Below are 115,343 nucleotides of genomic sequence, written 5' to 3'. Positions count from 1 at the left end.
TATACCAACACGCGTTTTAAACAGAACACTCGCCAGAAGCTTGTCCGGCGAGCGGATTGCCGGACACTGTTTTGGCCGATGACATCGCGAGAACAACCGAATAGACATATCGAATCCAGGTGTTAGTATTCAATAGATAGCAGTTATGAGTATGCGTGTTTCATTTCCGGCCAGGAACGCTGATGATGACAGCATTACTACCCGATTTCACAGCATTTTCGTCATTCACTTCCTTCGCGGTAAGCGTTGCCTTAACACCTGTCCGCTCCTTGGCCATCGTTTTTCATTCCTTCTCATCCCGGATGGAATCTCTCACTGAATAGCGGTTCAGTGGGTTTTGTGACACGCATCGTTTGATAACAGGGATTACGGCGGGTCGAATATGGATAAGTTTAAGCGTCATTTGGTGTGGTGGGGTGCGGGCATCCTGGTGGTGGTGGCCGCGATAGCATGGTGGATGCTACGTCCTGCGGGGATACCTGAAGGGTTTGCAGCCAGCAATGGCAGAATAGAAGCCACTGAAGTGGATATCGCCACCAAAATTGCCGGACGTATTGATACGATCCTCGTGTCGGAAGGGCAGTTTGTCCGCCAGGGCGAGGTGCTGGCGAAAATGGATACCCGCGTGCTGCACGAGCAGCGACTGGAAGCTGTCGCGCAAATCAAAGAAGCGGAAAGTGCGGTGGCGGCGGCACGGGCGCTGCTGGAACAACGGCAAAGTGAAATGCGCGCTGCGCAGTCGGTAGTCAAACAGCGTGAAGCAGAGCTGCAGTCGGTCTCTAAACGCCACGTGCGCTCCCGTTCACTGTCCCAGCGTGGTGCGGTGTCTGAGCAACAACTGGATGACGACCGTGCCGCCGCTGAAAGTGCGCGTGCTGCGCTGGAATCGGCAAAGGCGCAGGTCTCTGCCGCGAAAGCGGCGATTGAAGCCGCCCGCACCAGTATCATCCAGGCGCAAACCCGGGTCGAAGCTGCACAGGCCACCGAACGACGCATTGCGGCAGATATCGATGACAGCGAGCTTAAAGCTCCACGCGATGGTCGCGTGCAGTACCGCGTGGCTGAACCGGGCGAAGTGCTGTCCGCTGGTGGGCGCGTGCTGAATATGGTCGATCTCAGCGATGTCTACATGACGTTCTTCTTACCTACCGAACAGGCTGGCCTGCTGAAGATTGGCGGTGAAGCGCGACTGGTGCTGGATGCCGCGCCGGATCTGCGAATTCCGGCGACCATCAGCTTTGTCGCCAGCGTCGCGCAGTTTACGCCGAAAACGGTTGAAACCAGTGATGAGCGGCTAAAGCTGATGTTCCGCGTGAAAGCGCGTATCCCACCGGAGCTGTTACAACAGCATCTGGAGTACGTGAAAACCGGTCTGCCGGGCATGGCCTGGGTGCGTCTGGATGAAAGCCGCGCCTGGCCTGACTCCCTGGTGGTGAGGTTGCCGCAATGACGCATCTGGCGCTGGTTCCCGTTCCTCCCGTGGCGCACCTTGACGGCGTGAGTCAGCATTACGGGACAACGGTCGCGCTGAACAATATCACGCTGGATATCCCCGCCCGCTGTATGGTGGGCCTGATTGGCCCGGATGGCGTCGGAAAATCGAGCCTGCTGTCGCTTATTTCCGGTGCGCGGGTGATTGAACAGGGTAACGTGATGGTGCTGGGTGGCGACATGCGCGATCCGAAGCATCGTCGTGATGTTTGCCCGCGTATTGCCTGGATGCCGCAAGGACTGGGTAAAAACCTGTACCACACGCTGTCGGTGTATGAGAACGTCGACTTCTTTGCCCGGCTGTTTGGCCATGACAAAGCGGAGCGTGAAGCGCGTATTACCGAACTGCTGAACAGCACCGGGCTGGCGCCGTTTCGCGACCGCCCAGCCGGGAAACTCTCGGGCGGGATGAAACAAAAGCTGGGGCTGTGCTGTGCGTTAATCCACGACCCGGAATTGCTCATTCTTGATGAACCCACCACAGGGGTAGACCCGCTGTCGCGTGCCCAGTTCTGGGATCTGATTAACAGCATTCGCCAGCGTCAGACCAATATGAGCGTGCTGGTTGCCACCGCCTATATGGAAGAAGCCGAGCGCTTTGACTGGCTGGTGGCGATGAACGCGGGTGAGGTATTAGCTACCGGCAGCGCGCAGCAGTTGCGCGAAAAAACGAACAGCGCCACGCTGGAACAGGCGTTTATCGCGCTGTTACCGCAAGCGCAGCGTCAGGCGCACAAGCCGGTCGTGATCCCGCCTTATCACGCCGAGCAGGAAGAGGTCGCCATTGAGGCGAAAGATCTGACCATGCGCTTCGGCAAGTTTGTCGCCGTTGACCACGTTAACTTTCGCATTCCCCGCGGGGAGATCTTCGGCTTTCTCGGCTCCAACGGCTGCGGTAAATCCACTACCATGAAAATGCTCACCGGACTGCTGCCCGCAAGCGAAGGTGAGGCGTGGCTGTTTGGGCAAGCAGTTGACCCGAAAAATATCGATACCCGCCGTCGGGTGGGCTATATGTCGCAGGCCTTTTCGCTCTACAGCGAACTGACCGTGCGGCAAAACCTTGAGCTTCATGCACGGCTGTTCCATATCCCCGAAGCAGAAATCCCTGGGCGGGTGCAGGAGATGAGCGAACGCTTTTCGCTGACCGATGTTGAAGACGTGCTGCCTGGCGCCTTACCGCTGGGGATTCGTCAGCGCCTGTCACTGGCCGTGGCGGTGATTCATCGCCCGGAAATGTTGATTCTCGACGAACCGACCTCCGGGGTCGATCCGGTGGCGAGAGATATGTTCTGGCAACTGATGGTCGATCTGTCGCGGCAGGATAAAGTCACCATTTTTATCTCTACCCACTTTATGAATGAGGCGGAGCGCTGCGACCGTATGTCGCTGATGCACGCCGGAAAAGTGCTCGCCAGCGGTACGCCGCAGGAGCTGGTGAAACAACGCGGCGCAGCCAACCTGGAAGAGGCGTTTATTTCCTGGCTACAGGAAGCCGCAGGCCCGGCACCGGAAGCTCAGTTACCGCCAGCCAATGTTCCGGTCGTGCATGAAAACAGTCAGCCGCCGCGCCAGGGCTTTAGCCTGCGGCGCTTGTTCAGCTACAGCCGGCGTGAAGCGCTGGAGCTGCGGCGGGACCCAGTGCGTTCAACGCTGGCGCTGATGGGGACGGTGATTCTGATGCTGATCATGGGCTACGGCATCAGCATGGACGTGGAAAATCTGCGTTTCTCCGTACTCGACCGTGACCAGACCGTCAGCAGCCAGGCGTGGACGCTGAATCTGGCGGGGTCGCGCTATTTTATTGAGCAGCCGCCGCTTACCAGCTATGACGAGCTGGACAAGCGAATGCGTTCGGGCGAAGTGGCGGTGGCGATAGAAATTCCACCTAACTTTGGCCGCGATATTGCGCGTGGCACGCCGGTGAAGATTGGCGTCTGGGTTGATGGCGCGATGCCGAGTCGGGCCGAAACGGTAAGGGGTTACGTACAGGCCATGCACCAGACCTGGCTGCAGGATGTGATGGCGCGTCAGCCCAATGCTAATGGTCAGAACGGGCTGATGACCATTGAGACGCGTTATCGCTATAACCCGGATGTGAAGAGCCTGCCGGCGATTGTTCCGGCGGTGATCCCGCTGCTGTTGATGATGATCCCTTCCATGCTCAGCGCACTCAGCGTGGTGCGCGAAAAAGAGCTGGGATCGATTATCAATCTGTACGTTACCCCCACGACCCGCAGCGAGTTTTTACTCGGCAAACAGTTGCCGTACATCGTGCTGGGGATGCTTAACTTCCTGCTGCTGTGCGCGTTGTCGGTGTTTGTGTTCGGTGTGCCGCATAAGGGGAGCTTTTTAACCCTGACGCTGGCCGCGCTGCTGTACGTCACCATTGCTACCGGACTGGGGCTGCTCATCTCCACGTTTATGAAAAGCCAGATCGCCGCCATTTTTGGTACCGCGATTATCACGCTGATCCCGGCAACGCAGTTTTCCGGGATGATCGACCCGGTGGCTTCGCTGGAAGGGCCGGGCCGGTGGATTGGTGAAATTTACCCGACCAGTCATTTTCTGACCATCGCGCGTGGAACGTTCTCTAAAGCGTTGGATCTGATGGATCTGTGGCAGCTGTTTATCCCGCTGGCAATCGCCATTCCGGTGGTGATCGGTCTGAGCGTATTACTGCTGAAAAAACAGGAGGGGTGATGCGCCGATTACGCAATATTTATAATCTTGGTATCAAAGAGCTGCGCAGCCTGCTGGGCGACAAAGCGATGCTGACGCTGATTGTCTTCGCCTTCACGGTATCGGTTTACTCTTCTGCGACGGTGCTGCCTGGGTCGCTGCATCTTGCGCCGATTGCTATCGCCGATATGGACCAGTCGCAGCTGTCGAACCGCATTGTGAACAGCTTTTATCGCCCGTGGTTTTTACCGCCGGAGATGATCACTGCCGATGAAATGGATGCCGGGCTGGATGCCGGACGCTATACCTTTGCTGTGAATATACCGCCTGATTTTCAGCGCGATGTGCTGGCAGGACGACAGCCGGATATTCAGGTTAACGTGGACGCCACGCGAATGAGCCAGGCGTTTACTGGTAACAGCTATATCCAGAATATCATCAGTGGCGAAGTGAACAGCTTTGTGGCGCGTTACCGTGATAACACTGAGCCGCCGGTGGCGCTGGAAATGCGCATGCGCTTTAACCCGAATCTGGAACCTGCCCGTTTTGGCGCGGTGATGGCGATCATCAACAACATTACCATGCTGGCGATTGTGCTCACCGGGTCGGCGCTGATCCGCGAACGTGAGCACGGGACGATAGAGCACCTGCTGGTGATGCCGGTGACACCGTTTGAAATCATGATGGCAAAAATCTGGTCGATGGGGCTGGTGGTGTTGATCGTTTCCGGGTTGTCGCTGATGTTGATGGTGAAAGGGGTACTCGGCGTGCCGATTGAAGGCTCGATACCGCTATTTATGCTGGGTGTGGCGCTGAGCCTGTTTGCCACTACCTCGATCGGTATTTTTATGGGGACGCTGGCACGATCGATGCCGCAACTGGGATTGCTGATGATTCTGGTGCTGTTGCCGTTACAGATGCTCTCAGGGGGCTCTACGCCGCGTGAAAGTATGCCGCAGGCCGTGCAGGACATCATGCTAACCATGCCGACCACTCACTTTGTCAGCCTGGCGCAGGCGATTCTTTATCGTGGGGCTGGGTTCAGCATCGTCTGGCCGCAGTTCCTGACGCTACTGGCGATTGGCAGCGCGTTTTTCCTGATAGCGTTGTTACGCTTTCGCAAGACGATTGGCACGATGGCGTAATCATCATTGCCGGGGGCGCTTCGCTTGCCCGGCCTACGTAGGCCGGATAAGGCGCAGCCGCCATCCGGCAACGAAACAGGCAATTACTCTTCTTTCGGCAGGCACTGCAAATGACCATGACGTACGCCGCGCTGGGAAATCACATCATCGGCAAAATGCTGCACATCGCCCATATCGCCTTTCAGCACGGCGATTTCCAGGCAGTCGTCATGGTTGATGTGAACGTGTAGCGTAGCGACCGACAAATCATGGTGATGGTGCTGCGTCGAAACAATGCGGCTGGCCAAATCACGCTTCTCATGTTCATAAACGTACGAGAGTACCGCGAAGCCCTGAGTGCCATGCTCCTGGGTCGTTTCCTGCGCCAGTGCGCCACGCAAAATATCGCGAATCGCTTCAGAACGGTTGTTGTAACCACGGCGCTGGCTCAGGCTATCCAGCGTTTCCAGTAAATCGTCATCGAGAGTAATGGTGACTCGTTGCATCTGCAGTTAACCTTTCATGTCGCGCGTCGGCGCACAGGGAATGCGGGAGTTACAGCCTCTGCACGGCGTCGGCTGTCAGGGTAAATGGCGTTGGCGTGCACACGGCCAGACTCAGGGTGTCGAGCTGGCACTGGCTAACGGAGAGCGAGGTTGTCAGCGTAGTGCTATCGACGCTGACAATTTGCCAGGCGCTGCCGCCACGCTGCTTAACGATGGCTTCTTTGCGCGTCCAGATGCGCCAGAAAGCCGCCAGTTGGTGTTCCGGATGTTCTGCTTCGATTTCGGCATGTTCCCCGAGACTGAACACCGTATTTGCCAGTGTCTTCCAGTTTTCGCGCGGGCGCACGACTTCAATATCGCAGCCCACTTCCCCTTCGTCGCTAAGCAGCAGAGCAATGTCATCACCGCTGTGGCTAAGATTGAACCACAGCGGCGTGTCGGCTGAAAAGGCCGGTTTTCCTTGCTCGCCGTAGACGATATCAGGCAATGGCGAAAGGGCATGGGAAAGCAGCACGCGGCCCGCCAGCCAGCGTGCGCGGCGAGCACCCTGCGGTGCCTGCTCATAGAGCGCATGAGGCAGTACGCCGGTGCTTAAATCAGAAACTTTCCCTAGAACGATCCGGTACATATCACGGCCAACGTTTGATGATGATAGAAGTATTGATGCCGCCAAACGCAAAGTTATTGCTCTGCAAAAACTCGCAATCAATCTTGCGGGCTTCACCCATAATGTAATCCAGCGCGCCACAATTGGCATCTGGTTGACTCAAATTCAGCGTAGGCGCAAACCAGCCTTCACGCATCATTTGCAGACTCATCCAGGCCTCCAGTGCGCCACAAGCGCCAAGGGTATGCCCAAAATAGCTTTTAAGCGAGGATAGCGGCACATTATCACCATAAATTGCGGCAGTCGCCTGACTTTCTGCAATATCGCCACGATCGGTTGCGGTACCGTGCGCTGAAATATAGCCGATATCCTGGGCGCTAATACCGGCCATGCTCAGCGATTTTTCCATGCAAATCTGCATTGTTTCACGCTGTGGCTGGGTGATATGGGCAGCATCGCAGTTAGTGGCAAAGCCGACGATTTCACCGTAAATCGTTGCTCCGCGTGCTTTAGCGTGTTCCAACTCTTCCAGCACCAGCGTACCTGCGCCTTCCCCGATGACCAGGCCATCGCGTTTTTCATCGAATGGGGAGGGGGTGGTTTTCGGTTCGTCATTGCGCTGGCTGGTGGCGAACAGCGTATCAAATACGGCGGCTTCGGAAGGGCACAGTTCTTCTGCACCACCGGCAACCATCACCGTTTGATAGCCGTGACGGATGGCTTCCCATGCGTAACCAATGGCCTGGCTACCGGAGGTGCAGGCGCTGGATGTCGGGATGACTCGCCCACGCAGGCCGAAAAATAATCCGGTGTTAACGGCCGTGGTGTGCGGCATCATTTGCACGTAGGTTGTGCCGGTGATGTTATTGGTGTGCTTCTCGGTCAGCATGGTCGCGAACTCACTCACCGGCCCGGTGCTGCCTGTGGAGGAACCGTATGCTATTCCGGTTTCACCGTTGGTCAGTACCCGATCGCCAATCAGTCCGGCCTGCTCTAACGCCAGTTCTGATGCGCGAGTGGACATCAGCGACACGCGACCCATGGCGCGAATGCGCTTGCGGGTATAGTGTTCCGGCAGCGTGAAGTTGTCGATCGGCGCACCCAACAGCGTGTGCAGTCCGTCATAAACCTGCCACTCCGGCATTTTGCGTACCGCATTTTCATACGCCAATAGCCTGGCGGAGACATCCTGCCAGTTTTCCCCAAAGGCGGTGACGCCGCCCATGCCTGTAATCACGACACGACGTGTCATAACATCCCTCCATTGATGGAAATCACCTGGCGAGTGACATAGCCCGCCACATCCGACATTAAATAGCTGGCAAGCCCGGCCACTTCTTCAGCCTGACCTATCCGTTTCATGGGGATCATCGACATCGCCTCTTTCAATGCGGCTTCTTCCATCTCGATCATCCCGGTATCAATCAGTCCTGGTGCAATGCAGTTTACGGTAATTTTGCGTTTTGCCAGTTCGATGGCCAGCGCTTTGGTGGCGCCAATAATACCGGCTTTTGCTGCACTGTAATTAACCTGACCGCGGTTGCCCATCACGCCGGATACCGAAGACAGTGTGATGATACGACCACCCTGGCGTGCGCTAATCATTGGCATCATGCACGGATGAATGACGTTGTAAAAGCTGTCGAGGTTGGTGTGGATCACCGCATCCCAGTCGTTATCACTGAGTGCAGGGAAGGCGGCATCACGCGTCACCCCGGCGTTGCTGACAATACCGTACCATGCGCCGTTAACCTCAATATCGTGCTCCAGTACTTCACGGCACTGCTCGCGATTGGCAACGTCAAACGTCAACAGACGCCCTGTGCCGCCCGCGGCGTGGATAGCCTCCAGCGTGTCTTGTGCACCTTGCGCATCGCGATGATAGTGCACGCCGACCACAAAGCCGTCTGCCGCCAGTTGTCTGGCGATGGCGCGACCGATACCTTTGCTGGCACCCGTAACTAAAACTGAACGACTCATGTGGACGCTCCTTGTTGAAATAGCGTGTTAATTTCTTCTGCTGTCGGCTGGAAGGTGTTGACGCGACCGGTTGCCAGCGTCTTGTTGTCTGCCTGAATGGCGCATTCAAAGCTACCGAATCGTGCATCCTGCATCAGCAATTTGACATGGATGCTCAGCCTCTTCCCGGCAGGTAGAACACCCGCAGCACAGACTAACTCGCGTGCGCCCAGCACCATACCTAACGCAATACTCGCCTGACCGTGTTGCTGGCGGTGCCAGCCAGACCAGACGCCAATGGTCTGCGCCATTAATTCCAGTGCGAACCAGCCGGGCAAATTGCCATCAGGGTCGAGGAAAGGGGCCAGTACGCTGTTTGCTGATACCGTCACGTGGCAGGTGGCGGTTTCGTCCGCCACACTGACGACCTCTTCAAGGAGCAACATCGGTGCATCATGCGGTAAATAATCGCCCGGTGATAAATAGTGGCTCATGAGATTCTCCCGAGCAGGATGCTGGCATTATTACCGCCGAAGGCGAACGAGTTAGATAAGATTACTGGACGAGTCAGCGGCTGCGGCTGTTCAATGATGCCGCAGGGGGGCAATGTTTCATCGCGCGGTGACTGGCTAAAATCCTGCGGTGGCAGTGGCAGGTTGCGTTGCAGAATCAGCATACTGATCGCGGCTTCGGTGATCCCCGCAGCGCCCAGCGTGTGGCCGGTCAGGTGTTTGGTCGAGCTGCATGGGACCGTGTCGCCAAATAGTGTGCTCACGACGTTGGATTCAATTTGATCATTTAGCGGAGTGGCCGTTCCGTGCAGATTGATATAGCCCACGTGTTCCGGTGTCATTCCTGCGTCGTTAAGTGCCTGGCCTATGGCGCGAATGGCACCTTCTCCCTGCGGGTGGGGAGCCGAAATATGGTACGCATCGCTGGATTCGCCGACGCCCAGGAGTGCAATGGGCTGTGGCTCGCGGGTTAATACCATCAATGCGGCACCTTCGCCGATGGTGATCCCGTTGCGGTCGCGGCCAAACGGCTGGCATCGTGTTGGGGAGAGCGATTCCAGACTGTGGAATCCGTTGATTGGCATTCGGCTTAGCGTATCGGCACCGCCGACAATGGCAATATCCACCAGACCAGATTCGATTAAGCGACGCCCGCTCATGATAGCCCGTGCACTGGACGAGCAGGCGGTTGAGAGCGTAAAGGCCGGGCCATCCAGCGCCAGCCAGTGGCTAAGAAAACGCGACGGATCGCCCAGTTCCTGCTGCGGGTAGCGCCAGTCGGTGCTCTCTTTGTCGTTGAGTATTAGATCAACGTGAACGTCACCTTCATCCAGACCGGAGGTGCTGGTACCGAGAACGACAGCAATACGATCGCGGCCAAACCGGGTGATAGCGTCGTCCACCTGCGGCTGGATTTGTGCCAGTGCGGCCAGCAGTAGCTGGTTATTGCGCGAACGATGTGCGCTAAATTGCTGAGGGATCGCGGGCAGCTCACCGTCTACGCCTGCTAATACGGCGGGTGGGTGTCCTTGCAGCCAGTTCGCGCGTGGGCGCATTCCCGGCGCGATGCCACGTGTGAGGTTGGCTGCGATTTCATCGGTGTTATTGCCCAACGCGTTAATCATGCCAACGGCAGAAATGTAGATCATCTCAGTCACCCAGGTATTGAATGGTGATGTGGTATTTAAATACGTGCTGCTCAATGCTGATCGGTTCGCGTTTTCCTTTTCGATTCAGATACGTGATTTCCGTGACCAGTTTGCCGCGGCTATTGCGCAGTTCACGCGTATCACCCGTATCGACGAGCCTCCAGCCTTGAGGTAATTGCGGTTGCCAGGCGCTAATTGGCCAATGGCTGAGCATCACGTCAGCCAGCACCTGACTGGCGGGCGGCAGTTGCGGAACGATGATCGATTGCTCGGTGTGCAATCCTTTTTCATCGTAAGTCACGAGGAACAGGCGAATGCCAACTGATGACAAGCCGGCCAGTGTGATTTTCTTATCATCAGCGTTAAGCATGACCAACAGCGACTGAGTTTTGCCGTTAAAACTTCCGGTCAGCAGCTGTTGTGAATTCACCGCGGGAGAAATCCCTGGAGCAGGTAGCGTCACACGAGCGCCCGGCTCTAACCAGGCTTGCGGACGGCCTTGCTGTTCCGGCTGCGAGTGGCCGCATCCGGCCAGCAGTAACGTGGCGACGAGCAGGCCCCGCCGGATGGCGCTGTGCTTATCCGGCCTACAATTGATGCGCTGGTGTTGACCGACAATGCCGCCATCCGGCAAAAGCCCACTCAACCAACGAAATATCGGTTTACTCATCGTTTTTTCTTCTCTCTTTTCGTTGGCATCGCCAGCGGTGACAGCAGGAAGGCGGTGAAAATGCCGCTTACCAGCACAATGCCAAAACTGCTGATTGCCTGAGTGGCGCTAAAGACCAGCATGCCGAGCGTCAGGAGCGTGGTCATCATCGCCAGCGTGATAGCCAGTAGTGACGTCAGTGGCGTACCGCGTGGATTACTGAAAAACAGCGTGTAGTTAATGCCAATTCCCAGTACCAACACCAATGCCAGCAGTGAGAACAAGTTGAGCGCATGGCCACTCAGGGCCAGTACCGCCAGACCACAACCTAAAGATAACACGGAGGGGACCAGGCTAATTAAGCCCTTACGCCAGCCAAGTCGAATCACGGCACCACAGGCAATTACTGCCAGTGCAACACACAGCAAGCCCGTCAGAATATGGCGATAAAGGGCAAACAGATTGTCAAAGCTGCTCTTACGATCCACCCACGCCACGCCGGAATATTTCGTGCTGAGTGTGTTTAAAGCATCACTTTGTTTCACGCCTTCAACGGGAACCAGTACGCTGCTTTCGCCGTCCGCCAGCGACAGCCACAGCAAGCGCCAGCCCTCACTGGCCGGGCTGGAAAGCCAGGCATCGACGGTGACCGGCATGGCGCTAAGATCGGGGTTCACCGTTGCCAGTCCGGCGCTGTTTAAGGCCTTTGTGACGGCGGGCGCGGCATCTTTTAACAGGGTGAGATCCTGCTGCTGCCGGGCGAGTGAATTGAGCGGAATGGTGCGATACCCGCTGAGTAATCCGTCTTTTTTTGCCTCTTCCAGCGCGGGAGTAAAGGCTTCCAGTCGCTCCAGCGTTTGCTGAGCGGATTTGCCGTACACGACAAACCACTTCTGGTCGACGCTTTGCCCGGTCAGGGCGGTAATCGCTTTTTCCTGAGCGAGAATGCCCTGCGGCAGCGCCTGTAACTGGGAGATATCATCGTCTACGCGTAGCGTCGCCATGCCTGCCAACGAGAACAATGCCAGCGCCACCGGCAGGCCAACGGATACTGTCTTATTCCGCCGCCAGGCGGCAAGCCAGCGTAGCATGAGCACCATTGCCGGAACCGGGCGCACCGGCAAGCGACGACACAACCAGGGGTGCCAGAAAATGACTGTCAAACATGAGGCACTCAGACCCACCGCCGCGAATACCGCCATCTGGCGAATACCGGGGAAGGGGGCGAGCATCATAATCAGATACGCCGCCACGGTGGTCAGTAGTGCCAGGAGCAGGGCATTGCGTACTTTGGCAAGGCTTTGCCATGGCGATGTTTCTGCACCGTGCACCATCCGCTCGGTCAAATAGTAGAGCGTATAGTCGGCGGAAATACCGATGATGCTCATGCTCATCACCAGCGTCATCAGATGGAGCTCGCCAAAAATCAGCAGCGTGACGACGGTTCCCGCCAGCGCGCCAATACCAATTGAAATCAGGCACAGCAGCAGCGGACGCAGCGAACGAAACACGGCCACGATGAGCAGGATCACCCCGATCACGGTCGCTATGCCGAGGGTCGAGATATCCTGTTTCGCCTGCTGGCTGGCGTAATCGCTGTAGAACAGCGTCCCGCGAGACAGCAGTTGTGCCTGCGGATAGTGGGTTTTGAACTCACCTTCCAGCGTATTCAGTGTAGTGACCAATTGGTGCGTCTGTTGCATATCAAACGATGAACCGGTCAGCTCGCCATGTAACAGATACCAGTAGTTGCCTTGCTCGTCCTGCGTGACCAGCCAGCCGTCCATCAGGCGTAAACGCTGCCCATTTTTAGCCATGGCCAACTGCGAGCCGCGCATCAGCATGAGAGGGTCGTTTTGTAGCTCTTTGCCGCTGACGCCGGAGAACGCCGAGTAAAGCTGGGACAGAATCCACTGGGCCTGCGCTTCGCCGCCGTTTTGCAGACGGGCGCGGGTGTCGTTATCTATCAGGCCGTTACGATGTTGCCAGAAGAAAGCCCCCCAGGCCTGCTGGCTGTTGGCATCCATCGGGCCTTTCACCTGGGCCAGCGCGTGCGATTTTTGCAGTCGCGCCAGCCAGTCGCGCGCCACCGTCGGGTCCGGTTGTTTACCGGGGCTCACCAGCCAGACCAATTGCCGGTCAAGGCGCTGCATAAAACCCTCGTTCAGACTCGGCGGGATGGCCCCCAGTGTCTGCTTTGGCAACATGGCCAGCACGCTGCTGTTAAGCCGGGCCTGAGGTAGCAGCGTCAGCAGGACGCCAAGCAGAATCAGGCAGGCGGCTCCCCATAGCAGCGCGGGGCGTTTACTGGGCGGTAAAGCGTTGGCGTTCGTCATCGGTCAGTTGCGCTGGCGTGAGTTGGTGTTGGGAAAGCGCGATATCGGTACGATCGCCCTGCTTATCATTGAGCTGAATACTCTCCAGGTAGGTCTTTCCGGCTAAATCAATCGTCGCAAAAATCTTATCCAGCGGGGTGGTGATTGGCGTCAGGCGTAGCGTCCAGCGCCCGTCCCCTAAGTCTGCAAACGCCACGCGGAAGTTTTGTTCCAGCACCTTACGATCCGCCTGGAATAACGCCCGTAGCAGATGGTTAAACTGGAACATTTGCGGGTTATTCTCCGCGGTGATGGTCTGCGGAGGTTGACCGTTAATCGCCTGAACCATCCGTTTGTCATCCAGTAGCAACTGCATCGGGAACGGCGCGGTTTGGTCCCATAACAGGCCCTGGTCGCGGGCGATCAGCATGTTGCCCTGAGATCGTAGCGGCTGCGGCAGATCCTTTATCGTCCGGGTTTGATCGAAGTGGGCGCGAACCACCGGTTGTTCGGTAAAACGCTGTTGCAGGGCGTCAAGCGTCAGAGCACTGACGAAAGGGCTGACGAGCAGCAGGAGCAATGGCCATAATTTCATGGTGTCACTCCCATCCGTTCAAACAGAATATCGGGGCTGACAAAGCACAGTTCACGGCTTTTTTCGTCTACGGCGACCTGGATGGTGTAGCCTGTTGTGGCGCGTTTCCCTGTTTCAGCATCAAAAATTTCGTAGCCGATACGCAGGCGATTTTCGAACTCTTTAATTTGGGCGCGTACACGGATACGCTGCTCGAAAGTCAGGGCATTGCGATACTTCACGCGAGTGTCGACCACGGGCCACAGATAGCCAGATTCTTTCATCTGCCGATAACCGTAATCGAATTGGTTCAGCAGTGCCTCACGGGCAATCTCGAAATAGCGGAAGTAGTTGCCATGCCACGCTACACCCATCATATCGACGTCGTGAAACGGAATAGTCAGCTCGACTTCAGCCGTAAAGCGGGGATCGTTAAGCACCCTTTACTCCTTGTCTTTGGTGTCCGGCAGTTGCCAGAAATCGAAAAAGTTAAACCAGTCGAGTGGCGACTGAAGTGCATAGTGCTCAAGGCGTTCGGCGTAGCGATCGACGGTATGTTGTAATGCCTGTTGTCGGGTGGCGCGTGGCAAGAGCAGCGGGTCAGCAAACGGTTCGCAGTGGATATGTAGCTTCTCCTGCTGGCGCAGGGCGAAAATCAGATCCACCGGGCAGCGTAAAATAGACGCAAGAATGAACGGGCCCTGTGGGAATGGCGCAACTTGCCCCATAAAGCGGCTCCAGCAGACACGCCATTCTCCGCCACGTTGGGTAGTGACGGCGATGCGATCGCCGACGATGGCTATCCATTCGCCACGATCCAGTTTCTCTTTGAGCAGAATGGCGGTATCCGGGCCGATATCGTTCACCGGTAGCAGGTTTAACCCAGCCTGCGGGGCCATTTCTTCCATAATTTGTTTAAAGCGTTGGGCGTTATCGCTAAATACCAACGCATTGATTGTCTTACTGCCCTGCAGCTGGGCCAGTGCCCGACAGGCTTCGACATCGCCCAGATGCGAAGCCAGCAGCAGTTTTCCTCGCGGGTCGCTGACATTTAGCGTCTCTTCCGCGCCTGGTGCAAAAACAACATCGCGGCCAACGTGCAGCTCACCGCGCCAGCTGGCAATCTTATCCAACATCGCGCCGCCAAAACGCAGGAAATGCTGATAACTGGTCAGGTTTGACGGTACTGGCATCCGGCGTGCGATCAGTTGCGCCCGTACGCGGCTAATCCAGCTCTGAGAGGCTTTTCGGGCAGTTGATGCGGTGAGCCAGTAAACGCCGACTACCGGATACAGTAGCAGGGAGAAGGCTTTGCGACCGAGTAAACGCCAGACCAGCAGCATCAGACGCATTCCCCACAACCCTTTGACTTCCTGCTGCTGCGCCCAGTGTGTTGATGAACGACGAAAAAGCAGGGAGGGGATACGCGGCAACATGCCAAAAAACAGGCGAGTGTGCATTAATGAAATGCGCAGATTGTCTTTGAGCGCGTCGAAATGGGATAGCCCGTCCTGCGGATAGGTGACTCGCGTTGGGATAAAATAGCTGGTGTTGCCTTGCCAGTAGAGGCGCACCATCACTTCGGTATCAAAATCCATCCGTTTGCCGAGCGTCACGCGCTGTGCCAGTTGCAGTGTAGGTGCCACCGGATACACACGGAAACCACACATGCTGTCTTTTAGCTGCAACGAGAGCGTTTCTATCCACACCCAGATGTGGGTTACCCAGCGTCCGTACAGGCGTGAGCGAGGAACAGAATCATCGTAAATCGGTTGCCCGGAAATGAGCGCTGTCGGATGTTCTTTTGCTAATGCAAGCAGCCTGGGAATATCTTCAATGGCATGCTGCCCGTCGGCATCGACCTGCACGGCATGACTGAACCCGGCATCTGCCGCCGCCTGTATTCCGCTAATTACCGCCGCGCCTTTGCCTGCGTTGACCGGCAGGCGAATTAACGTCAGATTGCGGTATTCTGCCGCCAGGCGTGCCAGTTCGTCTTGTGTGGTCTTGTCGCTGCCATCGTCCACTACAATGCAGGGGAGATTGAACGGCTGAAGACGCTCCAATACGCCCGACATCATCGCGCCGTGGTTATAGCAGGGGATCAACACGCACGGGGAAAACGTCAGCGGCATAACCGAATCTTCCCACTGCTGGCGGTATGGCGCGCTTCACCGTCGTGGCGCTGGTAACTAAAAGAGAGCATCTGACGTTCTTCCTGCCAGCTCAGGCTCAGGGTGACGGTGGTTTCAGGCAATAGCGGTGACTGGAACTTCACGTTCTGAATACTGTGAAAACGCCAGCCAGGGACCAGCAACGTGGTGGCGTAATGCATCGCCCAATCCAGTTGTGCAACGCCTGGCAGCAGTGGCTGCACGGCAAAATGCCCGCTAAACCAAAACAGCGAAGGGTCGAGATGTAAAATAATCTCAGCCTGTTGAGGCTGTGCCTGATGGCGCTCGATTTCATGGGGTTTCATGAAATAACTCCTGTAATTGCGCATAGACACGCTTGTTCATACTGTTGACTGGAATCTCATCAATCACCCGCCAGTAGCGGGGAACGGCGACCGGCTCCAGCCAGGGCAACAGCGAACGTCGCCAGGTCAGTTCTTGCGGTTTTCCTCCGCACGCGAGCCAGCGTTGATGGGCTTTGTCATCCAGTACCAGCAGGACGCCAACGCCCTGGCGCCCCCCGCGTGAGACCGGCAATGCCGCGACGTCACGGATACCGTCCAGCGCCAGCAAGCGTTGCTCCACTTCGCTGAGTGAAATGCGTTTCTCTTCAATCTTGACGACTCGCCCACGCCTGCCCATTAGGCGAAACTGACCGTTTTCAGTAAATTGCAGAATATCATCCAGCAACAGGCCATCATCAGCGGCAATTAGCGGTGAAAATACGCGAAATGCGTCATTTTCTGGTTGAAATCTGACGCCGGGAAAAGGCAGCCATGCCACATCATCTTGACGGCGATAACGCCACGCAAGGATGCCGGTTTCAGTGCTGCCGTAGATCTCATCGGGCCAGACATTCAGCCAGTCAGCAGCCTGGGTGACGTCTTGCCAGGGCAGCATACCACCCGCAGACAGTATCAGTTCGACCGGCGGCGGTGCCAGGTGGTGGTCGAGGCGTTTCAGAAACGCCGGACTGCTGATAAACGCATACCGATGATCAGAGCTCAACGCCGCCAGTTGTTCGGCATACCAAAGCATTGCCGCGTGCAGCGGCAGACCTAAGGCCATCGGCAAGAAGATACGGAACGTCAGACCATACAGATGTTGCGGAACCACTGATGCGACCACCCGGCAACCTGCCAGACGATCGGCAAAGCGCGTCGCGAGCAATGCCGCTTCGCTATCCAGGCGAGCGATCGGTTTGATCACGCGTTTCGGCTGGCCGGTCGAACCGGAAGTGAACAGCTCCACAAAAGCGTCGCTGCGTATTGCCGGAAACGTGATGTCGTGGGTCACGGGTGTCATGGCAGAACTGACCACCCGCAGCACTCCCTGCCACTCCAGCGCTTTATCGCTCAGTACCCCGTCAAACAGCCTGTGCTGCTCGTTTAACAACGAAACGCGACAATGCCCAGGGATCACTGGCGTTTTGCCAGCATGTAGCGTGGCCAGCAGCGCGACGATAAATAAATAGCTGTTCTCGAAGCACAATGCCCAGCGTTCACCTTCCTGCCGCTGCAGGTACGTTATCAACTGGGCCACATCGTGGCGCAGATGACCCAGCGTCCAGGTATGCTCTTCCTGCCACGCAACAGGAACGTCGTTTGGGCGTAGGTCACAGAGCCATTGAGCAAGTGTGAGGGGCTGCTTCATTGGGTATCTCGTTTTATCACTAGTTGGCGAACTAACCACTCGCCGACCATCAATGTTCCCATCAGCAGATAGGAAACCATACCGTTCCAGGTCGTCCACAGGGTCATATCGCCATTCAGTGCGGTAAAGAGCGCAACGCTGCCATTGATGATGAAAAAGGCGCACCAGATTTGTGTCACACGGCGTGTGTAGCGTACTCCTGCCTCGGGCAGATTTGGGTCGCGCAGCCGCGCCAGGCGTTCAACAATGGGCATCGCGGACCACAGAGAACCACCAAATACCGACAGCATGACGCCGTTTACCACTACCGGGTAAAACAGCAGCAACTGATGCGTTTTGAGCAGATAACTGGCAATGCACAACGTGATACCCGCGACCGCCACGACCTGTGTCACGACGCGCAACGGCCCCGCCTGTCGCCGGGTCTGGCGAAAGCGTAAAAAAAGGAGTAGCGCCATCAACGGTAGCAACCAGTGCAGACTGTTATGCGCAAGGCCAAACCAGATCAAAAACGGCCAGGCCAACAACAGTAGGCCTGTTAGCAGTTGTACGACTGGCAGCGAGCGAGTGCCCGACACGGTGAATTACGCTTCTTTGAGAAGGCGTTCTACCGCGTCGACGACATCTTGTACGGTGCGTACTGCTTTGAACTCTTCCGGCTTGATTTTCTTACCGGTTTTCTTTTGCAGATGCACGATCATGTCGACGGCGTCGATGCTGTCGAGTTCCAGATCTTCGTACAGGCGCGCCTCAGGCTTAATGTCCTGCGGGTCGACTTCAAACAGCTTGACCAGCAGTGAGGAGACTTCTTCGTAAATGGCTTTTTGTTCGGTCATAACGGACTATCCTCAGGCACGTTGCGCGTGAATGAACGATGCCAGCGTGGCGACGGAGAAGAAGTGCTGACGCATTTCTTCGCTCTCTGCTGAGAGGACCACGCCATACTCGTTTTTCACCGCCAGCCCCAGCTCCAGGGCGTCGATTGAGTCCAGACCTAATCCATCGCCAAAGAGTGCCGCTTCGGTATCAATATCGTCAGCTGTCAGTTCGTCGAGATTCAATGTCGTTATAATGAGATTTTTGATTTCAAGATAAAGCGCTTGCATCATTAATTCCTGAAAGAGGTAAAGTACCTGGTTGTAATTGAAGCAAAAGATGCCGGTTCAACTGCCTTGCGGCCAGCGCCGGTTCTTGTGAATTTGCGTCGTAAAATTGATCGATCTTAACCCGTTCGTGTACTGAAATGGTGAACATGGGCTTTATCGATGGGACGTCGTACCATTTGCTTTCTTTATCCAGCATTTGTTCGCTGCAGTTAATGGTTACGATGCGTAAATCGCTGCTGCAGCGTACGGCGATATTCGCCGCACCACGCTGTAACGTCATTTCCTCTCCGGGGCGTGTACGGGTTCCCTCGGGGAAAATTAAAATGGTATCACCTTGTTCCAGACGTTGCTGGCACGCGGGTAACAGCGCATCAGCCTGACTGTTAATCAGATAATCTGCTGCCCGGACCACGCCGCCGAGAAACGGGTTCTTTAGTAATGCGCTTTTTACCAGACAGTCGGTTTCTGGCATGACCGAGGCCAGTAGCACGTAGTCGATGAGCGTCGGATGATTGGCAACGACCAGGCACCCTTTTTCGTTGCGTAAAATGTCTCGTCCTGCAATCTGGTAATCCAGCACGCCAAGTCGCTTTACCACCGTTAAAAAAAGGCGAAAACTGGCAGCAATGCTGCGTCTGGCGATACGCCGACGCCGGGCTTTATCCCATACTGCGATGAGCAATACGTTAAACCAGACGGTAGAAAGGAGCAGTCCGCCGAGGCCAAACAGGGCAAAGCAAAAACCGGTCATCACCAGTCGCCATACCCAATTAAGCCGCAGGAAAATCGTGTTCATCCCTGACTCCACTGCCACTGTACGCGCTCGCCTGGCAGGGTAAACGCCGCGGTATCTTGCAAATAATGTTGTAAAAACAACAGGCTTTGTGGCAATGGCGTCTCACCTTGCGCGCGGTGTGGACGGGTTTCGCATTGCCAGCGATCACCGGACTCAATCACCAGTGCAACGGCAAACGGCCATGTCGGCATATCAGGCGGTAACTGTGGATGATAAAACTCGGGCAGAAAACCGTCGAAATCGACCATCAATACGCGCTGATATCCCGCCTGCAACAGCCCGATGATTTCGCACAGCCCCTGCTGGAACGTATCCCTGCCAGCAGAAAGCGAGGAGGAGACAATCGGTTTTTTCGCGGCAATGGTCAGGTTTCCCACCGCAGAATTATGCACAGAGAGGGCGAAATCGGTCGGTGAGAGTGCCTGCTCAGTCGCCAGAGCGTGCAGGATCCTGTAGTTACGCTCCAGTTCACCATGGCGGCTGGTGTACAACACGGCGTCGATATCATGACGGCGTAGCATCGCCAGCCCGCAATCAACGGCCAGTTTACTACCGGAGCTGAGGCGGCGAGCCGTCATCATTGGTAACTCGCTGGGTTTAGCCAATGGCGCGGTGGGATCGATGGCGTGCGAAAACCGTGACCATTCCTGCCACTGTTCTGTTTCACTTAACCCTGGCGCCTTGGCCTGCCAGTCGATAATGTTGAATGCAAATTTCATCAACGCGTATCCGCGGTAAATCGGTTGTTCCGATTGTTTCTTATTTTTTCTTCTGACATATCAATAAAGTATGCCCAACACCTAAGTTGTCGTGGCGTTCATCTACCTGAAAACCTGCCTGATTCAGATAGTGATAAAACTTCTCTACGCTGTAGAAACGGCTGTTGCCATTCGCCATACAGGTAAAATAAAGCGAAGACGCATTCAGGCTAAATGAGGCCGCTTCAAATTTTTGGGCATCCCAAAACAGTTCCATAATGCACAGCTTCGCGCCCGGTTTCATCACCCGAGCAATGTTGCTCAGTATGGCGATAATTTGTTCCGGGGAAAAACAGTCCAGAAATTGGCTCATCCACCAGATATCTGCCTCTGCGGGTAAAGGCGAGTCGCTAAGCATATCCACAGCATGGAAATTTATGCGATGGGATAATCCCGCATTTTCGATATTTTCGCGGGCAAGTGCAATTTGTTGCGGCAAATCTAATAGAGTGACTGCAATATTGTCATCATGTTGACAACAACGTAATGCCCATTTTCCGGTATTTCCGCCGACATCGTACAGGGTTGCAGGGGCGCTGGCGAATACATATGGCAATGCGGCATCAAATGCGCCATCTGAATAGTAATGATCGAAAGCGAACCAGCTTTCACGCGCAGCCAGGGGTAATTGCGACAGTGCAGGATAGATTGTTGGCCAGTCGCCAAAAATTTTTAATCCCGCGGGTTTCCCTTCTTTCAGCGCATTCTCCAGATAGAACAGTCCCTGATAACAAACATCCTGGGTGAAATCCATATTCACACGCGTCATTGTGTCATGTAAAAGGAAGTGGCCGACTTTTGCGAGGTAATAATATCCTTCTTTGTGGGTAATGATTCGCCCACTTAACCCCATATCCAACAGGATGCTGGCGGCATATTCGTTGATGGTGCTGTTCTCGGTAATTTCGTCGAGCGTGGCGCCGCGTTTACCTTGCTTGTCCAGCCAGGTGAGTACTCCCGCATTTCGCAGACACAACGCGGTTTGAAAAAGCATAGGGGCAAAGGCGATACGTTGTGCTTCAGTAATGGCATCCAGTGCGCTAAGCGAATCCTGTTCGTACATGTGGGGACAACCTGTTAAATGGCAGAGAGTAAGAGTATCGGGCCTTTTCGGCCCGACTTTAGGCGTAATTACAGATTGGCACCGGCTGACAGATTGAGCTGGATGTCTTTATCCAGATTGCGTACCCAGCGGTTGTAGTTTTTATGGATTTTTCCACCAGAAGCCTGCAGGTTAAGGCTGCTGTCGTATTTAATGTCATAGCTGGTGGCGGTATAGGTGATACGGACTTCAGCCACATGGTCGCGGGTTTGTTGGCGTGCTTTAATAACACCAGGACCGGCTTCAGACATGACCCATTGGCGTTGAATGCCCGCTTTCAGAATCGCGGTTTTAACCTGATCCTGAGTGTGCCCCGCGCTTACGCTGGTGTGAACTTGATCGATCGGCGCAGTACGCGCACATCCCGCCAGCGCACCGACAACGGCAATGGCCGCAAACCACTTAATATACTGTTTCATTAAAACTCCCTCTCAAAGTACTGTTTATACGTGTTTAATAATAAGCTTCGAAATAATGATCACCCTGCAGCACCTGTGATTCTATTTAAGCTAAATTAGCATTTTATTTCACGTGTCCGATAGCAAGGCGACGGAGGTTACCGGATGGTAATATTCGGTGATTTTCTTCAACGGAAATTTTTCAGCGTAATCATCGGCGAGAAGTATAGATTTTTAGATAAAACGTATCAAATAAAATAACCTTTAAATATAGGCAGATAGTTTGAGTTAAATGCTATGGGGGGATTCATTATTCTTATGCGGTTTGGCAAAGACATCCGTACGTTGACTTATGTAATTTCTTTATTAAAAAATGAAATCCTTTTCACTCTTTATTTAAGATAAATTGCGATATATACCTGTATGGATATCAGTTTAACGGGCATATAAAAAGATAAAAACTACCTCGGTTGGTAGTTTTTCAGGGTAGCCGACTTTTGGGTCTGCCGGGACCAAGTAAAATGGCCAGTTTGCTGCCACCGGTGGTGGTTTCCATCCAGATTTTACACACGCTGGTTAATGGGACGGAGAGCAACATGCCCACGGGACCGAGCAGCCATCCCCACACCAACAGGGACAGGAAAACGATCAGCGTCGACAATCCCAGGCGATGCCCCATCATACGTGGCTCAAGGATATTGCCAATCACCATATGCACCACCAGAAACAGCGCGCCGACCAGCACGCACTCGTACAGGCCATTGAACAGCAACGCCTGAATCATAGGCGGCACGGCGGAAATAACCGAGCCTATATTGGGCACATAATTGAGCAGGAAGGCCAGCACGCCCCACATCAGAGCAAATTGAATGCCCATTAGCGCCAGTCCCAGCCAGACGATGGCGCCAGTCCATAAGCTGAGTAACGTTTTCAGTGCCAGATAATGAGATACGCCCTTTAATGCCCGATGCAGCCCCGCAATATGGATCTGCGGATTGTTCAGCGCAAAGCGCATTTTGTAGGGAACGTGACGTACCTCAAACAGCATAAAGACCACCGTCATCACCAGCAGAACGACGCTGGCCATCGCACCGGAAAGACTCGTCATCAGCGTGGTTGTGAAGGTCATGAGTTTGTCGGAATCGATACGTTGCAGGATGCGCTCTGGTGACATATGCAAATTTAGAAACGGCACCATCTCTTGCAGATACAGGACTTTGCGCGTCAGCTCCTTATTGTACTTGGGCAGCATGGCCATGAATTCTGTGATCGACGATGCCAGGACACCAACCAGTGCGGTAAGGACGATGAGCATCACGACGACCACCAGCGTAATGGCTACCGGGCGACGGATCCCCCGACGAATAAACCAGGTTACCAGGGGGTTCAACACAATGGCGAAAAACAGGGCCAGCAGTAGCTGCACAAGGATATCGGCTGCGGCGTGTATACCCGCGAGGATCACCACCAGCGCGGCCAGTTTAAGCAAAATGTGCAAACCTGTTTTGTCAGGCTGGATGGTCGTCATGTCTTCTTCCTGTGTGCATTTTTGCATTAAGTGTAGCGGCTGGCTTGCTGCCGATATTCCTAATCTGGTTACTGATTTCTGGGCTGCAACATGGTAGAAATGAAACACTGTTGTGAATATGTGGTGACCCTCCATGCCCGAACCCGTCGCTGAACCGACGCTGAGCGGATTGCGCCTCAATCTGCGCATTGTCTCCGTGGTGATGTTTAACTTTGCCAGCTATCTGACCATCGGCCTCCCGCTCGCGGTTTTGCCGGGTTATGTCCATGATGTGATGGGATTTAGTGCCTTCTGGGCCGGGCTGGTTATCAGTCTGCAATACTTCGCGACGTTGTTGAGTCGCCCTCATGCCGGTCGCTATGCCGATTTGCTGGGGCCGAAAAAGATTGTGGTATTTGGGCTGTGCGGCTGTTTTTTAAGTGGTCTGGGCTATTTGCTGGCAGGGAGCGCTCATGGTTGGCCGCTGGCCAGTTTATTACTGCTGTGCCTGGGGCGCGTGATTCTGGGCATCGGGCAAAGCTTTGCCGGGACCGGCTCTACATTGTGGGGCGTTGGGGTGGTTGGCTCAATGCACATTGGACGGGTGATTTCATGGAACGGTATTGTCACCTATGGGGCGATGGCGATCGGTGCGCCGTTGGGGGTGCTGTGCTACGCCTGGGGTGGCTTACAGGGGCTGGCGCTGACCGTGATGGCCGTGGCGCTGCTGGCAATATTGCTGGCGCTGCCGCGTCCGGCAGTGAAAGCCAGTAAAGGCAAACCGTTACCGTTTCGCGCGGTGCTTGGACGAGTCTGGCCGTACGGTATGGCACTGGCGTTGGCCTCTGCCGGCTTTGGGGTGATCGCCACGTTTATTACCCTGTTTTACGACGCGAAAGGCTGGGACGGCGCGGCATTCGCGCTGACGCTATTTAGCTGCACGTTTGTCGGTACTCGTCTGCTATTCCCAAATGGCATCAACCGATTAGGTGGGCTGAATGTCGCGATGATCTGCTTTAGCGTCGAAATTGTTGGGCTGTTGCTGGTCGGGATGGCTTCCATGCCGTGGATGGCGAAAATCGGCGTGCTACTGGCCGGCGCAGGGTTCTCGTTAGTCTTCCCGGCGCTGGGTGTGGTCGCGGTAAAAGCGGTCCCGCAGCAGAATCAGGGCGCGGCACTGGCGACCTATACGGTATTTATGGATTTGTCGCTGGGTGTCACCGGGCCTTTGGCGGGACTGGTGATGACGTGGGCGGGTGTACCGGTTATCTATCTGGCGGCCGCAGGGCTGGTGGCGGTGGCGTTATTGCTGACATGGCGGTTAAAAAAACGGCCTCAGGTGGTGTCACCGGAGGCCGCATCATCGTCTTAACGATTACTGGATAACCAGCGTGTTAATGATGTTTTCTGCCGTGGTCTGTGCTTTCTGTTGATCATCAGCTGGCAGCGTGATTTGCAGGGTCAGCAGTTGGTTGTCCACTTTGCCCAACACCACGGAGGAGTAGGCAGTCTGGCCTTTCGCTGAAATGATGCTGTCTAACTGCTGAAGCGTGTGGCCTTTCAGCTCAATGGACTTGTTAGTGACCACCTGCAGTTGCGGGTCACGGCTACGCTGCTGATCTTCCAGACGTTTTGCCAGTACAGGCAGTGCTTCACTGGTATCGTCACCGACAATCACAATCACCGCTTTCTGGCCGGTTGCGTCAGAATAAACGTGCATGTTGTTGGCCTGAGTGCCCAGCTTGCCGCTCTGATCGGTCATGTCTGCCGGCAGGGAAAAACTGAGTTTGCCGTCGAGCAGGTTAACCGGTTGTCCGGCGGCGCTGCTTTGTGCGGCAGCACCCTCTGCTGGCGCTTTTGTATCGCTATTATCACAGGCCGCAAGCCCCATAACCAGCAGGCCAATACCGACATATTTAACCAGATTGCGCATTGACTTCTTCCTTTCGATAAACGGCCATAACGGCTCATTCGTCCATCTTATCACAACTCGGAAAATGAACCTTTAACTCGTCTGCAATGCAGAGATTTCAGATTTATCTGCCAGCCTTTTCAGCAACATATTCAGCAACACGCCATACATCGGCAGGAAGAAAATAATGCTGATCAGCACTTTGAAGCAGTAATCGACAAGCGCGATTTCCATCCAGTGCTCGGCCATAAAGGCATCCGGGCTGCGCCAGAAGGCGATAAAGAAGAACGCCAGCGTATCGCTGATGTTGCCAAACAGCGTTGAGGCCGTAGGCGCGAGCCACCAGCGACGGTTCTGACGCAGGCGGTTAAAGACGTGCACATCCAGAATTTGTCCCAGCGCGTAAGCCATAAAACTGGCGGCAGCGATACGGGCGACAAACAGGTTAAAGTGCAGCAGCGCATCAAAACCTTGCCAGGAACCCATATAGAACAGTGAAGACACGCCATAGGAGATCAGCAACGCAGGAACCATCACGGCAAAGATGATGCGTCTTGCCAGCGGTGCGCCAAAGATACGCACGGTCAGATCGGTCGCGAGGAAAATAAACGGAAAGCTAAACGCGCCCCAGGTGGTATGAAAACCAAAGATGGAGATCGGAAGCTGCACCAGATAGTTGCTGGAGGTGATCACCAGCAGATGAAATAGCGATAGCCAGAACAACGCTTTTACGCGCTGATTTTGTGTAAACGGAGTCATATTGTGACCTTTTTGTTGGATGGGGTGAGGGAACCCAATAAAAAACCGTCGCATGATACTGCTTTAAAAACACATTGCAATGGTTGTTTTTCACGCAATCGTTAACCTGATTGGCTTACGCCACAACAGAGCGTAAAATAACGCCGTTTTTGTATGAATGAGACTACGATGAGCGATCTGTTTACTTCTCCCGACCATACTCTTGATGCGCAGGGGCTGCGCTGCCCGGAGCCCGTCATGATGGTGCGTAAAACCGTGCGTGGTATGCAGGCCGGTGAGACGCTGCTGATTGTTGCAGACGATCCGGCGACAACCCGCGATATTCCCGGCTTCTGTACTTTTATGGAACATGAACTGGTGGCCAAAGAGACCGACTCGCTGCCGTACCGCTATTTAGTGCGCAAAGGGCAGTAATCTTGTTATGCCGGATGGCGCTAACGCTTATCCGGCCTACAAGGGCGGTGTAACCTGTAGGCCTGATAAGCGAAGCACCATCAGGCGAGAAACAGGCACTATCCTTTACGCAACAACCGCAGCGCGTTGGCGGTTACCAGCACTGTTGCCCCCGTATCTGCCAGTACTGCCAGCCACAATCCGGTTATCCCCAGCAGCGTGGTAACAAGGAAAATCCCTTTCAGACCCAACGCAATCGCAATATTTTGTCGAATATTGGCGTGGGTTGCGCGCGCCAACTGGATCATTTGCACTAGGCCACGCAGACGGTTATGCGTCAGGGCCGCATCGGCAGTTTCCAGCGCAACATCGGTTCCGCTACCCATGGCAATGCCGATGGTGGCGGCTTTCATCGCCGGAGCGTCGTTGATCCCATCGCCGACCATCGCCAGTGGTGACAGTTGGTTGAGCTGGGTAACGGACTGTACCTTGTCTTCCGGTAATAGCCCCGCTTTGAATTCAAGCCCCAGTTCAGCGGCAATAGCGGCGGCTGCGCGAGGATTGTCGCCGGTCAGGATCACCCCTTTCACACCGAGTTGATTCAGCTCGCTGATGGCGGTGCGGGCATCGTCGCGCAGCGTGTCCTGCAAGGCCAGTACGCCGAGAACGGCATCGTTACGCACGACCAGCACGACGGTTTGGCCTGCGCTTTCCAGTTCGCTTATCTGCCCGGCAAAGGCATCAGCAGGATGTTTGCCTGCCGCGCAAATCAGTACGCGCTCGCCGTTTACCTGTGCTTCAATCCCTGAGCCAACCAGCGCACGCTGTTCTGTCGCCAACGGAATACTCAGTTCACGCGTCTGTGCTTCACGGACAATGGCCTGGGCCAGCGGATGCGTTGCGCCTTGTTCAACTGCCGCTGCCAACGCCAGCAGTTCGGCTTCGTCTAGCCCGCTTGCCGGATGAATCGCCGTGACGCGCGGTTTACCGACGGTCAGGGTGCCGGTTTTATCAAACGCCACCTGCGTGACTCTGCCCAACTGTTCCAGGGCGGCACCGCCTTTGATTAACGCCCCGCGACGCGCCGCTGCGGCTAATCCGGAAGTGATTGCGGCAGGGGTTGAAATAACCAGTGCACACGGACAACCGATCAGCAGCAGCGTTAGCCCTTTATAAATCCATTCCTGCCAGGAAGCGGCAAACAGCAGCGGCGGTACGAGCGTGACCAGCAAGGCAATCGCCATGATGGCCGGGGTATAAATCCGGCTGAAGCGATCAATAAAACGCTCTATAGGGGCGCGACGCTCTTCGGCCTCTTCAATCAGTTTCAAAATACGGTCAATCGCACTGGCACCGGGTTCAGAGAGAACCTCGAGAGTGACCAGTCGGTCTACGCTGGTGGCACCTGCCGGGACTTTTTCGCCCAATGCTCGCTCAACCGGAATAGATTCACCTGTCAATGCGCTTTCATCAAAGCTGGCAAAACCCGAAACCAGTTTAGCGTCGGCGGGTAAACGTCCTCCGGCGGCAACTTCAATGATGTCGCCTGGCTGGAGGGTGTTAATGGCCACCTCTTCGCGCTCGCCGTTACGCAGACGCGTGGCGGTTTCCGGCTTCAGCGCCATTAGCGCGCTGACCCCTTTACGGGCGCGGCTGGCAGCCCATCCTTCCAGGCGTTCACCAATTAAAAACAACAGCAGTACCATGGCCGCTTCCGCCGTTGCACCGATAAACAATGCTCCGATGGCGGCGACGCTCATCAGCGTTTCAATGGCAAAGTAGCTACCGGTCTTCATCAGGCGCAGCGCCTGACGTGCAATGGGGTACAGACCCACCAGTGTGGTGGCGATAAAGGCTATCTGGCCGAAGGGGTGATTGAACTGCTCCAGTCCCCAACTGATGGCCATCATGATAATCAATGAAATCAGTGGCAGGTTTTCTTTAAACCGTGATTCGGGGGCTTCTTCTGGCGCCTGCTCATCACGCAGAGTGTAGCCGGCTTTCTGCACTGCGCTTTCAATTTGCTGGCGGACATCGTAACCGGCATCCACCACCAGTTTTTCAGTGGCGAACAGAACCTGGACCTGGTTAACGCCGCTGACCTGGCGGACCGCATTCTCTACTTTTCGGGCGCAGGCCGCACAGTCCATGCCCGCCACTTTCCAGGAATAGCGAGTACCTATTACGGTTGCAGAAACGGGTGGTGGGGTTGAGCAACTGCCTTCACAGCAGCAGTCATCAGCTTTCTGCGGTGTAGGCGCGAGCTTGAATGAAGAAAACTGTGGGGCTTTTTTGCCATTGGCCTCTGGTGTCGACATGGCATCCTCCGATTGATAATCATTTCGTATTAACCGGAGGATACACTCTGGAGTCGACTCCAGAGTCAAGGGTTTTTAAAGATACAGCGAACGAACAATCAGGAAATGCCCAGCGAAGTAGCAAGCCGCCGCAATCGCGTTATCCGCGCGGAAGCGGTAACGGTAATGGCTCCCCAGCCAGACAAAGTTGCCAATGAACAGTAATGAGGCCCCCAAAAATGCTGACAGCGCCGGAGCCGTCGGGCGGAAGAACCACAGTTCACCTGCCATCCAGACCATCATCAGAGTAATACCGACAAAAGTACATATGGCGATACGCAGTTCTTCCAGACGTGTCCAGATCACGGCGATCAGCAACGCACCTAACACCAGCAGCACCAGCGGTAAAGGCCAGAAGAACGACAGCGTCATTTGGCTGGCGAAGTAAATGGTATACAGCAGGTGTGACAGGAAAAACGCGCCAATGGCGTACAACAGACGTTGACGTGGCAATAGCGTCAACGCATCACCCAGCAGCGAGGCAAGCAAGCCGGCCAGTACCAGGTAGCTGATGGCGTTAAACATTGGCGCCTGCCAGGCCAGCAGCAGCAGGAGCAATAACGTCAGGGGTTTAAAGACCCAGCGTTGCCAGGCGGGCCCACGATAGGAAGCATCCACGAACAACCATGCGGAAAGACAAACAGCGATAAACGACCAAAGCATCTTAGTTCCTTGAATTCGTTATTTTTTCGTAAGCGGGGTGCTTACGGCTCTATTGACCAGTGTAGAGTCCGATACCGCCAGATGACAACACCATAACAGGCAAGGTATGCTTATTTCCGCATTTTCTGATGGGTTAATAATATGAGTAAGCCACCCCTTTTTTTTATTGTGATCATTGTCTTAATCGTTATTGCCGCGTCGTTTCGCTTTGTCCAGCAGCGGCGGGAAAAAGCGGAAAATGATGCTGCACCGTTGGTGCAAAAGAGGGTGGTGGTGAGTAATAAGCGAGAGAAGCCGCTAAATGACCGGCGTTCACGTCAACAGGAAGTGACGCCAGCGGGCACCAGCATGCGCTATGAAGCCAGCTTCAAACCGCAAAGCGGCGGCCTGGAGCAGACCTTTCGCCTTGATGCCCAGCAGTATCATGCGTTAACGGTTGGCGACAAAGGCACGCTGAGCTACAAGGGTTCGCGTTTTGTTGATTTTACCCAACGAATGCCGGATGGCGGCTGATGCCTTATCCGGCCTACAAGTCCGTAGGCCCGGTAAACAGAGCGCCACCGGGCGAAGGGATCTCAATTTATTTCTTCAACTGGCTCTTAATCTTCTTCTGCCACACCAGCAACTCAAATACGCCAAACAGAAAAATACGGATTTTCTCGCCGCGGGTCATTTGCGGGCCATCTTTCGGCATGGTTGATTTCAGCAGCGCCAACTGCATGCCGTGCATCAGCACCATAAACACCAGCGCCACATTCACGAAGATATTGAGCGGACGTGGGAACGGTTGAAAAATATTCAGGAGCAGGAATGCCCAGACACACAGCATTAACAGACGACCCAGATTAATCAGCATGTTGCTCTCCTTGTGCTTCACGTTGATACAGGCGATAAGCAACCTGCCCAGCCACTTTTTCGCGGTACAACGACCAGTTAACCGGAACAACAGGCAGGCCGTTTTCGACTTCGCTTTCAACGTAAATATACGCTTCGTTTGCCAGCCAGCCGCGAGTTTCCAGAAGTGTTAATGTTTCTTCCAGTAATCCTTTGCGAAACGGTGGATCAACAAACACTACGTTATGCGGCGTACCCGTCTGGGCTAAAAACGTCAGGGTGTTGGTGTTGATGACGCGGGCATGTGTTGCCTTCAGCGTGGCGAGATTTTTTTGTAACTGCTGCGAAACCGCGCGATCCATCTCCAGAAGCGTGGCATCTGCCGCATAGCGGGAGAGTGCTTCCAGAGCCAATGCGCCGCTGCCAGCAAAGCAATCAAGGCAACGAGCATCGACCATCACCGGGGCCAGCCAGTTAAACAGCGTTTCGCGTACACGGTCGGTCGTTGGGCGTAAACCCGGACTGTCCGGAACCGGGAGTTTACGGCCTCGCCATTGCCCGCCAATAATGCGGATCTGACCGCTGCCTGAGTGATTCGGTTTTTTCATTTCTATTATTGCTCAATCCGCCTATAGCATGTCATTCCAGGCGGTGATGTGAGTTAAGTTAAGTGATAGACTATTTCATCATTTTTTTAGCTGCTATGTACATAGCGTTGACGCTGTGCCATGAAGCAACAGCGGGGGAGTGTAGTCGCAAATGGCGAAAGAGAAAAAACGTGGCTTTTTTTCCTGGCTGGGCTTTGGTCAAAAAGAGCAGGCACCGGAAAACGAGACAGAACTAAAAAACGAAGAACAACAACCGGTTACTGAAGAAGCAACCGTCGTTGATGAGCCGTCACGCGCGCAGGAAACGCATAGCGAGGCAGAAACTGAAGCCTTTGCCGCTGAAGTTGTTGAAGTCACTGAACAGGTTGCGGAAATTGAAAAACTGCAGCCGGAAGAAGAACCTGTTGCTCAACAACAGCAACCGGTCGTTGAATCCATAGTGGAAACTCCGGCACCCGCGGCAGTGACCGAACACGAAGAATTACCGCTGCCGGAAGAGGTTAAAGCCGAAGACGTTTCACCAGAAGAGTGGCAGGCTGAAGCGGAAACCGTTGAAATTGTTGAGGCCGTTGAAGAAGAAGCTGAAAACGAGCCACAGCTAACTGATGAAGAGCTGGAAGCACAGGCGTTGGCAGCTGAAGCGGTGGAAGAAATTGCTGAAGATGCCGCGATTGTTGAGCCTGTTGAAGACACGCCAGCAGCAGAAGAGGCGGTGGTAGAAGACGCTGTGCAGGAGCAGGAAAAACCGACGAAAGAAGGTTTCTTTGCGCGCCTGAAGCGTAGCCTTCTGAAAACCAAAGAAAACCTCGGTTCCGGATTTATCAGTCTGTTCCGTGGTAAAAAGATCGACGATGATCTGTTTGAAGAGTTGGAAGAGCAACTGCTGATCGCCGATGTGGGCGTAGAAACGACCCGCAAGATCATTGCGAATCTGACGGAAGGCGCCAGCCGCAAGCAGCTCAAAGATGCAGAAGCGTTGTACGGCCTGCTGAAAGATGAGATGGGCGAGATTCTGGCTAAAGTTGATGAACCGCTGAATGTTGAGGGTAAAACGCCATTTGTTATCTTAATGGTTGGTGTTAACGGCGTGGGTAAAACCACCACCATTGGCAAGCTGGCGCGTCAGTTTGAGCAGCAGGGTAAATCAGTGATGTTGGCGGCGGGCGATACTTTCCGTGCCGCGGCGGTAGAGCAGTTGCAGGTCTGGGGTCAGCGTAACAATATTCCGGTGATTGCTCAGCATACCGGTGCGGATTCTGCCTCCGTTATCTTTGACGCCATTCAGGCGGCGAAGGCGCGAAACGTAGATGTGCTGATCGCTGATACCGCAGGGCGTTTGCAGAATAAATCGCACCTGATGGAAGAATTGAAAAAAATCGTTCGTGTGATGAAGAAGCTGGACGAAGATGCGCCGCATGAAGTTATGCTGACTATCGATGCCAGCACCGGGCAGAATGCGATAAGCCAGGCCAAACTGTTCCATGAAGCGGTGGGTTTAACCGGTATCACCCTGACCAAGCTGGACGGAACGGCGAAAGGTGGGGTCATTTTCTCGGTTGCCGATCAGTTTGGCATCCCTATCCGCTATATCGGTGTGGGCGAACGTATCGAGGATTTACGTCCGTTTAAAGCGGGCGATTTTATAGAGGCACTTTTTGCCCGAGAGGATTAACAATGATTCGCTTTGAACATGTCAGCAAGGCCTATCTCGGTGGGAGACAAGCGCTGCAGGGAGTCACATTCCATATGCAGCCTGGCGAGATGGCGTTTCTGACCGGCCACTCCGGCGCGGGTAAAAGTACCCTGCTGAAGCTGATCTGTGGAATTGAACGGCCCAGCGCCGGGAAGATCTACTTCAGCGGGCACGACATCAGCCGTTTGAAAAACCGTGAGGTGCCGTTTCTGCGTCGCCAGATCGGCATGATTTTTCAGGATCACCACCTGTTGATGGACAGAACCGTCTTCGACAACGTGGCAATCCCACTGATCATTGCGGGTGCCAGCGGTGACGATATTCGTCGTCGCGTGTCGGCGGCGCTGGATAAAGTCGGGCTGTTGGACAAAGCGAAAAACTTCCCGATTCAACTCTCCGGCGGTGAACAGCAGCGTGTGGGCATCGCCCGCGCGGTGGTGAACAAGCCTGCGGTACTGCTGGCGGATGAACCGACGGGGAACCTGGATGACGCTCTGTCAGAAGGGATCCTGCGTCTGTTCGAAGAGTTTAATCGCGTCGGGGTAACGGTATTAATGGCGACGCACGATATTGGGCTGATCTCCCGTCGTTCTTATCGCCAGCTTGTCCTGAGTGACGGACACTTGCACGGAGGCCTGGTGAATGAATAGACGCGACGCTATCAATCAAATCAAACAGTTCGGTGGACGACTGGATCGTTTCCGTAAATCGGGCGGTGCGCCCGGAGAGGGCGGTCGCAACGCGCCAAAACGTGCGAAAGCGTCGCCAAAACCGAACTCGCGTAAAACCAACGTCTTTAACGAGCAAGTGCGCTATGCGTTCCAGGGGGCGTTGCAGGACCTGAAAAGCAAGCCGCTGGCGACGTTCCTGACGGTGATGGTTATCGCTATCTCACTGACGTTGCCAAGTGTTTGTTACATGGTCTACAAGAACGTGAACCAGGCGGCAAGCCAGTATTACCCGTCCCCGCAGATCACCGTATATCTGCAAAAAACGCTGGATGATGATGCGGCGGCACGTGTGGTGGGGCAGTTACAGGCCGAGCAGGGCGTGGAGAAAGTGAATTACCTCTCCCGTGACGATGCGCTGGGCGAATTCCGTAACTGGTCCGGCTTTGGCGGCGCGCTGGATATGCTGGAAGAAAACCCACTTCCGGCCGTGGCGGTGGTGATTCCGAAACTGGATTTCCAGGGCACGGAATCACTGAACACGCTGCGTGATCGCATTGCACAAATCAACGGTATCGATGAAGTTCGCATGGATGACAGCTGGTTTGCGCGACTGGCGGCGTTAACGGGCCTGGTCGGTCGTGTGTCAGCGATGATTGGCGTGCTGATGGTCGCGGCGGTCTTCCTGGTCATCGGTAACAGTGTGCGTCTGAGCATTTTTGCGCGTCGCGATACCATTAACGTGCAGAAACTGATTGGTGCAACGGATGGATTTATCCTGCGTCCGTTCCTTTACGGCGGTGCGTTGCTCGGTTTTTCTGGCGCATTTCTTTCACTGATTTTGTCAGAAATTTTGGTGATGCGACTGTCGTCAGCGGTCACGGAAGTGGCGCAAATTTTTGGAACGAAGTTTGATATCAACGGCTTATCATTCGATGAGTGCCTGCTGCTCCTGCTGGTATGCTCAATGATTGGCTGGGTGGCAGCCTGGCTTGCCACGGTTCAACATTTACGCCACTTTACCCCCGATTAAAAAATCTCTGGTATAATCTTTCCCTGCACTGAGTAGTTCGCTCTGCAGGGAAAGAGCCCTGTTTTCTCTTCCCGGCGCATTCATCGTGATGTCACATTTTGTGCGTAATTTATACACATTACGACATGGAACTTGTGGATAAAATCACTGTCTGATAAAAGATTGAATGATATTCTCGTTGCTCATAAGCTCTGGCATGGTTGTTGCTATTGGTTTTTACCAACGCCAGATGACAAAGATTGAGAGGATTTGAATGACCAAAGAAATGCAAAATTTAGCTTTAGCCCCTGTTGGTAACCTGGAGTCTTACATCCGGGCTGCGAACGTGTGGCCGATGTTGTCGGCTGACGAGGAGCGGGCGCTGGCTGAAAAGCTGCATTACCAGGGCGATCTGGAAGCAGCTAAAACGCTGATCCTGTCTCACCTGCGCTTTGTTGTTCATGTTGCTCGTAACTACGCGGGCTATGGCCTGCCGCAGGCGGATCTGATTCAGGAAGGTAATATCGGCCTGATGAAAGCCGTGCGTCGATTCAACCCGGAAGTGGGTGTGCGCCTGGTTTCCTTCGCCGTGCACTGGATCAAAGCTGAGATCCACGAATACGTTCTGCGTAACTGGCGTATCGTGAAGGTCGCGACCACCAAAGCACAGCGTAAGCTGTTCTTTAACCTGCGCAAAACCAAGCAGCGTCTGGGCTGGTTTAATCAGGATGAAGTGGAAATGGTTGCCCGCGAGCTGGGCGTTTCCAGCAAAGACGTGCGCGAAATGGAATCCCGTATGGCGGCGCAGGACATGACGTTTGACATGTCTTCGGACGACGAGTCCGACAGCCAGCCGATGGCCCCGGTTCTGTATCTGCAGGATAAATCCTCCAACTTTGCTGATGGCATTGAAGAGGATAACTGGGAAGATCAGGCCGCGAACAAGCTGACTCACGCAATGGAAGGTCTGGACGAGCGTAGCCAGGATATTATCCGTGCCCGCTGGCTGGACGAAGACAACAAGTCTACGTTGCAGGAACTGGCCGATCGCTACGGCGTTTCCGCTGAACGTGTTCGTCAGCTTGAAAAGAACGCCATGAAAAAACTGCGCGCCGCAATCGAAGCGTAATTTTCACGAATGGCCAATCAACCCTCGAATGTGAATTCGGGGGTTTTTTTTAGGCCGGATAAGGCGTTTACGTCGCCATCCGGCAAAATGTTTGCCCGATGGCGCTTTGCTTATCGGACCTACGTCCTTTCCTCCTCTCCCCCAATGCGAATTTGTTATCTGGATGTAAATTTAACTATTCCAAAATAATAAAAATCGGGTATGTTTTAGCAGAGTATGCTGCTAAAGCACGGGTAGCTATCCAATAATCGATATAAAGTGCTGAACAACAACATCACAACACACGTAATAACCACAATAATGGGGATTGTCAGGATGAATATGAAGGGTAAAGCGTTATTGGCAGGATGTATCGCCCTGTCTTTGAGCAATATGGCCTTTGCTAAGGATATTAAAGTTGCCGTCGTCGGCGCGATGTCCGGCCCGGTGGCGCAGTATGGCGATCAGGAATTTACCGGCGCAGAACAGGCTATTGCGGATATCAACGCCAAAGGCGGCGTGAAGGGCGACAAACTGGTCATGGTGAAATATGACGATGCCTGTGACCCGAAACAAGCGGTAGCGGTTGCTAACAAAGTGGTCAACGACGGGATTAAATACGTTATCGGCCACCTGTGCTCATCGTCCACTCAACCTGCGTCAGATATCTATGAAGACGAAGGTATTCTGATGATCACCCCTGCGGCAACGGCACCGGAACTCACCGCGCGCGGCTATAAACTGGTGATGCGTACCACCGGCCTGGATTCCGATCAGGGCCCAACGGCCGCCAAATATATCGTTGAAAAAGTGAAACCGAAGCGTATTGCTATCGTTCACGACAAACAGCAGTACGGCGAAGGCCTGGCGCGCTCCGTGCAGGACAACCTCAAGAAAGCCAACGCTGACGTGGTGTTCTTCGACGGGATCACCGCCGGTGAGAAAGACTTCTCTACGCTGGTGGCGCGTCTGAAGAAAGAGAACATCGATTTTGTTTACTACGGCGGTTATCACCCGGAAATGGGCCAGATCCTGCGCCAGTCTCGTGCCGCAGGCCTGAAGACCCAGTTTATGGGGCCTGAAGGAGTCGCGAACGTGTCGCTGTCTAACATTGCGGGTGAATCGGCAGAAGGTTTGCTGGTGACTAAGCCGAAGAACTACGACCAGGTACCGGCGAACAAACCGATTGTGGATGCTATCAAAGCCAAGAAACAGGACCCAAGCGGTGCATTTGTGTGGACGACCTACGCCGCACTGCAGTCTTTGCAGGCCGGTCTGAACCAGTCTGACGATCCGGCTGAAATTGCCAAATACCTGAAAGCCAATACCGTGGAGACCGTGATGGGGCCACTGTCATGGGATGCGAAGGGCGACCTGAAAGGCTTCGAATTTGGCGTGTTTGATTGGCATGCTAATGGTACGGCGACTGATGCTAAATAATTGAGTGCCGGGTGGCGGCTTCGCCTTACCCGGCCTACAACGAGCACTTCGTAGGCCGGGTAAGCAAAGCGCCACCCGGCTTTCTTTTAGCGTTTCTCCCAGCCATCCGCCTGTGCTGTAAACCCTAACGCCTGCATAAACGCCGCCATCACGCTGCGGTCTTCAACGCCAACATCCGCCATCCACCATGAACTCACACTTGGGTTTTCGCGGATCACCTCTTCTATCAAATACTGCCCGACGCCGCGGCGACGGGTGATATCGCGTACACGTAAGGAATCCAGTGCACCTTGCGTACCGCTCAGGGTGACGCGTACTGCGCCAAGCAGGCGCTCGTTAAAGCGTGCGGCATAGATCCGGTGCGTTTCATCTACGCTTAATGATGAGGCGGAATATTCCGGCCAGATTTTGCCAAGATCGATGAGATCCTGAGCACTAAAGTTTTCTAAACGAACGATGGTCAGCTTCATTAACAGCATGTCCAAATCACAAAAGATGGAATCAGTGTACCGAAATAATTTACTCGGATGCTTTCTCTTTTTTATGCGATTAACCAGGTTAATCGTTTTGTGACAACAGCAATGGCAGTTTGAAACAGCAAAGATTGAAAAACAGGCAGAATAATACCCTGGAATGCAGCATTTTATTCGGCTCTTTGTACCGTTATTTTATGCTGACAAACGCACTTTTTTTTGTTTATCTATAGTGAAAAGCAGAATATTATCTTTTCTTAATCGACTGAAATATAGAGATTTTAGCCTGATTTTGCTTAAAAAACTGTGCTAAACCATTAATGAGACTGGTAAAAATAGTACAGTTCAAAAAAAGCACAGTCTGCTTTTTAACCATATAAATACAAAATATTAATTACGTCACGAATGGGGATTCAGGTAATGAAACGGAATGCGAAAACAATCATCGCAGGGGTGATAGCACTGGCAATGTCGCATGCTGTCATGGCAGAAGATATCAAGGTAGCTGTTGTCGGGGCGATGTCAGGTCCGGTCGCGCAGTGGGGCGATATGGAATTTAATGGCGCACGTCAGGCGATTAAAGATATCAATGCCAAAGGTGGGATCAAAGGCGACAAGCTGGTCGCCGTGGAATATGACGATGCCTGCGATCCGAAACAGGCCGTTGCCGTCGCGAACAAAATCGTCAATGACGGCATTCAGTACGTAATTGGTCACCTGTGTTCTTCATCGACTCAACCGGCATCAGATATTTACGAAGACGAAGGCATTCTGATGATTTCTCCGGGAGCGACTAACCCGGAACTGACGCAGCGTGGTTACGCGCACATCATGCGCACCGCGGGTCTGGATTCCTCTCAGGGGCCGACTGCCGCGAAATACATCCTGGAGAAGGTGAAACCACAGCGTATCGCCATCATTCATGACAAGCAGCAGTACGGTGAAGGCCTGGCGCGTTCGGTGCAGGACAGCCTGAAAGCAGGAAAAGCCAACATCGTCTTCTTTGATGGGATCACCGCCGGGGAGAAAGATTTTTCTGCGCTGATCGCCCGCCTGAAAAAAGAAAATATCGACTTCGTTTATTACGGTGGCTACTACCCGGAAATGGGGCAAATGCTGCGTCAGGCGCGTTCAGTTGGCCTGAAGACGCAGTTTATGGGACCAGAAGGTGTAGGCAATGCCTCACTGTCTAACATTGCCGGTGATGCCGCGGAAGGCATGTTGGTTACTATGCCAAAACGCTATGACCAGGACCCGGCGAATAAAGCTATCGTCGATGCGCTCAACGCTGAGAAGAAAGATCCAACCGGACCTTACGTATGGATCACCTACGCAGCCGTTCAGTCACTGGCGACAGCGATGGATCGTAGCGGTAGCAAAGAGCCGTTAGACCTGGTGAAAGATCTGAAAGCACACGGGGCTGATACCGTGATTGGGCCGCTGAAATGGGACGAAAAAGGCGATTTGAAGGGATTTGAGTTTGGTGTCTTCCAGTGGCACGCGGATGGTTCATCGACTGTCGCGAAGTAATACCTGAAGACGCGTTATCCCACCGCCCGTGCAAAACGGGCGGGTTTAAAAAGGTTACCTTATGTCCGAGCAGTTCCTCTATTTCTTGCAGCAGATGTTTAACGGCGTCACGCTGGGAAGCACCTACGCGCTGATCGCCATTGGCTACACGATGGTGTACGGCATTATCGGCATGATCAACTTCGCCCACGGCGAGGTGTATATGATCGGCAGTTATGTCTCCTTTATGATCATCGCTGCGCTAATGATGATGGGCATTGATTCCAGTTGGCTGCTGGTCGCCGCGGGATTCGTCGGTGCCATTGTGATTGCCAGCGCCTACGGCTGGAGCATTGAACGCGTGGCGTATCGGCCCGTACGCAGCTCCAAGCGCCTGATTGCGCTGATTTCCGCCATCGGGATGTCTATCTTCCTGCAAAACTACGTCAGTCTGACGGAAGGCTCACGCGACGTGGCACTGCCTAGCCTGTTTAACGGTCAGTGGACTGTCGGTAGCAGTGAAAACTTCTCTGCGTCCATCACCACCATGCAGCTGGTTATTTGGATTGTGACCTTCCTTGCGATGCTGGCGCTGACGCTGTTTATCCGCTATTCGCGTATGGGACGCGCCTGTCGTGCCTGTGCGGAAGACCTGAAAATGGCTAGCCTGCTCGGCATTAACACTGACCGCGTGATCGCGCTGACTTTTGTGATTGGCGCAGCAATGGCGGCGGTAGCAGGTGTATTGCTTGGACAGTTCTACGGTGTAATTAACCCCTATATTGGCTTTATGGCCGGGATGAAAGCCTTTACCGCGGCGGTTCTTGGCGGTATCGGTAGCATTCCTGGGGCGATGATCGGCGGCCTGATTCTGGGCGTGGCGGAAGCGCTCTCCTCTGCTTATCTGAGTACGGAATACAAAGATGTGGTGTCATTCGCACTGCTGATTCTGGTGCTGCTGGTAATGCCGACCGGTATTCTGGGTCGCCCGGAGGTAGAGAAAGTATGAAACCGATGCATTTTGCAATGGCGCTGCTTTCAGCGGTCATGTTTTTCATCCTGGCGGGCGTCTTCATGGGCGTTCAACTTGAACTGGATGGCACGAAGCTGGTGGTGGATACCGCTGCGGATATCCGCTGGCAGTGGGTGTTTATCGGTACCGGCGTGGTCTTTCTTTTCCAACTGCTGCGTCCCGTTTTCCAGAAGAGCCTGAAGAGCGTCTCCGGACCGAAGTTCATTCTGCCGGCGATTGATGGCTCAACCGTTAAACAGAAGCTGTTCCTGGTGGCGCTGCTGGTCATTGCTGTCGCATGGCCATTTATGGTGTCGCGCGGCACGGTGGATATCGCTACGCTGACGATGATTTATATCATCCTCGGCCTCGGCTTAAACGTGGTGGTCGGCCTTTCCGGCTTGCTGGTGCTGGGCTACGGCGGATTTTATGCCATTGGTGCGTATACCTTTGCGCTGCTGAATCACTATTACGGTCTTGGTTTCTGGACCTGTTTGCCGCTGGCTGGGCTGGTATCGGCGGCGGCAGGATTCCTGCTTGGCTTCCCGGTTCTGCGTCTGCGCGGCGACTACCTGGCGATAGTGACCTTAGGCTTTGGCGAAATCGTGCGTATCCTGTTGCTCAATAATACTGAAGTCACCGGTGGCCCGAACGGTATCAGCCAGATCCCTAAACCCACCTTTTTCGGTCTGGAATTCAGCCGTAGCGCCCGTGAAGGCGGCTGGGATACCTTCAGCAACTTCTTTGGTGTGAAATACGATCCCTCTGACCGTGTGATTTTCCTCTACCTGGTGGCGCTGCTGCTGGTGGTCTTCTCGCTGTTTGTCATCAACCGCCTGTTGCGTATGCCGCTGGGCCGTGCATGGGAAGCGCTGCGTGAAGATGAAATTGCCTGCCGCTCACTGGGCTTAAACCCTACGCGCATCAAGCTGACCGCCTTTACCATCAGCGCTGCGTTTGCCGGTTTTGCCGGAACGCTGTTTGCCGCGCGCCAGGGTTTTGTCAGTCCGGAATCGTTCACCTTTGCTGAGTCGGCCTTTGTGCTGGCGATTGTCGTGCTGGGGGGGATGGGATCGCAGTTTGCGGTGATCCTGGCGGCTATCCTGCTGGTGGTCTCACGTGAGCTGATGCGTGATTTCAATGAATACAGCATGTTAATGCTGGGTGGTTTGATGGTACTGATGATGATCTGGCGTCCGCAGGGCTTGCTGCCGATGACCCGTCCACAGTTGAAACTGAAAAACGGGGAAGCAAAAGGAGAGCAGGCATGAGTCAGCCATTATTATCGGTTAGCGGCCTGATGATGCGTTTTGGCGGCCTGCTGGCAGTCAACAATGTGTCTTTGGATTTGCATAAAAAAGAGATTGTCTCTCTGATTGGACCGAACGGCGCGGGGAAAACCACGGTCTTCAACTGCCTGACCGGGTTCTATAAGCCGACCGGCGGGACGATTAAGCTGCGCGACCAGCACCTTGAAGGGCTGCCGGGCCAGCAAATTGCGCGTATGGGCGTGGTGCGTACCTTCCAGCATGTGCGCCTGTTTCGCGAAATGACAGTGATTGAAAACCTGCTGGTGGCGCAGCATCAGCAACTGAAAGCTGGCGTTTTCTCCGGGCTGTTAAAAACTCCGGCTTTTCGCCGCGCGCAGGATGAAGCGCTGGACCGCGCCGCCACCTGGCTTGATCGTATCGGCCTGCTGCAACATGCTAACCGGCAGGCGAGCAACCTGGCCTATGGCGACCAGCGCCGTCTTGAGATTATCCGTTGCATGGTCACTCAGCCGGAAATTCTGATGCTCGATGAACCTGCTGCGGGCCTTAACCCGAAAGAAACCAAAGAGCTGGATGAGCTGATTGCCGAACTGCGCGATCATCACGACACCACCATTCTGCTCATTGAGCACGATATGAAGCTGGTGATGGGCATTTCAGACCGTATTTACGTGGTGAACCAGGGGACGCCGCTGGCGAACGGGACACCGGAGCAGATTCGTAACAACCCGGACGTGATCCGCGCCTATTTAGGTGAAGCATAATGGTGGTGAGGCATAAGATGGAAAAAGTCATGTTGTCTTTTGACAACGTCAACGCCCACTACGGCAAGATCCAGGCACTGCACGATGTCAGCCTGTACATCAATCAGGGTGAAATCGTGACGCTTATCGGTGCCAACGGTGCGGGGAAAACCACGCTGCTCGGAACGCTGTGCGGCGATCCTCGGGCTACAAGTGGGCGTATTGTCTTTGATGGTAAAGATATTACCGACTGGCAGACGGCAAAAATCATGCGTGAAGCGGTGGCGATTGTCCCGGAAGGGCGTCGCGTATTTTCCCGTATGACGGTAGAAGAGAACCTGGCGATGGGGGGCTTTTTTGCCGAGCGCGACCAGTTTCAGGAGCGTATTCAATGGGTATACGACCTGTTTCCACGTCTGCATGAACGTCGTATCCAGCGTGCGGGAACCATGTCTGGTGGTGAGCAGCAGATGCTGGCGATTGGCCGGGCTTTGATGAGCCAGCCGCGTTTGTTGCTGCTCGATGAGCCGTCTCTGGGGCTGGCACCGATCATCATCCAGCAGATCTTTAACACCATTGAGCAATTGCGCGAGCAGGGGATGACGATTTTCCTCGTCGAACAAAACGCCAACCAGGCACTGAAACTCGCTGACCGTGGTTACGTGCTGGAAAACGGTCACGTGGTGCTGGAAGATACCGGTGATGCATTGCTGGCGAACGAAGCGGTGCGTAGCGCTTATTTGGGCGGATAACAGTTATCTAAGTAGATAAGGGGCTCATCAGGCCCCTTTTTTATTGCGCCATGTTATTATTGATAATGATTATCAATAATAAAAATGAACATGGAGAAAGGATGACACGTTCAGGTGCCGGTATGGCGATTGGAATTCTGCTAGTGGCCTGCTCATTCAGTGCGCAGGCAGTGAAAGAGCAAACTTTCGATCCGCGCGATCCTGCGATCTGGCAAGAAAAGCCGGTCAACCCGTCAGCACAATCCAACTCACCCTGCGAGGTATTCAGCAGTTCAGTGTGTCCGGGCTGGGAAGATGAAAAATCGGATATCCAGCGTGACCGTGAGCGGCGGGAGCAGCAGCGTTTACAGAACGAATATGAACGCCGCTGGCGAAGAGAGTAAGACTGGAAACGCAATCATTCATACCTTCAGGGATTGCGAGTTCTGTCCCAGCATTTGTACGCTATATTCTGCATAATCAATAGCTTGATTTATATTTTATATAAATGGTAATTGCATGAATGATTCACCGCGTCAAACTAATGTGCAGCCCATGCCCGCAATTGATGGCGTCACGGTTTCGTTTAATGGGCTGAACTATCTGCGTCCAGAACTCTTGCTGGATTTTGTCAGTATTAGTCCCTCACCGTTGCTCGCCATAACGCCTGTAGCGCTGCTGTATTCCTCTGTGGGCGTGCTTCAGCAAGTCGATTTGCGCAGGCTGCCAGTGGAAGTCTGTGGGCGCGTGGTTTATCCCATCACTTCGCTGAAGCTTCCTGCATTACGGGGAAAACTCATCATCAACGCCCAGTCACGGCGACTCAAGTTTCTGGAAAGCCTGGTAGCGATATCTCCGGAAGATAACATTCATGGTATGCAGATCCTGGGCCTGGCGCTGGAGTTTACGTTCGCACAACCTGAGTGATCTCATCTGTACGGCAAATCTTTTTTGGGCCGGGTAAGGCACTTCCCCGGCTTTGTTGTGCTCCACCCCGCATTTTCCTGTCACTCCGCTTTCACCGCCTTGCCATCTGTTTGTCGCCTTACTATCTTTTTTTTGTAATAAAAAAGTTATTTTTCTGTCATTCGAGCATGTCATGTTACCCCCGCGAGCATAAAACGCGTGATATCGCGCATACGGCACAACAAGAGAGATAACCGATGATATCGTTACGACATACAGCTTTAGGACTGGCACTTAGCCTGGCGTTTGCAGGTCAGGCACTGGCAGTTACCACCATCCCGTTCTGGCATTCAATGGAAGGCGAACTGGGTAAAGAAGTTGATTCACTGGCGCAACGTTTTAATGAGGCTCATCCTGACTACAAAATTGTTCCGCAGTACAAAGGCAACTATGAGCAGAGTCTGAGCGCGGGTATTGCCGCCTTCCGTACCGGAAACGCACCTGCACTGCTGCAGGTTTATGAAGTCGGCACCGCCACGATGATGGCCTCCAAAGCCATTAAACCGGTCTATGAAGTGTTTAAAGAGGCCGGGATTAACTTCGATGAATCTCAGTTTGTGCCGACGGTTTCAGGTTATTACACCGACTCTAAAACCGGACACTTGCTCTCTCAGCCGTTTAACAGTTCCACTCCGGTGCTGTACTACAACAAAGACGCCTTCAAAAAAGCCGGTTTAGATCCTGAACAACCGCCGAAAACCTGGCAGGATCTGGCGGAATACACCGCGAAGCTGAAAGCCGCAGGTATGAAGTGCGGGTATGCCAGCGGCTGGCAGGGCTGGATCCAGATTGAAAACTTCAGCGCCTGGAACGGATTACCGGTTGCGACTAAAAATAACGGTTTTGACGGTACAGATGCAGTACTGGAGTTCAACAAGCCGGAGCAGGTGAAACATATCGCGCTGCTGGAAGAGCTGAATAAAAAGGGCGATTTCAGCTATTTCGGGCGTAAAGATGAATCCACCGAGAAGTTCTACAACGGTGATTGTGCGATTACCACAGCATCGTCCGGCTCTCTGGCGGATATCCGCCACTACGCTAAATTCAACTATGGCGTTGGTATGATGCCATACGATGCTGATGTGAAAGGTGCACCGCAGAACGCCATTATTGGGGGGGCCAGTCTGTGGGTGATGCAGGGTAAAGACAAAGCAACCTACCAGGGCGTCGCGGAGTTCCTCAACTTCCTGGCAAAACCTGAAATTGCTGCTGAATGGCATCAGAAAACAGGTTATCTGCCCATCACCACCGCCGCCTACGATCTGACCCGCGAGCAGGGTTTCTATGATAAGAACCCAGGCGCGGATATCGCAACTCGTCAGATGCTGAACAAGCCGCCGTTGCCGTTCACTAAAGGGCTGCGCCTGGGCAATATGCCGCAGATCCGTACCATCGTGGATGAAGAGCTGGAAAGTGTATGGACCGGGAAGAAAACCCCGCAACAGGCGCTGGATGCTGCCGTTGAACGTGGCAACCAGTTACTGCGCCGCTTTGAGCAATCGACCAAGTCTTAATCGTGAAATGCCGGGTGGCGGCTACGCCTTACCCGGCCTACTCATACCCGTAGGCCGGATAAGCGCAGCGCCATCCGGCACTGCTCAGGAATAAAAACTTCATGTCCTCATCCCGTCCGGTGTTCCGCTCGCGTTGGCTTCCCTATCTACTGGTTGCCCCGCAGTTGGTTATCACCGTTATTTTCTTTATCTGGCCTGCCGGTGAAGCGCTGTGGTACTCACTGCAAAGCGTTGATCCCTTTGGTCTTTCCAGTCAGTTCGTCGGGCTGGAAAACTTTGTCGCACTGTTCCATGACCCGTACTACCTTGATTCGTTCTGGACCACTATCAAGTTCAGCTCGTTGGTTACGGTAAGCGGCCTGTTGGTGTCGTTATTTTTTGCCGCGTTGGTGAATTATGTGGTACGCGGAAGCCGTTTTTATCAAACGCTGATGCTGTTGCCTTACGCCGTTGCGCCTGCGGTTGCCGCCGTGCTGTGGATCTTTCTGTTCAACCCAGGACGTGGGCTGATTACCCATTTTCTCGGTGAATTTGGCTATGACTGGAACCATGCGCAAAACAGCGGTCAGGCGATGTTTCTGGTGGTGTTTGCATCAGTCTGGAAGCAGATTAGTTACAACTTCCTGTTCTTCTTTGCCGCACTGCAGTCGATCCCGCGTTCACTGATCGAAGCGGCTGCAATTGATGGCGCTGGGCCGATTCGCCGCTTCTTTAAACTGGCGCTGCCGCTGATTGCGCCGGTTAGCTTTTTTCTGCTGGTGGTGAACCTGGTTTACGCCTTCTTTGACACCTTCCCGGTGATCGATGCTGCGACAGCGGGTGGGCCAGTGCAGGCTACCACCACGCTAATTTATAAAATCTATCGTGAAGGTTTTGTCGGACTGGATCTCTCCGCATCAGCCGCGCAGTCGGTGGTGCTGATGTTCCTCGTCATTATTTTGACGGTGGTGCAGTTCCGCTATGTGGAAAGTAAGGTGCGTTACCAATGATTGAGAATCGTCGCGGGCTGACAATATTCAGCCATACCATGTTGATTCTGGGGATCATGGTGATCTTGTTTCCGCTGTACGTCGCGTTTGTTGCGGCGACGCTGGATAACAAAGCGGTGTTTGAAACGCCGATGACGCTGGTGCCCGGCACACAACTGCTGGAAAACATGAAATACATTTGGGTCAATGGTGTGGGGGTAAATAGCGCACCGTTCTGGCTGATGATGCTCAACAGTTTCATCATGGCATTCAGTATTACGGTGGGAAAAATCACCGTCTCTATGCTGTCCGCGTTCGCCATTGTCTGGTTTCGCTTTCCTCTGCGTAACCTGTTCTTCTGGATGATTTTTATCACCCTGATGCTGCCGGTGGAGGTGCGTATCTTCCCGACGGTGGAGGTTATCGCCAACCTGAAGATGCTCGACAGTTATGCGGGTCTGACGTTGCCGCTCATGGCATCGGCTACCGCGACATTCCTGTTCCGTCAGTTCTTTATGACGCTACCAGATGAGCTGGTTGAAGCGGCGCGTATTGACGGTGCGTCGCCGATGCGTTTTTTCCGCGATATCGTGCTGCCACTGTCGAAAACCAATCTGGCGGCGTTGTTCGTGATCACCTTCATCTACGGCTGGAACCAGTATCTGTGGCCGTTGTTAATTATTACCGACGTTAACCTGGGCACCGCCGTAGCAGGCATCAAAGGCATGATTGCTACCGGTGAAGGCACTACCCAATGGAACCAGGTGATGGCAGCCATGCTGCTGACGCTCATCCCTCCGGTAATCATCGTGTTAGCCATGCAGCGTGCCTTCGTACGCGGCCTGGTCGATAGTGAGAAATAAAAATGGCTGGTTTAAAACTACAGGCAGTAACCAAAAGCTGGGACGGCAAAACCCAGGTGATTAAACCGCTGACGCTGGACGTCGCGGACGGGGAATTCATTGTGATGGTAGGCCCATCCGGTTGCGGAAAGTCTACGTTGCTGCGGATGGTCGCCGGTTTGGAGCGGGTGAGCGGCGGCGACATCTGGATTGATAATAAGCGCGTCACCGAAATGGAACCGAAAGATCGTGGTATTGCGATGGTGTTCCAGAACTATGCACTCTACCCGCATATGAGCGTGGAAGAAAACATGGCCTGGGGATTGAAGATTCGGGGAATGGGCAAGGAGCACATTGCTGAGCGGGTAAATGAGGCGGCGCGTATTCTCGAGCTGGGTGAGCTGCTCAAACGCCGTCCGCGCGAACTTTCTGGCGGTCAGCGCCAGCGCGTAGCGATGGGACGAGCGATTGTCCGCGACCCGGCGGTTTTCCTGTTCGATGAACCGCTTTCAAACCTTGATGCAAAGCTGCGTGTGCAGATGCGTCTTGAGTTACAACATCTGCATCGCCGACTGAAAACCACCTCGTTGTACGTCACACACGATCAGGTTGAGGCAATGACGCTGGCCCAGCGTGTGCTGGTGATGAACAAGGGCATTGCTGAACAGATTGGCACGCCAGTGGAAGTCTACGAAAAACCCGCCAGTCGCTTTGTGGCGAGTTTTATCGGCAGCCCGGCCATGAACCTGCTGGATGGGTACGTCAGCGCGTCTGGCACACATTTTGAACTGGAAGGCGGTATGACGTTACCGCTTGGTAGAAGCGCCAGGGAGTCTGGTGGGCGTAATATGACGCTGGGTATCCGCCCGGAGCATATTGCGCTAAGCTCGCAGGCCGAAGGCGGCGTGCCGCTGGTGTTAGATACGCTGGAAATGCTGGGCGCAGATAACCTGGCACACGGACGCTGGGGTGAGCAAAAGCTGGTGGTGCGACTGGCGCATCAGCATCGCCCGACGGCAGGCAGCACGCTATGGCTGCATCTGCCAGACAATCATTTGCATCTCTTTGATGGCGAAACAGGACAACGCGTATGAGTAACTGGCCTTATCCCCATATTGTCGCCCATCGTGGTGGCGGTAAGTTGGCACCGGAAAATACCCTGGCGGCGATTGACGTGGGGGCGCGATACGGGCACACCATGATTGAATTCGATGCCAAATTGTCGAAAGACGGTGAGATCTTTCTGCTGCATGACGACAACCTGGAACGTACCAGCAACGGCTGGGGCGTTGCGGGTGAACTGAACTGGCAGGATCTTCTGCGTGTTGATGCCGGCGGCTGGTTTAGCGGTGAGTTTAAAGGCGAGCCATTGCCACTGCTCTCCCAGGTGGCGGAGCGCTGCCGCCAGCATGGCATGATGGCGAATATTGAAATCAAACCGACCACCGGAACCGGGACGCTGACCGGGAAAGCCGTGGCACTGGCCGCGCGTGAACTGTGGGCGGGAATGACGCCGCCGCTGCTGTCATCGTTTGAAATTGATGCGCTTGAAGCGGCGCAACAGACGGTGCCTGAGCTGCCGCGTGGTTTGCTGCTTGATGAGTGGCGTGATGACTGGCGAGAGCTCACCACCCGGTTGGGCTGTGTCTCTATTCATCTTAATCATAAGCTGCTGGATGAGGCGCGGGTGGATGCGTTGCGCGATGCGGGGCTGCGGATTCTGGTGTATACCGTCAACCGACCCCAGCGTGCGGCAGAACTGCTACGCTGGGGAGTAGACTGCATCTGTACCGATGCGATTGATGTCATCGGGCCGGATTTCCAGCCCTGTTAAGGTCCAAGCGTTTTTAACGGAACGTTAGGTTGCGGCGTGCTGGACGGTTTTAGCATGTCGCCATTCTTTTTTTCCGGCAGCATCTGTTGCTGTTTATTCAGCGAGTTGTCCGGGTTATGCGTTCCGCTTAACATCCCGCCATTGCTGTTGGGCAGCATTTGCTGCTGGCCGGAATTCAACTCGCCTGGCTGAGACTGACGTACTCGCTGGGAGTTGGTGTTGATTTGGTTTTCCATATGCTGTTGCTGCATGCGTGTCTGCGTTTGCAACTGCTGGTTGAGCATCCCTTTCTGCTGAATTTGCTGCGTTTGCATTTGTGTTTGCATACGCTGTTGACTCGGGATCTGATAACCGGGTTGATTCGGGTTATTCATGGTGTTGATTGGCTGTGCAAAGCCTGCAAACGGCAATAGCATGGCTAAAAGTAAGAGTCGTTTCATCGCTTTTCTCCTCTCGGGGATCTCTTAAGTTTACTCCTTTCTCGCCGTTACGATGATTATTTCAGAGTTATGCACCAGGCTTAGTGGGGGCCGACCCCATAAATCTGGAGAATAACGATGATAAAACCGACGTTTTTACGCCGGGTAGCCATTGCTGCTCTGCTCTCAGGAAGTTGTTTTAGCGTTGCGGCAGCACCGGCTGCGCCGCCACCGGTATCCTACGGTGTTGAAGAAGATGTGTTCCATCCTGTGCGTGCGCAGCAGGGGATGGTGGCGTCCGTGGATGCGCTGGCCACGCAGGTTGGGGTTGATATTCTCAGACAGGGCGGTAATGCCGTCGATGCTGCCGTCGCCGTTGGTTACGCGCTGGCGGTGACGCATCCGCAGGCGGGTAACCTGGGTGGCGGCGGCTTTATGATGCTGCGCACCAAAGACGGGAAGACGACAGCAATTGATTTCCGTGAAATGGCGCCTGCTGGCGCGACTCGCGATATGTTCCTTGATGAACAGGGTAACGCCGATGCGAAAAAGTCACTGACTTCGCATCTGGCTTCCGGTACGCCTGGTACCGTGGCGGGTTTCTCGCTGGCGCTGGAGAAATACGGTACGCTGCCGTTGAATAAAGTGGTACGTCCGGCAATGAAGCTGGCGGAAGAGGGCTTTGTGGTTAATGACGCGCTGGCCGACGATCTGAAAACCTATGGCAGCGAAGTGCTCCCTAATCACGAGAACAGCAAAGCCATTTTCTGGAAGGACGGCGAGCCGCTGAAAAAGGGCGACAAGCTGGTGCAAAAGAATCTGGCGAAAAGCCTGGAAATGATTGCCGAGAATGGCCCGGATGCGTTTTATAAAGGGGCGATTGCCGATCAGATAGCCGAGGAGATGAAGAAGAACGGTGGGCTTATCACCAAAGCGGACTTAGCTGACTACAAAGCCGTAGAGCGCACGCCAATCAGCGGTGACTACCGTGGTTATCAGGTCTTCTCGATGCCGCCGCCATCTTCTGGGGGGATTCATATCGTGCAGATCCTCAACATTCTCGAAAACTTCGATATGAAAAAGTACGGGTTTGGCAGCGCCGACGCCATGCAGGTTATGGCTGAAGCGGAGAAATATGCTTACGCCGACCGTTCCGAATATCTGGGCGACCCGGATTTTGTGAAAGTGCCGTGGCAGGCGCTGACCAACAAAGCCTATGCTAAAACGCTTGCCGATCAGATTGATATCAACAAAGCGAAGCCTTCCAGCCAAATCAAGCCTGGCAAACTTGCTCCCTATGAAAGTAACCAGACCACTCACTTCTCGGTGGTGGATAAAGACGGCAATGCCGTGGCGGTGACCTATACCCTGAATACCACCTTCGGAACCGGTATTGTGGCGGGTAACACCGGTATTCTGCTCAATAATGAGATGGATGATTTCTCTGCTAAACCGGGTGTGCCGAACGTTTACGGACTGGTGGGCGGTGATGCCAACGCCGTCGGACCGAAGAAACGTCCGTTGTCGTCGATGTCGCCGACAATTGTGGTTAAAGACGGGAAAACCTGGTTGGTTACCGGCAGCCCTGGCGGGAGTCGTATTATCACTACCGTGCTGCAAATGGTGGTTAACAGCATTGATTTTGGGATGAACGTCGCTGAGGCCACCAATGCCCCGCGCTTCCACCATCAGTGGCTGCCGGATGAACTGCGCGTTGAAAAAGGTTTTAGCCCGGACACCGTCAAGCTGCTTGAGCAGAAAGGACAGAAAGTGGTGCTGAAAGAAGCAATGGGCAGCACGCAGAGCATTATGGTTGGACCGGATGGCGCACTGTACGGTGCGTCCGACCCGCGTTCTGTGGATGATTTAACGGCGGGATATTGATGGTATTGCCGGGTCTGCCGTTGATGCAGGCCCGGCGAGTGCTTCCTGGTGGTTTCTTACCCGTTATTTCACGCGCGCCATAAAGTAAGCATCAACGTACTCTCCGTTGCGCAGGCCATATTTCTTGCCGGTGCCTTCGATTTCAAAGCCGTACTTCTTATAGACTGCGACCGCAGGCTCATTATCAACAAACACCGTTAGCTCAATACGATCGACGCGCAGCCAGTTGTCGCACATGTCGATCATTGTGCGAATCAGGGCGCTGGCAACGCCGCGGTTCTGCCAACGAGCATCAACACAAATACCAAAATCAGCGACGTGGCTGCGGCGCGGGCGTTGGGCGACGGCAATGGAAAGATGTCCCACGACGATATCATCAATGCAGGCAACCAGTTGTTTGACGCCGGGCTGCTCGGCGAGTCGCACTTGCCACATCTCCATGGAAGGATGAGGAACCTGTAGCGTGTTGTGGTACACCTCCGGCTGCGCATGGATCTGACGAATGGCATCGTAATCTTTTGGTTCAGCGTGGCGTATCACTATCTCACTCATTCCTTATCTCCTGCAGGGGTAATTGTGCATTTACACTCGCTGAGAAAGAAAATTCCGTCAACTGCATTTTTTTGCAAAAATAAGTAGACAAGTGCGAATGAGAATGATTATTATTGCTCTGCGTTCAGGGGAACCCCTACGGAGAACCTGAAAGCACGACATTGCTCACATTGCTTCCAGTATTACTTTAGCCAGCTTTTGCTGGCTTTTTTTTTGGGCTGGGTTTCGGGCTAGTTTGCTTGCCAGCTTAATCCCGGGCTGTGCTCGCAACCCTCACGTACTCTGTGTACGCTCCGGTTGCTGCGCGCAGGCCGTGAATAATCTGCCTACGCCACTTACGCCCGATCTTTTGGCTGTATAATGCGGTAGGCCGGATAAGGCAACGCCGCATCCGGCACGATGACAGGATGGATTCAGTCTCCAGCCGCTTTGCGCTATGGTGTAGACATTCACCTTCAGAAGGATTGTCTCATGGCCTTACATTGCGCATTTATTGGTTTTGGCAAAAGTACCACTCGCTACCATTTACCTTATGTCCTGAACCGCAAAGACAGCTGGCATGTCGCACATATTTTTCGCCGCAACGCGAAACCGGAAGAGCAGGCGCCGCAGTATTCACATATCCACTTTACCAGCGACCTCGACGAGATCTTAAATGATCCACAGGTGAAACTGGTGATCGTCTGTACACATGCTGACAGCCATTTCGAATACGCCAAACGTGCGCTGGAAGCCGGGAAAAGCGTGCTGGTTGAGAAACCTTTCACCCCGACGCTTGCGCAAGCCAAAGCGCTGTTTGAGCTAGCGCAAAGCAAGGGATTGACCGTTACGCCATATCAGAATCGTCGTTTTGACTCCTGTTTCCTCACCGCGAAAAAGGCGATTGAGAGCGGCAAGTTGGGCGAGATTGTTGAAGTTGAAAGCCATTTTGACTATTACCGCCCGGTCGCTGAAACCAAACCAGGTCTGCCTCAGGACGGCGCATTTTATGGTCTGGGCGTACACACCATGGATCAAATTATCTCCCTGTTCGGCCGCCCCGATCATGTGGCCTACGACATCCGCAGCCTGCGCAACAAAGCGAACCCGGACGATACCTTTGAAGCGCAGCTGTTTTACGGCGACCTGAAAGCCATTGTTAAAACCAGTCATCTGGTGAAAATCGACTATCCGAAGTTTATCGTCCATGGCACAAAAGGCTCGTTTGTGAAGTACGGTATCGATCAGCAGGAAACCAGCCTGAAGGCCAATATCATGCCGGGAGAACCCGGTTTTGCCGCTGACGACTCCATTGGGCTGCTGGAGTACATCAATGATGAAGGCGTCTCAGTGAAAGAAGAGGTTAAACCGGAAGTCGGCGACTATGGCCGCGTCTATGATGCGCTGTATCAGACGCTGACAGTGGGTACACCTAATTACGTCAAGGAATCTGAAGTTCTCACCAACCTGGAAATCCTCGAACGCGCCTTTGAACAGGCAACACCTGCCACGATAACCCTCGCTAAATAGCGTTGATGGACTCCTCTGGGATTGTTCATATTTTTTGAACAGAGGAGTCAATTTTCACCCTCTATGATCCCGACCGGATTGAGTCCACACTTACTCCATCGAAAACATCTGGGGGTGAACACAATGATCTATTTACGCAAAGCTAACGACCGTGGTCATGCTAATCATGGTTGGCTCGATTCCTGGCATACTTTCTCTTTTGCCAACTACTATGACCCGAATTTTATGGGATTCTCGGCACTGCGCGTGATCAACGATGACGTGATCGACGCAGGTCAGGGCTTTGGTACTCATCCCCATAAAGACATGGAAATTCTGACCTACGTGCTGGAAGGCGCAGTAGAACATCAGGACAGCATGGGCAATAAGGAGCAGGTTCCGGCAGGTGAATTCCAGATTATGAGTGCCGGGACGGGGATCCGTCATTCGGAGTACAACCCGAGCGACACCGAGAAACTGCACCTGTATCAGATTTGGATCATTCCGCAGGAAAATGGCATTACACCGCGCTACGAGCAACGTCGTTTCGATGCTGTTCAGGGCAAACAGTTGGTGCTGTCACCGGATGCACGAGAGGGTTCGCTGAAAGTGTATCAGGATATGGAGTTGTATCGCTGGGCGCTGCTTAAAGATGAACAGTCGGTGCATCAAATCGCCGCTGAACGCCGCGTCTGGATCCAGGTGGTAAAAGGTAACGTCACCATTAACGGGACCAAAGCGACCACCAGCGACGGTCTGGCAATCTGGGATGAACTGGCAATTTCGATTCATGCCGACAGCGACAGCGAAGTGTTACTGTTTGACCTGCCGCCAGTCTAAATCTGCGTAATCTTGCCCGATGGCGCGTAGCTTATCGGGCCTACGTACTGATGTAGGCCGGATAAGACGCGAAAGCGTCGCCATCCGGCTCTTCATCCTTTGTCATTTATTCCGCACGTCCGTGGTAAACTGGGGATATCTATCCCTTTTTAACGCTTCAGGACGATGAAAAAGAAAAGACCCGTACTTCAGGATGTAGCCGACCGCGTGGGCGTGACTAAAATGACGGTCAGTCGCTTTTTGCGTAACCCGGAGCAGGTCTCCGTGGCGCTGCGGGGCAAAATTGCCGCTGCACTTGATGAGCTGGGTTATATTCCCAATCGTGCTCCTGATATCCTTTCTAATGCCACCAGCCGTGCAATTGGCGTGCTGTTACCGTCTCTCACCAACCAGGTTTTTGCTGAAGTCCTGCGCGGCATAGAAGCCGTCACCGACGCCCATGGCTATCAAACCATGTTGGCGCACTACGGCTATAAACCGGAGATGGAGCAGGAACGCCTGGAATCGATGCTGTCGTGGAATATCGATGGTCTGATCCTCACCGAACGTAGCCATACACCCCGGACGTTGAAAATGATCGAAGTGGCGGGGATCCCGGTCGTTGAACTGATGGACAGCCAGTCTCCGTGTCTGGATATTGCCGTCGGCTTTGACAACTTCGAGGCCGCCCGGCAGATGACCGCCGCCATTATCGCGCGTGGCCATCGCCATATTGCCTATCTGGGTGCGCGTCTTGATGAACGTACTATCATCAAACAGCGGGGCTACGAACAGGCCATGCGCGACGCCAATCTGGTGCCCTATAGCGTGATGGTGGAACAGTCTTCTTCCTACTCTTCCGGTATCGAGCTTATCCGTCAGGCGCGGCGTGAATATCCACAGCTGGACGGTGTTTTTTGTACCAACGATGACTTAGCGGTAGGCGCAGCGTTTGAATGTCAGCGTTTAGGGCTGAAAATCCCTGATGACATGGCGATTGCCGGTTTCCACGGTCACGATATCGGCCAGGTGATGGAACCGCGTCTGGCGAGCGTACTCACGCCGCGTGAACGGATGGGCAGCATTGGTGCAGAACGTCTGCTGGCGCGCATCCGTGGTGAGGTAGTCACACCTAAAATGTTAGATTTAGGTTTCACCTTGTCACCGGGCGGATCTATTTAACCCAACAAGTTTGAAGTAGCTCACACTTATACACTTCGGGCACGAATGGATATTGCTTCTCTATTTATCCGGCTGGACAATGTTACCGATAACAGTTACCCGTAACAATTTCCTGATTCTTGTACCAGTGGGGGCAACGCTTTGAGCACGACTAATCATGATCACCACGTTTACGTTCTGATGGGCGTATCGGGCAGCGGTAAATCTGCTGTCGCCAGCGAAGTGGCGCATCAACTGCAGGCCGCGTTTCTTGATGGCGATTTTCTCCATCCGCGCAGCAACATCATGAAAATGGCTTCCGGTGAGCCATTAAACGATGACGACCGTAAACCGTGGTTACAGGCGCTGAATGACGCCGCCTTCGCGATGCAGCGCACCAACAAGGTTTCGCTGATCGTCTGCTCTGCCTTGAAAAAAGACTATCGTGACCAGTTGCGTGACGGTAACCCGAATCTCTCTTTCATCTACCTGAAAGGGGATTTTGACGTTATCGAAAGTCGTCTGAAGGCGCGTAAAGGTCACTTCTTCAAAACGCAGATGCTGGTAACTCAGTTTGAAGCGCTGGAAGAACCGGGTGCAAATGAAAACGATGTTCTGGTGGTGGATATCGATCAGCCGCTGGACGGTGTGGTAGCTAGCACCATTGAGGTTATTAACCAGGGCAGTAAGTAGTGACTACATTAACGCTTGTTTTAACAGCAGTAGGGTCCGTTTTATTACTGCTTTTTTTAGTAATGAAGGCGCGTATGCACGCCTTCGTTGCTTTGATGGTGGTATCCATTGGTGCAGGTCTCTTTTCCGGTATGCCGCTCGATAAAATCGCGGCAACGATGGAAAAAGGGATGGGAGGCACGCTCGGCTTTCTGGCGATTGTGGTGGCGCTGGGGGCGATGTTCGGCAAGATTTTGCATGAGACGGGCGCGGTCGATCAGATTGCCGTTAAAATGCTGAAATCCTTCGGTCACAGCCGTGCGCATTATGCGATCGGTCTGGCCGGTCTGATTTGCGCGCTACCGCTGTTCTTTGAAGTGGCGATTGTGCTGCTGATAAGTGTCGCATTCTCGATGGCGCGCCATACGGGAACTAACCTGGTGAAGCTGGTTATTCCACTGTTTGCGGGTGTGGCTGCTGCTGCCGCGTTCCTGCTGCCAGGGCCGGCGCCAATGCTGCTGGCTTCGCAAATGCACGCTGACTTTGGCTGGATGATCCTGATTGGCCTGTGTGCGGCGATTCCGGGCATGATTATCGCCGGGCCGCTGTGGGGCAACTTTATCAGCCGTTACGTTGAACTGCATGTACCGGAAGACATTACCGAGCCGCATCTGGGCGAAGGCAAGATGCCATCCTTTGGCTTCAGCCTGTCGCTGATCCTGCTGCCGCTGGTGCTGGTCGGCCTGAAAACTATCGCCGCACGTTTTGTGCCGGTCGGTTCTACTGCGTATGAATGGTTCGAATTTATTGGTCATCCGTTCACTGCGATTCTGGTCGCCTGTCTGGTTGCTATTTATGGTCTGGCCATTCGCCAGGGTATGGCGAAAGACCGGGTAATGGAGATCTGCGGCCACGCGCTGCAACCGGCGGGGATTATTCTGCTGGTGATCGGTGCCGGTGGCGTGTTCAAACAGGTGCTGGTGGATTCCGGCGTCGGTCCGGCACTGGGCGAAGCGTTAACCGGTATGGGCTTACCGATTGCCATTACCTGCTTTGTGCTGGCGGCGGCGGTACGTATTATTCAGGGTTCCGCGACCGTAGCCTGCTTAACGGCTGTGGGTCTGGTGATGCCAGTGATTGAGCAACTGAATTTTTCCGGTGCGCAGATGGCGGCACTGTCTATCTGTATCGCGGGCGGCTCTATCGTGGTCAGCCACGTGAACGATGCCGGTTTCTGGCTGTTCGGTAAATTTACCGGTGCAACTGAAGCGCAAACGCTGAAGACCTGGACGATGATGGAAACCATCCTCGGTACGGTCGGCGCGATTGTCGGTATGATTGCTTTCCAGCTGTTGAGCTGAGTCTTGTTGCCCGGTGGCGCTTGCGCTTACCGGGCCTACATCAAGTACATATCCGCATCGTAGGCCGGGTCAGGCGAAGCCGCCACCCGGCGTGCAACGAATACGTCACCCCTTCATCCACATCCGTACGCCATCGAGGAACATCTGGGTGGCCATCATCACCAGAATCAGTCCCATCAGGCGCTCAAGGGCGTTAACCCCTTTCTCACCCAGCAGACGTAAAAACAGCGAAGACTGCAACAAAATCACAAAGGTACCGCCCCAGGCGATCAGTAGCGCAATCACCAGATGCCCCATCTGATTCGGGTACTGGTGCGATAGCAGCATCAACGAAGCCAGAATTGTTGGACCAGCAACCAGTGGAATCGCCAGCGGCACGATAAAGGGTTCTTCGCCTGCCGGAAGCCCGGTGCTATTCCCGGTGGCGCTGGGGAAAATCATTTTGATGGCAATCAGGAACAAGATGATGCCTCCGGAGATGGAGACAGTTTCTGCTCGCAGGTTAAGAAATGCCAGAATTTTCTCGCCCGCAAACAGGAAAATGAACATCACCAACAGAGCAATGAACAGCTCGCGAATCATAATCGCGCGACGGCGTTTTGGTTCGGTATGTTTCAATACGGACATGAAAATGGGCAGATTTCCGAGCGGATCCATAATCAGGATCAATAAAACTGCCGCTGAAATGATTTCATTCATAACTCAAATTCCCTGATAATTACCGCGGACTTTCTGCTTGCTTGCGCAGCGGGATAAGTCGCATTACTGATGGCTTCGCTATCATTGATTAATTTCACTTGCGACTTTGGCTGCTTTTTGTATGGTGAAGGATAGGCCAGTAGGATACTGGTTAGCATACACAGCACACATCTCTGCAGGAAAAAAACGCTATGAAAAATGTTGGTTTTATCGGCTGGCGCGGTATGGTCGGCTCTGTTCTCATGCAACGCATGGTTGAAGAGCGCGACTTTGACGCCATTCGCCCTGTTTTCTTTTCTACTTCCCAGCTCGGGCAGGCGGCACCGACGTTCGGTGGTTCGACTACCGGCACACTTCAGGACGCTTTTGATCTGGACGCGCTGAAGGCGCTGGACATTATCGTGACCTGTCAGGGCGGCGATTATACCAACGAAATCTATCCAAAGCTTCGTGAAAGCGGTTGGCAGGGTTACTGGATTGACGCGGCTTCTTCATTGCGCATGAAAGACGATGCCATCATCATTCTCGATCCGGTTAACCAGGATGTCATTACCGACGGTCTGAACAAAGGTATTAAGACTTTTGTCGGCGGTAACTGCACCGTTAGCCTGATGCTGATGTCGCTCGGCGGCCTGTTTGCCAATGATTTGGTTGACTGGGTATCCGTGGCAACTTACCAGGCGGCCTCCGGCGGCGGCGCACGTCATATGCGTGAACTGCTGTCGCAGATGGGGCATCTGTATAGCCATGTGGCCGATGAACTGGCGACACCTTCCTCTGCTATCCTCGACATCGAACGCAAAGTCACGACCCTGTCCCGTAGCGGTGAACTGCCGGTTGATAACTTTGGCGTACCGCTGGCCGGTAGCCTGATTCCGTGGATCGACAAACAGCTCGATAACGGCCAGAGCCGTGAAGAGTGGAAGGGGCAGGCGGAAACCAACAAAATTCTCAACACGTCTTCGGTGATCCCGGTTGATGGTTTGTGCGTGCGCGTCGGTGCGCTGCGCTGCCATAGCCAGGCATTCACCATTAAACTGAAAAAAGATGTGTCTATTCCGACCGTTGAAGAACTGCTGGCTGCGCACAATCCGTGGGCAAAAGTAGTGCCAAACGATCGGGATATCACTATGCGTGAGTTAACCCCAGCGGCCGTTACCGGTACGTTGACCACGCCAGTAGGCCGTCTGCGTAAGCTGAATATGGGACCGGAGTTCCTGTCAGCCTTTACCGTAGGCGACCAACTGCTCTGGGGTGCCGCGGAGCCACTGCGCCGTATGCTGCGTCAGCTGGCGTAATGCTGGACTGCCTGATGGCGCTACGCTTATCGGGCCTGTAAATGACGCGAGTCAGCAGGCCGGGTAAGGCCGCACCGCCATCTGGCAGACACATATTGTGAATAAACATTGGGTGCTGAGTCGCCCTTTTTTTTGCGTAATACAGGAGTAAGCGCAGATGTTTCATTTTTTACCGGGAGTAAGATAAAGCATTGGCTATTCTTTAAGGGTGACTTAGTACCGGAGGTATTAAGTTGTTGCCTGAAGGTGGGACGACGCAGAGAGGATGCACAATTGTGCTGCGCCGTTCAGGTCAAAGAAGTGTCGCACCTGATGTCGAAAATCAGTTGGAAGGGGTGACACCATAAAACAGGAAGACAACCATGTCCGTTCGTATCGATAGAGACGTGATTAATGCGCTAATTGCAGGCCATTTTGCGGATCCTTTTTCCGTACTGGGTATGCACCAAACTGAAGCCGGACTTGAAGTCCGCGCCCTATTACCCGATGCCACCGAAGTGTGGGTGATCGAACCAAAAACCGGACGTAAAGTGGGCAAGCTGGATTGCCTCGACTCTCGCGGTTTTTTTTGTGCTGTACTTCCCCGCCGTAAAAATTTCTTTCGCTATCAGTTGGCCGTTGTCTGGCATGGACAGCAGAATCTGATTGATGACCCTTATCGTTTTGGCCCGCTAATCCAGGATATGGATGCCTGGCTGTTATCTGAAGGTACGCACCTGCGACCTTACGAGACGCTGGGGGCGCATGCAGACACCATGGATGGCGTTACCGGCACGCGTTTTTCCGTCTGGGCGCCGAATGCACAGCGTGTTTCAGTCGTGGGACAGTTCAACTATTGGGATGGCCGCCGCCACCCCATGCGCCTGCGTAAAGAGAGTGGTATCTGGGAACTGTTTATCCCCGGAGCCCAGCAGGGTCAGCTGTATAAATACGAGATGATCGATGCAAACGGTAAGCTGCGTATTAAAGCCGACCCCTACGCGTTTGAAGCGCAAATGCGCCCGGAAACTGCATCGCTTATCTGCGGTTTGCCGGAAAAAGTGGTGCAAACTGAGGAGCGCAAAAGAGCTAATCAGTTTGATGCGCCAATCTCTATCTATGAAGTGCATCTGGGTTCATGGCGTCGCCATACCGATAACAACTTCTGGCTGAGCTATCGTGAGCTGGCAGATCAGTTGGTTCCCTACGCAAAGTGGATGGGCTTTACCCATCTCGAACTGCTGCCGATCAACGAACACCCGTTTGACGGCAGTTGGGGTTACCAGCCTACCGGCATGTATGCGCCGACCCGCCGTTTCGGCACGCGTGATGACTTCCGCTATTTTGTCAATGCCGCCCATCAGGCGGGGCTGAACGTGATCCTCGACTGGGTTCCGGGTCATTTCCCGTCGGACGACTTTGGTCTGGCTCAGTTTGATGGCACCAGTTTGTATGAACACAGCGACCCGCGTGAAGGCTATCACCAGGACTGGAATACGCTGATCTACAACTATGGCCGCCGTGAAGTCAGCAACTATCTGGTGGGCAACGCCCTGTACTGGATTGAGCGCTTTGGTATCGATGCGCTGCGTGTGGATGCCGTGGCATCAATGATTTATCGCGACTACAGCCGTAAAGAAGGGGAATGGATCCCGAATGAATTTGGTGGTCGCGAAAACCTCGAAGCCATTGAGTTCTTGCGCAATACCAACCGTATTCTTGGCGAACAGGTTCCTGGTGCCGTGAGCATGGCGGAAGAGTCCACCGATTTTGCCGGTGTCTCCAGGCCGCAGGATATGGGCGGTTTAGGTTTCTGGTACAAGTGGAACCTGGGCTGGATGCACGACACGCTGGATTACATGAAGCTGGACCCGGTTCATCGTCAGTATCACCACGATAAGCTGACCTTCGGCATGCTGTACAACTACACCGAAAATTTTGTTCTGCCACTGTCACACGATGAAGTCGTACACGGTAAGAAATCGATTCTCGACCGCATGCCGGGAGACGCATGGCAGAAATTTGCCAACCTGCGTGCCTATTACGGCTGGATGTGGGCCTTCCCTGGTAAGAAACTGCTGTTTATGGGGAACGAATTTGCTCAGGGACGCGAGTGGAACCACGACGCCAGCCTTGACTGGCATTTGCTGGAAGGGGGCGACAACTGGCACCACGGTGTACAGCGACTGGTACGCGACCTGAACCACACCTATCGTCATCATAAAGCGTTGCATGAGCTTGATTTTGATGCCTATGGCTTTGAGTGGCTGGTGGTGGATGACAACGAACGGTCGGTGCTGATTTTTGTCCGCCGTGACAAGGCCGGTAATGAAATTATCGTCGCCAGTAACTTCACGCCAGTGCCGCGCCATGGCTACCGTTTCGGCATCAATCAACCGGGCAAATGGCGTGAAATCCTCAATACCGACTCGATGCATTACCACGGCAGCAATACCGGTAATGGTGGGGCTGTGCACAGTGATGAAATCGCCAGCCATGGGCGTCAACACTCACTGAGCCTCACGTTGCCACCGCTGGCAACGATTTGGCTGGTTCGGGAGGGGTAATGACGCAACTGGCAACCGGCAACGCCACACCCCATGGTGCAACGTATGACGGCCATGGCGTCAATTTCACCCTTTTCTCGGCCCATGCCGAACGCGTTGAGTTATGCGTATTCGACGAGCAAGGTTGCGAACACCGCTATGACCTGCCAGGGCGTAGCGGGGATATCTGGCACGGCTATTTGGCCGATGCCAGACCAGGTCTGCGCTACGGTTATCGCGTGCATGGACCGTGGCAGCCTGGGCAGGGTCACCGCTTCAATCCGGCGAAGCTGCTTCTCGACCCTTGCGCGCGTCGGGTTGAAGGTGAATTAAAAGATAACCCTCTGCTGCACGGCGGGATTGATGAACCGGATCATCACGATAATGCCGCCATCGCCCTGAAAAGCGTGGTGGTGTCAGACCGGTATGACTGGGAAGACGATACCCCGCCACGCACGCCGTGGGGCAATACCGTGATTTACGAAGCGCATGTCAAAGGGCTGACGTATCTGCATCCTGATATCCCTGAAGAGATACGCGGTACCTACAAAGCGCTCGGTCATCCGGTGATGCTCGACTATTTCAAGCGTCTTGGCATTACCGCGCTGGAGCTGTTGCCCGTTGCACATTTCGCCAACGAACCGCGCCTTCAGCGGTTGGGGTTGTCGAACTACTGGGGGTACAACCCGGTGGCGATGTTTGCATTGCATCCAGCCTATGCCTGCTCGCCAGAGAGTGCGTTGGATGAGTTTCGTGATGCGGTAAAAGCACTGCATAAAGCGGGTATTGAGGTCATTCTCGATATCGTTTTGAACCACAGTGCCGAACTGGATCTTGAGGGGCCTGTCTTCTCGCTGCGCGGAATTGATAACCGTAGCTATTATTGGATCAGGGACGATGGTGATTACTACAACTGGACCGGCTGTGGGAACACCCTCAATCTGAGCCATCCTGGTGTCGTGGAGTATGCCTGTGAATGCCTGCGTTACTGGGTTGAAACCTGCCACGTCGATGGTTTTCGTTTTGATTTAGCTTCCGTCATGGGGCGTACGCCTGCGTTTCGTCAGGATGCCCCCCTGTTTACCGCGATCCAAAACTGTCCGCTGCTCTCTCGCGTCAAACTGATTGCGGAACCGTGGGATATTGGTGAAGGCGGATATCAGGTGGGTAATTTCCCACCTCCATTTGCCGAGTGGAATGACCATTTTCGCGATGCCAGTCGACGCTTCTGGCTTCAGCGTAATCTGTCTTTGGGAGAGTTTGCCGGACGTTTCGCCGCATCCAGCGATGTGTTTAAACGCAATGGCCGCAAACCCAGCGCTACCGTCAATCTGGTGACCGCGCATGACGGTTTTACGCTGCGCGACTGTGTGTGCTTCACAAATAAGCACAATGAAGCGAATGGTGAGGAAAATCGGGACGGCACTAGCAATAACTACAGCGACAATCATGGTAAAGAAGGATTAGGCGGCTCGCTGGACCTGATTGAACGGCGGCGCGACAGCATTCATGCGCTGTTAACCACGCTGCTGCTCTCCCAGGGGACGCCGATGTTGCTGGCAGGCGATGAGCATGGTCATAGCCAGCACGGTAACAATAACGCTTACTGCCAGGATAACGCGCTAACCTGGCTGGACTGGCAGCAGGCAAACAGTGGGCTAACGACATTTACCGCCGCCCTGATTCATCTCCGCCAGCAAATCCCGGCTCTTACCGGAGATTGCTGGTGGGAAGAAGGCGATGGCAATGTCCGCTGGCTGAATAAGTACGCACAACCCTTAAGTGCGGATGAGTGGCAAAACGGCCCGAAACAGATGCAAATCCTGCTTTCAGACCGTTTCCTGATTGCAATAAACGCCACGCTTGAGGTGACAGATATCGTTTTACCTGAAGGGGAATGGCATGCCATTCCCCCATTTGCCGGAGAGGACAATCCGGTGCTTACGGCTGTCTGGCAGGGACCTGCGCACGGACTGTGTGTGTTCCAGAGAAGATAAAAAAGGAGTTAGTCATGGTGAGTTTAGAGAAGAACGATCGTGTAATGTTGGCGCGCCAGCTGCCATTAAAATCTGTTGCCCTGATCCTGGCCGGTGGCCGCGGTACCCGCCTGAAAGATTTAACCAACAAACGTGCTAAGCCTGCCGTGCACTTTGGCGGTAAATTCCGCATTATTGATTTTGCCTTATCCAACTGCATTAACTCCGGGATCCGTCGTATTGGCGTGATCACGCAGTACCAGTCACATACCCTGGTGCAGCATATTCAGCGTGGCTGGTCATTCTTTAGCGAAGAGATGAACGAGTTTGTCGATCTGCTGCCCGCCCAGCAAAGGATGCAGGGCGAAAATTGGTATCGCGGCACGGCGGATGCGGTGACCCAAAACCTGGACATCATTCGACGCTACAAAGCGGAATATGTGGTGATCCTCGCAGGCGATCATATCTATAAGCAAGACTACTCGCGCATGCTGATCGACCACGTTGAGAAAGGTGCACGTTGCACCGTTGCCTGTATGCCAGTGCCTATCGAAGAAGCCAGTGCGTTTGGCGTAATGGCTGTTGACGAAAACGAAAAAATTATCGAATTCGTTGAAAAACCAGCGAATCCGCCTGCTATGCCAGGTGACCCCACTAAATCTCTCGCCAGTATGGGGATCTACGTTTTTGACGCCGATTATCTGTATGAATTGCTGGCAGAAGATGACCTGAATGAAACCTCCAGCCACGATTTTGGTAAAGACCTGATCCCGAAAATCACCGAAGCTGGCATGGCTTATGCACACCCATTCCCATTGTCCTGCGTGCAGTCTGATCCGGAATCCGAGCCATACTGGCGTGATGTGGGAACGCTGGAAGCCTACTGGAAGGCGAACCTCGATCTGGCCTCGGTAACGCCTGAACTGGACATGTATGACCAGAACTGGCCAATCCGTACACATATGGAATCACTGCCGCCAGCGAAATTCGTGCAGGACCGTTCCGGTAGCCACGGAATGACGCTGAACTCGCTGGTTTCCGGTGGCTGTATTATTTCCGGTTCGGTGGTGGTGCAGTCCGTACTGTTCCCGCGAGTGCGGGTGAATTCTTTCTGTAACATTGATTCGGCAGTGTTGTTACCTGAAGTCTGGGTTGGACGTTCGTGCCGCTTACGTCGTTGCATTATCGATCGCGCCTGCGTCATTCCTGAGGGCATGGTGATTGGCGAAAATGCGGAAGAAGATGCTCGTCGCTTCTACCGCTCAGAGGAAGGCATTGTGCTGGTCACGCGTGAAATGCTACGCAAACTGCAAATCAAACAGGAGCGATAATGCAGGTTTTACACGTTTGTTCAGAGATGTTCCCCCTGTTAAAAACCGGGGGACTGGCGGATGTTATTGGGGCGTTACCTGCGGCACAAATTGCGGACGGCGTGGATGCCTGCGTGTTGCTTCCGGCGTTTCCTGATATTCGTCGCGGCATTCCTGATGCGCAGGTCGTGACGCGTCGGGATACTTTCGCCGGACGGATAACGCTGTTGTTCGGACATTACAACGGCGTCGGCATTTATCTGATTGATGCGCCGCATCTCTATGACCGTCCCGGCAGCCCGTATCACGATACGAACCTGTTTGCTTACTCCGATAACGTACAACGTTTTGCGCTGCTCGGCTGGGTAGGATGTGAAATGGCCTGCGGGCTTGATCCATTCTGGCGCCCGGATGTGGTGCATGCGCATGACTGGCACGCTGGCCTGGCGCCGGCGTATCTGGCGGCGCGCGGCCATCCGGCGAAATCGGTGTTCACCGTACACAACCTGGCGTATCAAGGCATGTTTTATGCAAAGCATATGGATGACATCCAATTGCCATGGTCGTTCTTTAATGTGCACGGACTGGAGTTTAACGGGCAGATTTCATTCCTGAAGGCCGGTTTGTACTACGCCGACCATATTACGGCGGTGAGTCCGACCTACGCACGGGAAATTACCGAGCCGCAGTTTGCCTATGGTATGGAAGGGTTGTTGCAACAGCGTCATCGTGAGGGGCGTCTTTCCGGCGTACTGAACGGTGTTGATGAAAAAATCTGGAGCCCGGAAACCGATCTGTTATTGGCATCGCGGTATACCCGTGACTCGCTGGAAGAGAAGGCCGAGAACAAACGGCAGCTACAGATTGCGATGGGACTTAAGGTTAACGATAAAGTGCCGCTGTTTGCTGTTGTGAGCCGTCTGACCAGTCAAAAAGGGCTGGATCTGGTGCTGGAAGCGCTGCCTGGGTTGTTAGAGCAGGGCGGACAACTGGCGCTGCTCGGCGCGGGCGATCCGGTATTGCAGGAAGGGTTCTTAGCGGCGGCCGCGGAACATCCAGGCCAGGTTGGCGTGCAGATTGGTTATCACGAGGCCTTCTCGCATCGCATCATGGGCGGGGCCGATGTGATATTGGTGCCCAGCCGTTTTGAGCCGTGCGGCTTAACGCAATTGTATGGACTGAAGTACGGCACGTTGCCGCTGGTGCGGCGTACCGGTGGGCTGGCTGATACGGTGTCTGATAGTTCGCTGGAGAACCTGGCGGACGGTATCGCCAGTGGGTTTGTATTTGAAGATAGTAATGCCTGGTCGCTGCTACGGGCGATCCGGCGTGCTTTCGTATTGTGGTCCCGGCCTTCGCTTTGGCGGTTCGTACAACGTCAGGCCATGACCATGGATTTTAGCTGGCAAGTCGCGGCGAAGTCTTACCGTGAGCTTTACTATCGCTTGAAATAGATATCCAGGAATCACCTATATGAATGCTCCATTTACTTATGCATCGCCCACACTCAGCGTAGAGGCACTTAAGCATTCTATTGCCTACAAGCTGATGTTCACGATTGGTAAAGACCCGGTCATTGCCAATAAACATGAGTGGCTGAACGCCACATTGTTCGCGGTGCGCGATCGTCTCGTGGAGCGCTGGCTGCGTTCTAATCGTGCGCAATTATCCCAGGAAACTCGCCAGGTCTATTACCTGTCTATGGAGTTCCTGATTGGCCGCACGCTTTCCAATGCACTGTTATCATTGGGTATTTATGATGATGTCAAAAATGCGCTGGAAGGCATGGGGCTGGATCTTGAAGATCTGATTGACGAAGAGAACGACCCTGGTCTTGGTAACGGTGGCCTTGGTCGTCTGGCGGCCTGCTTCCTTGACTCTCTGGCAACGCTGGGCCTGCCGGGACGCGGTTACGGTATTCGCTATGACTACGGGATGTTCAAACAGAACATTGTCGATGGCCGACAGAAAGAGTCGCCGGACTACTGGCTGGAATACGGTAACCCGTGGGAATTTAAACGCCACAATACGCGTTACAAAGTGCGTTTTGGTGGGCGTATTCAGCAGGAAGGCAAGAAAACGCGCTGGATTGAGACCGAAGAGATCCTCGCGGTGGCGTATGACCAAATTATCCCTGGTTACGACACAGACGCCACCAACACGTTGCGTCTGTGGAATGCGCAGGCCAGTAGCGAAATCAACCTCGGTAAATTCAATCAGGGCGACTACTTTGCGGCGGTGGAAGATAAAAACCATTCCGAGAACGTTTCCCGCGTGCTGTATCCAGATGACTCCACCTATTCGGGACGCGAGCTGCGCTTGCGTCAGGAGTATTTCCTGGTCTCCGCCACGGTGCAGGACATTCTGAATCGTCATTATCAACTGCACAAAACCTACGATAATCTGGCAGATAAAATTGCTATTCACCTCAATGACACCCATCCGGTGCTGTCGATTCCTGAGCTGATGCGTCTGCTGATTGATGAGCACAAGTTTAGCTGGGACGATGCCTTTGAGGTGTGCTGTCAGGTCTTCTCGTATACCAACCATACGCTGATGAGCGAGGCGCTGGAAACCTGGCCGGTGGATATGCTGGGTAAAATTCTGCCGCGCCACCTGCAAATTATCTTTGAGATTAACGATTACTTCCTGAAAACGCTGCAGGAGCAGTATCCGAACGATACGGGTCTGTTGGGGCGTACTTCGATCATTGATGAGTCGAACGGCCGTCGCGTGCGTATGGCGTGGCTGGCCGTCGTGGTGAGCCACAAAGTTAACGGTGTGTCGGAGTTGCACTCTAACCTGATGGTACAGTCGCTGTTTGCTGATTTTGCAAATATCTTCCCAACCCGTTTTTGCAACGTTACCAATGGTGTGACACCGCGTCGTTGGCTGGCGCTGGCGAACCCGCCGCTTTCCAATGTGCTGGATGAGAACATTGGCCGTACCTGGCGCACCGATCTCAGTCAGCTCAGCGAACTGGAACAACACTGCGATTTCCCGCTGGTGAACCAGGCGGTGCGTCATGCGAAGCTGGAGAACAAAAAGCGCCTGGCGACGCTCATCGCACAGCAGCTGAATGTGGTGGTGAATCCGAAATCGCTGTTTGATGTGCAGATCAAGCGTATTCACGAGTACAAGCGTCAGTTGATGAACGTGCTGCATGTGATTACCCGCTACAACCGCATTAAGGCCGATCCTGATGCCGAGTGGGTGCCGCGTGTGAATATTTTTGCCGGTAAGGCGGCTTCGGCTTATTACATGGCGAAGCACATCATTCACCTGATCAACGACGTCGCGAAAGTGATCAATAACGATCCGCAAATTGGCGATAAGCTGAAGGTGGTGTTTATTCCTAACTACAGCGTCAGCCTGGCGCAGGTGATTATTCCTGCCGCCGACCTGTCTGAGCAAATCTCACTGGCCGGGACCGAAGCCTCCGGGACCAGTAATATGAAATTTGCTCTCAACGGTGCGCTGACCATCGGCACGCTGGATGGTGCTAACGTTGAGATGCTGGAGCATGTGGGCGCAGAAAATATCTTTATCTTCGGGAATACGGCGGAAGAGGTCGAGGCTTTACGTAGCCAGGGCTACAAGCCGCGTGAGTATTACGAGAAAGATGAAGAGCTGCACCAGGTGCTGACGCAAATTGGCAGTGGCGTATTCAGCCCCGAGGAGCCGGGACGCTACCGTGACCTGGTGGACTCACTGATTAACTTTGGTGACCACTATCAGGTGCTGGCGGACTATCGCAGCTACGTTGATTGCCAGGACAAAGTTGACGAACTGTATCGCCACCCGGAAGAGTGGACCACGAAGTCGATGATAAATATCGCCAATATGGGCTACTTCTCATCGGACAGGACGATCAAAGAGTACGCCGAGAACATCTGGCATATTGATTCGGTGCGGTTGTAACACACGATGCCGGGGGCGCTTCGCTTGCCCGGCCTACATTTATCTACTCTTGTAGGCCGGATAAGGCGTTAGCCGCTATCCGGCAAAATGCCTGGGGGCGCTTCGCTTGCCCGGCCTACATTTATCTACTCTTGTAGGCCGGATAAGGCGCTAGCCGCCATCCGGCAAAATGCTCGGGGGCGCTTCGCTTGCCCGGCCTACGTTTATCTACTTTTGTAGGCCAGATAAGGCGATAGCCGCTATCCGGCAAAATGCCCGGGGGCGCTTCGCTTGCCCGGCCTACATTTATCTACTTTTGTAGGCCGGATAAGGCGTTAGCCGCCATCCGGCAAAATGCCCGGGGGCGCTTCGCTTGCCCGGCCTACATTTATCTACTCTTGTAGGCCGGATAAGGCGTTAGCCGCCATCCGGCAAAATACCCGGTGGCGCTTCGCTTGCCCGGCCTACATTTATCTACTCTTGTAGGCCGGATAAGGCGTTAGCCGCCATCCGGCAAAATACCCGGTGGCGCTTCGCTTGCCCGGCCTACGTTTATCTACTTTTGTAGGCCGGATAAGGCGTTAGCCGCCATCCGGCATTTTTATCAGGAGGCCAGAGATAGCTGGTGTTTCTCAACGTATTCTGCCAGCCACTGTGTCATGCGGGACTGCTGTTCGGCATTTAGCCACATCCCTTCTTTCGTACGACGCCACAGTGCATCTTCTGCACGGCGAACCCACTCGTGCTCGACCAGGTATTTCAGCTCGGCTTCATAGAATTCATGGCCAAAGTCTTCGCCCAACTCGGCAACCGAAGTCGCTTCGCCGATGATCCATTCCGTGTTGCTGCCATAGGTGCGTGAATAATGGCGCGCCAGCGACTCGGTCAGGAACGGATAGCGACGGCGCAGTTTTGCCGCGTAATCCTCACGATCGCCACCAATATCACCGCCTGGCAGGATGCACTCTTTGGTCCATGCTGGCCCAATGCCCTGATAGTAAGACGACAGTTTTTCCATCGCGTGTTCGGCCAGTTTACGGTAGGTCGTCAACTTGCCGCCGAAGACGGACAACAGCGGAGCTTTGCCGTTTTCATCATGGATATCCAACGTGTAATCACGGGTGATAGCCTGTGGTGAGTCTGATTCGTCATCGCACAGCGGACGCACACCTGAATAGGTCCAGACGATATCGTCACGGCCCAGCTGTTTCTTAAAGTGAGCGTTGTAGACTTTCAGCAGGTAATTGATTTCGCTTTCATCAATTTTCACCGCTTTGGGATCGCCTTTGTACTCCACGTCGGTCGTCCCGATAATCGAGAACTCATCCATCCATGGGATAACAAACACAATACGTTTATCTTCGTTTTGCAGGATGTACGCCTGCTTCTGGGTATGCACGCGCGGCACCACAATGTGGCTGCCTTTAATCAGGCGGATACCGTATGGTGATGGCAGGTGCATGCCGTCGTCGAAGAACTCTTTTACCCACGGGCCGGTGGCGTTTACCAGACCGCGCGCCTGCCAGGTGTGTTTTTTACCGGTATCGATATCTTCAGCTTCAACAACCCACAGACCGTTTTCACGGCGAGCGGAGGTTGCGCGGGTACGGGTTAATACTTCCCCACCTTTACGCACCACCATTTGGGCGTTTGCCAAAACCAGACGTGCATCGTCTACCCAGCAGTCAGAATATTCGAAACCGCGCACAATCTCGGGTTTCATTACGGAATCCGCGCCAAAACGCAAACCGGTCGAGCCCGGCAAACTGGTGCGTTTGCCCAGATGATCGTACATAAACAGACCAATACGGATCATCCATGCCGGACGCAGGTGCGGGCGGTGGGGCAGGCGAAAGCGCATTGGGAAGGCGATATGCGGTGCCATTTTCAACAGCACTTCACGTTCGGCCAGCGCTTCGCTAACCAGGCGGAATTCGTAGTGTTCCAGGTAGCGCAGGCCACCGTGGATGAGTTTGGAACTGGCGGAGGAGGTCGCGCAGGCTAAATCCTGTGCTTCCAGCATCAGCACGGATAAACCGCGTCCAGCGGCATCTGCCGCGATACCGGCACCGTTGATGCCTCCACCTATCACAATCAGATCTTTGGTTTCCATGCTGGCCTCTCGCACTTTCGTTATAGCTCATTAATGTTCGTTATCGAGCATAATAGCAAAGAATCGCGCCATTGGTAACATCGGATAAACAATTTACAGTGATACATATAACATTATGGCGTTTACCTGCTCAGGCAACGTACACTGGAGGGTAATATTGGTTACCTGCCAGAACATAAGTAGAACTTAAAAAGAGAACACCATGGATCAGTTTGAATGTATCAATGTCGAAGAAGCCCATCAGAAACTACTGCACGGAATGGCGGTGCTGGTGGATATTCGCGATCCGCAAAGTTATGCGATGGGTCACGCGCCCCAGGCGTTTCATCTGACGAACGATACGCTGGGGACGTTTATGCGTGACCACGATTTCGATACCGCCGTGATGGTGATGTGCTATCACGGCAACAGCAGTAAAGGTGCGGCGCAGTATCTGCTTCAGCAAGGTTATGATGCGGTTTACAGCGTCGACGGCGGCTTTGATGCCTGGCATCGACATTTTCCTGCAGAAGTGGCATACGGTTCGTAAGCTAACAAAGATGCAGCCTGAAACAGGCTGGGTCTATATACTGTCCTCTTTTGTGTGGATGAAGCGACAGCAACAATGTTGATGATTACCTCTTTTGCTAACCCCCGCGTGGCGCAGGCGTTTGTTGATTACATGGCGACACAGGGCGTTATTCTGACGATTCAACAACATCAGCAAACGGATGTCTGGCTGGCGGATGAGTCCCAGGCCGAGCGCGTGCGGGCTGAACTGGCGCGTTTTCTGGAGAATCCGGGCGATCCGCGTTATCTGGCGGCAAGCTGGCAGTCGGGCCAGACCGACAGTGGTTTGCGCTATCAACGCTATCCGTTTCTTGCCACGTTACGCGAACGTGCGGGTCCGGTGACCTGGGCGGTGATGGCCGCGTGTGTGCTGGTGTTTATCGCAATGAATGTGATGGGTGACCAGGCGGTTATGCTCTGGCTGGCATGGCCGTTTGATCCTACGCTGAAATTTGAATTCTGGCGTTATTTCACCCACGCGTTTATGCACTTCTCTCTGATGCACATTCTGTTCAACCTGTTGTGGTGGTGGTATCTCGGCGGTGCGGTTGAAAAGCGTCTGGGTAGTGGAAAACTGATTGTTATTACCGTGATCAGCGCCCTGTTGAGTGGCTATGTTCAGCAGAAATTTAGCGGCCCGTGGTTTGGTGGGTTGTCTGGCGTGGTATATGCGCTGATGGGCTATGTGTGGTTGCGCGGCGAGCGTGATCCGCAAAGCGGTATTTTCCTGCAGCGTGGTTTGATTATCTTTGCTTTGATCTGGATTGTTGCCGGCTGGTTTGATCTATTCGGCATGTCGATGGCGAATGGCGCTCATATCGCCGGGTTGGCTGTGGGTCTGGCAATGGCGTTTGCCGATACTATTCATGTGCGAAAACGAACGTAATTTCAGGGAACAATAATGAAGCAAACACAACGACATGACGCGATCATCGAGCTGGTAAAAAAACAGGGATATGTCAGCACCGAAGAGCTGGTGGAGCATTTCTCCGTCAGCCCACAAACGATTCGCCGGGATCTCAACGATCTGGCCGATCAGAACATGATTCTGCGCCATCATGGCGGCGCAGCGTTGCCGTCCAGTTCTGTGAATACCCCGTGGCATGACCGTAAGGCGACACAGACGGCGGAAAAAGAGCGTATTGCCCGTAAAGTTGCCACGCAGATCCCGAACGGCTCCACGCTGTTTATCGACATTGGCACCACGCCGGAAGCGGTCGCTCATGCGCTGCTTAATCACAGCAACCTGCGCATTGTGACCAACAATCTCAATGTGGCGAATACGCTGATGGCAAAAGAGGACTTCCGCATTATTCTGGCCGGTGGCGAACTGCGAAGCCGCGATGGTGGGATTATGGGCGAAGCGACCCTCGACTTTATTTCACAGTTCCGTCTGGACTTTGGCATCTTAGGGATAAGCGGTATCGACAGCGATGGTTCGCTGCTGGAGTTTGATTATCACGAAGTTCGCACCAAACGCGCCATTATTGAGAATTCACGTCATGTGATGCTGGTGGTGGATCATTCGAAGTTTGGTCGTAATGCGATGGTGAACATGGGCAGTATCAGCATGGTCGATGCGGTATATACCGACACGCTGCCGCCTGCTGGCGTGATGCAGGTCATTGCTGACCATCATATCCAGTTAGAGCTGTGCTAAGCGAATTCCAGGCCTGATACGCGTCGCGCATCAGGCGTTAACTAAACGCCATACCCCATCATTTTCAGCAGCTTCTGCGCATGTTGCACCGCATCCTGGCGGTGCGCCACGCCAAGTTTTTGGTACAAGTTGCGGATATGCGTCTTAATGGTCGTCGCAGCAACAGCCAGCTCACCGGCAATCTGCTCGTTGCTGTAGCCAGAATAAATCAGACCGAGAACCTGCCATTCACGTTGGGTCAGCGGGCTGGTACGGATCAGCTCCGGGACGTCCGGGTGGGTGAGCAGGCGTTCAACGAACCCTTCATCAAAGTGGGCGAATTTGTGGCGGTGATGCTGGTTAATCTCGCGCAAAATACGCTGCGCACGATGCTGCTCAAGTTCCGGTAATGTGTTGAGCTGAATCAGCTGGCGTAGCTGCTGCGCCATGGCCTCGCCTTCGATCACAAAGTGGCTGATGAACCCGGTGCGGTTCGCCAGTTGCAGGGCATCGAGCAACACCCGCTGTGCATCATTTTTACGCCCCGCTTGCCAGTACAACTGGTTAAGCAGCAGCAGGTTACGGTTAAGATCGCTCATCAGGCGCAGGTTACGCGCATTTTCGTTTAGTTCTTCCAGCACAATTTCTGCCGGTTCAAACTCACCCAGCAGGATCTGCGCGCGGGCGATGTTACGCCACTGGCTTTGCAGGAAGTGGTTGTTAGCGAATTCTGGTTTCGGCGTGTGGCGCAGCCAGTTGGCGGCGGAGTTTTTGTCACCGACCATTTGCCAGTAAATGACGCGCACCTTATCGGCGTTGGAGATCCAGTCGCTGTGATAGTGGCCGTTGCCCAGCAGGTTTTCCAGACGGTTGAGCAGGCTGCGAGCGTTATCAAGATCGCCCCGAGCCAGTGAACACTGAACCAGCAGCGCCAGGCACTGAAGCTGTTGCTGCGGCTGGAAGGTTGCAAGCAGTTCAATGCCGCTGCGGGCAGAGGCCTCTGATTCATCCAGACGCGCCCATGCCCACAGGAGTTGCGCCCGTATACGCACCAGAAATTCGTGCATCGGCAGCTGTTCCAGATGCTGCTCTTTAATCAGCTGGAACGCTTTTTCCTGCGTCTCCCAGGCAGCCTGTAAAAAGCCCTGGGCAAATAAAATTTCGCTTTGTTGGATCAGACTCCACAGCGCGTAATGCCAGACGTCATGATGACGCGCCATTTGCTCTGTTTGCTGCATCAACGCCAGAGAACGCGTGAGATCGCCTTTACAGTGCAGGACTTCACCGTGCACTGACGTGGCAACGATACGACTATAAAACCAGGCAATCGGTAATTCATCCAGTGCCAGTTTTGCCAGACGTTCTGCCTCGTCCGGGTTGCCGTCGTTAATCGCTACCTGCGCACGCAAAGCGTTAAATTCGGCATGTAGCGTCTGTTCCATATCGCCTTTCATTTCCTGCTCTGCGCGAGCCAGCAGGGTGTTAACTTCGCTGTAGCGGTGTTGGCTTTGCATCAGCCAGGCCTGCAGCAGCACCAGGCGTGGATTTTCCAGCAGGCTTTCCCACGGCAGAGCTTTCAATGATTCTTCAAGTAATGCCAGTTCGCTGTGGTTAAACAGTCCCCACGCATGGTTCAGCAGAATATCGCGCAGCATATGGGCGTCACCTGCCGCCAGCGCGTGGTGGATGGCTTCGGTCGGAAAACCTTGCGCCATCCAGCTTTCAGCGGCGGCGCGGTGTATTTCAGGAAGTTCGGTAGCTAACTCCCACTGACAACGCTGGCGTAAAAAGCTGCCAAATAGCGGGTGATAGCTAAACCATTCGCCGACATCATCCATCCGCTGCAGGAATAATCCCTGCCGCTCAATTTCCTCCAGCCGCATTTGGCCGTTTTCTTCGCCCGTGACCCGAACAATCAGCGCATCGTTCATCGAGCGCAGGATGGCGCTTTTTAGCAGGAAATGACGGGTTCCGATATCGACGCTGTCCAGGACTTCATCGACCAGATAATCGGATAAATGGCTGGCGTTGATACCGGCCAGACGTCGTGCCGACTGGTGGGCAGAATGGTTGTTCTGACGGGCAGATAGGGCGATCAGCTGTAACGCCGTGGCCCAGCCTGCAACGTCATCGCACATGCGGCTACTTTCCGCAGCCTCAATCGGGGAGGACAGGCGGCGGTCAAAAAATTGTTTGGCTTCCTGGTGGTTAAAGGCCAGCTGCTGGCTGCCGATTTCCAGCAGTTGATCGCGTACGCGCAGGTTGGCAATGCCCAGTTGTGGTAGGTTACGCGACAGCACGACTAACGTCAGATTTTCCGGCTGATGGCGCAGGAAAAAACGCATTGCTTCGTGGATGGCTGGATTGGAGATCAGATGATAATCATCCACGACCAGATAGAGTGGACGATGCCACTCCGCCAGTTCAATGAACAGCTGGGCAAACAGTGAGGTCAGGCTGGCATACTGGCGTTTTTGCACCATGGCTTCGCTGGTGGTGCAGTGCCCACCGGTCGCCTGTTGGATTGCCGCAATCAAATAGCTGGCGAAGCGCTCTTGCTGGTTATCGCCTTCATCCAGGGAGTACCAGCCTAATTCGTTCTTCCCCGCCGCCCATTGTGAAACAAGCGTTGTTTTTCCATAACCAGCAGGACTTGTTATCAGGGCAAGCCTGAAATTGTTCGCGCCGGAAAGTTTAGCCAGCAGGCGCTCACGAACCACCGTATGGTCGAGTCGAACCGGACGACTTAATTTAGACGGAATCAACATAAGTTAGTCACTTCACTGTGTGAATATGGGGGAAAACGATTTTTTTTGCGCTTCGTAATTAATAGATATAAGGTCGGCCAGATCGGGATTTATTGCAAGCTAAGCGGACTTTTTGTGTGTCTGATTTTGCACTATGTCACAAATCTATACATCTATTGCAATAATTGTTTTAAAGAGTCGCAACAGGCATGGTGACTGGATCCAGCGTTATTTTTACGGGGTGGAACAATTCCTCTTTTTTAATGTGGCTACTGTGGCGATGAATAAAAATCGATGAATTTTGTGCTCGACTTAAAACTTTCATGTGAAATATCTCAAGCAGAATATGTATTTCAGGTTAGAAACTATTTCTTCGTTTACATATTTTTTCTAAATGTCATCTTCCTGTTTGATATTGTCTGGATAATCTCTTTTGATTAATGCGAAAACCGCGATGCATTTCAGGGGTATGCGGAGAGCCTGCGTATTTATCGGCCATAATTCCCCTCTTAAAGTGGCGGCGATCACATTTTAACGCTCATCCCCGCTCCTCCTCCCTGTCTAATCCCTGGCAGGATGAGGAAGGTCAACAACGAGCCTGGCAAACTAGCGATAACGTTGTTTATTACCTAAGGACCTGGAATCCCTATGTCACAGCCTACTTTCAACAAAGATCAATTTCAGGCTGCCCTGACACGTCAGTGGCAGCGCTTCGGTTTATCGTCGGCTCACGAAATGACGTCGCGCCAGTGGTGGCAGGCCGTGAGTGGGGCGTTGGCTGAATTACTCAGTGCCCAGCCTGCGGTGAAACCGGCAAAAAATCAGCGTCATGTTAACTACATCTCAATGGAGTTTTTGATTGGTCGTCTGACGGGGAACAACTTGCTCAATCTGGGCTGGTATCAGGCGGTGAGCGACGAGCTGAAAGCACACGACATCAACCTGACCGACTTGCTGGAAGAAGAAACCGATCCGGCGTTGGGGAACGGGGGGCTGGGGCGTCTGGCAGCGTGTTTCCTCGATTCGATGGCAACGGTTGGCCAGTCGGCGACGGGTTACGGCCTCAACTATCAGTACGGTTTGTTCCGTCAGTCATTTGCTGATGGTCAACAGATGGAAGCGCCGGATGACTGGCATCGCGGCAGCTACCCGTGGTTCCGCCACAATGAAGCACTGGATGTGCAAGTCGGGATTGGCGGTAAAGTTACCAAAGACGGGCGCTGGGAACCGGGATTCACCATCACCGGTCAGGCCTGGGACCTGCCAGTACTGGGCTACCGCAACGGCGTGGCACAACCGCTCCGCCTGTGGCAGGCCACTCATGCGCACCCGTTTAACCTGACCAAATTTAATGACGGTGATTTCCTGCGTGCGGAACAGCAGGGGATCGACGCCGAAAAACTGACGAAAGTGCTGTACCCGAACGATAACCATACGGCAGGTAAAAAGCTGCGCCTGATGCAGCAGTACTTCCAGTGTGCCTGCTCCGTGGCAGACATTCTGCGCCGTCATCATCTGGCGGGACGTAAGCTGCACGAACTGGCCGACTACGAAGTTATTCAACTGAACGACACCCACCCGACTATTGCGATCCCTGAACTGCTGCGCGTGCTGATTGATGAGCACCAGATGAGCTGGGACGATGCATGGGCGATCACCAGCAAGACGTTTGCTTACACCAACCATACTCTGATGCCTGAAGCGCTTGAGTGCTGGGATGAGAAGCTGGTGAAGGCGCTGCTGCCGCGTCATATGCAAATCATCAAAGAGATTAATGACCGCTTTAAGAAACTGGTCGATAAAACCTGGCCAGGCGATGCCGCCGTTTGGGCGAAACTGGCGGTGGTGCACAACAAACAGGTACGTATGGCCAACATGTGCGTGGTCAGCGGCTTTGCGGTTAATGGTGTGGCGGCGCTGCACTCTGATCTGGTGGTGAAAGATCTGTTCCCGGAATACCACCAGCTGTGGCCGAACAAATTCCATAATGTGACTAACGGGATTACCCCGCGTCGTTGGATCAAGCAGTGCAACCCGGCGCTTGCAGCACTGCTGGATAAGTCGCTGAAAAAAGAGTGGGCCAACGATCTAGACCAACTGATTAACCTGGAAAAATACGCCGACGATGCGAAATTCCGTCAGCAGTACCGCGACATCAAGCTGGCGAACAAAGCGCGACTGGTGAAGTTTATTAAAGCGCGTACCGGTATTGAGATAACGACTAACGCGATTTTTGATATTCAGATCAAGCGTCTGCATGAGTACAAACGCCAGCACCTGAACCTGCTGCACATTCTGGCATTGTACAAAGAAATCCGTGAAAACCCGCAGGCGGATCGTGTACCGCGCGTATTCCTGTTTGGCGCAAAAGCGGCACCGGGTTACTACCTGGCGAAGAACATCATTTTCGCCATCAACAAGGTAGCGGAAACCATCAATAACGACCCGAAAGTTGGCGATAAGTTGAAGGTTGTGTTCCTGCCGGATTACTGCGTCTCGGCGGCGGAAATGTTGATCCCAGCGGCGGATATCTCCGAGCAGATCTCGACCGCGGGCAAAGAGGCCTCCGGCACCGGTAACATGAAACTGGCGCTGAACGGCGCGTTAACGGTGGGTACGCTGGATGGCGCTAACGTCGAAATCGCTGAGAAGGTGGGCGATGAGAATATCTTTATCTTTGGCCACACGGTGGAAGAGGTGAAGGCGCTGAAAGCGAAAGGCTATGACCCGGTGAAATGGCGTAAGAAAGACAAAGTGCTGGATGCGATTCTGAAGGAGCTTGAAAGCGGTAAATACAGCGACGGCGATAAACATGCTTTTGACCAGATGCTGCACAGTATAGGTAAGCAGGGCGGTGACCCGTATCTGGTGATGGCGGACTTCGCGGCCTACGTTGAAGCCCAGAAGCAAGTTGATGTGTTGTACCGTGACCAGGATGCCTGGACGCGGGCGGCGATCCTGAATACCGCGCGCTGCGGCATGTTCAGTTCAGACCGCTCAATCCGCGATTATCAGGCTCGTATCTGGCAGGCGAAACGCTAAGGAATCGCGATGGAAAGCAAACGTCTGGATAATGCCGCGCTGGCGGCGGGGATCAGCCCCAATTACATTAACGCTCACGGCAAACCGCAGTCTATTGGTGCCGAAACCAAGCGGCGTTTGCTTGAAGCCATGCATCGCACCACCGCCGCCACGCAGGTGGCGGTGACGCCGGTGCCCAATGTCATGGTGTATACCGCGGGTAAGAAAATGCCACTGGCGGTTGAAGGTTGCGGGGAGTTTAGCTGGCTGCTGACCACTGAAGATGGTGTGCAGCACAAAGGGCATGCCACCGGCGGCAAATCTTTTCACCTTCCGACGAAACTGCCGGAGGGCTATCACACGCTGACATTGACGCAGGGCGAGCTGCGCACTCACTGTCGCGTCATTGTGGCGCCAAAGCGCTGCTATGAACCGCAGGCGCTGCTGGAGGGGCAAAAACTGTGGGGCGCGTGCGTTCAGCTCTACACCCTGCGTTCAGAGAAAAACTGGGGGATTGGCGACTTTGGCGATCTCCGTACCATGCTGGTGGACGTGGCGAAACGCGGAGGGGCGTTTATCGGTCTTAATCCGATTCATGCGTTGTATCCGGCGAATCCGGAGAGCGCCAGCCCGTACAGTCCGTCTTCGCGTCGCTGGTTGAACGTCATTTATATCGACGTCAACGCAGTGGAGGATTTTCATCTAAGCAAAGAGGCGCAAAGCTGGTGGCTGAAACCCACAACTCAGCAAGCCCTGCAACGTGCGCGGGATGCCGAATGGGTTGATTATTCTGCCGTTACCGCACTGAAGATGACCGCGCTGCGCATGGCGTGGAAAGGCTTCTCCGCTCGTGATGATGAGCAGATGGCGGCATTTCGCCAGTTTGTGACTCAGGAAGGCGACAGCCTGTACTGGCAGGCAGCCTTTGATGCGCTGCATGCGCATCAGGTGAAAGAGGATACGTTGCGCTGGGGATGGCCGGTATGGCCGGAAGCTTTCCAGTCGGTAGATTCGCCGGAGGTCAAACAGTTCTGCGCAGAGCATCGTGACGAGGTGGATTTCTACCTGTGGCTGCAGTGGCTGGCGTATACCCAATTTGCGGATTGCTGGGAAACCAGTCAGGGCTTTGCCATGCCGATTGGGTTGTATCGTGATCTGGCAGTTGGTGTGGCAGAAGGTGGGTCAGAGACCTGGTGTGACCGTGAACTGTATTGTCTGAAAGCCTCCGTTGGTGCGCCGCCGGATATTCTTGGGCCGCTTGGGCAAAACTGGGGGCTGCCGCCGATGGATCCGCACATCATCACGGCACGGGCCTACGAACCGTTTATCGAACTGCTGCGTGCCAATATGCAGAACTGCGGCGCGTTGCGTATCGATCATGTGATGTCGATGCTGCGCCTGTGGTGGATCCCCTACGGAGAGACTGCCGATCACGGCGCCTACGTCCATTATCCGGTTGATGACCTACTCTCTATTCTGGCGCTGGAAAGTAAACGCCATCACTGTATGGTGATTGGTGAAGATCTGGGTACTGTGCCGGTAGAGATTGTCAGCAAACTGCGTGATAGCGGTGTGTATTCCTACAAGGTGCTCTATTTTGAGAATGACCATGAGAAGAATTTCCGCGCGCCAAAAGCGTACCCGGAACAATCAATGGCAGTCGCGGCGACGCATGACCTTCCTACGCTTAAAGGCTATTGGGACAGCGGCGACCTGACGTTGGGTAAAGCGCTGGGGCTGTATCCGGATGAGGTTGTGCTGCGAGGGTTGTATCAGGACCGGGAACTGGCCAAGCAGGGGCTGCTGGATGCGCTGCACAAGTACGGCTGTCTGCCAAAACGTGCCGGGCATAAGGCATCGCTGATGTCGATGACGCCGATCCTCAATCGTGGGATGCAGCGTTATATCGCCGACAGCAACAGTGCACTCCTGGGTCTACAGCCGGAAGACTGGCTGGATATGGCGGAACCGGTCAATATTCCGGGCACCAGCGATCAGTACAAAAACTGGCGGCGTAAGCTTACCGCCACGCTTGAGCAGATGTTTGCCAATGAAGGGGTGAACAAGCTGATTAAGGATTTGGACAGACGGCGAAAAGCGGCTGCGAAGAAAAAGTAAAAAAGCCGGGGATTTCCCCGGCTTTTTTATGGTGATAGCTCGTAGTATGTAGGCCTGATAAGCGTAGCGCCATCAGGCTGCCGGATGGCGGCTTTGCCTTATCCGGCCTACAAGCCGTCTCGATTAAACCACCATACCCAGCAGCAGACACCCTACCAGACCGCAGACGGAGATAATGGTTTCCAGCATTGACCATGACTTAATGGTTTCACCGATGGTCAGGTTGAAGTACTCCTTGAACAGCCAGAAGCCAGGATCGTTCACGTGGGAGAAAATGACGGAACCGGAACCTACTGCGATAACCATCAGCTCTGGGCTTACGCCGGTGGTCGCGATCAGCGGTGCCACAATCCCACCTGCAGTGATTGCTGCAACGGTTGCAGAACCCAGTGCGATACGCAGTACCGCAGCAATAGACCATGCCATCAGCAGCGGAGAAACGTTAGAGCCGTGCATCATTGAAGCGATGTATTTGTCGACGCCGCTATCAACCAGGACCTGTTTGAAGGCACCGCCACCACCGATGATCAACAGCATCATCGCGATAATTTTGATTGAGGAAACCAGCGTATCGTTTATCTGATCCATCGAGCGTCCACGGTTCAGACCAAACGTGAACATCGCAATCAGAACGGCAATCAGTGTTGCCATAACCGGGTCACCGAGGAATTCTGCAACCGGCAGGAAAGCATGGCCTTTTGGCAGGATCATCTCTGCTACGGCGCGCATGGCCATCAGAATGACCGGTACCAGAGAGGTCCAGACGCTGACGCCAAAGCCCGGCATTTCTTCTTCAGTGAAGGTTTTCGCGCTGTACAGACCTTCCGGGATCGGCTTATCGATGCCTTTCAGGAAACGAGCGTAGACCGGACCTGCGAGAATGACGGTCGGGATTGCCAGAATCGTACCAAACAGCAGGGTTTTACCCATATCGGCGTGGAAAATGGTCGCGATAGCGGTCGGACCCGGGTGCGGCGGCAGGAAGCCGTGAGTCACGGACAGCGCAGCGGCCATCGGCACACCAACGTACAGCAGCGGAATATTCGCAGCAGCAGCAATGGTGAATACCAGCGGCAGCATCAGCACGAAGCCGACTTCGTAGAACAGGGCAAAACCAACGGTGAAGCCGGTTAAGACCACCGCCCATTGAATGTGTTTTTTGCCGAATTTAGCAATCAGCGTGGTCGCAATGCGCTGCGCACCGCCGCAGTCTGCCAGCATTTTGCCCAGCATGGCGCCAAAACCCATAATCAGGGCGAGGCTGCCAAGGGTTCCGCCGACACCGGCTTTAATAGAACCAATGACTTTATCCAGTGGCATCCCTTGCATCAATCCGACAGCAAGCGCCACCAGGACGAGAGCGATGAAACCGTTCATTTTGAAACGGATCATCAGGAGGAGTAACAAGATTACACCGATAGCAACGATGACTAATGGCATGATTTACCTGGCCTTTACTTTGTTATGGGTAACGTCAGTGTTTAGATGACAAATTCCGATTGTCCCGACCGGGAACAGAGTATTCACAGCACCAATGCTGATTGCCTGTAAAACTAATCAGTTTAGCTGGCTGTTATATGCGTCTTGGGTGCTGATACGAATGATACGGGTAACATGCTGTGCTTGAAAATCACCTGGGCAGGCAAAATTTAAATTATGAGAAGCTGGTCAAATTATGGAGGGTTTTATTGCAGGAATGTAACAGAGGAATGTTGGCCCGGTTAGGTAGAAGGCCGGATAACGCGTTAACGCGACTATCCGGCATCAATGCCCGATGACGACGCTGATGTGTCTTATCGGGGCTGCGAATACTCTACTGGTCTGGTCGTTAGTAGTAAGAGTGCTCGCCACGCTGGTGTTCGGTTAAATCACGAACGCCCTTCAGTTCGGGGAATTCAGCCAATAGCTGTTTTTCGATACCTTCTTTCAACGTAACGTCGACCATTGAACAACCGTTACAGCCGCCGCCAAACTGCAGAATGGCGAAGCCTTCATCGGTAATTTCCATCAGGGAGACACGGCCACCGTGGCCAGCCAGCTGTGGGTTGATCTGCGATTGCAGCATGTACTCCACGCGTTCCATCAACGGCGCATCATCGGCAACTTTGCGCATTTTTGCGTTCGGTGCTTTCAGGGTCAGCTGAGAACCTAATTGGTCAGTGACGAAATCGATTTCTGCATCTTCCAGATACGGTGCGCTCAGTTCATCAACATATGCGGTCAGCAGGTCAAATTTAATGGCGGTGTCGGTTGCTTCCACGGCGTCCGGCGGACAATAAGAAACGCCACATTCAGCGTTAGGCGTGCCGGGATTGATCACAAATACGCGGATTTGTGTCCCTTCTTCCTGATTTGCCAGCAGTTTGGCAAAGTGCGCTTGTGCAGCATCGGAAATATGGATCATAGTAATGGCCTAATAGTTGACTATTTTACTTGGTTATAATACGCCCATCATCGAGGCTCTACAAGGTTCGACACAGGCACCATACCTGGACAGTCGCCGCGCCGTTGCGTAAAAGCAGCTGCGCGATTTCCGCGACGGTACTTCCGGTAGTGACGACATCATCCACAATAACCATATGGAGTCCCTGCACCGGCAATTCAAGGCAAAAGGCGTTTTTCAGGTTACGTTTGCGTAGCCGGGCGCTGAGATGGTGTTGTGTATCGGTCGCCCGCACCCGTGTTATGGCCTGGCTGTTCCAGTCACAGCCCAGCCAACGTGCCAAAGGACGGCATAGCAAGTCACTTTGATTAAATCCCCTGCGCCAATGACGACGTTGCCAGAGCGGTACGCTGATGAGCCTGTCTGGCAGGGGGGAACCGTGAGTGCGTCGGGCCTGCAATACCTCCAGCAACAGCAGACGTGCAAGCGCAGGGGCTATTTCGTTGCGTCGTGAAAATTTAAGCTGGTGGATAAGCCCTCTTACTGGAGGAACATAGTCGCTGACTGAAACCAGGCGCTGCCACGGCGGTGGTTTTTGTAGGCAACGACCACAGGGAACCGAGGTGTGAATGGCCGGTAGTCCGCACTGCGGGCACAGACTGTCGTGCTGGCGTATTGCCTGTGTGCAGACTGAGCAAATCCCCCAATGCCCCAACCTCAGCGGCATTCGGCATAGCCAGCATAATCCTGGTACTGTTAGCATAGAGACATCCTTGTTAGCTAAAAGAGAACAGTAACTGATGAATGACATCTGGTGGCAGACCCAGGGTTCGGGAAATTGCCATCTTGTGCTGCTGCACGGATGGGGACTGAATGCAGAGGTGTGGCATTGCATAAGCGAGGAACTGAGCTCGCATTTTACACTGCATCTTGTCGACTTACCGGGATTTGGCCGTAGTCAGGGTTTTGGCGCGATGTCGCTGGAAGAGATGGCTGAACGGGTATTAAGACAGGCGCCGAAGAAGGCTATCTGGCTCGGCTGGAGTCTTGGCGGGCTGGTCGCAAGCCAGGTGGCGTTAACGCACCCTGAGCGTGTTCAGGCGTTGGTGACCGTCGCGTCTTCTCCTTGCTTTAGCGCGCACGATGAATGGCCGGGCATTAAGCCGGAAGTGCTGGCAGGCTTCCAGCAGCAGTTGAGCGAAGATTTCCAGCGTACGGTGGAACGTTTTCTTGCACTACAAACGATGGGCACGGAAACGGCGCGTCAGGATGCGAGAGCGCTGAAGAAAACGGTGCTGGCTTTACCCATGCCAGACGTCGCGGTGCTTAATGGCGGACTGGAGATCCTGAAAACGGTCGATCTGTGTGAGCCGTTATGCTCTGTGGATATGCCTTTCCTGCGGATGTACGGTTATCTTGATGGTTTGGTTCCGCGCAAGGTTGTCCCGATGCTTGATGCGCAGTGGCCACTGAGCGAATCTTTAGTGTTTGCCAAAGCCGCGCATGCGCCGTTTATCTCACATCCTACAGAGTTTTGCGCCGCGCTGGTGGCGTTAAAACAGAAACTGAATTGTTTCTAAAGTAACGGATATCAGCGTAAACGCTTTATCCGGCCTGGACGTTTGCATCATTTGTAGGCCGGATAAGCGTAGCGCTATCCGGCAAAGAGCAGCTGATTAGCGCAAAGCCCACCACTCGCGCAGGCAGGCTTTACCTTCCGGGCAGCTTTTGCAGCTTCCGGACAGACACCCCTCGGCATCCTCCTGAATCCGCACCGCTTTGCCCATCTTTTCTAACTGATTCAGCATGGCGTCAATCATGGGCTGCGGGGTATGCAGCGTGTGGCTAATTTGCTTCGCCTCCATGCGCCCCCGCAGAGCCAGTAAATCACGAACCTGAATAAGCGATGCCATCGTCGATAACCTTAGTGGCAATCGCCAGTGGTGCTTGAACAGCAGGAATTTGCCGTCCTGTTGGTCGCCAGCAGCGCGAGGTCCACGTGGCTGCGAGCGCGACGTAGCAGACCCAGCAACACGATGTTAAACAGGATGACGGCTAAAATGCACACCAGGCTGTAGGTCGGGTGCTCTTTGTAGCTGACCGTCTGATAAAACAGCGTCGACAGAGAGTAGGCGATGTTCAAACCCCACAGAATCGAGAAGCTCATCCAGCCGCGGCTGGACTCACGTGCGATGGCGCCCATCACTGAAATGCACGGTACATACAGCAGCACGAAAATCAGGTAGCTGTATGCCGCAGCAGCGCTGCCGAATTTCTCGCCCATCACGCCCATTGCGCCGGTAGCCATCTCACCGTCACCTTTACTGGCTTCGATAGGGTTGGCCAGCACGCTCAGGCTGAAGGTGTCTTTCAGGCTTTGCCAGGTTTCATCCACCGCACCGAGCAGCTCGTCACCGAGGTGGAAATCTGCCGGATTGAACTCTTCTTCCTGAATATTTTCCGCGGTATAGAGCGTGTTAAGTGTCCCAACAACCACTTCTTTTGCCATCGCGCCGGTGAACAGACCGACGGTTGCCTGCCAGTTATCTTCATGTACGCCGATCGGTTTGAACACCGGCGTAATAACGCGGCTGACGGAGGCCAACGCGGAGTCGTTAATGTTGTCGACGATTTTTCCGCTCAGTGAGAAGCTGTTAAAGGCGCTGAGGAAAATACTGACGATGATGATGACTTTACCTGCACGCAGAACGAAGCCTTTCAGACGTTGCCAGGTTTGAATGATCAGACTCTTAATGTGCGGCACGTGGTACACCGGAAGCTCCATCACGAACGGTGTAGCTTCGCCACGCATGATGGTGTGTTTGAGCATCAGGCCGGTCAACACCGCCATGATGATACCCAGTACGTACAGCGAGAAGACCGCCAACGCGCCGTTCTGACCAAAGAACGCGGCGGCAAAGACAGCGAAAATCGCCAGACGTGCGCCACAGGACATAAACGGTGCCATCATGATGGTCATCAGACGCTCACGCGGGGCGTCCAGCGTACGTGCGCCCATCACTGATGGTACGTTACAGCCAAAGCCGACGATCAGCGGGACGAACGATTTGCCCGGCAGTCCCAGCGCCTGCATTAGTCGGTCCATCACAAACGCGGCGCGTGCCATGTAACCTGAGTCTTCAAGGAAGGAGAGGAACAGGTACATCATGCCGATTTGCGGTACCAGCGGCAGGACGGTGTTAATCCCGCCGCCAAGGCCCTGGGCCAGGAAGATGGTTAGCCAATCCGGGAAATGTAGCGTATAGCCAATCCACTGAATACCATGGATAAAGAGCGCTACGGAGCCAACATCAAACAACGGTTGCAGCGCGCCGCCAATGTTGATGGCGAGCAGGAACATCAGGTACATCACGAACAGGAAAATCGGCAGACCGAGGAAGCGGTTGAGGATAATTTTATCTACCGCGGTGGTGAAACGGCTCGGCTCTGCCGTCAGGGTATTACTGACGGTATCGCAGATAGCGGCAATGCACTGGTAACGCGCATCGGCAATATGCAGCGCCGGGTCGTCCATTGTTTCGCTCAGACGTGCAACGGCAGCATCCAGATTTTGCGCGGCATCACCGGCGTAAGCACGGCTGTAGATATCGCCTTCCAGCATCTGCAGGCCCAGCCAGCGGCGCTGTTTAAGCGGCATATCTTTAGCCATCGCATCGGCGAGGGTATCAGCTTCTTGCAGCAGTGGCTGGGCATAATGGACCAGCTCGACGGTGTCGTTTTCTTTGTAGCGATCGATCGCCAGCTTCAGTGCTTCAATGCCCCGGGCGCGGGTGGAAACCAGCGGAACCACCGGGCAGCCAAGACGAGCGGAGAGGGCGTCGATATCGATACGGATTTGCTGTTTCTCAGCAATATCCAGCATGTTCAGTGCGACGATGCAGGGAATACCCAGCTCAAGCAGTTGCAACGTCAGGTAGAGGTTGCGTTCAAGGTTTGAAGCATCGACCACGTTGATCAACAGATCCGCATCACCGCTTAAAATGTAGTGACAGGCAATTTGCTCATCGAGAGAGGTTTGAGATGAGATCGTCGTCAGAGAATAGGTGCCGGGTAAATCGACCAGCGTGACCTGATGGTCAGTGGTCGCGAAATGACCTTCTTTACGCTCGACGGTCACACCAGCCCAGTTACCCACACGCTGGCGCGCGCCGGTGAGCTGGTTGAATAAAGTTGTCTTGCCGGAATTAGGATTACCAATTAAACCAATGGTTAGTTTTTTCATTTTTATAGACTCACTGTATTAACAGGAAACCGCTTCCACTTCTAATAACGCCAGATCCTTCTTACGCAATACCAGACTTACACGACGCGTTTCAATATGGATAGGATCGCCGAGCGGGGCGACGCGAACCACATTGAAGGACGACCCGGGCAGCATGCCGAGGGATAACAGTTTCTGTCGATAAGCCGGGCTGATTTCACGAGCAAAACCGGTAATTTTCCACGCACTGTCAGGAGTGAATTGCATAGGGACCTACTTATATCTCGCTAACTGGATGATTACCTCATGGGGCGACAGGGCGGCATGAGACCAGATGATTAGCCAACGTAAGGAAAGAGTAAATAATCAACAGAACAATGATAATGAGAATGGTTTCTATCATCAATAGAATAAGTGTGACGGAATGTGGAATTAGATAATAATTTGCGCCAATTTTGATATGCCTCAACATTTATTCTGGTTTGGAATAGATTATTTGGGGCCGTAATTATTGACATTCTTAATGTTTAATTAAGGTTTCATCTGTTAATGAAGTGATAAATATATTGTAAGAAAAAGCGGGAAATAGATTAAATATGCCGGATGGTGATGTTTCAGCGCCTTATCCGACATACACATTAATTGGGCCAACCCGGCCGGACAGGGCGTTTACGCCGCCATCCGGCACATGGTTTAAACTTAGCGCTTTTTACCCATTGCCGCCGCCAGCGCATCCATCATCGCGCTGTTGCCCGCAGGCTGTGCCTCACGACCACGCGGTTTCGCCGCTTTTGGTGCCGGGCGATTGCCCTGAGTGCGTTCGTTATTCCCACCGCCGCGACGCGCATTGGTTTCGCCCGGCTGCTCGTCCAGACGCATGGTCAGCGCGATACGCTTACGCTGCAGGTCAACTTCCAGCACTTTCACCTTCACAATGTCGCCCGCTTTCACCACGGTGTGTGGATCTTCGACGAACTTATTCGACAGTGAAGAGATATGCACCAGACCATCCTGATGAACGCCGATATCAACAAACGCGCCGAAGTTGGTGACGTTGGTGACTGCGCCTTCCAGAATCATTCCCGGCAGCAGATCGTTCATGGTTTCTACGCCATCGGCAAACTGCGCGGTTTTAAACTCAGGACGCGGATCGCGGCCCGGCTTTTCCAGCTCTTTGATGATGTCGGTGACGGTCGGCACCCCGAAGCGTTCGTCGGTGAAGTCGGACGCTTTGAGATGACGCAGCGCGTCGCTGTTGCCCATCAGGTCACGCAGCGATTGCTCGGTGGCGGCCAGAATGCGTTCCACTATCGGGTAGGCTTCCGGGTGAACCGTGGAAGCGTCCAGCGGGTTGTCGCCGTGGTTGATACGCAGGAAGCCCGCGCACTGTTCAAAGGCTTTTGGCCCCAGACGACTGACTTTTAGCAACTGCTGACGGTTCTGGAACTGGCCGTTCTCATCACGCCAGGCGACGATGTTTTGCGCCATCATGCGGGTCAGGCCGGCAACGCGGGTCAGCAGGGGGACGGAGGCGGTGTTCAGATCAACGCCGACGGCATTTACGCAGTCTTCCACCACCGCATCCAGCTTACGGGCAAGCTGGGTCTGGCTAACGTCGTGCTGATACTGGCCCACACCGATAGATTTCGGGTCGATTTTCACCAGTTCAGCCAACGGGTCCTGCAGACGGCGAGCAATAGATACTGCGCCACGCAGCGACACATCGAGGTCCGGGAACTCCAGCGCCGCCAGTTCAGAGGCAGAGTAAACCGATGCCCCGGCTTCACTGACAATCACTTTCTGTGCGGTCACTTGCGGGAATTGCTTCTGTACGTCGAGGAAGAAACGTTCGGTTTCGCGCGACGCCGTACCGTTACCAATGGCTACCAGCTCTACGTTGTACTTCTCACATAACGCTGCAACGGCAACGGCGGCTTTGGCAGCCTGACCGGTATGTGGATAAATAGTGTCGGTGGCGACCAGCTTGCCGGTACCGTCAACAACAGCCACTTTTACACCGGTACGCAGGCCCGGATCGAGACCCATTGTGGCGCGCAGTCCGGCCGGGGCCGCCATCAGCAGGTCGTGCAGGTTACGGGCAAAGACGTTGATTGCTTCATCTTCCGCGCGTTCGCGCACAGTGCCCATCAGTTCGGTTTCGAGGTGCATCAGCACCTTAATGCGCCATGTCCAGCTGACAACGCCTTTACGCCAGCTGTCTGCCGGTGCGTTGTTCAGTCGCAGGCCAAGGTGATCCTGAATGATTTGCTCGCCGTGGCTCTCTTTCGGTGGCTCATCGAACTGCGGATCGGCATTTAGAGACAGCTGTAAGATGCCTTCGTTACGGCCGCGGAACATAGCCAGCGCACGGTGAGACGGCACGGTAGAAATCGGTTCGTGGTGATCGAAGTAGTCGCGGAATTTCGCGCCTTCCTCTTCTTTACCGCTTACCACGGTGGAAACCAGATGCGCGTTTTTCCACAGGTAGTCACGCACTTTCGCCAGCAGTGCGGCATCTTCAGCGAAGCGTTCCATCAGGATGTAACGTGCACCGTCAAGGGCCGCTTTGGTATCCGCCACACCGTTGTCGGCGTTGAGGTATTTGGCCGCTTCTGTTTCCGGGTCGTGAGACGGCGCGTTCCACAACAGGTCTGCCAGCGGCTCCAGTCCGGCCTCAATGGCGATTTGCCCACGGGTGCGGCGTTTAGGTTTGTACGGCAGATAAAGGTCTTCGAGTTCGGTCTTACTTAACGTGCCGTTGATAGCGTTTGCCAGGTCGTCGGTCAGTTTGCCTTGCTCGCCGATAGATTTCAGGATCGCCTGACGGCGGTCTTCCAGTTCACGCAGATACCCCAGACGGGTCTCCAGATTACGCAGTTGCGTATCATCCAGACCGCCGGTGATTTCCTTACGATAACGTGCGATAAACGGCACGGTGTTCCCTTCGTCAAGCAGGCGAACGGCAGCTTCTACCTGTTCTGCACGAGCCTGAATTTCACCTGCGATAATGCGGCAGAAAGAATCATTCATCATGGATAGCTTCGTCTATAGGATAAAAAATCAGGGGATAGTTATACGGACTGACTGGCAAAAATGCCAGTCATCTACAGGGGCTTCGGATTGTTCCGGTCTCACTTCACGTATTCGATCTCATTGACGTACCAGCTGGCTTCCCCGGCAGGGGTGTTCACCACCGCGAGATCGCCGACCTCTTTTTTCAGCAGCGCACGCGCCATGGGGGAATCGATAGAGATGTAATCCTTACGGCCAAAAATTTCATCGTAGCCAACAATGCGGAATTTGCGGATATCGCCATTGTCGTTTTCAATCTCGACCCACGCGCCAAAGAAGACTTTGCCCTCTTGCTGCGGGGAGTAATCGACAATTTTCAGATTCTCCATGCACTTGGTCAAATAACGGACGCGACGGTCGATCTCGCGCAGGCGCTTTTTATTATACTGGTAGTCAGCATTTTCGCTGCGGTCGCCCAGACTTGCGGCCCAGGTAACCTTCTTGGTGACTTCCGGGCGCTCTTCACGCCAGAGATAATTGAGCTCTTGTTTGAGTTTTTCATACCCTTCACGGGTTATCAGGGGCGTTTTCATCTTATTGTTTTACCTTCGACTCTGTGATGATGCGCACAATTAGTATTACATGAGCATATCAACAGAATAAATAATGTATTGCGAGAAACATTGTATACTTAAGCTGCTGTTTAATATGCTTTGTAACAATTTAGCCTGGAATTCATACCAGAATTTGCTGGTGACTCACGCGAGCTTTCTTAAGAATATACACTTAATTGTTGCGAACCTTTGGGAGTAATAACAATGCAAGAGAACTATAAGATTCTGGTGGTCGATGACGACATGCGCTTGCGTGCGCTTCTGGAACGTTATCTGACCGAGCAGGGCTTCCAGGTTCGAAGCGTCGCAAACGCTGAGCAGATGGACCGTCTGCTGACCCGTGAGTCCTTCCACTTGATGGTTCTGGATTTAATGCTGCCAGGGGAAGATGGCCTGTCAATTTGCCGCCGCCTGCGCAGTCAAAGCAACCCAATGCCGATCATTATGGTGACGGCGAAGGGCGAAGAGGTTGACCGTATCGTTGGGCTGGAAATCGGTGCTGACGATTACATCCCGAAACCCTTTAACCCACGTGAACTGCTGGCGCGTATTCGCGCGGTGTTGCGTCGTCAGGCGAACGAACTGCCGGGCGCGCCTTCTCAGGAAGAAGCCGTTATCGCTTTCGGTAAGTTTAAGCTGAACCTGGGGACGCGTGAAATGTTCCGCGAAGATGAGCCGATGCCGCTCACCAGCGGTGAATTTGCGGTGCTGAAAGCGTTGGTAAGCCACCCACGTGAACCGCTGTCCCGCGATAAACTGATGAACCTGGCGCGTGGTCGTGAGTACTCCGCGATGGAACGTTCCATCGACGTGCAGATTTCTCGTCTGCGTCGTATGGTGGAAGAAGACCCGGCTCATCCTCGTTATATTCAGACCGTATGGGGTCTGGGCTACGTTTTTGTTCCGGACGGTTCTAAAGCATGAGGCGAATGCGCTTCTCGCCACGAAGTTCGTTTGCTCGCACGTTATTGCTTATCGTCACCTTGCTGTTTGCAAGCCTGGTGACGACCTACCTTGTGGTGCTGAACTTCGCGATTCTGCCGAGCCTCCAGCAGTTTAATAAGGTCCTGGCCTACGAAGTCCGTATGCTGATGACTGATAAACTGCAACTGGAGGACGGTACGCAACTGGTAGTGCCACCTGCATTCCGTCGGGAAATTTACCGTGAGCTCGGTATTTCCCTCTATTCCAACGAAGCCGCTGAAGAAGCGGGTCTGCGTTGGGCGCAACACTATGAATTCTTAAGCCATCAGATGGCGCAGCAGTTGGGTGGTCCAACGGAAGTACGTGTTGAGGTCAACAAGAGCTCGCCTGTCGTCTGGCTGAAAACCTGGCTGTCGCCCAACATCTGGGTACGCGTGCCGCTCACTGAAATCCATCAGGGTGACTTCTCACCGCTGTTCCGCTATACGCTGGCGATCATGCTACTGGCTATCGGTGGCGCGTGGCTATTTATCCGTATTCAGAACCGGCCGTTGGTGGATCTTGAACATGCGGCGTTACAGGTGGGGAAAGGCATTATTCCGCCGCCGCTGCGCGAGTATGGCGCCTCTGAGGTGCGCTCCGTTACCCGAGCCTTCAACCATATGGCCGCCGGCGTAAAACAACTGGCCGATGACCGTACACTGCTAATGGCGGGCGTGAGCCATGATTTACGCACCCCGCTTACGCGTATCCGTCTGGCGACGGAAATGATGGGTGAAGAAGATGGATACCTCGCGGAGTCTATCAACAAGGATATCGAAGAGTGTAATGCCATTATTGAACAGTTCATCGATTATCTGCGAACGGGTCAGGAGATGCCGATGGAGATGGCCGATCTGAACTCGGTATTAGGTGAAGTGATCGCGGCAGAAAGTGGTTACGAGCGTGAAATTGATACTGCATTACGTCCTGGCGTCATTCAGGTGAAGATGCACCCACTGTCTATCAAACGCGCGGTTGCTAATATGGTGGTTAACGCCGCCCGCTACGGTAATGGCTGGATTAAGGTCAGCAGCGGTATGGAACCGCATCGCGCCTGGTTCCAGGTCGAAGATGACGGGCCGGGTATCAAACCGGAACAGCGTCAACACCTGTTCCAGCCGTTTGTACGCGGCGATAGCGCGCGTAGCACCAGCGGCACGGGCCTGGGACTGGCGATTGTGCAGCGTATTATCGATAACCATAACGGTATGCTGGAAATTGGTACCAGTGAACGGGGCGGGCTGTCGATACGCGCCTGGCTTCCGGTGCCCTTCACGCGTGCGCAGGGGACAACGAAAGACGCGTAGAAAAGGGAGGCTAAATGCCTCCCTTTTTATTTCGCTAACCGCCTGATGTTGCTGCGCTTATCCGTTGCAGTAGGCCGGATAAGACGAAGCCGCCATCCGGCACTTTACAGCTTCGGACCGGCGCTGACTAACGCGGCGCCCGCAGGCGTGTCGGTGTACTTCTCGAAGTTCTCAATAAACAGTTTCGCCAGAGCATTGGCTTTTTCCTGCCACTGCTCCGGGGATGCGTAGGTATTACGCGGATCGAGAATACGTGTATCCACGCCCGGCAGTTCGGTTGGGATTGCCAGGTCAAACATCGGCAGACGGAACGTTTCCGCATCATCCAGCGACCCGTTCAGGATGGCATCGATAATGGCACGGGTATCTTTGATTGAGATACGTTTGCCGGTGCCGTTCCAGCCGGTGTTAACCAGATAAGCCTGTGCGCCAGCCGCCTGCATGCGTTTTACCAGCACTTCTGCGTACTGCGTTGGGTGCAGTGACAGGAATGCTGCGCCGAAACAGGCAGAGAAGGTTGGCGTTGGCTCAGTAACGCCACGCTCGGTACCAGCCAGTTTGGCGGTAAAGCCAGACAGGAAGTGATACTGCGTTTGATCGGCCGTCAGGCGAGAAACCGGTGGCAGTACGCCAAATGCGTCAGCGGTCAGGAAGATGACTTTAGTTGCATGGCCCGCTTTTGACACCGGTTTAACGATATTGTCGATGTGATAAATCGGGTAGGAAACGCGGGTGTTCTCGGTTTTGGAACCATCATCGAAATCGATGGAGCCATCTTCGCGCACGGTGACGTTTTCCAGCAGGGCATCACGGCGGATCGCGTTGTAGATTTCCGGTTCAGCATCTTTAGACAGTTTGATGGTCTTCGCGTAGCAACCGCCTTCGAAGTTAAATACGCCGTCGTCATCCCAGCCATGCTCATCATCGCCAATCAGGCGGCGTTTCGGGTCAGTGGACAGCGTGGTTTTACCGGTACCGGACAGACCAAAGAAGACTGCCACATCACCTTTTTCACCGACGTTTGCTGAGCAGTGCATCGATGCAATGCCTTTCAGCGGCAGCAGGTAGTTCATGACGGAGAACATACCTTTCTTCATCTCGCCGCCGTACCAGGTGCCGCCAATTAACTGAATGCGTTCAGTCAGGTTGAACGCCACGAAGTTTTCGGAGTTCAGACCTTGTTCTTTCCACTGTGGGTTAGTGCATTTTGCACCGTTCATCACGATGAAATCAGGTTTGAAATCAACCAGTTCTTCGTCGCTCGGGCGGATGAACATGTTTTTGACAAAATGTGCCTGCCAGGCGACTTCAGTAATGAAGCGCACGGAAAGACGGGTATCCGCATTAGCACCGCAGAAAGCATCAATGATAAACAGACGTTTGCCGGAGAGTTGATGGGTGACTAACCCTTTCAAATGCTGCCAGGTTTCCTGGGAAAGCGGTTTGTTGTCGTTCTTACCTTTACCTTTGTCGGACCACCAGAGCGTGTCTCGTGTGGTGTCGTCACGGACAATGTACTTATCCTTTGGCGAACGTCCGGTAAAGATACCGGTATCAACTGCAACGGCGCCCAGATTCGTTAACACGCCACGCTCATAACCTTCCAGGTTTGGATCAAGTTCTTCCTGATAAAGCGTGTCGTAGTCTGGATTGTAAACGATATCCTGAACGTCATTGATACCATAAGCCTTGAGATCTTGCGGGGTTAAACTGTTGTTCACACGCATTTCACTGCTCCTTAGCCAATATGTATTACCTGGAATAGTAAGGTTTTTTAGGGATTGCTAACCGCGACAAGGCTCATAGATTTACGCATTCGGTAATTCCACGAATAACCGAATACGCTGCGACTCCTGTCACAAAGAGGCGGATATTATGGCAGGAAACCCTTTTTTGTTGTGGAAAATGTTCTTAAAACGTTAATAGAGAGTGTTTTTGGCGGGAATCTTGTGAGTGTAATCGCATTCATGTAAGAAATAAACGTAACTCAAACATAAACAATATCGATTCACCTCGCGCAGCTGAGGTCCGAAATGGGCTGACGAATACTCATATTTGTGAAGTTGATGCGATAATTAGATTTTATCTTCTTTCTGGAAAACGACATGGACAGTGTTGAGCTTTCACCAACGACCCGCTGGGGCATGGTCTTTATCGGACTGCTACAAGGGTGTGTGTGCTACCTGCTGATGGCGTATCTTGCGCCGCAGAACAGTGACTGGCTGTTCTACGGGATGCCCGTAACGATTGCACTCTCCTCCGCGCTTTTGCTGACTGTCGTCTCATTTAAGCAACGTGCGCTATGGTGCTGGATGGCGCTGATCTGCGTGGTTGTGCTGGCGATGAGTGTGTGGCTGAAGTGGAGTGCGGCGGACAGTGACAGATGGCGACAGGATGACATTTTTTTTGCCTACGGTTGGCGCTTATTGTTGATGGCGATGCTGGCTTTGCCGTGGATTCAATATCAACTTCACGCCCGTCGTGAACAGGCTCGCTATCCACAGTTTTATACCTACCTGTGGCTTAACTCGCTGACGTTGCTGATCGCTTTTGTGGCCAACGGCCTGTTCTGGCTGGTGCTCCTGCTGTGGAGTGAAATGTTTCAACTGGTCGGAATCACTTTCTTCAACACGCTTTTCTTTGAGACTGACTGGTTTGTCTATCTGGCGCTTGGCCTGATCACTGCACTGGCAGTGGTGCTGGCGCGTACGCAGTCGCGCCTGGTTGCTGCGGTGCAAAAGTTGCTGACGTTCCTTGCCACAGGTTTACTCCCACTGGTTGCACTGTTAGCGCTGATGTTTATGCTGACCCTGCCTTTCACCGGACTGGATGCTATCTCACAGCGCGTGTCAGCGGCTGGCCTGATGTCCACGTTGACGCTGATCTTCCTGTTGCTGATGGCCATCGTGCGCGAGCCGCACAAAGAGGCGTTACCTTATCCTGGTGCATTACGTTATTTGATTAACGCTTCACTGGTTGTTGCTCCTCTCTATATGCTGATTGCCGGTTGGGCAATGTGGCTGAGAATTCATCAGTATGGCTGGACGCCTGAGCGGTTGTATGGCGCATTGGTGGTCTTTGTATTACTGGTGTGGTCCCTCGGCTACCTGGTCAGTATTTTGCGCGCGGGAGGCAACCCGCTCGATATTCAGGGAAAAGTCATTCTTGGCGTTTCGCTCCTGACATTGGGCCTGTTGATTCTGCTGACGTCGCCGGTCATTGATGTCTGGCGTATTAGCGTCAATAGCCATATGGGGCGCTACTACAGCGGGAAAATTACGGCTGACCAGGTCAGTCTGTATATGTTGGATCACAGCGGAAAACCCGGTCGCGCCGCACTAGAAGCATTACAAAAAGATGATGCGTTCAACAAAGACAGCAAACGCAGGCGTGATTTAAATGCCATTCTGCGAGGGCATCGCGATCCGGTAAATGAGCTGACGGCAACGCAGTTAGCGCCGAAGGTGATGATTGCACCGGGAAGCAAGAAGCCCGATGACGCGTTTTGGACGTTTTTAAAGGGACAACGCTACCGGATCGCTTCCTGTATCGAGCAGGATGCATGTGTATTGGTGGATCAGGATCTCAACGCGGATGGGCAGTCCGAGCAAGTATTGTATGCTTTTGGTGATGGGGAGAGTCTGGTCTTTGGCGTTAAGGAGAACAAATGGGTGTTGATTGCGACAGCCCGACTACCGGAGGGATTCAATAAAGAGCAACTGCTGCAGGCGCTGGCGAATCATCAACTGGATTCGGCCCCCAGAGCCTGGCGGGATATCACCATTAATGGCAAAAGACTGCCAATGACTTATTACAATGAGTGAATCTGTTGCCGGATGGCGGCGCGAACGCCGTATCCGGCCTACAACAGTTTTACCGTAGGCCTTAAAGCTGCGCGCCACCGGGCAAAACGGGGATTAATGCACCTGTGGATCGGCAGGGGAGGCGTTGCTGCGGATCTCTGCAATATCCATGGCGTTAAACAGATAGTGGCTACCGCAATAATCGCAGTGCATATCGATCTCACCTTCTTCTGCCAGAATGCTGTCAACTTCTTCATCCGGCAGCGTTTTCAGAGCGCCTGCGCAGCGTTCGCGTGAACAGGTACATTTGAACTCAACATCCTGCGGATCGTAGAGGGTGACTTCTTCTTCGTGGTACAAACGCCACAGAACTTCGTTGGCTGGCAGCGTCAGCAACTCTTCGGCTTTGATGGTTTCTGTCAGTGCAGCAAGGTGATCGAAATCATCTGCCTGTGCGTTTTGCGCTGGCATGACCTGCAACAGCATACCGCCAGCAGCAGGTTTACCGTCGACGTCGCCAGTACGGATAAACAGACGCGTTGGCAGCTGTTCTGAACGCATGAAGTAATCTTCCAGGCAGGCCGCCAGCGTGTCACCTTCCAGACCGACCACGCCCTGATAGCGTTCGCCTTCTTCCGGTGTAATGGTGATCACCAGGTAGCCGTTGCCAACCAGTGTTTTCAGATCGGCATCTTCAGGGATATCACCCTGTATACGAGCCACTCCGCGCATTTGCTGGTTGTTGTTGCCGTTAATTACCGCCAGGCTCAACGGACCGTCGCCTTGCAGTTGAACGGTGATATCACCGGCAAACTTCAGCGTCGCGGTCAGTAGACTGGTGGCAACCAGCAGCTCCGCCAGCACGGTTTTGACCGGCTGTGGGTAAGTATGATTTTCGAGGATCTGTTGCAGGGTTTGTGAAACGGTTACCAGCTCGCCGCGCACGGCAAAGTTTTCAAACAGATAACGATGTAATTGGTCATGTTGCGGCATAATCATCTCTCTTGCAGGTGACAGTCACTCGCTGTCGCCGTGTTTAAATCGTAACAGGTCGCGGCGCTCTTTTTTGTCCGGTCGCCTGTCCGGATGCGGCATGGTTAACGCGTTAAGTTTACGCGCCAGCGCCATTTTTTCGCGTTTTTCCACGCTTTCCGCGGTTTCTTCATACAGCATAACGGCTTCAGTTGCCGGGCGACGCTGCTCGCTAATGGCTTTAATAATGACCGTCCGTTCGTCATTACCCTGGCGCAGGGTGAGGGTCGCATTTAGCTCGACAATCTTACTCGGCTTGCTGCGCTGCCCGTTGTAATGCACCTTACCGCCTTCAACCATTTCGCGGGCGACTGCGCGCGTTTTATAAAAGCGTGCTGCCCACAGCCATTTATCCAGCCTGACTTCGACAAGGGGCTTCTCTTTCATGGCATCTCCTTCACATCAGTGAGGGGATCAGTCGGCGGTAGTCATTGAGTGACGGATGGCGTGCATACTGTTTTTCCGCTGTACCGGAGTCGGGATTGGTTACGCCGAGGCAGTAACGAATGCCGAATTGAGCAGCGGCGTCGAGAATGGGTTCGCTGTCGTCAATAAACAACGTCTTCTCTGCACTCATTCCCGTTTCTTCAGCGACAGCGTGCCATAACCGCTGATCCTCTTTGGGATAACCAAATGTGTGGGTGGAAAGTAATAAATCAAGGTGTGAGGCCAGACCGGTATGCTGAAGCTTCACCGCCAGGTTATGCGGATGCGCATTGGTGAGCAAAATACGACGTTTGCCGCTGGCTTTCAGGGCATCAAGGAACGGTACCGTATCTTCACGCAGTACGGCGCGCGGTCCCTGTGCGGTTGTCATAGCGCATATATCCAGACCCAGGCGTTCGCTCCAGTAATCCAGACAGTACCAGTTTAGCGTATGCTGTACGGTATGATACTGCTGACGAATAAATTCCTGGGCTTCCTGGGGAGAGATACCCTGTTGCGTGCCGTAGGTTTCCGGCACCAGTTTTTGCCAGAAATAGTTATCGAATGCCAGATCGAGCAGCGTACCGTCCATATCCAGCAGAACGGTGTCGACGTCCTGCCAGGCAATATCTATGTGCATGGAAACTCCCCAGAGGAAAACAAGATGCGCGACAGGGTAGCATATTCCGTCGCGCGGGCGTGTTATCGAATCAGGCTTTCTGGGGCCTCAATCAGCGTTGGATTCAGGCAACTCTCGTAATATTCCTGAATCTCCGTGATGCGGGAACGATGACGCTGGTAACGTCTAAATGCCTGAACGCTGTTGTAGATAGCGCATCCCAGCATGGAGAGCATCAGCAACGTGGTGCCAAGATAGCGCCATAAACCTGAACGATCCGGGATTCGGTGCAGGCCAATGTGCTGGGTACCGTTGGCGTCGGTCGAGATGTTGGTGACAATCCCTTCAGCGCGAAATGGCGTTTGCATAAGCATCTGGGCAAGACGCTGGAAGGCGTTCCATTGTTCTTGTGGCGGATAGTCGTACAACGAGGTCGCCGGCCAGGGCTGATCAACCAGGTCGCTGCCTTCGTCACTGATAATCAGGAAACCACCGGGGGCAGGGCTATTCAGTGCCTGAGCCGCCCGGGCGGTCTCGCGTGAAATGAACGGTGCCGTAGAGGTATTCACCAGGTTATCCAGTGATTCGGCGCTTACCGGGCGCAACAGCACATTTACACCATCCAGTTTCCCGGCGTTTGCTCGCTTAACGAGAGCGTTCCAGTCCTTACTGTTACCCAGGTTAACCAGGGCATTTTTCAGGCGTACGCATTCATCTTCGGCGGCACATAGATCGGCGGTTTTCAGGACAATATCGCCAAAATCATCCAGCAACACCATGCCGGACTTCTGAATGGCTGAGCGTAACGATGAGCTGACGCGAGAGTCATCGTCGGGTTTGGGGTGCAGTTGGCGATTAACGCTTTGGGTCAGCGCCGTCGCCTTATTGACCAGGTCGGACTCGGGCAGCGGCAGGGCGCGCGCGTCATTCCAGATAATCTGCGAACAATCAAATGGCATAAAAGGTGTCGCAGGTTGTGCGTTCCAGCTCCCCTGAGTATGGATGTTACACATCCCCGTGCCACTCAGATGCAGCGTATCGCCCACGCGTACGCCTGCCTTTTCCAGTTGCTTAACGCTGGTGGCCTCAATAGTTTGCGCCCCTTTCATCCAGGAAAGCGTAAGTTTAATCGGCATATCCAACGGGACCCAAAACAGCAGCATTAGCAATACCAGCAACGAACCGCTGGCAATGACGGCGCTGCGTAGCCAGTGCTGCAACGGGAAGTTTTTCACCTCGTCATGCAACGATAAAAAACGCCCCTGGCGGACAACATGGCGATCCAGATAGATATCAATATCCGTTTGCTGGCCAAGGTCCTGTGCAATGTAAGGCTGCCAATGTGGTGGATAAATCAGGTCAATAATACCCAGGGAGATATTATTAATTTGCTCCTGATCGTTTTCACCAAACAGCCCCCAGCGACGTGGCGTGCCACGCAGACAGTGGATTTCTCGTAAGGCCGTTTTAGACGGTGGTGCAAACAGGCCCCACAGACCCGCAGCCAGCAGCAACACTGCGCCACCGGCGGTCCACGGTACGAACGTGTCTGGCATGATTAAACAGAAAAAGAACAGCAGGAATGATGCGGCAATCAGTAACGCTTCGCGCAATCCCGACGGGCGGCTGAGCGCATACTCTTCATGCGTTTCCTGGCGAATATTCAGCAGTTCAATCTGCTCGCTTTCTTCACCGCGTATGGACGCCTGAGTAGACGCGGTATGCTGTAGCGCATAGCCACGCGCTTCCTGCATATACTCTTTCAGCGTGTGACCGTTCAACGAGATAACCAGCGGCAGCGTATTGGTGTGGATCAGCTCAACGCTGTTTTCATCATTGATGTATTGTTCCCAGAAGGGGGGCAAATGGACTTCGACGGAGTCGAGATAGTAGCGCCATTTGTTCGGATCGTCGGTGGTGATGCCATAGCGCGTAATTGAATGCGTTAGTACGATGACGCTATTACTTTGGGCATTCAGGGTTAACGATACCGGTGCCGAACTGGCACCTGTTGGGCCAGGCACCTGCTGAATTTGACTGAGGTTTTCGAGATAGTTTTCGACCGCACCACGTTCTTCAGGTGTTAGTTTACGCTTAGAGGCGTCAGAGAAGACGTTGCTCAACGGTAATTTTTGTTGTCTGAATTTTGATCTGAATCGCCACCCTGCAAGCAATGAGCAGGCCAGCAAAGCAGCTAAAAAAATCAGAATGGTGCTCATGCTTTCCCCATCTTACTTAGTCTGTCAGGCGTGGTCAGTCGCACCCTGTTCAATATTCGTGATTCTGTGGTTGGCTATCGGCAAGTGTGGAGTTGAACTTGAGCATCTTTAAGTACAGCCCAATAAATGCGAATAATAGCAAAATCACCAAAAACGGAATATCAGCAAATTCCTGGAGTTATTTCAACCTATTGACTTTTAATTTGAAATAGGGATTAACTTTTAGTACGTTACATAAATGTAAATAAACGGCAATTCACATTGCCGAAACCGTGCTGTATATCGCACAATAACCCCAGATTTCACAGCAAAGATCCTCATGATGAGCAAATCATTACAAAAACCCACGATTTTGAAAGTGGAAACCGTCGCACAATCCCGACTCTTTAAAGTCGAAAGCGTGGACCTTGAGTTCAGCAACGGCGTACGTCGTGTTTATGAGCGTATGCGCCCATCCACGCGCGAAGCGGTAATGATTGTGCCGATTGTGGATGACCACCTGATCCTCATTCGCGAATATGCGGTCGGAACCGAATCCTACGAGCTTGGTTTTTCCAAAGGGTTAATCGATCCGGGTGAAAGCGTGTTTGAAGCGGCTAACCGGGAACTGAAAGAAGAAGTGGGATACGGTGCGAAGGACCTGACGTTTTTGAAAAAACTCAGCATGGCACCTTCCTATTTCTCCAGCAAGATGAATATTGTGGTCGCAGAGGATCTTTATCCTGAGTCGCTGGAAGGTGATGAACCTGAGCCATTGCCACAGGTGCGCTGGCCGCTGGCGCATTTGATGGATCTGTTAGAAGACCCTGACTTCCACGAAGCGCGTAATGTCAGCGCGCTGTTCCTGGTTCGTGAATGGCTGAAAGGGCAAGGGCGATTGTAGTTTATGTTGCCGAATGTCGGCTGACGCCTTATCCGACCTACAACATCCAGCAATATCAAATGATTGCGCCGAAAATGTAGGCCGGATAAGCGAAACGTCATCCGGCAAAAGATTAGAACAACTCGTGCGTCTCACCATTATCGATAATGGTTGTCCCCACCTCATGTACCGCCTGTTGCGTTGGCTGAGTACCTTCAATGAAATACTCCGCACGGCTGTTACCACCGTTCGCCAGTTGGCCGGTGCTACGATCGATATTGACTGTAACGATACCCGGTGGTGGCGTCAGCGGCTGCTCAGGAACACCTTCTAATACACTCTTCATGTAGGCGTCCCACGCAGGTTGTGCACTCTTCGCACCGCCCTCGTAGCCGGAGATTTGGTCTTTGATCGCGCCGGATGCCGTCGTATGTCCGAGATCGCGACGATGATCATCAAACCCGATCCATACCGAGGTCACTACTCCTGGGCCATAGCCGGAGAACCATGCATCTTTCGAGCTGTTAGTGGTCCCGGTTTTCCCGCCGATGTCATGGCGCTGTAAATCACGTCCTGCACGCCAGCCGGTTCCCATCCAGCCTGGTTCACCAAAGATATTGGTGTTCAACGCGCTCTTGATCAGGAAGGCCAGCGGCGTGTTGATGACGTGTGGTGCGTATTCTTGCGTTCCGCTTTGTGCGACCAGCGCCTGGTTAGCTTGTTCCAGCTGTGGCATGGGCACGGCGGCATTTTGTTGTTCCTGGGATACCGCAACATCTTCGACGTTACTGTTTTCCAGTACATTAGACTTCTGCGTATCGCCATAAATCACCGGGATATCACATTCCGGGCAGGCAATTTTTGGCTTCGCCTCAAAGATAACGCCACCCATATCGCTTTCAATCTTACTGATGAAATACGGGTCGACCAGGAATCCACCGTTCGCCATTACCGCGTAACCGCGAGCAACCTGCAGCGGAGTGAACGAGGCTGAACCCAGCGCCAGTGATTCAGTATGCACAATGTTCTGTGCCGGGAAACCGAAACGTTGCAGATACTCTGCCGCGTAATCCACACCCATTGCGCGCATGGCACGAACCATCACCACGTTTTTTGACTGACCCAGCCCCTGACGTAAGCGGATAGGGCCAGCATATTGCGGCGGTGAGTTTTTCGGCTGCCAGTCAGAACCTGCACCGGCATCCCAACGGGATATTGGTACGTCATTCAACATACTTGCTAGCGTCAGGCCTTTATCCATCGCGGCGGTATAGAGGAAGGGTTTGATGTTCGAACCCACCTGGCGTAATGCCTGGGTCGCACGGTTAAATTTGCTCTGGTTGAAATCAAAACCACCCACCAGTGCCAGCACTGCGCCGTTTTGCGGGTTAATCGAAACCAGTGCGGAGTTAACGTCCGGCACTTGCGCCAGCCACCAGGCGTCGCCAACCTGGCGTACCCAGATTTGCTGACCGGCCTGAACCACATCAGTTACTTTACGCGGCGTCGGGCCTTGCTGTGTATCGGAACGATAAGGACGCGCCCAGCGCATACCTTCCATACGTAATGACACCGATGTTCCATCCGCCAACGCTGCGGTCGCTTCCTGTGGGTTGGCGCTGGTGACAACCGCGGGCAGCAGTGGGCCATAGGTTGGTAGCGCTTTCAGCGTATCGGTGATTTTCTTGCTATCCCAACTGGCTTCGCCGACTTTCCACAGCACGTTTGATGGGCCGCGGTAGCCGTGGCGCATGTCGTAATCCATGACGTTGTTACGTACCGCCTGCTGGGCGGCCTGCTGGACTTTGCGCGTAATGGTAGTGGTGATGCGATACCCGTCTTCATAGGCTTTTTCACCATAACGGTTATACATCTCCTGGCGTACCATCTCAGACAGATAAGGGGCTGAGAAAGCGATTTCCGGCGCGTGATAGTTGGCATCGATCGCTTCACTACGCGCCTGATCGTACTGGGCCTGAGTGATGTAGTTTTCGCTCAACATACGCGACAGTACAACGTTACGGCGCGCGGTTGCCCGGTCCATCGAATAGAGCGGGTTGAAGGTTGACGGCGCTTTTGGCAGACCGGCGATCACCGCGATTTCGCTTAAACTGAGTTGATCAACGGTCTTCCCGAAATAGACCTGCGCGGCAGCACCCACGCCGTAGGCGCGATACCCCAGATAGATCTTGTTCAGATAAAGCTCGAGGATCTCGTCTTTACTCAGCAATTGCTCAATACGGATAGCCAGGAACACTTCTTTAATCTTACGCATCAGCGTACGTTCCGGACTCAGGAAGAAGTTTCTTGCCAACTGCTGGGTAATGGTACTTGCCCCTTGTGAGGCATGGCCGGAGAACAACGCGACGCTGGCCGCACGGAAGATCCCCACCGGGTCCACCCCGTGGTGCTCATAGAAGCGGCTGTCTTCTGTAGCGATAAAGGCTTTAACCATTACCGGCGGCATTTGATCCAGCGTGACCGGAATTCGACGTTTCTCGCCATATTGCGCGATGAGTTCGCCGTCAGCGCTGTAAACCTGCATAGGGATCTGCAGACGCACATCTTTTAGCGTCGCAACGTCAGGTAATTGTGGCTCGATATAGCGATAGAGGCCATAGATCGAGCCTGCTCCCAGCAGGATGCAACATACTGCAAGGATTAATAAATACTTTACGAACTTCACTGGAGATTTCCCATTTAGTGGCATTTGGGCAGTTTATAAACAAACGCGCGGTAGTATAAAGGCAAGCCAGACGCATTGATATACCCGTTGAAGCAACGGGTGATAAGGAGATCATCAGCAATGGCTTTTCGTATATGGAAAATTGGTCTGCATATTCAGCAACATGACGTGTTGGCTGTCGCTATCGTTCGTGACGCGTCCGGTTGGGTCCTACAACGCTGGTGGCGTATGCCGCTGGCACATCAGGTTGTCGTCGATGGCCACATTCGTGAGCCGGAACAGCTCGCTGCGGTGCTCCTGCCGTGGAGCCGTGAGCTACCGCACAGGCACCATATTCACCTTTCTTTTCCTGCCAACAGGACGTTACAAAAAAAGTTACCCCGTCCGGCAATGATCCTGCGCGAACCAGAGCAAACGGCATGGTTGTCTGGGGCGATGGCTCGTGAACTGGATATGGAGCCGGATGCGCTGCAGTTTGATTATAGCGAAGACGCACTAAGCCCGGCATTCAACGTGACTGCGGCACAAAGCAAAGAAATATCGGCACTCCTGACACTGATGCATCCCCTGAAAGTACAGGTTACGGCCATTACGCCGGATGCCAGCGCCTTGCAGCGATTAATGCCTTATTTACCCAAGTATCAATCATGTCTGGCATGGCGCGATGATACCCAATGGCTCTGGGCGAGCCGCACGGCATGGGGACGTAAATCGACGGGGGAAATTGACGATATCGGCGCGCTTGCCGCGGCATTATCTCTTTACCCTGCGGATATTGCGCTATGTGACACCGGTGGCTTTGATCCCTTAAATGCGGTGTCCGTCCGCCAGCCACCGATTCCTACGGAAAGCCACAACTTTGCTGTTGCGCTTGGGCTGGCGATGGGAGGTGTGTACTGATGACGGCGACCATCAATCTTTTGCCCTGGCGTCAGTCGCGGCGGTATGCCTGTCTGCAATGGTGGGGAGCGTTATTGAGTGGATCTTTACTGGCTATTGTGGGTATCGCATTGGGTTATTACGCGCTTTCTCGCGTAGATAATCGGGTCGAATTACTGTTGTCAGAAGCCGAAAAAACGCGGGCTGAAGCTCTGATAGCGCTCAAACCGCACCTGCAACAGCGACAACAACAATGGCAGCAGGCGCAACAAAGAGAAAAACGGCGTGAACAGATGCGAAGCTGGCAGTCTGTTTTACAAGGGGTGGCGGAGCTGCTGCCAGAACAGGCGTGGTTAACAGGAATGACCTGGCAGCAGGATACGCTGGCGCTGACAGGGCTGACGCTGAACATTACCGCACTGCAGAGACTGGAGACGCAACTACGCAAACACCCCAGGTTTCAATTGGCAAGCTCAGGGGAAACGCGACAAGATTCGCAGGGACGCTGGCAGTTTCACTATCGTCTGATACGGAGCGTTATGCATGCAGGCGCTTTGTGATGGCTGGTTAGCACAGACGCCGAGGTTTCGACTGTTGTGCTGGGGCGGCTGGATGTTGGTCCTGATCACGGCTGCGCTGCTGTGCCTTTATCCTGCAGAGCAGCAACGGAAGGCGCAGCAGGCAGCATTAGACCACCAACGCGTGGCGATTCAAGATCAATGGCGCAATTTGTATCTGTTGGCGTCATCGGTTGGGAAACCCTTTTCCCCCACTGAAGCGAGGCCAGTTCCTTTTTCCCCATTGCTATATCAAACCTCTCTTACACGTCTGATCCACTGGCAGCCCTCCGCACGGGGAGGTGAACTGGCGCTGAAAACTGCGTGGGATGCGGTCCCACAGGTGTTTGCCCAACTGGCGGAACAGGGGATGAGTACGAGTCAGTTTTCTCTTCGTGCAGAAGATGCTGATGTGTTGTTGACGATACAGCTGGAGCGTCGGAATGATGACTAAGCGCTGGCTGTTCGCATGTTTTAGCGTGCTGCTGCTGACCGGCATGCGCAATCCCTTTCAGCCGCCAGAGGATCACTGCCGGATGGCTGAGTTGTCGGCATGGCGTTATCAGGGGGCGGTGATCCAGGGAGGACGCTCAATTGGTTTTATTCGGGATGGTCAACACAAATGGTGGAGGGTCGAGCAGCGAGATGTTTTGAATAACATCTGGAGGGTATCTCAGGTGACAGCCCAAAGCGTAACTATCGACACAGGGAGCGATTGTGAGCCATCACAGTGGCAGTGGCAACGACAAGGAGAGGCGAATGAAGCGGTGGATAGTCATCGTGCTGATGACCGTAATACCCAGCGTGCTGGCCGGGAAGGTACAAAACGTGACGCTGGTGGTGGATGATGTTCCCGTTGTCCAGGTGCTGCAGGCGCTGGCGGTGCAGGAGAAGAAAAATCTGGTGGTGTCACCGGATGTCAGTGGCGTGCTGTCATTGCATCTGACGGATGTGCCGTGGAAACAGGCATTGCAGACGGTGGTCAAAAGCGCCGGACTGGTGTTACGCCAGGAGGGAAACATCCTGCATGTGCATACTGTACGCTGGCAAAACGAAAATGCAGCCCGCCAGGAGAGTGAACAAGCGCGGATTCAGGCCGGTTTGCCGCTGGAACATCGCAGCATAATTTTGCAATACGCGGATGCCACTGAGCTGGCAAAAGCCGGTGAAAAACTGCTGAGTGCTAAAGGAAGTATAACGGTCGATAAACGTACCAACCGCCTACTGCTGCGAGACAACCCTGTTGCGCTAAACATACTGGAACAGTGGGTGGCGCAAATGGACTTGCCCGTTGAGCAGGTCGAACTGGCGGCGCACATCGTCACGATTAATGAAAAAAGTTTGCGTGAGCTGGGGGTGAAGTGGTCGCTGGCAGATGCGCAGCAGCCAGGGGCGGTGGGGAATGTCACCACGCTGACCAGCGATCTTTCCGTGTCTACTGCAACATCGCGGGTGGGATTTAATATTGGCCGCATTAATGGTCGTTTGCTGGAGCTTGAGTTGTCTGCACTGGAGCAAAAACAGCAGCTCGATATTATTGCCAGTCCTCGATTACTGGCTTCTCATCTGCAACCTGCCAGTATTAAGCAGGGCAGTGAAATCCCGTATCAGGTCTCCAGCGGTGAAAGCGGCGCAACGTCCGTCGAATTTAAAGAAGCGGTGCTGGGGATGGAAGTAACGCCAACCGTGCTGCAGAAAGGGCGGATCAGACTGAAACTGCATATTAGCCAGAATGTTCCCGGACAGGTGCTGCAGCAAGCGGATGGCGAAGTGCTGGCCATTGATAAGCAGGAAATTGAAACCCTGGTGGAGGTTAAGAGCGGTGAAACGATCGCGCTGGGCGGGATTTTTTCACATAAAAATAAATCAGCAGCTGACAGTGTGCCGTTACTCGGTGACATTCCGTTGCTCGGCCATTTTTTTCGTCATGATGGTAAAGAAGATGAGCGGCGTGAGTTAGTGGTTTTTATCACGCCCAGACTGGTCCCAACAGAATAACTTATGCATGAAAACCCGTTGTTTTTGCGCTGAACACGTTTCAGGGATTTGACGTGCGGGTGTATTTAGCATACAAGGAGTACCGATTTGAGTGTCGGGACTTTTCTTTACTTATGCAGCAGTGAATACGCTTCGCCTTTCCGGTGGTGTGTCATAGGCTTATTTGGCGTCATTTGGCTACACGACACGTCGTCAGGCCAGATGTTTGCAGGGTAGCATGCCTGCCACGACCAGAAATGCGTAAGGTTTGGTGATTTATTCAGTTGCCAAACCCGCTTGAGTATTGAGATAATTTTCAGTCTGACTCTCGCAATATCTTATGAGGTTTCAGTTCATGTCCTGCTGCGCTGGGTGTCTGCGAAGCGGGTTTACCATTAACGAATAGTCTTAGTAGTACCGAAAAAATGGCAGAGAAACGCAATATCTTTCTGGTTGGGCCTATGGGTGCCGGAAAAAGCACTATTGGGCGCCAGTTAGCTCAACAACTCAATATGGAATTTTACGATTCTGATCAAGAGATTGAGAAACGAACCGGAGCTGATGTGGGCTGGGTCTTCGATGTAGAAGGTGAAGACGGCTTCCGTGATCGCGAAGAAAAAGTCATCAACGAGTTGACGGAAAAACAGGGTATTGTGCTGGCAACTGGCGGTGGCTCTGTTAAATCACGTGAAACACGTAACCGTCTTTCCGCGCGTGGCGTCGTGGTCTATCTTGAAACGACAATTGAAAAACAACTTGCACGTACTCAACGTGACAAGAAGCGCCCGCTGCTGCAGGTAGAATCGCCGCCGCGTGAAGTTCTGGAAGCATTGGCTGACGAACGCAACCCTCTGTATGAAGAGATTGCCGACGTGACCATTCGCACCGACGATCAGAGCGCGAAAGTCGTAGCAAACCAGATTATTCATATGTTGGAAAGCAACTAATTCTGGCTGAATACACACTCGTCTGCGGGTACAAGTAACTAAGGTGGATGTCGCGTAATGGAGAGGATTACAGTCACTCTCGGGGAACGTAGTTACCCTATCACCATCGCGGCTGGTTTGTTTAATGAGCCAGCTTCATTCTTACCGCTGAAATCGGGCGATCAGGTTATGTTGGTAACCAACGAAACCCTGGCTCCCCTTTATCTCGATAAGGTTCGCGGCGTACTTGAACAGGCGGGTGTTAACGTTGATAGCGTTATCCTTCCCGATGGCGAGCAGTATAAAAGCCTGACGGTTCTGGATACGGTCTTCACTGCGTTACTGCAAAAACCGCATGGTCGCGATACCACGCTGGTCGCACTTGGCGGCGGCGTGATTGGCGATCTTACCGGTTTTGCAGCAGCCAGCTATCAGCGTGGTGTGCGTTTTATTCAAGTCCCGACAACGCTGTTGTCGCAGGTTGACTCCTCCGTAGGCGGTAAAACCGCCGTAAACCATCCCCTCGGTAAAAACATGATTGGCGCGTTTTACCAACCGGCTTCCGTGGTGGTGGATCTCGACTGTCTGAAAACGCTTCCTGCGCGTGAATTGGCATCGGGCCTGGCGGAAGTGATCAAATACGGCATCATCCTTGACGGTGAATTTTTCAGCTGGCTGGAAGAAAATCTGGACGCATTATTACGTCTGGATGGTCCGGCAATGGCGTACTGTATTCGCCGTTGTTGTGAGCTGAAAGCAGAAGTTGTCGCAGCAGACGAGCGCGAAATGGGCTTACGTGCTTTACTGAATCTGGGACACACGTTTGGCCATGCTATCGAAGCTGAAATGGGTTATGGCAATTGGTTACATGGTGAAGCCGTCGCAGCAGGTATGGTAATGGCTGCCCGCACGTCAGAACGTTTGGGTCAGTTTACCTCCGCTGAAACGCAGCGCATTATTACGTTGTTGCAGCGCGCAGGTTTACCGGTGAATGGGCCGCGTGAAATGTCTACACAGGCTTATTTGCCGCACATGCTGCGAGATAAAAAAGTGTTGGCGGGAGAGATTCGTTTAGTGCTTCCGCGGGCAATAGGGAAGAGTGAAGTGCGCGGCGGAGTGTCGCACGAGGTGGTTCTTAACGCGATTGCTGATTGCCAGCAGGCGTAACAACAAGAAAGGTCAGGCTTGCGTTGTAAAGCGTAAGTCTTTTAGCTTCAGGTTATGTGCAAAGTCGTATGCATTAACCTTTGAGTGGGGTGTTAAATGGATGAATTCAAACCAGAAGACGAGCTGAAACCCGATCCCAGCGATCGTCGTACTGGTCGTTCTCGTCAATCGTCTGAACGCGATAATGAGCCGCAAATCAATTTTGATGATGTTGATCTGGATGCCGACGATCGCCGTCCTGCGCGGGCACGTAAAGAGCGTGACGAAGAGCAGGACATTGAAGAAGACTATGAATCTGATGACGATGTTGTGGATGAAGAACGTGTAGAACGTCGCCCACGCAAGCGTAAAAAAGCGGTCAGTAAACCAGCCTCCCGCCAGTACATTATGATGGGTGTGGGTGTTCTGGTGCTGCTACTGCTGATTGTCGGTATCGGTTCCGCACTGAAGGCCCCCTCATCTTCCTCTTCCAGTGAGCAGGCTGCGTCTGGTGAGAAGAGCATCGATCTTTCTGGCAGCAATGCGACGGAACAGACGAACACCACAATGCCTGCGACGGGTGCTGAGCAGACCGCTGGGAATACGCAGCAGGATGTTTCTCTGCCGCCGATTTCCTCTACCCCAACTCAAGGCCAGGCACCTGCCACAGCAGAAGGTCAGCAGCGCGTTGAAGTTCAGGGCGATCTGAACAATGCGCTGACGCAGCCGCAAGGTCAGGCACAGGTTAACAACGTCGTCGTCAACTCTACGCTGCCAACCGAACCCGCTACCGTAGCACCCGTTCGCAATGGCAATGCAGGGCGTCAGACGGCGAAGACTGAGCCAACAGAACGTACTGCAACTGCGCATCAGGAACGCAAACAGGCTGTTATTGAGCCGAAGAGCAAGCCGCAGACCACGGTAAAAGCGACGCCGGCAGAGCCAAAACCTGTCGCTCAGGCGAAACCGACTGTGACCGCGACCGCGCCGACGACAACAACGAAAGCGCCAGTGGTAACCGCGACACCTAAAGCGTCAACTGAGCCAAAAGCAACGGCAAGCACCGCGCCAGCTCAGCAGACAGCAACACCTGCACCAACGACAGCAACACCGGTTGCGGGTGGGGCGAAAAGTGCAGGGAACGTTGGCGCGTTAAAATCAGCGCCATCCAGTCACTACACGCTGCAGCTCAGCAGTTCCTCTAACTACGACAACCTGAATGGTTGGGCGAAGAAAGAGAACCTGAAGAACTACGTGGTGTACCAGACGACGCGTAACGGTCAACCGTGGTATGTTCTGGTGACGGGCGTGTATGCGTCTAAAGAAGATGCGAAACGTGCAGTGTCTACGTTACCCGCCGACATTCAGGCGAAAAACCCGTGGGCAAAACCGCTGCACCAGGTTCAGGCCGATTTGAAGTAAGATAGGATATGTTCTGCAATGGTTTGCTGTTTCGCCCAATTGCGGGACAAAGACTAAAGCGCAGGATGCTGTCGGAGCTTTCTCCACAGCCGGAGAAGGTGTAATTAGTTAGTCAGCATGAAAAAAAATCGCGCTTTTTTGAAATGGGCAGGGGGGAAATACCCCCTGCTTGATGATATCAAACGGCATTTACCTCAGGGTGAGTGCCTGATTGAACCCTTCGTGGGTGCCGGGTCGGTGTTTCTCAACACCGACTTTTCTCGTTATATTCTTGCCGATATCAACAGCGACCTTATCAGTCTCTATAACATCGTGAAGACGCGTACCGATGAGTATGTGCAGGCTTCACGTGAGCTGTTTATGCCTGAAACGAATCAGGCTGAGGTGTACTACCAGTTCCGGGAAGAATTTAATGCCTGCCAGGACCCGTTCCGACGTGCAGTGCTGTTCTTATATCTCAACCGTTTTGGCTATAACGGGTTATGCCGTTATAACCTGCGCGGTGAGTTTAACGTCCCCTTTGGTCGTTATAAAAAGCCCTACTTCCCGGAAGCCGAGTTGTACCATTTTGCCGAAAAAGCGCAAAATGCAGAGTTCCATTGCCTCTCCTATGAAGAGTGCATGGATCGCGCGGATACCAACTCTGTGGTCTACTGTGACCCGCCCTATGCACCGCTCTCGGCGACGGCAAATTTCACCGCGTATCATACCAACAGCTTTAGCCCGAAAGAGCAGGCGCATCTGGCCGAGATGGCAGAAAAGCTGGTCAGTAAGCAGATCCCGGTGTTAATTTCGAATCATGACACGCCGGATACCCGTGAATGGTATCGAGCGGCGAAACATTTTCAGGTCAAAGTGCGGCGCAGTATAAGCAGCAACGGCGGCACACGTAAAAAGGTGAACGAACTGCTGGCGCTATACAAACCAGGAGTCGCAACGCCTGCGAAAAAATAATTCTCAAGGAGAAGCGGATGAAACAGTATTTGATTGCCCCCTCAATTCTGTCGGCTGATTTTGCCCGCCTGGGTGAGGACACCGCGAAAGCGCTGACCGCGGGTGCTGATGTCGTTCACTTCGACGTCATGGACAACCACTACGTGCCAAACCTGACCATCGGCCCGATGGTACTGAAATCGCTGCGTAAATATGGGATCACCGCTCCGATTGATGTTCATCTGATGGTGAAGCCAGTTGATCGAATTGTCCCTGACTTCGCAGCGGCCGGTGCCAGCATCATTACTTTTCATCCGGAAGCCTCCGAACACGTCGATCGCACTTTGCAGCTGATCAAAGAGCATGGCTGTAAAGCGGGGCTGGTGTTCAACCCGGCCACTCCGCTGAGCTATCTGGACTATGTCATGGATAAGCTGGATGTGATCCTGCTGATGTCTGTAAACCCAGGTTTTGGTGGACAGTCCTTTATCCCGCAAACGCTGGATAAGCTGCGTGAAGTACGTCGTCGTATTGATGAGTCTGGCTATGACATTCGTCTGGAAGTGGATGGCGGCGTCAAGGTGAACAACATTGGTGAAATTGCGGCTGCCGGTGCGGATATGTTTGTCGCCGGCTCTGCTATTTTCGACCAACCAGACTACAAAAAAGTCATTGATGAAATGCGCAATGAACTGGCGAAGGTAAGTCATGGATAAATTTCAGGACATTCGGGGCGTAGCATTTGACCTCGACGGCACGCTGGTTGATAGCGCGCCGGGATTAGCCGCTGCGGTCGATATGGCGCTGTATGCGCTGGAGCTACCGGTGGCGGGTGAAGAGCGTGTCATTACCTGGATTGGTAATGGTGCCGATGTGTTGATGGAGCGTGCGCTTGCCTGGTCTCGTCAGGAGCGTGCGACCTTACGTAAAACGATGGGCAAACCGCCTGTTGATGATGATATTCCCGCTGCGGAACAGGTGCGAATTCTGCGCAAGCTGTTCGACAGATATTACGGCGATGTCGCCGAAGAGGGGACGTTCCTGTTCCCTGATGTCGCCGACACGTTGGGCGCACTGCATGCCAACGGATTGCCGCTGGGTCTGGTGACCAATAAACCGACCCCGTTTGTCGCGCCGTTACTTGATGCGCTGGATATTGCCAAATACTTTAGCGTGGTCATTGGTGGTGATGATGTACAGAACAAAAAACCGCATCCGGACCCGTTGCTGTTGGTGGCAAGCAAGCTTGGCATCAAGCCTGAGCAAATGCTCTTCGTCGGGGATTCACGTAATGATATTCAGGCGGCAAAAGCTGCTGGCTGCCCATCCGTTGGCCTGACCTATGGCTACAACTACGGTGAGTCAATTGCGCTGAGCCAGCCCGACGTTATTTACGACCGTATTAATGAACTACTGCCCGCTCTCGGGCTTCCGCATAGCGAAAATCAGGAATCAAAAAATGACTAAGCCCATCGTTTTTAGTGGCGCACAGCCCTCAGGTGAATTGACCATTGGCAACTATATGGGTGCGCTGCGTCAGTGGGTGAGCATGCAGGATGACTACCATTGCATCTATTGCATCGTTGACCAACATGCTATCACCGTTCGTCAGGATGCCCAGCAACTACGTAAAGCCACGCTGGATACGCTGGCGCTGTACCTGGCGTGTGGCATCGATCCTGAAAAAAGCACCATCTTCGTACAGTCGCACGTGCCGGAACATGCACAGTTAGGCTGGGCACTGAACTGCTACACCTATTTCGGTGAACTGAGCCGTATGACCCAGTTCAAAGATAAATCCGCACGTTATGCAGAGAACATCAACGCCGGGCTGTTTGATTACCCGGTGCTGATGGCGGCGGATATTCTGTTGTATCAGACCAACCAGGTACCGGTTGGTGAAGATCAGAAACAGCATCTGGAACTGAGCCGCGATATCGCCCAACGCTTTAACGCCCTGTATGGCGACATCTTCAAAGTGCCTGAGCCGTTCATTCCTAAATCCGGCGCGCGCGTGATGTCGTTGCTGGAGCCGACGAAGAAAATGTCCAAGTCGGATGACAACCGCAATAACGTGATCGGCCTGCTGGAAGATCCGAAATCAGTGGTTAAGAAAATCAAACGTGCAATGACCGACTCTGATGAGCCGCCGGTTGTGCGCTACGACGTGCAGAATAAAGCGGGTGTTTCCAACCTGCTGGATATCCTCTCTGCCGTTACTGGCCAGAGCATTCCAGAACTGGAACAGCACTTTGAAGGCAAAATGTATGGTCATCTGAAGGGGGAAGTCGCAGAAGCCGTCTCCGGCATGCTGACCGAACTCCAGGAGCGCTATCACCGTTTCCGTAACGATGAAGCCTTCCTGCAGAAAGTGATGAAAGAGGGTGCGGAAAAAGCCAGTGCGCGTGCCTCTGTTACGCTGAAAGCTGTGTATGAAGCTATTGGCTTTGTTGCCAAGCCGTAATGCTTTCTGCGTTGCCGAAAAAACCGGGAATTTCCCGGTTTTTTTGTATCTGCGCAAAGAGATTTATTGATTATTCAGCCGCTGCGCCGCAACCGCCAATCATTTTAGAAATCGAGATTGCCGGGTGCAGCAGGTAATCATACGAGCAGGTTTTATTACGGTTTTCAACATGACCCGTACAAGCGGTCAGCGTGGCCAGAATCCCTGCCACAACGGCAATTTTTGCAATCTTAAGCATAACGAAATCCTTGTAGATATAACTATTT

Annotated in this window: 106 protein-coding genes (1 of these 106 running past the window's edge); 58 read left to right on the top strand and 48 right to left on the bottom strand. The window is 53.6% G+C overall.

Translation table 11 applies throughout. The features are described from left to right. The 4 genes from NNO08_RS01715 to NNO08_RS01700 form a co-directional block, all read left to right on the top strand. On the top strand, positions 1-20 hold the 3' portion of the coding sequence (locus tag NNO08_RS01715; protein ID WP_271456049.1) for an iron-containing alcohol dehydrogenase. Its footprint begins 1,147 nt before the window's first position; the window shows 20 of its 1,167 coding nt (coding positions 1,148-1,167); its start codon lies off the left edge, out of view; the stop codon is at positions 18-20. 362 nt (positions 21-382) lie between these two features. Further along, a complete protein-coding gene (locus tag NNO08_RS01710; RefSeq protein ID WP_202037506.1) occupies positions 383-1,450 on the top strand; it encodes an HlyD family secretion protein in 1,068 nt (355 codons plus the stop codon). Then, a complete protein-coding gene (gene rbbA, locus NNO08_RS01705) occupies positions 1,447-4,194 on the top strand; it encodes a ribosome-associated ATPase/putative transporter RbbA (protein WP_271456048.1) in 2,748 nt (915 codons plus the stop codon). Before NNO08_RS01710 ends, rbbA begins: the two co-directional genes overlap by 4 nt. Beyond that, positions 4,194-5,318, top strand: a complete 1,125-nt coding sequence (locus NNO08_RS01700; RefSeq protein WP_271441298.1) for an ABC transporter permease — start codon at positions 4,194-4,196, stop codon at positions 5,316-5,318. The genes rbbA and NNO08_RS01700 overlap by 1 nt, the downstream gene beginning before the upstream one ends. An 83-nt stretch (positions 5,319-5,401) precedes the next feature. On the opposite strand, the gene nikR is transcribed toward NNO08_RS01700, so the two are convergent. The 21 genes from nikR to NNO08_RS01595 form a co-directional block, all read right to left on the bottom strand. Continuing rightward, positions 5,402-5,803 carry a nickel-responsive transcriptional regulator NikR gene (gene nikR, locus NNO08_RS01695; protein ID WP_005121550.1) on the bottom strand — a complete coding sequence of 134 codons (402 nt, stop codon included), beginning with the start codon at positions 5,801-5,803 and terminating at the stop codon, positions 5,402-5,404. A gap of 49 nt (positions 5,804-5,852) precedes the next feature. After that, complete coding sequence (gene acpT / locus NNO08_RS01690; RefSeq protein ID WP_271441299.1) at positions 5,853-6,431, bottom strand: 4'-phosphopantetheinyl transferase AcpT; 579 nt, start codon at positions 6,429-6,431, stop codon at positions 5,853-5,855. Between the two features lies 1 nt (position 6,432). Continuing rightward, positions 6,433-7,662, bottom strand: coding sequence for a beta-ketoacyl-ACP synthase (locus tag NNO08_RS01685; RefSeq protein ID WP_271441300.1), 1,230 nt, complete (start codon positions 7,660-7,662; stop codon positions 6,433-6,435). Next, entirely contained in the window at positions 7,659-8,390 is a 732-nt protein-coding gene (locus NNO08_RS01680) for a 3-ketoacyl-ACP reductase FabG2 (protein ID WP_271456047.1), read from the bottom strand. Before NNO08_RS01680 ends, NNO08_RS01685 begins: the two co-directional genes overlap by 4 nt. Beyond that, complete coding sequence (locus NNO08_RS01675) at positions 8,387-8,863, bottom strand: ApeP family dehydratase (RefSeq protein WP_271456046.1); 477 nt, start codon at positions 8,861-8,863, stop codon at positions 8,387-8,389. Before NNO08_RS01675 ends, NNO08_RS01680 begins: the two co-directional genes overlap by 4 nt. Further along, a complete protein-coding gene (locus NNO08_RS01670; RefSeq protein WP_271448697.1) occupies positions 8,860-10,029 on the bottom strand; it encodes a beta-ketoacyl-[acyl-carrier-protein] synthase family protein in 1,170 nt (389 codons plus the stop codon). Before NNO08_RS01670 ends, NNO08_RS01675 begins: the two co-directional genes overlap by 4 nt. A 1-nt stretch (position 10,030) precedes the next feature. Continuing rightward, entirely contained in the window at positions 10,031-10,699 is a 669-nt protein-coding gene (locus NNO08_RS01665) for a DUF3261 domain-containing protein (RefSeq protein ID WP_271441304.1), read from the bottom strand. After that, complete coding sequence (locus NNO08_RS01660) at positions 10,696-13,014, bottom strand: MMPL family transporter (protein ID WP_271456045.1); 2,319 nt, start codon at positions 13,012-13,014, stop codon at positions 10,696-10,698. Before NNO08_RS01660 ends, NNO08_RS01665 begins: the two co-directional genes overlap by 4 nt. Next, on the bottom strand, positions 12,983-13,588 hold the full coding sequence (locus tag NNO08_RS01655) for a LolA family protein (protein ID WP_271456044.1): 606 nt from the start codon (positions 13,586-13,588) through the stop codon (positions 12,983-12,985). Before NNO08_RS01655 ends, NNO08_RS01660 begins: the two co-directional genes overlap by 32 nt. Then, positions 13,585-14,007 (bottom strand): acyl-CoA thioesterase, encoded by a 423-nt coding sequence (locus NNO08_RS01650; RefSeq protein ID WP_045448568.1) that lies wholly within the window; start codon positions 14,005-14,007, stop codon positions 13,585-13,587. The genes NNO08_RS01655 and NNO08_RS01650 overlap by 4 nt, the downstream gene beginning before the upstream one ends. A gap of 3 nt (positions 14,008-14,010) precedes the next feature. Further along, positions 14,011-15,702 carry a glycosyltransferase family 2 protein gene (locus NNO08_RS01645; RefSeq protein WP_271456043.1) on the bottom strand — a complete coding sequence of 564 codons (1,692 nt, stop codon included), beginning with the start codon at positions 15,700-15,702 and terminating at the stop codon, positions 14,011-14,013. After that, the gene (locus NNO08_RS01640) at positions 15,693-16,046 is read right to left on the bottom strand and encodes an ApeI family dehydratase (protein ID WP_271456042.1); all 354 of its coding nucleotides are present in this window, start codon (positions 16,044-16,046) and stop codon (positions 15,693-15,695) included. The genes NNO08_RS01645 and NNO08_RS01640 overlap by 10 nt, the downstream gene beginning before the upstream one ends. Continuing rightward, positions 16,033-17,394 carry an AMP-binding protein gene (locus NNO08_RS01635; RefSeq protein WP_271456041.1) on the bottom strand — a complete coding sequence of 454 codons (1,362 nt, stop codon included), beginning with the start codon at positions 17,392-17,394 and terminating at the stop codon, positions 16,033-16,035. Before NNO08_RS01635 ends, NNO08_RS01640 begins: the two co-directional genes overlap by 14 nt. Next, complete coding sequence (locus NNO08_RS01630) at positions 17,391-17,972, bottom strand: hypothetical protein (protein WP_202037516.1); 582 nt, start codon at positions 17,970-17,972, stop codon at positions 17,391-17,393. Before NNO08_RS01630 ends, NNO08_RS01635 begins: the two co-directional genes overlap by 4 nt. A 6-nt stretch (positions 17,973-17,978) precedes the next feature. Continuing rightward, on the bottom strand, positions 17,979-18,230 hold the full coding sequence (locus NNO08_RS01625) for an acyl carrier protein (protein ID WP_005121566.1): 252 nt from the start codon (positions 18,228-18,230) through the stop codon (positions 17,979-17,981). A 12-nt stretch (positions 18,231-18,242) separates the two neighbouring features. Beyond that, positions 18,243-18,500: a phosphopantetheine-binding protein gene (locus tag NNO08_RS01620; RefSeq protein WP_048213596.1), complete on the bottom strand. Its 258-nt coding sequence runs from the start codon at positions 18,498-18,500 to the stop codon at positions 18,243-18,245. Then, positions 18,481-19,296, bottom strand: a complete 816-nt coding sequence (locus tag NNO08_RS01615) for a lysophospholipid acyltransferase family protein (RefSeq protein ID WP_271448692.1) — start codon at positions 19,294-19,296, stop codon at positions 18,481-18,483. The genes NNO08_RS01620 and NNO08_RS01615 overlap by 20 nt, the downstream gene beginning before the upstream one ends. After that, the gene (locus NNO08_RS01610; protein ID WP_271456040.1) at positions 19,293-20,015 is read right to left on the bottom strand and encodes a beta-ketoacyl synthase chain length factor; all 723 of its coding nucleotides are present in this window, start codon (positions 20,013-20,015) and stop codon (positions 19,293-19,295) included. The genes NNO08_RS01615 and NNO08_RS01610 overlap by 4 nt, the downstream gene beginning before the upstream one ends. A 40-nt stretch (positions 20,016-20,055) precedes the next feature. After that, positions 20,056-21,117 (bottom strand): class I SAM-dependent methyltransferase, encoded by a 1,062-nt coding sequence (locus NNO08_RS01605; protein ID WP_137381983.1) that lies wholly within the window; start codon positions 21,115-21,117, stop codon positions 20,056-20,058. A 68-nt stretch (positions 21,118-21,185) separates the two neighbouring features. Then, positions 21,186-21,563, bottom strand: coding sequence for a hypothetical protein (locus NNO08_RS01600; RefSeq protein ID WP_122973906.1), 378 nt, complete (start codon positions 21,561-21,563; stop codon positions 21,186-21,188). Positions 21,564-22,035: 472 nt separating this feature from the next. Further along, on the bottom strand, positions 22,036-23,082 hold the full coding sequence (locus tag NNO08_RS01595; protein ID WP_202037518.1) for an AI-2E family transporter: 1,047 nt from the start codon (positions 23,080-23,082) through the stop codon (positions 22,036-22,038). A gap of 133 nt (positions 23,083-23,215) precedes the next feature. Between NNO08_RS01595 and NNO08_RS01590 the strand changes: the two genes are divergently transcribed. Next, positions 23,216-24,433, top strand: a complete 1,218-nt coding sequence (locus NNO08_RS01590; RefSeq protein ID WP_271448690.1) for an MFS transporter — start codon at positions 23,216-23,218, stop codon at positions 24,431-24,433. A gap of 3 nt (positions 24,434-24,436) precedes the next feature. Here the strand turns inward: NNO08_RS01590 and NNO08_RS01585 are convergent, their stop codons facing one another. Both NNO08_RS01585 and NNO08_RS01580 read right to left on the bottom strand, forming a co-directional pair. Further along, positions 24,437-24,994 carry a DcrB family lipoprotein gene (locus tag NNO08_RS01585; protein ID WP_005121574.1) on the bottom strand — a complete coding sequence of 186 codons (558 nt, stop codon included), beginning with the start codon at positions 24,992-24,994 and terminating at the stop codon, positions 24,437-24,439. A 72-nt stretch (positions 24,995-25,066) separates the two neighbouring features. After that, positions 25,067-25,732 (bottom strand): 7-cyano-7-deazaguanine/7-aminomethyl-7-deazaguanine transporter, encoded by a 666-nt coding sequence (locus NNO08_RS01580; protein ID WP_005121575.1) that lies wholly within the window; start codon positions 25,730-25,732, stop codon positions 25,067-25,069. Between the two features lie 168 nt (positions 25,733-25,900). On the opposite strand from NNO08_RS01580, the gene tusA reads away from it, so the two are divergent. After that, positions 25,901-26,146, top strand: coding sequence for a sulfurtransferase TusA (tusA, locus tag NNO08_RS01575; protein WP_003827551.1), 246 nt, complete (start codon positions 25,901-25,903; stop codon positions 26,144-26,146). Positions 26,147-26,244: 98 nt separating this feature from the next. Here the strand turns inward: tusA and zntA are convergent, their stop codons facing one another. Then, the gene (zntA, locus tag NNO08_RS01570; RefSeq protein WP_271456039.1) at positions 26,245-28,443 is read right to left on the bottom strand and encodes a Zn(II)/Cd(II)/Pb(II) translocating P-type ATPase ZntA; all 2,199 of its coding nucleotides are present in this window, start codon (positions 28,441-28,443) and stop codon (positions 26,245-26,247) included. Positions 28,444-28,518: 75 nt separating this feature from the next. Next, entirely contained in the window at positions 28,519-29,145 is a 627-nt protein-coding gene (locus tag NNO08_RS01565; RefSeq protein ID WP_271456038.1) for a lysoplasmalogenase, read from the bottom strand. 141 nt (positions 29,146-29,286) lie between these two features. Between NNO08_RS01565 and NNO08_RS01560 the strand changes: the two genes are divergently transcribed. Next, positions 29,287-29,658 carry a DUF2500 domain-containing protein gene (locus NNO08_RS01560; RefSeq protein ID WP_202037522.1) on the top strand — a complete coding sequence of 124 codons (372 nt, stop codon included), beginning with the start codon at positions 29,287-29,289 and terminating at the stop codon, positions 29,656-29,658. A 67-nt stretch (positions 29,659-29,725) separates the two neighbouring features. Here the strand turns inward: NNO08_RS01560 and NNO08_RS01555 are convergent, their stop codons facing one another. Both NNO08_RS01555 and rsmD read right to left on the bottom strand, forming a co-directional pair. Continuing rightward, a complete protein-coding gene (locus NNO08_RS01555) occupies positions 29,726-30,001 on the bottom strand; it encodes a DUF1145 family protein (RefSeq protein ID WP_202037523.1) in 276 nt (91 codons plus the stop codon). Beyond that, a complete protein-coding gene (rsmD, locus tag NNO08_RS01550; RefSeq protein WP_271441315.1) occupies positions 29,991-30,587 on the bottom strand; it encodes a 16S rRNA (guanine(966)-N(2))-methyltransferase in 597 nt (198 codons plus the stop codon). The genes NNO08_RS01555 and rsmD overlap by 11 nt, the downstream gene beginning before the upstream one ends. A 151-nt stretch (positions 30,588-30,738) precedes the next feature. On the opposite strand from rsmD, the gene ftsY reads away from it, so the two are divergent. The 5 genes from ftsY (at position 30,739) to NNO08_RS01525 (ending at position 36,508) form a co-directional block, all read left to right on the top strand. Beyond that, a complete protein-coding gene (gene ftsY, locus NNO08_RS01545) occupies positions 30,739-32,259 on the top strand; it encodes a signal recognition particle-docking protein FtsY (protein WP_271456037.1) in 1,521 nt (506 codons plus the stop codon). Between the two features lie 2 nt (positions 32,260-32,261). Beyond that, complete coding sequence (gene ftsE, locus NNO08_RS01540; protein ID WP_137381973.1) at positions 32,262-32,930, top strand: cell division ATP-binding protein FtsE; 669 nt, start codon at positions 32,262-32,264, stop codon at positions 32,928-32,930. Next, positions 32,923-33,981, top strand: a complete 1,059-nt coding sequence (gene ftsX / locus NNO08_RS01535) for a permease-like cell division protein FtsX (RefSeq protein WP_202037526.1) — start codon at positions 32,923-32,925, stop codon at positions 33,979-33,981. The genes ftsE and ftsX overlap by 8 nt, the downstream gene beginning before the upstream one ends. Positions 33,982-34,234: 253 nt before the next feature. Continuing rightward, positions 34,235-35,089 (top strand): RNA polymerase sigma factor RpoH, encoded by an 855-nt coding sequence (gene rpoH, locus NNO08_RS01530; RefSeq protein WP_271456036.1) that lies wholly within the window; start codon positions 34,235-34,237, stop codon positions 35,087-35,089. A gap of 315 nt (positions 35,090-35,404) precedes the next feature. Beyond that, positions 35,405-36,508, top strand: coding sequence for a branched-chain amino acid ABC transporter substrate-binding protein (locus NNO08_RS01525; protein ID WP_271456035.1), 1,104 nt, complete (start codon positions 35,405-35,407; stop codon positions 36,506-36,508). An 86-nt stretch (positions 36,509-36,594) separates the two neighbouring features. Here the strand turns inward: NNO08_RS01525 and panM are convergent, their stop codons facing one another. Continuing rightward, positions 36,595-36,978, bottom strand: a complete 384-nt coding sequence (gene panM, locus NNO08_RS01520) for an aspartate 1-decarboxylase autocleavage activator PanM (RefSeq protein WP_271456104.1) — start codon at positions 36,976-36,978, stop codon at positions 36,595-36,597. A gap of 423 nt (positions 36,979-37,401) precedes the next feature. Here panM and livK point away from each other — a divergent pair, with 423 nt between their 5' ends. The 12 genes from livK (at position 37,402) to ugpQ (ending at position 48,371) form a co-directional block, all read left to right on the top strand. Next, positions 37,402-38,511 carry a high-affinity branched-chain amino acid ABC transporter substrate-binding protein LivK gene (livK, locus tag NNO08_RS01515; RefSeq protein WP_137381970.1) on the top strand — a complete coding sequence of 370 codons (1,110 nt, stop codon included), beginning with the start codon at positions 37,402-37,404 and terminating at the stop codon, positions 38,509-38,511. A gap of 61 nt (positions 38,512-38,572) precedes the next feature. Beyond that, positions 38,573-39,499: a high-affinity branched-chain amino acid ABC transporter permease LivH gene (livH, locus tag NNO08_RS01510; protein ID WP_003023435.1), complete on the top strand. Its 927-nt coding sequence runs from the start codon at positions 38,573-38,575 to the stop codon at positions 39,497-39,499. Further along, positions 39,496-40,773: a branched chain amino acid ABC transporter permease LivM gene (livM, locus tag NNO08_RS01505; RefSeq protein ID WP_137381969.1), complete on the top strand. Its 1,278-nt coding sequence runs from the start codon at positions 39,496-39,498 to the stop codon at positions 40,771-40,773. Before livH ends, livM begins: the two co-directional genes overlap by 4 nt. Further along, positions 40,770-41,537 carry a high-affinity branched-chain amino acid ABC transporter ATP-binding protein LivG gene (gene livG, locus NNO08_RS01500; protein WP_048213581.1) on the top strand — a complete coding sequence of 256 codons (768 nt, stop codon included), beginning with the start codon at positions 40,770-40,772 and terminating at the stop codon, positions 41,535-41,537. The genes livM and livG overlap by 4 nt, the downstream gene beginning before the upstream one ends. 17 nt (positions 41,538-41,554) lie before the next feature. Then, positions 41,555-42,268, top strand: coding sequence for a high-affinity branched-chain amino acid ABC transporter ATP-binding protein LivF (livF, locus tag NNO08_RS01495; protein WP_271441318.1), 714 nt, complete (start codon positions 41,555-41,557; stop codon positions 42,266-42,268). Positions 42,269-42,369: 101 nt separating this feature from the next. After that, complete coding sequence (locus tag NNO08_RS01490) at positions 42,370-42,651, top strand: hypothetical protein (RefSeq protein WP_271456034.1); 282 nt, start codon at positions 42,370-42,372, stop codon at positions 42,649-42,651. A gap of 115 nt (positions 42,652-42,766) precedes the next feature. Further along, positions 42,767-43,174 carry a dTDP-glucose pyrophosphorylase gene (locus tag NNO08_RS01485; protein ID WP_271456033.1) on the top strand — a complete coding sequence of 136 codons (408 nt, stop codon included), beginning with the start codon at positions 42,767-42,769 and terminating at the stop codon, positions 43,172-43,174. A gap of 236 nt (positions 43,175-43,410) precedes the next feature. After that, positions 43,411-44,727: a sn-glycerol-3-phosphate ABC transporter substrate-binding protein UgpB gene (gene ugpB, locus NNO08_RS01480; RefSeq protein ID WP_202037531.1), complete on the top strand. Its 1,317-nt coding sequence runs from the start codon at positions 43,411-43,413 to the stop codon at positions 44,725-44,727. Between the two features lie 101 nt (positions 44,728-44,828). Further along, entirely contained in the window at positions 44,829-45,716 is an 888-nt protein-coding gene (gene ugpA / locus NNO08_RS01475; RefSeq protein WP_137365820.1) for a sn-glycerol-3-phosphate ABC transporter permease UgpA, read from the top strand. Further along, positions 45,713-46,558, top strand: a complete 846-nt coding sequence (gene ugpE, locus NNO08_RS01470; protein ID WP_137381964.1) for a sn-glycerol-3-phosphate ABC transporter permease UgpE — start codon at positions 45,713-45,715, stop codon at positions 46,556-46,558. The genes ugpA and ugpE overlap by 4 nt, the downstream gene beginning before the upstream one ends. Positions 46,559-46,560: 2 nt before the next feature. Further along, positions 46,561-47,631, top strand: a complete 1,071-nt coding sequence (locus NNO08_RS01465) for a sn-glycerol-3-phosphate import ATP-binding protein UgpC (protein ID WP_271448679.1) — start codon at positions 46,561-46,563, stop codon at positions 47,629-47,631. Next, a complete protein-coding gene (gene ugpQ / locus NNO08_RS01460; RefSeq protein WP_271456032.1) occupies positions 47,628-48,371 on the top strand; it encodes a glycerophosphodiester phosphodiesterase in 744 nt (247 codons plus the stop codon). The genes NNO08_RS01465 and ugpQ overlap by 4 nt, the downstream gene beginning before the upstream one ends. On the opposite strand, the gene NNO08_RS01455 is transcribed toward ugpQ, so the two are convergent. Continuing rightward, positions 48,368-48,811 (bottom strand): DUF2756 family protein, encoded by a 444-nt coding sequence (locus NNO08_RS01455; RefSeq protein ID WP_202037535.1) that lies wholly within the window; start codon positions 48,809-48,811, stop codon positions 48,368-48,370. The genes ugpQ and NNO08_RS01455 overlap by 4 nt on opposite strands. Positions 48,812-48,928: 117 nt before the next feature. Between NNO08_RS01455 and ggt the strand changes: the two genes are divergently transcribed. Next, positions 48,929-50,674, top strand: coding sequence for a gamma-glutamyltransferase (gene ggt, locus NNO08_RS01450; RefSeq protein ID WP_271456031.1), 1,746 nt, complete (start codon positions 48,929-48,931; stop codon positions 50,672-50,674). 63 nt (positions 50,675-50,737) lie between these two features. Here the strand turns inward: ggt and yhhY are convergent, their stop codons facing one another. Next, on the bottom strand, positions 50,738-51,226 hold the full coding sequence (gene yhhY, locus NNO08_RS01445; RefSeq protein WP_137381960.1) for an N-acetyltransferase: 489 nt from the start codon (positions 51,224-51,226) through the stop codon (positions 50,738-50,740). Between the two features lie 471 nt (positions 51,227-51,697). Here yhhY and NNO08_RS01440 point away from each other — a divergent pair, with 471 nt between their 5' ends. The 5 genes from NNO08_RS01440 (at position 51,698) to gntU (ending at position 56,727) form a co-directional block, all read left to right on the top strand. Further along, positions 51,698-52,735, top strand: coding sequence for an oxidoreductase (locus NNO08_RS01440; protein WP_271456030.1), 1,038 nt, complete (start codon positions 51,698-51,700; stop codon positions 52,733-52,735). Between the two features lie 123 nt (positions 52,736-52,858). After that, positions 52,859-53,554, top strand: a complete 696-nt coding sequence (yhhW, locus tag NNO08_RS01435) for a quercetin 2,3-dioxygenase (RefSeq protein WP_271456029.1) — start codon at positions 52,859-52,861, stop codon at positions 53,552-53,554. A 165-nt stretch (positions 53,555-53,719) separates the two neighbouring features. Continuing rightward, positions 53,720-54,715 carry a gluconate operon transcriptional repressor GntR gene (gene gntR / locus NNO08_RS01430; RefSeq protein ID WP_271456028.1) on the top strand — a complete coding sequence of 332 codons (996 nt, stop codon included), beginning with the start codon at positions 53,720-53,722 and terminating at the stop codon, positions 54,713-54,715. A gap of 141 nt (positions 54,716-54,856) precedes the next feature. Then, a complete protein-coding gene (gntK, locus tag NNO08_RS01425) occupies positions 54,857-55,387 on the top strand; it encodes a gluconokinase (protein WP_032940611.1) in 531 nt (176 codons plus the stop codon). Then, entirely contained in the window at positions 55,387-56,727 is a 1,341-nt protein-coding gene (gene gntU, locus NNO08_RS01420) for a gluconate transporter (protein WP_137381956.1), read from the top strand. The genes gntK and gntU overlap by 1 nt, the downstream gene beginning before the upstream one ends. Positions 56,728-56,832: 105 nt before the next feature. Here the strand turns inward: gntU and yhgN are convergent, their stop codons facing one another. Next, complete coding sequence (gene yhgN, locus NNO08_RS01415) at positions 56,833-57,426, bottom strand: NAAT family transporter YhgN (protein WP_006687438.1); 594 nt, start codon at positions 57,424-57,426, stop codon at positions 56,833-56,835. Between the two features lie 191 nt (positions 57,427-57,617). Between yhgN and asd the strand changes: the two genes are divergently transcribed. From asd to glgP, 6 genes are all read left to right on the top strand, one after another. Further along, a complete protein-coding gene (gene asd / locus NNO08_RS01410; protein WP_271441375.1) occupies positions 57,618-58,724 on the top strand; it encodes an aspartate-semialdehyde dehydrogenase in 1,107 nt (368 codons plus the stop codon). Positions 58,725-59,086: 362 nt separating this feature from the next. Further along, positions 59,087-61,270, top strand: a complete 2,184-nt coding sequence (gene glgB, locus NNO08_RS01405) for a 1,4-alpha-glucan branching enzyme (protein WP_271448674.1) — start codon at positions 59,087-59,089, stop codon at positions 61,268-61,270. Beyond that, positions 61,270-63,246 carry a glycogen debranching protein GlgX gene (glgX, locus tag NNO08_RS01400; protein WP_271448673.1) on the top strand — a complete coding sequence of 659 codons (1,977 nt, stop codon included), beginning with the start codon at positions 61,270-61,272 and terminating at the stop codon, positions 63,244-63,246. Before glgB ends, glgX begins: the two co-directional genes overlap by 1 nt. Before the next feature lie 14 nt (positions 63,247-63,260). After that, positions 63,261-64,556: a glucose-1-phosphate adenylyltransferase gene (glgC, locus tag NNO08_RS01395; RefSeq protein WP_271441378.1), complete on the top strand. Its 1,296-nt coding sequence runs from the start codon at positions 63,261-63,263 to the stop codon at positions 64,554-64,556. After that, entirely contained in the window at positions 64,556-65,989 is a 1,434-nt protein-coding gene (gene glgA / locus NNO08_RS01390) for a glycogen synthase GlgA (protein WP_271456027.1), read from the top strand. Before glgC ends, glgA begins: the two co-directional genes overlap by 1 nt. A gap of 19 nt (positions 65,990-66,008) precedes the next feature. Further along, positions 66,009-68,456, top strand: a complete 2,448-nt coding sequence (gene glgP / locus NNO08_RS01385; protein WP_271441380.1) for a glycogen phosphorylase — start codon at positions 66,009-66,011, stop codon at positions 68,454-68,456. Between the two features lie 583 nt (positions 68,457-69,039). Here the strand turns inward: glgP and glpD are convergent. Then, the gene (glpD, locus tag NNO08_RS01380) at positions 69,040-70,548 is read right to left on the bottom strand and encodes a glycerol-3-phosphate dehydrogenase (RefSeq protein ID WP_271441381.1); all 1,509 of its coding nucleotides are present in this window, start codon (positions 70,546-70,548) and stop codon (positions 69,040-69,042) included. 202 nt (positions 70,549-70,750) lie between these two features. Here glpD and glpE point away from each other — a divergent pair, with 202 nt between their 5' ends. The 3 genes from glpE to NNO08_RS01365 all read left to right on the top strand — a co-directional run bounded on the left by glpE (position 70,751) and on the right by NNO08_RS01365 (position 72,757). Continuing rightward, entirely contained in the window at positions 70,751-71,077 is a 327-nt protein-coding gene (glpE, locus tag NNO08_RS01375; protein WP_006687428.1) for a thiosulfate sulfurtransferase GlpE, read from the top strand. A gap of 75 nt (positions 71,078-71,152) precedes the next feature. Next, on the top strand, positions 71,153-71,983 hold the full coding sequence (gene glpG / locus NNO08_RS01370) for a rhomboid family intramembrane serine protease GlpG (protein WP_271441382.1): 831 nt from the start codon (positions 71,153-71,155) through the stop codon (positions 71,981-71,983). Positions 71,984-71,998: 15 nt separating this feature from the next. Next, the gene (locus NNO08_RS01365; protein ID WP_003023499.1) at positions 71,999-72,757 is read left to right on the top strand and encodes a DeoR/GlpR family transcriptional regulator; all 759 of its coding nucleotides are present in this window, start codon (positions 71,999-72,001) and stop codon (positions 72,755-72,757) included. Between the two features lie 41 nt (positions 72,758-72,798). On the opposite strand, the gene malT is transcribed toward NNO08_RS01365, so the two are convergent. Then, entirely contained in the window at positions 72,799-75,504 is a 2,706-nt protein-coding gene (malT, locus tag NNO08_RS01360; protein ID WP_202037548.1) for an HTH-type transcriptional regulator MalT, read from the bottom strand. A gap of 627 nt (positions 75,505-76,131) precedes the next feature. On the opposite strand from malT, the gene malP reads away from it, so the two are divergent. Together malP and malQ are read left to right on the top strand one after the other, a co-directional pair. Beyond that, positions 76,132-78,525 (top strand): maltodextrin phosphorylase, encoded by a 2,394-nt coding sequence (malP, locus tag NNO08_RS01355; RefSeq protein ID WP_271456026.1) that lies wholly within the window; start codon positions 76,132-76,134, stop codon positions 78,523-78,525. Positions 78,526-78,534: 9 nt separating this feature from the next. Then, positions 78,535-80,622, top strand: a complete 2,088-nt coding sequence (malQ, locus tag NNO08_RS01350; RefSeq protein ID WP_271441384.1) for a 4-alpha-glucanotransferase — start codon at positions 78,535-78,537, stop codon at positions 80,620-80,622. Positions 80,623-80,745: 123 nt separating this feature from the next. Here malQ and gntT read toward each other — a convergent pair whose 3' ends face one another. The 3 genes from gntT to gntX form a co-directional block, all read right to left on the bottom strand. After that, positions 80,746-82,062 (bottom strand): gluconate transporter, encoded by a 1,317-nt coding sequence (gntT, locus tag NNO08_RS01345; RefSeq protein ID WP_271454339.1) that lies wholly within the window; start codon positions 82,060-82,062, stop codon positions 80,746-80,748. Between the two features lie 388 nt (positions 82,063-82,450). Continuing rightward, positions 82,451-83,026: a Fe-S biogenesis protein NfuA gene (nfuA, locus tag NNO08_RS01340; RefSeq protein WP_005121621.1), complete on the bottom strand. Its 576-nt coding sequence runs from the start codon at positions 83,024-83,026 to the stop codon at positions 82,451-82,453. A 58-nt stretch (positions 83,027-83,084) separates the two neighbouring features. After that, positions 83,085-83,768 (bottom strand): DNA utilization protein GntX, encoded by a 684-nt coding sequence (gntX, locus tag NNO08_RS01335; protein ID WP_271456025.1) that lies wholly within the window; start codon positions 83,766-83,768, stop codon positions 83,085-83,087. A 37-nt stretch (positions 83,769-83,805) separates the two neighbouring features. On the opposite strand from gntX, the gene bioH reads away from it, so the two are divergent. Then, the gene (gene bioH / locus NNO08_RS01330) at positions 83,806-84,585 is read left to right on the top strand and encodes a pimeloyl-ACP methyl ester esterase BioH (RefSeq protein WP_271456024.1); all 780 of its coding nucleotides are present in this window, start codon (positions 83,806-83,808) and stop codon (positions 84,583-84,585) included. Positions 84,586-84,681: 96 nt separating this feature from the next. On the opposite strand, the gene feoC is transcribed toward bioH, so the two are convergent. From feoC to greB, 5 genes are all read right to left on the bottom strand, one after another. After that, entirely contained in the window at positions 84,682-84,918 is a 237-nt protein-coding gene (feoC, locus tag NNO08_RS01325; protein WP_271456023.1) for a [Fe-S]-dependent transcriptional repressor FeoC, read from the bottom strand. Between the two features lie 11 nt (positions 84,919-84,929). After that, entirely contained in the window at positions 84,930-87,248 is a 2,319-nt protein-coding gene (gene feoB / locus NNO08_RS01320; RefSeq protein ID WP_271456022.1) for a Fe(2+) transporter permease subunit FeoB, read from the bottom strand. Between the two features lie 18 nt (positions 87,249-87,266). Continuing rightward, positions 87,267-87,494, bottom strand: coding sequence for a ferrous iron transporter A (feoA, locus tag NNO08_RS01315; protein ID WP_003023519.1), 228 nt, complete (start codon positions 87,492-87,494; stop codon positions 87,267-87,269). A gap of 432 nt (positions 87,495-87,926) precedes the next feature. Continuing rightward, on the bottom strand, positions 87,927-90,260 hold the full coding sequence (locus tag NNO08_RS01310) for a Tex family protein (protein WP_271456021.1): 2,334 nt from the start codon (positions 90,258-90,260) through the stop codon (positions 87,927-87,929). A 98-nt stretch (positions 90,261-90,358) separates the two neighbouring features. After that, positions 90,359-90,832: a transcription elongation factor GreB gene (gene greB / locus NNO08_RS01305; RefSeq protein WP_137383524.1), complete on the bottom strand. Its 474-nt coding sequence runs from the start codon at positions 90,830-90,832 to the stop codon at positions 90,359-90,361. 225 nt (positions 90,833-91,057) lie between these two features. Here greB and ompR point away from each other — a divergent pair, with 225 nt between their 5' ends. After that, the gene (gene ompR, locus NNO08_RS01300) at positions 91,058-91,777 is read left to right on the top strand and encodes an osmolarity response regulator transcription factor OmpR (protein WP_001157751.1); all 720 of its coding nucleotides are present in this window, start codon (positions 91,058-91,060) and stop codon (positions 91,775-91,777) included. Continuing rightward, entirely contained in the window at positions 91,774-93,126 is a 1,353-nt protein-coding gene (gene envZ, locus NNO08_RS01295) for a two-component system sensor histidine kinase EnvZ (RefSeq protein WP_271441390.1), read from the top strand. The genes ompR and envZ overlap by 4 nt, the downstream gene beginning before the upstream one ends. A 104-nt stretch (positions 93,127-93,230) precedes the next feature. On the opposite strand, the gene pckA is transcribed toward envZ, so the two are convergent. Next, complete coding sequence (gene pckA, locus NNO08_RS01290) at positions 93,231-94,853, bottom strand: phosphoenolpyruvate carboxykinase (ATP) (RefSeq protein WP_271441391.1); 1,623 nt, start codon at positions 94,851-94,853, stop codon at positions 93,231-93,233. Positions 94,854-95,231: 378 nt separating this feature from the next. Here pckA and NNO08_RS01285 point away from each other — a divergent pair, with 378 nt between their 5' ends. Beyond that, complete coding sequence (locus NNO08_RS01285; RefSeq protein ID WP_271456020.1) at positions 95,232-96,950, top strand: DUF4153 domain-containing protein; 1,719 nt, start codon at positions 95,232-95,234, stop codon at positions 96,948-96,950. A 93-nt stretch (positions 96,951-97,043) separates the two neighbouring features. Here NNO08_RS01285 and hslO read toward each other — a convergent pair whose 3' ends face one another. The 4 genes from hslO to igaA all read right to left on the bottom strand — a co-directional run bounded on the left by hslO (position 97,044) and on the right by igaA (position 101,225). Next, positions 97,044-97,922 carry an Hsp33 family molecular chaperone HslO gene (hslO, locus tag NNO08_RS01280; protein ID WP_005121631.1) on the bottom strand — a complete coding sequence of 293 codons (879 nt, stop codon included), beginning with the start codon at positions 97,920-97,922 and terminating at the stop codon, positions 97,044-97,046. A 24-nt stretch (positions 97,923-97,946) separates the two neighbouring features. Continuing rightward, positions 97,947-98,348 carry a ribosome-associated heat shock protein Hsp15 gene (gene hslR, locus NNO08_RS01275; RefSeq protein ID WP_271441393.1) on the bottom strand — a complete coding sequence of 134 codons (402 nt, stop codon included), beginning with the start codon at positions 98,346-98,348 and terminating at the stop codon, positions 97,947-97,949. A 10-nt stretch (positions 98,349-98,358) separates the two neighbouring features. Beyond that, positions 98,359-99,027 carry a GMP/IMP nucleotidase gene (yrfG, locus tag NNO08_RS01270; protein ID WP_271456019.1) on the bottom strand — a complete coding sequence of 223 codons (669 nt, stop codon included), beginning with the start codon at positions 99,025-99,027 and terminating at the stop codon, positions 98,359-98,361. Positions 99,028-99,089: 62 nt separating this feature from the next. After that, positions 99,090-101,225 carry an intracellular growth attenuator protein IgaA gene (igaA, locus tag NNO08_RS01265; protein WP_271441395.1) on the bottom strand — a complete coding sequence of 712 codons (2,136 nt, stop codon included), beginning with the start codon at positions 101,223-101,225 and terminating at the stop codon, positions 99,090-99,092. A gap of 322 nt (positions 101,226-101,547) precedes the next feature. Between igaA and nudE the strand changes: the two genes are divergently transcribed. Beyond that, positions 101,548-102,108, top strand: coding sequence for an ADP compounds hydrolase NudE (gene nudE, locus NNO08_RS01260; protein WP_115602375.1), 561 nt, complete (start codon positions 101,548-101,550; stop codon positions 102,106-102,108). Positions 102,109-102,220: 112 nt separating this feature from the next. On the opposite strand, the gene mrcA is transcribed toward nudE, so the two are convergent. Next, positions 102,221-104,773 carry a peptidoglycan glycosyltransferase/peptidoglycan DD-transpeptidase MrcA gene (gene mrcA / locus NNO08_RS01255; RefSeq protein WP_271441396.1) on the bottom strand — a complete coding sequence of 851 codons (2,553 nt, stop codon included), beginning with the start codon at positions 104,771-104,773 and terminating at the stop codon, positions 102,221-102,223. 120 nt (positions 104,774-104,893) lie between these two features. Between mrcA and NNO08_RS01250 the strand changes: the two genes are divergently transcribed. The 12 genes from NNO08_RS01250 (at position 104,894) to trpS (ending at position 115,077) form a co-directional block, all read left to right on the top strand. Next, complete coding sequence (locus NNO08_RS01250) at positions 104,894-105,673, top strand: DNA utilization protein HofM (RefSeq protein ID WP_271456018.1); 780 nt, start codon at positions 104,894-104,896, stop codon at positions 105,671-105,673. After that, the gene (locus tag NNO08_RS01245) at positions 105,673-106,212 is read left to right on the top strand and encodes a PilN domain-containing protein (RefSeq protein WP_271456017.1); all 540 of its coding nucleotides are present in this window, start codon (positions 105,673-105,675) and stop codon (positions 106,210-106,212) included. The genes NNO08_RS01250 and NNO08_RS01245 overlap by 1 nt, the downstream gene beginning before the upstream one ends. Continuing rightward, entirely contained in the window at positions 106,196-106,663 is a 468-nt protein-coding gene (locus NNO08_RS01240) for a HofO family protein (protein WP_271456016.1), read from the top strand. Before NNO08_RS01245 ends, NNO08_RS01240 begins: the two co-directional genes overlap by 17 nt. Beyond that, positions 106,653-107,057, top strand: coding sequence for a HofP DNA utilization family protein (locus tag NNO08_RS01235; RefSeq protein ID WP_271448658.1), 405 nt, complete (start codon positions 106,653-106,655; stop codon positions 107,055-107,057). Before NNO08_RS01240 ends, NNO08_RS01235 begins: the two co-directional genes overlap by 11 nt. Beyond that, positions 106,969-108,207, top strand: a complete 1,239-nt coding sequence (gene hofQ / locus NNO08_RS01230) for a DNA uptake porin HofQ (protein WP_271456015.1) — start codon at positions 106,969-106,971, stop codon at positions 108,205-108,207. The genes NNO08_RS01235 and hofQ overlap by 89 nt, the downstream gene beginning before the upstream one ends. Positions 108,208-108,611: 404 nt before the next feature. Continuing rightward, a complete protein-coding gene (gene aroK / locus NNO08_RS01225) occupies positions 108,612-109,133 on the top strand; it encodes a shikimate kinase AroK (RefSeq protein ID WP_003023552.1) in 522 nt (173 codons plus the stop codon). Positions 109,134-109,190: 57 nt separating this feature from the next. Next, positions 109,191-110,279 (top strand): 3-dehydroquinate synthase, encoded by a 1,089-nt coding sequence (aroB, locus tag NNO08_RS01220; RefSeq protein ID WP_271441402.1) that lies wholly within the window; start codon positions 109,191-109,193, stop codon positions 110,277-110,279. A gap of 96 nt (positions 110,280-110,375) precedes the next feature. Then, complete coding sequence (gene damX, locus NNO08_RS01215; protein ID WP_271456014.1) at positions 110,376-111,680, top strand: cell division protein DamX; 1,305 nt, start codon at positions 110,376-110,378, stop codon at positions 111,678-111,680. Positions 111,681-111,797: 117 nt separating this feature from the next. Continuing rightward, a complete protein-coding gene (dam, locus tag NNO08_RS01210; RefSeq protein ID WP_137361508.1) occupies positions 111,798-112,634 on the top strand; it encodes an adenine-specific DNA-methyltransferase in 837 nt (278 codons plus the stop codon). A 17-nt stretch (positions 112,635-112,651) separates the two neighbouring features. Then, on the top strand, positions 112,652-113,329 hold the full coding sequence (gene rpe, locus NNO08_RS01205; protein WP_040231743.1) for a ribulose-phosphate 3-epimerase: 678 nt from the start codon (positions 112,652-112,654) through the stop codon (positions 113,327-113,329). Next, entirely contained in the window at positions 113,322-114,080 is a 759-nt protein-coding gene (gene gph / locus NNO08_RS01200) for a phosphoglycolate phosphatase (RefSeq protein WP_271454323.1), read from the top strand. The genes rpe and gph overlap by 8 nt, the downstream gene beginning before the upstream one ends. Further along, complete coding sequence (gene trpS, locus NNO08_RS01195) at positions 114,073-115,077, top strand: tryptophan--tRNA ligase (RefSeq protein WP_271456013.1); 1,005 nt, start codon at positions 114,073-114,075, stop codon at positions 115,075-115,077. The genes gph and trpS overlap by 8 nt, the downstream gene beginning before the upstream one ends. Before the next feature lie 70 nt (positions 115,078-115,147). On the opposite strand, the gene NNO08_RS01190 is transcribed toward trpS, so the two are convergent. After that, the gene (locus tag NNO08_RS01190) at positions 115,148-115,315 is read right to left on the bottom strand and encodes a YhfL family protein (protein ID WP_271441406.1); all 168 of its coding nucleotides are present in this window, start codon (positions 115,313-115,315) and stop codon (positions 115,148-115,150) included. Between the last annotated feature and the right edge of the window lie 28 nt (positions 115,316-115,343).

The organism is Citrobacter sp. Igbk 17, from assembly GCF_028069775.1.
Lineage (GTDB): Bacteria > Pseudomonadota > Gammaproteobacteria > Enterobacterales > Enterobacteriaceae > Citrobacter.
Note: the sequence above shows the minus strand (reverse complement) of the source record. Positions and strands in the feature narration are given on the sequence as shown.

Bases quoted from the DNA above. Each gene is read 5' to 3' on its own strand.
- zntA (WP_271456039.1), bottom strand. From the start codon at position 28,443: ATGTCGACACCAGAGGCCAATGGCAAAAAAGCCCCACAGTTTTCTTCA.
- NNO08_RS01485 (WP_271456033.1), top strand. From the start codon at position 42,767: ATGAATGATTCACCGCGTCAAACTAATGTGCAGCCCATGCCCGCAATT.
- envZ (WP_271441390.1), top strand. From the start codon at position 91,774: ATGAGGCGAATGCGCTTCTCGCCACGAAGTTCGTTTGCTCGCACGTTA.
- NNO08_RS01635 (WP_271456041.1), bottom strand. From the start codon at position 17,394: ATGAAGCAGCCCCTCACACTTGCTCAATGGCTCTGTGACCTACGCCCA.
- hslO (WP_005121631.1), bottom strand. From the start codon at position 97,922: ATGCCGCAACATGACCAATTACATCGTTATCTGTTTGAAAACTTTGCC.
- NNO08_RS01660 (WP_271456045.1), bottom strand. From the start codon at position 13,014: ATGACGAACGCCAACGCTTTACCGCCCAGTAAACGCCCCGCGCTGCTA.
- gntT (WP_271454339.1), bottom strand. From the start codon at position 82,062: ATGCCATTAGTCATCGTTGCTATCGGTGTAATCTTGTTACTCCTCCTG.
- NNO08_RS01365 (WP_003023499.1), top strand. From the start codon at position 71,999: ATGAAGCAAACACAACGACATGACGCGATCATCGAGCTGGTAAAAAAA.
- NNO08_RS01465 (WP_271448679.1), top strand. From the start codon at position 46,561: ATGGCTGGTTTAAAACTACAGGCAGTAACCAAAAGCTGGGACGGCAAA.
- glgC (WP_271441378.1), top strand. From the start codon at position 63,261: ATGGTGAGTTTAGAGAAGAACGATCGTGTAATGTTGGCGCGCCAGCTG.
- NNO08_RS01620 (WP_048213596.1), bottom strand. From the start codon at position 18,500: ATGCAAGCGCTTTATCTTGAAATCAAAAATCTCATTATAACGACATTG.
- livG (WP_048213581.1), top strand. From the start codon at position 40,770: ATGAGTCAGCCATTATTATCGGTTAGCGGCCTGATGATGCGTTTTGGC.
- yhgN (WP_006687438.1), bottom strand. From the start codon at position 57,426: ATGAATGAAATCATTTCAGCGGCAGTTTTATTGATCCTGATTATGGAT.
- NNO08_RS01440 (WP_271456030.1), top strand. From the start codon at position 51,698: ATGGCCTTACATTGCGCATTTATTGGTTTTGGCAAAAGTACCACTCGC.
- acpT (WP_271441299.1), bottom strand. From the start codon at position 6,431: ATGTACCGGATCGTTCTAGGGAAAGTTTCTGATTTAAGCACCGGCGTA.
- NNO08_RS01590 (WP_271448690.1), top strand. From the start codon at position 23,216: ATGCCCGAACCCGTCGCTGAACCGACGCTGAGCGGATTGCGCCTCAAT.
- glpE (WP_006687428.1), top strand. From the start codon at position 70,751: ATGGATCAGTTTGAATGTATCAATGTCGAAGAAGCCCATCAGAAACTA.
- livK (WP_137381970.1), top strand. From the start codon at position 37,402: ATGAAACGGAATGCGAAAACAATCATCGCAGGGGTGATAGCACTGGCA.
- ugpE (WP_137381964.1), top strand. From the start codon at position 45,713: ATGATTGAGAATCGTCGCGGGCTGACAATATTCAGCCATACCATGTTG.
- glgX (WP_271448673.1), top strand. From the start codon at position 61,270: ATGACGCAACTGGCAACCGGCAACGCCACACCCCATGGTGCAACGTAT.
- NNO08_RS01310 (WP_271456021.1), bottom strand. From the start codon at position 90,260: ATGATGAATGATTCTTTCTGCCGCATTATCGCAGGTGAAATTCAGGCT.
- NNO08_RS01240 (WP_271456016.1), top strand. From the start codon at position 106,196: ATGCAGGCGCTTTGTGATGGCTGGTTAGCACAGACGCCGAGGTTTCGA.
- NNO08_RS01605 (WP_137381983.1), bottom strand. From the start codon at position 21,117: ATGTACGAACAGGATTCGCTTAGCGCACTGGATGCCATTACTGAAGCA.
- NNO08_RS01490 (WP_271456034.1), top strand. From the start codon at position 42,370: ATGACACGTTCAGGTGCCGGTATGGCGATTGGAATTCTGCTAGTGGCC.
- nudE (WP_115602375.1), top strand. From the start codon at position 101,548: ATGAGCAAATCATTACAAAAACCCACGATTTTGAAAGTGGAAACCGTC.
- gph (WP_271454323.1), top strand. From the start codon at position 113,322: ATGGATAAATTTCAGGACATTCGGGGCGTAGCATTTGACCTCGACGGC.
- greB (WP_137383524.1), bottom strand. From the start codon at position 90,832: ATGAAAACGCCCCTGATAACCCGTGAAGGGTATGAAAAACTCAAACAA.
- gntR (WP_271456028.1), top strand. From the start codon at position 53,720: ATGAAAAAGAAAAGACCCGTACTTCAGGATGTAGCCGACCGCGTGGGC.
- NNO08_RS01645 (WP_271456043.1), bottom strand. From the start codon at position 15,702: ATGCCGCTGACGTTTTCCCCGTGCGTGTTGATCCCCTGCTATAACCAC.
- malT (WP_202037548.1), bottom strand. From the start codon at position 75,504: ATGTTGATTCCGTCTAAATTAAGTCGTCCGGTTCGACTCGACCATACG.
- NNO08_RS01625 (WP_005121566.1), bottom strand. From the start codon at position 18,230: ATGACCGAACAAAAAGCCATTTACGAAGAAGTCTCCTCACTGCTGGTC.
- yrfG (WP_271456019.1), bottom strand. From the start codon at position 99,027: ATGCACATAGATATTGCCTGGCAGGACGTCGACACCGTTCTGCTGGAT.
- NNO08_RS01585 (WP_005121574.1), bottom strand. From the start codon at position 24,994: ATGCGCAATCTGGTTAAATATGTCGGTATTGGCCTGCTGGTTATGGGG.
- feoC (WP_271456023.1), bottom strand. From the start codon at position 84,918: ATGGCATCGCTTATTCAGGTTCGTGATTTACTGGCTCTGCGGGGGCGC.
- rbbA (WP_271456048.1), top strand. From the start codon at position 1,447: ATGACGCATCTGGCGCTGGTTCCCGTTCCTCCCGTGGCGCACCTTGAC.
- livM (WP_137381969.1), top strand. From the start codon at position 39,496: ATGAAACCGATGCATTTTGCAATGGCGCTGCTTTCAGCGGTCATGTTT.
- NNO08_RS01565 (WP_271456038.1), bottom strand. From the start codon at position 29,145: ATGCTTTGGTCGTTTATCGCTGTTTGTCTTTCCGCATGGTTGTTCGTG.
- ftsX (WP_202037526.1), top strand. From the start codon at position 32,923: ATGAATAGACGCGACGCTATCAATCAAATCAAACAGTTCGGTGGACGA.
- ugpA (WP_137365820.1), top strand. From the start codon at position 44,829: ATGTCCTCATCCCGTCCGGTGTTCCGCTCGCGTTGGCTTCCCTATCTA.
- NNO08_RS01285 (WP_271456020.1), top strand. From the start codon at position 95,232: ATGGACAGTGTTGAGCTTTCACCAACGACCCGCTGGGGCATGGTCTTT.
- asd (WP_271441375.1), top strand. From the start codon at position 57,618: ATGAAAAATGTTGGTTTTATCGGCTGGCGCGGTATGGTCGGCTCTGTT.
- glpG (WP_271441382.1), top strand. From the start codon at position 71,153: ATGTTGATGATTACCTCTTTTGCTAACCCCCGCGTGGCGCAGGCGTTT.
- rpe (WP_040231743.1), top strand. From the start codon at position 112,652: ATGAAACAGTATTTGATTGCCCCCTCAATTCTGTCGGCTGATTTTGCC.
- livF (WP_271441318.1), top strand. From the start codon at position 41,555: ATGGAAAAAGTCATGTTGTCTTTTGACAACGTCAACGCCCACTACGGC.
- NNO08_RS01455 (WP_202037535.1), bottom strand. From the start codon at position 48,811: ATGAAACGACTCTTACTTTTAGCCATGCTATTGCCGTTTGCAGGCTTT.
- hslR (WP_271441393.1), bottom strand. From the start codon at position 98,348: ATGAAAGAGAAGCCCCTTGTCGAAGTCAGGCTGGATAAATGGCTGTGG.
- hofQ (WP_271456015.1), top strand. From the start codon at position 106,969: ATGAAGCGGTGGATAGTCATCGTGCTGATGACCGTAATACCCAGCGTG.
- glpD (WP_271441381.1), bottom strand. From the start codon at position 70,548: ATGGAAACCAAAGATCTGATTGTGATAGGTGGAGGCATCAACGGTGCC.
- NNO08_RS01610 (WP_271456040.1), bottom strand. From the start codon at position 20,015: ATGAAATTTGCATTCAACATTATCGACTGGCAGGCCAAGGCGCCAGGG.
- NNO08_RS01655 (WP_271456044.1), bottom strand. From the start codon at position 13,588: ATGAAATTATGGCCATTGCTCCTGCTGCTCGTCAGCCCTTTCGTCAGT.
- NNO08_RS01670 (WP_271448697.1), bottom strand. From the start codon at position 10,029: ATGATCTACATTTCTGCCGTTGGCATGATTAACGCGTTGGGCAATAAC.
- yhhW (WP_271456029.1), top strand. From the start codon at position 52,859: ATGATCTATTTACGCAAAGCTAACGACCGTGGTCATGCTAATCATGGT.
- ugpQ (WP_271456032.1), top strand. From the start codon at position 47,628: ATGAGTAACTGGCCTTATCCCCATATTGTCGCCCATCGTGGTGGCGGT.
- NNO08_RS01665 (WP_271441304.1), bottom strand. From the start codon at position 10,699: ATGAGTAAACCGATATTTCGTTGGTTGAGTGGGCTTTTGCCGGATGGC.
- NNO08_RS01595 (WP_202037518.1), bottom strand. From the start codon at position 23,082: ATGACGACCATCCAGCCTGACAAAACAGGTTTGCACATTTTGCTTAAA.
- dam (WP_137361508.1), top strand. From the start codon at position 111,798: ATGAAAAAAAATCGCGCTTTTTTGAAATGGGCAGGGGGGAAATACCCC.
- NNO08_RS01710 (WP_202037506.1), top strand. From the start codon at position 383: ATGGATAAGTTTAAGCGTCATTTGGTGTGGTGGGGTGCGGGCATCCTG.
- aroB (WP_271441402.1), top strand. From the start codon at position 109,191: ATGGAGAGGATTACAGTCACTCTCGGGGAACGTAGTTACCCTATCACC.
- feoA (WP_003023519.1), bottom strand. From the start codon at position 87,494: ATGCAATTCACTCCTGACAGTGCGTGGAAAATTACCGGTTTTGCTCGT.
- NNO08_RS01675 (WP_271456046.1), bottom strand. From the start codon at position 8,863: ATGAGCCACTATTTATCACCGGGCGATTATTTACCGCATGATGCACCG.
- rsmD (WP_271441315.1), bottom strand. From the start codon at position 30,587: ATGAAAAAACCGAATCACTCAGGCAGCGGTCAGATCCGCATTATTGGC.
- NNO08_RS01685 (WP_271441300.1), bottom strand. From the start codon at position 7,662: ATGACACGTCGTGTCGTGATTACAGGCATGGGCGGCGTCACCGCCTTT.
- ggt (WP_271456031.1), top strand. From the start codon at position 48,929: ATGATAAAACCGACGTTTTTACGCCGGGTAGCCATTGCTGCTCTGCTC.
- NNO08_RS01615 (WP_271448692.1), bottom strand. From the start codon at position 19,296: ATGAACACGATTTTCCTGCGGCTTAATTGGGTATGGCGACTGGTGATG.
- ompR (WP_001157751.1), top strand. From the start codon at position 91,058: ATGCAAGAGAACTATAAGATTCTGGTGGTCGATGACGACATGCGCTTG.
- NNO08_RS01700 (WP_271441298.1), top strand. From the start codon at position 4,194: ATGCGCCGATTACGCAATATTTATAATCTTGGTATCAAAGAGCTGCGC.
- NNO08_RS01580 (WP_005121575.1), bottom strand. From the start codon at position 25,732: ATGACTCCGTTTACACAAAATCAGCGCGTAAAAGCGTTGTTCTGGCTA.
- NNO08_RS01245 (WP_271456017.1), top strand. From the start codon at position 105,673: ATGACGGCGACCATCAATCTTTTGCCCTGGCGTCAGTCGCGGCGGTAT.
- NNO08_RS01235 (WP_271448658.1), top strand. From the start codon at position 106,653: ATGATGACTAAGCGCTGGCTGTTCGCATGTTTTAGCGTGCTGCTGCTG.
- ftsE (WP_137381973.1), top strand. From the start codon at position 32,262: ATGATTCGCTTTGAACATGTCAGCAAGGCCTATCTCGGTGGGAGACAA.
- malQ (WP_271441384.1), top strand. From the start codon at position 78,535: ATGGAAAGCAAACGTCTGGATAATGCCGCGCTGGCGGCGGGGATCAGC.
- yhhY (WP_137381960.1), bottom strand. From the start codon at position 51,226: ATGAGTGAGATAGTGATACGCCACGCTGAACCAAAAGATTACGATGCC.
- bioH (WP_271456024.1), top strand. From the start codon at position 83,806: ATGAATGACATCTGGTGGCAGACCCAGGGTTCGGGAAATTGCCATCTT.
- rpoH (WP_271456036.1), top strand. From the start codon at position 34,235: ATGACCAAAGAAATGCAAAATTTAGCTTTAGCCCCTGTTGGTAACCTG.
- malP (WP_271456026.1), top strand. From the start codon at position 76,132: ATGTCACAGCCTACTTTCAACAAAGATCAATTTCAGGCTGCCCTGACA.
- damX (WP_271456014.1), top strand. From the start codon at position 110,376: ATGGATGAATTCAAACCAGAAGACGAGCTGAAACCCGATCCCAGCGAT.
- nfuA (WP_005121621.1), bottom strand. From the start codon at position 83,026: ATGATCCATATTTCCGATGCTGCACAAGCGCACTTTGCCAAACTGCTG.
- glgA (WP_271456027.1), top strand. From the start codon at position 64,556: ATGCAGGTTTTACACGTTTGTTCAGAGATGTTCCCCCTGTTAAAAACC.
- glgB (WP_271448674.1), top strand. From the start codon at position 59,087: ATGTCCGTTCGTATCGATAGAGACGTGATTAATGCGCTAATTGCAGGC.
- panM (WP_271456104.1), bottom strand. From the start codon at position 36,978: ATGAAGCTGACCATCGTTCGTTTAGAAAACTTTAGTGCTCAGGATCTC.
- NNO08_RS01525 (WP_271456035.1), top strand. From the start codon at position 35,405: ATGAATATGAAGGGTAAAGCGTTATTGGCAGGATGTATCGCCCTGTCT.
- NNO08_RS01680 (WP_271456047.1), bottom strand. From the start codon at position 8,390: ATGAGTCGTTCAGTTTTAGTTACGGGTGCCAGCAAAGGTATCGGTCGC.
- trpS (WP_271456013.1), top strand. From the start codon at position 114,073: ATGACTAAGCCCATCGTTTTTAGTGGCGCACAGCCCTCAGGTGAATTG.
- NNO08_RS01250 (WP_271456018.1), top strand. From the start codon at position 104,894: ATGGCTTTTCGTATATGGAAAATTGGTCTGCATATTCAGCAACATGAC.
- glgP (WP_271441380.1), top strand. From the start codon at position 66,009: ATGAATGCTCCATTTACTTATGCATCGCCCACACTCAGCGTAGAGGCA.
- igaA (WP_271441395.1), bottom strand. From the start codon at position 101,225: ATGAGCACCATTCTGATTTTTTTAGCTGCTTTGCTGGCCTGCTCATTG.
- nikR (WP_005121550.1), bottom strand. From the start codon at position 5,803: ATGCAACGAGTCACCATTACTCTCGATGACGATTTACTGGAAACGCTG.
- tusA (WP_003827551.1), top strand. From the start codon at position 25,901: ATGAGCGATCTGTTTACTTCTCCCGACCATACTCTTGATGCGCAGGGG.
- aroK (WP_003023552.1), top strand. From the start codon at position 108,612: ATGGCAGAGAAACGCAATATCTTTCTGGTTGGGCCTATGGGTGCCGGA.
- pckA (WP_271441391.1), bottom strand. From the start codon at position 94,853: ATGCGTGTGAACAACAGTTTAACCCCGCAAGATCTCAAGGCTTATGGT.
- ftsY (WP_271456037.1), top strand. From the start codon at position 30,739: ATGGCGAAAGAGAAAAAACGTGGCTTTTTTTCCTGGCTGGGCTTTGGT.
- ugpB (WP_202037531.1), top strand. From the start codon at position 43,411: ATGATATCGTTACGACATACAGCTTTAGGACTGGCACTTAGCCTGGCG.
- feoB (WP_271456022.1), bottom strand. From the start codon at position 87,248: ATGAAAAAACTAACCATTGGTTTAATTGGTAATCCTAATTCCGGCAAG.
- gntX (WP_271456025.1), bottom strand. From the start codon at position 83,768: ATGCTAACAGTACCAGGATTATGCTGGCTATGCCGAATGCCGCTGAGG.
- NNO08_RS01560 (WP_202037522.1), top strand. From the start codon at position 29,287: ATGAGTAAGCCACCCCTTTTTTTTATTGTGATCATTGTCTTAATCGTT.
- livH (WP_003023435.1), top strand. From the start codon at position 38,573: ATGTCCGAGCAGTTCCTCTATTTCTTGCAGCAGATGTTTAACGGCGTC.
- NNO08_RS01190 (WP_271441406.1), bottom strand. From the start codon at position 115,315: ATGCTTAAGATTGCAAAAATTGCCGTTGTGGCAGGGATTCTGGCCACG.
- NNO08_RS01640 (WP_271456042.1), bottom strand. From the start codon at position 16,046: ATGAAACCCCATGAAATCGAGCGCCATCAGGCACAGCCTCAACAGGCT.
- NNO08_RS01555 (WP_202037523.1), bottom strand. From the start codon at position 30,001: ATGCTGATTAATCTGGGTCGTCTGTTAATGCTGTGTGTCTGGGCATTC.